This is a genomic window from Streptomyces sp. NPDC046977, assembly GCF_040644455.1.
Lineage (GTDB): Bacteria > Actinomycetota > Actinomycetes > Streptomycetales > Streptomycetaceae > Actinacidiphila.
Map to the genome: position 1 here is coordinate 225,105 of NZ_JBEYWO010000002.1, position 112,868 is coordinate 337,972.

Annotated in this window: 102 protein-coding genes and 1 riboswitch (2 of these 103 cut by a window edge); of the genes, 56 read left to right on the forward strand and 46 right to left on the reverse strand. The window is 73.3% G+C overall.

Annotated features, from left to right (window positions below; translation table 11 throughout):
* Window positions 1–628 carry the 3' portion of a class I SAM-dependent methyltransferase gene (locus ABZ883_RS03570; protein WP_360900788.1) on the forward strand. 113 nt of this gene lie to the left of the window's left edge, so the window shows 628 of its 741 coding nt (coding positions 114–741); its start codon lies off the left edge, out of view; its stop codon occupies window positions 626–628.
* On the opposite strand, the gene ABZ883_RS03575 is transcribed toward ABZ883_RS03570, so the two are convergent.
* Both ABZ883_RS03575 and ABZ883_RS03580 read right to left on the reverse strand, forming a co-directional pair.
* Window positions 625–1,140, reverse strand: a complete 516-nt coding sequence (locus ABZ883_RS03575) for a pyridoxamine 5'-phosphate oxidase family protein (RefSeq protein ID WP_360900791.1) — start codon at window positions 1,138–1,140, stop codon at window positions 625–627. The two genes, ABZ883_RS03570 and ABZ883_RS03575, sit on opposite strands and share 4 nt — an antisense overlap.
* A gap of 18 nt (window positions 1,141–1,158) precedes the next feature.
* Window positions 1,159–2,670: a von Willebrand factor type A domain-containing protein gene (locus tag ABZ883_RS03580; RefSeq protein WP_360900794.1), complete on the reverse strand. Its 1,512-nt coding sequence runs from the start codon at window positions 2,668–2,670 to the stop codon at window positions 1,159–1,161.
* A gap of 707 nt (window positions 2,671–3,377) precedes the next feature.
* Here ABZ883_RS03580 and ABZ883_RS03585 point away from each other — a divergent pair.
* On the forward strand, window positions 3,378–4,217 hold the full coding sequence (locus tag ABZ883_RS03585; protein WP_360900797.1) for an alpha/beta fold hydrolase: 840 nt from the start codon (window positions 3,378–3,380) through the stop codon (window positions 4,215–4,217).
* An 86-nt stretch (window positions 4,218–4,303) separates the two neighbouring features.
* Here ABZ883_RS03585 and ABZ883_RS03590 read toward each other — a convergent pair whose 3' ends face one another.
* Window positions 4,304–5,332, reverse strand: coding sequence for a rod shape-determining protein (locus tag ABZ883_RS03590; RefSeq protein WP_360900800.1), 1,029 nt, complete (start codon window positions 5,330–5,332; stop codon window positions 4,304–4,306).
* A gap of 130 nt (window positions 5,333–5,462) precedes the next feature.
* Entirely contained in the window at window positions 5,463–7,151 is a 1,689-nt protein-coding gene (locus ABZ883_RS03595) for a SpoIIE family protein phosphatase (protein WP_360900803.1), read from the reverse strand.
* A gap of 159 nt (window positions 7,152–7,310) precedes the next feature.
* Between ABZ883_RS03595 and ABZ883_RS03600 the strand changes: the two genes are divergently transcribed.
* Complete coding sequence (locus ABZ883_RS03600) at window positions 7,311–8,384, forward strand: M23 family metallopeptidase (protein ID WP_360900805.1); 1,074 nt, start codon at window positions 7,311–7,313, stop codon at window positions 8,382–8,384.
* A 21-nt stretch (window positions 8,385–8,405) separates the two neighbouring features.
* On the opposite strand, the gene ABZ883_RS03605 is transcribed toward ABZ883_RS03600, so the two are convergent.
* From ABZ883_RS03605 to leuE, 3 genes are all read right to left on the reverse strand, one after another.
* A complete protein-coding gene (locus ABZ883_RS03605; RefSeq protein WP_360900808.1) occupies window positions 8,406–9,404 on the reverse strand; it encodes a cation diffusion facilitator family transporter in 999 nt (332 codons plus the stop codon).
* Between the two features lie 28 nt (window positions 9,405–9,432).
* A complete protein-coding gene (locus tag ABZ883_RS03610; protein WP_360900811.1) occupies window positions 9,433–10,836 on the reverse strand; it encodes a glutamate decarboxylase in 1,404 nt (467 codons plus the stop codon).
* Window positions 10,837–10,906: 70 nt separating this feature from the next.
* Window positions 10,907–11,572: a leucine efflux protein LeuE gene (leuE, locus tag ABZ883_RS03615; RefSeq protein WP_360900814.1), complete on the reverse strand. Its 666-nt coding sequence runs from the start codon at window positions 11,570–11,572 to the stop codon at window positions 10,907–10,909.
* A gap of 54 nt (window positions 11,573–11,626) precedes the next feature.
* Between leuE and ABZ883_RS03620 the strand changes: the two genes are divergently transcribed.
* Window positions 11,627–12,400, forward strand: coding sequence for a MerR family transcriptional regulator (locus ABZ883_RS03620; RefSeq protein WP_360900817.1), 774 nt, complete (start codon window positions 11,627–11,629; stop codon window positions 12,398–12,400).
* On the opposite strand, the gene ABZ883_RS03625 is transcribed toward ABZ883_RS03620, so the two are convergent.
* The gene (locus ABZ883_RS03625) at window positions 12,381–12,752 is read right to left on the reverse strand and encodes a YbjQ family protein (protein ID WP_360900820.1); all 372 of its coding nucleotides are present in this window, start codon (window positions 12,750–12,752) and stop codon (window positions 12,381–12,383) included. The two genes, ABZ883_RS03620 and ABZ883_RS03625, sit on opposite strands and share 20 nt — an antisense overlap.
* A 213-nt stretch (window positions 12,753–12,965) precedes the next feature.
* On the opposite strand from ABZ883_RS03625, the gene ABZ883_RS03630 reads away from it, so the two are divergent.
* The 3 genes from ABZ883_RS03630 to ABZ883_RS03640 all read left to right on the forward strand — a co-directional run bounded on the left by ABZ883_RS03630 (window position 12,966) and on the right by ABZ883_RS03640 (window position 17,050).
* A complete protein-coding gene (locus tag ABZ883_RS03630) occupies window positions 12,966–13,697 on the forward strand; it encodes a VTT domain-containing protein (protein ID WP_360900823.1) in 732 nt (243 codons plus the stop codon).
* A gap of 112 nt (window positions 13,698–13,809) precedes the next feature.
* The gene (locus ABZ883_RS03635) at window positions 13,810–15,408 is read left to right on the forward strand and encodes a threonine/serine exporter family protein (RefSeq protein ID WP_360900826.1); all 1,599 of its coding nucleotides are present in this window, start codon (window positions 13,810–13,812) and stop codon (window positions 15,406–15,408) included.
* Window positions 15,409–15,571: 163 nt separating this feature from the next.
* The gene (locus tag ABZ883_RS03640; protein ID WP_360900829.1) at window positions 15,572–17,050 is read left to right on the forward strand and encodes a wax ester/triacylglycerol synthase family O-acyltransferase; all 1,479 of its coding nucleotides are present in this window, start codon (window positions 15,572–15,574) and stop codon (window positions 17,048–17,050) included.
* 60 nt (window positions 17,051–17,110) lie between these two features.
* Here the strand turns inward: ABZ883_RS03640 and ABZ883_RS03645 are convergent, their stop codons facing one another.
* Entirely contained in the window at window positions 17,111–17,605 is a 495-nt protein-coding gene (locus ABZ883_RS03645; protein WP_360900832.1) for an inorganic diphosphatase, read from the reverse strand.
* 298 nt (window positions 17,606–17,903) lie between these two features.
* On the opposite strand from ABZ883_RS03645, the gene dacB reads away from it, so the two are divergent.
* From dacB to ABZ883_RS03705, 12 genes are all read left to right on the forward strand, one after another.
* Window positions 17,904–19,163 carry a D-alanyl-D-alanine carboxypeptidase/D-alanyl-D-alanine-endopeptidase gene (gene dacB, locus ABZ883_RS03650; RefSeq protein ID WP_360900835.1) on the forward strand — a complete coding sequence of 420 codons (1,260 nt, stop codon included), beginning with the start codon at window positions 17,904–17,906 and terminating at the stop codon, window positions 19,161–19,163.
* A 54-nt stretch (window positions 19,164–19,217) separates the two neighbouring features.
* On the forward strand, window positions 19,218–20,390 hold the full coding sequence (locus tag ABZ883_RS03655) for a zinc-dependent metalloprotease (RefSeq protein ID WP_360900838.1): 1,173 nt from the start codon (window positions 19,218–19,220) through the stop codon (window positions 20,388–20,390).
* Window positions 20,391–20,635: 245 nt separating this feature from the next.
* A complete protein-coding gene (gene tilS / locus ABZ883_RS03660; protein ID WP_360900841.1) occupies window positions 20,636–21,622 on the forward strand; it encodes a tRNA lysidine(34) synthetase TilS in 987 nt (328 codons plus the stop codon).
* 36 nt (window positions 21,623–21,658) lie between these two features.
* Window positions 21,659–22,198, forward strand: coding sequence for a hypoxanthine phosphoribosyltransferase (hpt, locus tag ABZ883_RS03665; RefSeq protein WP_319663067.1), 540 nt, complete (start codon window positions 21,659–21,661; stop codon window positions 22,196–22,198).
* Window positions 22,199–22,391: 193 nt separating this feature from the next.
* Window positions 22,392–24,443 carry an ATP-dependent zinc metalloprotease FtsH gene (gene ftsH / locus ABZ883_RS03670; protein WP_360900844.1) on the forward strand — a complete coding sequence of 684 codons (2,052 nt, stop codon included), beginning with the start codon at window positions 22,392–22,394 and terminating at the stop codon, window positions 24,441–24,443.
* Window positions 24,444–24,560: 117 nt separating this feature from the next.
* Window positions 24,561–25,169, forward strand: coding sequence for a GTP cyclohydrolase I FolE (folE, locus tag ABZ883_RS03675; protein ID WP_360900847.1), 609 nt, complete (start codon window positions 24,561–24,563; stop codon window positions 25,167–25,169).
* Window positions 25,170–25,466: 297 nt separating this feature from the next.
* Entirely contained in the window at window positions 25,467–27,095 is a 1,629-nt protein-coding gene (locus ABZ883_RS03680) for a phosphatidylglycerol lysyltransferase domain-containing protein (protein WP_360901633.1), read from the forward strand.
* A 30-nt stretch (window positions 27,096–27,125) separates the two neighbouring features.
* A complete protein-coding gene (gene folP / locus ABZ883_RS03685; protein WP_360900850.1) occupies window positions 27,126–27,980 on the forward strand; it encodes a dihydropteroate synthase in 855 nt (284 codons plus the stop codon).
* Between the two features lie 58 nt (window positions 27,981–28,038).
* Window positions 28,039–28,530 carry a nuclear transport factor 2 family protein gene (locus ABZ883_RS03690; RefSeq protein ID WP_360900853.1) on the forward strand — a complete coding sequence of 164 codons (492 nt, stop codon included), beginning with the start codon at window positions 28,039–28,041 and terminating at the stop codon, window positions 28,528–28,530.
* Between the two features lie 224 nt (window positions 28,531–28,754).
* Window positions 28,755–29,114: a dihydroneopterin aldolase gene (gene folB / locus ABZ883_RS03695; RefSeq protein WP_360900856.1), complete on the forward strand. Its 360-nt coding sequence runs from the start codon at window positions 28,755–28,757 to the stop codon at window positions 29,112–29,114.
* On the forward strand, window positions 29,111–29,701 hold the full coding sequence (gene folK / locus ABZ883_RS03700; protein ID WP_360900859.1) for a 2-amino-4-hydroxy-6-hydroxymethyldihydropteridine diphosphokinase: 591 nt from the start codon (window positions 29,111–29,113) through the stop codon (window positions 29,699–29,701). Before folB ends, folK begins: the two co-directional genes overlap by 4 nt.
* A 50-nt stretch (window positions 29,702–29,751) precedes the next feature.
* Complete coding sequence (locus tag ABZ883_RS03705) at window positions 29,752–30,246, forward strand: DUF3180 domain-containing protein (protein WP_360900862.1); 495 nt, start codon at window positions 29,752–29,754, stop codon at window positions 30,244–30,246.
* 28 nt (window positions 30,247–30,274) lie between these two features.
* Here the strand turns inward: ABZ883_RS03705 and ABZ883_RS03710 are convergent, their stop codons facing one another.
* The gene (locus tag ABZ883_RS03710; protein ID WP_360900865.1) at window positions 30,275–30,874 is read right to left on the reverse strand and encodes a GPP34 family phosphoprotein; all 600 of its coding nucleotides are present in this window, start codon (window positions 30,872–30,874) and stop codon (window positions 30,275–30,277) included.
* A gap of 443 nt (window positions 30,875–31,317) precedes the next feature.
* On the opposite strand from ABZ883_RS03710, the gene ABZ883_RS03715 reads away from it, so the two are divergent.
* Entirely contained in the window at window positions 31,318–32,286 is a 969-nt protein-coding gene (locus ABZ883_RS03715) for a hypothetical protein (protein WP_360900868.1), read from the forward strand.
* A gap of 33 nt (window positions 32,287–32,319) precedes the next feature.
* Here ABZ883_RS03715 and ABZ883_RS03720 read toward each other — a convergent pair whose 3' ends face one another.
* Window positions 32,320–33,462, reverse strand: a complete 1,143-nt coding sequence (locus ABZ883_RS03720; RefSeq protein ID WP_360900871.1) for an NADH-quinone oxidoreductase subunit D — start codon at window positions 33,460–33,462, stop codon at window positions 32,320–32,322.
* The gene (locus ABZ883_RS03725; protein ID WP_360900874.1) at window positions 33,459–34,496 is read right to left on the reverse strand and encodes an SAM-dependent methyltransferase; all 1,038 of its coding nucleotides are present in this window, start codon (window positions 34,494–34,496) and stop codon (window positions 33,459–33,461) included. The genes ABZ883_RS03720 and ABZ883_RS03725 overlap by 4 nt, the downstream gene beginning before the upstream one ends.
* Before the next feature lie 214 nt (window positions 34,497–34,710).
* Between ABZ883_RS03725 and ABZ883_RS03730 the strand changes: the two genes are divergently transcribed.
* Window positions 34,711–35,679, forward strand: coding sequence for a carbohydrate-binding protein (locus ABZ883_RS03730; RefSeq protein WP_360900877.1), 969 nt, complete (start codon window positions 34,711–34,713; stop codon window positions 35,677–35,679).
* A gap of 25 nt (window positions 35,680–35,704) precedes the next feature.
* Here the strand turns inward: ABZ883_RS03730 and ABZ883_RS03735 are convergent, their stop codons facing one another.
* Window positions 35,705–36,640 (reverse strand): 1-phosphofructokinase family hexose kinase, encoded by a 936-nt coding sequence (locus ABZ883_RS03735; RefSeq protein ID WP_360900880.1) that lies wholly within the window; start codon window positions 36,638–36,640, stop codon window positions 35,705–35,707.
* Window positions 36,641–36,804: 164 nt separating this feature from the next.
* Between ABZ883_RS03735 and ABZ883_RS03740 the strand changes: the two genes are divergently transcribed.
* From ABZ883_RS03740 to ABZ883_RS03750, 3 genes are all read left to right on the forward strand, one after another.
* On the forward strand, window positions 36,805–39,747 hold the full coding sequence (locus ABZ883_RS03740) for a BTAD domain-containing putative transcriptional regulator (RefSeq protein WP_360900883.1): 2,943 nt from the start codon (window positions 36,805–36,807) through the stop codon (window positions 39,745–39,747).
* Between the two features lie 50 nt (window positions 39,748–39,797).
* Window positions 39,798–40,727: an SCO0930 family lipoprotein gene (locus tag ABZ883_RS03745; RefSeq protein ID WP_360900886.1), complete on the forward strand. Its 930-nt coding sequence runs from the start codon at window positions 39,798–39,800 to the stop codon at window positions 40,725–40,727.
* A 368-nt stretch (window positions 40,728–41,095) separates the two neighbouring features.
* On the forward strand, window positions 41,096–41,626 hold the full coding sequence (locus ABZ883_RS03750) for a sigma-70 family RNA polymerase sigma factor (protein ID WP_360900889.1): 531 nt from the start codon (window positions 41,096–41,098) through the stop codon (window positions 41,624–41,626).
* A 27-nt stretch (window positions 41,627–41,653) separates the two neighbouring features.
* Here the strand turns inward: ABZ883_RS03750 and ABZ883_RS03755 are convergent, their stop codons facing one another.
* Window positions 41,654–43,084 (reverse strand): hypothetical protein, encoded by a 1,431-nt coding sequence (locus tag ABZ883_RS03755; RefSeq protein WP_360900892.1) that lies wholly within the window; start codon window positions 43,082–43,084, stop codon window positions 41,654–41,656.
* A 160-nt stretch (window positions 43,085–43,244) separates the two neighbouring features.
* Between ABZ883_RS03755 and ABZ883_RS03760 the strand changes: the two genes are divergently transcribed.
* From ABZ883_RS03760 to ABZ883_RS03770, 3 genes are all read left to right on the forward strand, one after another.
* Window positions 43,245–45,128 (forward strand): hypothetical protein, encoded by a 1,884-nt coding sequence (locus tag ABZ883_RS03760; protein WP_360900895.1) that lies wholly within the window; start codon window positions 43,245–43,247, stop codon window positions 45,126–45,128.
* An 81-nt stretch (window positions 45,129–45,209) separates the two neighbouring features.
* On the forward strand, window positions 45,210–45,503 hold the full coding sequence (locus ABZ883_RS03765) for a WXG100 family type VII secretion target (protein ID WP_319662927.1): 294 nt from the start codon (window positions 45,210–45,212) through the stop codon (window positions 45,501–45,503).
* 45 nt (window positions 45,504–45,548) lie between these two features.
* Window positions 45,549–49,949: an FtsK/SpoIIIE domain-containing protein gene (locus ABZ883_RS03770; RefSeq protein ID WP_360900898.1), complete on the forward strand. Its 4,401-nt coding sequence runs from the start codon at window positions 45,549–45,551 to the stop codon at window positions 49,947–49,949.
* Window positions 49,950–50,020: 71 nt separating this feature from the next.
* Here ABZ883_RS03770 and ABZ883_RS03775 read toward each other — a convergent pair whose 3' ends face one another.
* A complete protein-coding gene (locus ABZ883_RS03775) occupies window positions 50,021–50,653 on the reverse strand; it encodes a hypothetical protein (protein WP_360900901.1) in 633 nt (210 codons plus the stop codon).
* A complete protein-coding gene (locus ABZ883_RS03780; RefSeq protein ID WP_360900904.1) occupies window positions 50,650–50,946 on the reverse strand; it encodes a hypothetical protein in 297 nt (98 codons plus the stop codon). The genes ABZ883_RS03775 and ABZ883_RS03780 overlap by 4 nt, the downstream gene beginning before the upstream one ends.
* A gap of 153 nt (window positions 50,947–51,099) precedes the next feature.
* On the opposite strand from ABZ883_RS03780, the gene ABZ883_RS03785 reads away from it, so the two are divergent.
* The gene (locus tag ABZ883_RS03785; RefSeq protein ID WP_360900907.1) at window positions 51,100–51,783 is read left to right on the forward strand and encodes a hypothetical protein; all 684 of its coding nucleotides are present in this window, start codon (window positions 51,100–51,102) and stop codon (window positions 51,781–51,783) included.
* Between the two features lie 68 nt (window positions 51,784–51,851).
* Here the strand turns inward: ABZ883_RS03785 and nagA are convergent, their stop codons facing one another.
* Both nagA and ABZ883_RS03795 read right to left on the reverse strand, forming a co-directional pair.
* Window positions 51,852–52,994 carry an N-acetylglucosamine-6-phosphate deacetylase gene (gene nagA, locus ABZ883_RS03790; RefSeq protein WP_360900910.1) on the reverse strand — a complete coding sequence of 381 codons (1,143 nt, stop codon included), beginning with the start codon at window positions 52,992–52,994 and terminating at the stop codon, window positions 51,852–51,854.
* Window positions 52,991–53,884, reverse strand: a complete 894-nt coding sequence (locus ABZ883_RS03795; RefSeq protein WP_360900912.1) for an ROK family protein — start codon at window positions 53,882–53,884, stop codon at window positions 52,991–52,993. Before ABZ883_RS03795 ends, nagA begins: the two co-directional genes overlap by 4 nt.
* 159 nt (window positions 53,885–54,043) lie before the next feature.
* Here ABZ883_RS03795 and ABZ883_RS03800 point away from each other — a divergent pair, with 159 nt between their 5' ends.
* Entirely contained in the window at window positions 54,044–54,268 is a 225-nt protein-coding gene (locus ABZ883_RS03800; protein ID WP_360900915.1) for a DUF3263 domain-containing protein, read from the forward strand.
* Between the two features lie 170 nt (window positions 54,269–54,438).
* Here the strand turns inward: ABZ883_RS03800 and ABZ883_RS03805 are convergent, their stop codons facing one another.
* Together ABZ883_RS03805 and ABZ883_RS03810 are read right to left on the reverse strand one after the other, a co-directional pair.
* A complete protein-coding gene (locus tag ABZ883_RS03805; protein ID WP_360900918.1) occupies window positions 54,439–57,270 on the reverse strand; it encodes an ABC transporter permease in 2,832 nt (943 codons plus the stop codon).
* Window positions 57,267–58,028, reverse strand: a complete 762-nt coding sequence (locus ABZ883_RS03810; RefSeq protein WP_360900921.1) for an ABC transporter ATP-binding protein — start codon at window positions 58,026–58,028, stop codon at window positions 57,267–57,269. The genes ABZ883_RS03805 and ABZ883_RS03810 overlap by 4 nt, the downstream gene beginning before the upstream one ends.
* A gap of 333 nt (window positions 58,029–58,361) precedes the next feature.
* On the opposite strand from ABZ883_RS03810, the gene otsB reads away from it, so the two are divergent.
* Entirely contained in the window at window positions 58,362–59,243 is an 882-nt protein-coding gene (gene otsB, locus ABZ883_RS03815) for a trehalose-phosphatase (protein WP_360900924.1), read from the forward strand.
* Here otsB and ABZ883_RS03820 read toward each other — a convergent pair.
* Entirely contained in the window at window positions 59,213–60,070 is an 858-nt protein-coding gene (locus ABZ883_RS03820; protein WP_360900926.1) for an SDR family NAD(P)-dependent oxidoreductase, read from the reverse strand. The two genes, otsB and ABZ883_RS03820, sit on opposite strands and share 31 nt — an antisense overlap.
* Window positions 60,071–60,182: 112 nt before the next feature.
* Here ABZ883_RS03820 and ABZ883_RS03825 point away from each other — a divergent pair, with 112 nt between their 5' ends.
* Window positions 60,183–60,653, forward strand: a complete 471-nt coding sequence (locus ABZ883_RS03825; RefSeq protein WP_360900929.1) for a MarR family winged helix-turn-helix transcriptional regulator — start codon at window positions 60,183–60,185, stop codon at window positions 60,651–60,653.
* On the opposite strand, the gene ABZ883_RS03830 is transcribed toward ABZ883_RS03825, so the two are convergent.
* Both ABZ883_RS03830 and ABZ883_RS03835 read right to left on the reverse strand, forming a co-directional pair.
* Window positions 60,636–61,313, reverse strand: a complete 678-nt coding sequence (locus ABZ883_RS03830; RefSeq protein ID WP_360901636.1) for a response regulator transcription factor — start codon at window positions 61,311–61,313, stop codon at window positions 60,636–60,638. The genes ABZ883_RS03825 and ABZ883_RS03830 overlap by 18 nt on opposite strands.
* A gap of 80 nt (window positions 61,314–61,393) precedes the next feature.
* A complete protein-coding gene (locus tag ABZ883_RS03835) occupies window positions 61,394–62,515 on the reverse strand; it encodes a histidine kinase (RefSeq protein ID WP_360900932.1) in 1,122 nt (373 codons plus the stop codon).
* 135 nt (window positions 62,516–62,650) lie between these two features.
* Here ABZ883_RS03835 and ABZ883_RS03840 point away from each other — a divergent pair, with 135 nt between their 5' ends.
* Genes ABZ883_RS03840 through ABZ883_RS03855 form a run of 4 tightly spaced genes read left to right on the forward strand, consistent with a single transcriptional unit; the run spans window position 62,651 to window position 65,120 of the window.
* Window positions 62,651–62,875, forward strand: a complete 225-nt coding sequence (locus tag ABZ883_RS03840) for a hypothetical protein (RefSeq protein WP_360900935.1) — start codon at window positions 62,651–62,653, stop codon at window positions 62,873–62,875.
* 34 nt (window positions 62,876–62,909) lie between these two features.
* Complete coding sequence (locus ABZ883_RS03845; RefSeq protein WP_360901639.1) at window positions 62,910–64,166, forward strand: SLC13 family permease; 1,257 nt, start codon at window positions 62,910–62,912, stop codon at window positions 64,164–64,166.
* Window positions 64,167–64,184: 18 nt separating this feature from the next.
* Window positions 64,185–64,700: a universal stress protein gene (locus tag ABZ883_RS03850; protein ID WP_360900938.1), complete on the forward strand. Its 516-nt coding sequence runs from the start codon at window positions 64,185–64,187 to the stop codon at window positions 64,698–64,700.
* 9 nt (window positions 64,701–64,709) lie between these two features.
* Window positions 64,710–65,120: a hypothetical protein gene (locus ABZ883_RS03855; protein ID WP_360900941.1), complete on the forward strand. Its 411-nt coding sequence runs from the start codon at window positions 64,710–64,712 to the stop codon at window positions 65,118–65,120.
* A gap of 121 nt (window positions 65,121–65,241) precedes the next feature.
* Here ABZ883_RS03855 and ABZ883_RS03860 read toward each other — a convergent pair whose 3' ends face one another.
* Entirely contained in the window at window positions 65,242–65,463 is a 222-nt protein-coding gene (locus tag ABZ883_RS03860) for a type II toxin-antitoxin system VapB family antitoxin (RefSeq protein WP_360900944.1), read from the reverse strand.
* Window positions 65,464–65,755: 292 nt separating this feature from the next.
* Here ABZ883_RS03860 and ABZ883_RS03865 point away from each other — a divergent pair, with 292 nt between their 5' ends.
* On the forward strand, window positions 65,756–67,729 hold the full coding sequence (locus tag ABZ883_RS03865; RefSeq protein WP_360900947.1) for a LamG-like jellyroll fold domain-containing protein: 1,974 nt from the start codon (window positions 65,756–65,758) through the stop codon (window positions 67,727–67,729).
* A gap of 143 nt (window positions 67,730–67,872) precedes the next feature.
* Here ABZ883_RS03865 and ABZ883_RS03870 read toward each other — a convergent pair whose 3' ends face one another.
* The 4 genes from ABZ883_RS03870 to ABZ883_RS03885 form a co-directional block, all read right to left on the reverse strand.
* Window positions 67,873–68,757 (reverse strand): hypothetical protein, encoded by an 885-nt coding sequence (locus ABZ883_RS03870; protein ID WP_360900950.1) that lies wholly within the window; start codon window positions 68,755–68,757, stop codon window positions 67,873–67,875.
* Window positions 68,758–69,826: 1,069 nt separating this feature from the next.
* On the reverse strand, window positions 69,827–70,207 hold the full coding sequence (locus tag ABZ883_RS03875; RefSeq protein WP_360900953.1) for a hypothetical protein: 381 nt from the start codon (window positions 70,205–70,207) through the stop codon (window positions 69,827–69,829).
* On the reverse strand, window positions 70,207–70,494 hold the full coding sequence (locus tag ABZ883_RS03880; protein ID WP_360900956.1) for a hypothetical protein: 288 nt from the start codon (window positions 70,492–70,494) through the stop codon (window positions 70,207–70,209). Before ABZ883_RS03880 ends, ABZ883_RS03875 begins: the two co-directional genes overlap by 1 nt.
* A 113-nt stretch (window positions 70,495–70,607) precedes the next feature.
* Window positions 70,608–71,489 carry a hypothetical protein gene (locus ABZ883_RS03885; RefSeq protein ID WP_360900959.1) on the reverse strand — a complete coding sequence of 294 codons (882 nt, stop codon included), beginning with the start codon at window positions 71,487–71,489 and terminating at the stop codon, window positions 70,608–70,610.
* 370 nt (window positions 71,490–71,859) lie between these two features.
* Here ABZ883_RS03885 and ABZ883_RS03890 point away from each other — a divergent pair, with 370 nt between their 5' ends.
* Window positions 71,860–72,573 (forward strand): DUF2993 domain-containing protein, encoded by a 714-nt coding sequence (locus ABZ883_RS03890; RefSeq protein ID WP_360900962.1) that lies wholly within the window; start codon window positions 71,860–71,862, stop codon window positions 72,571–72,573.
* A 2-nt stretch (window positions 72,574–72,575) separates the two neighbouring features.
* On the opposite strand, the gene ABZ883_RS03895 is transcribed toward ABZ883_RS03890, so the two are convergent.
* Together ABZ883_RS03895 and ABZ883_RS03900 are read right to left on the reverse strand one after the other, a co-directional pair.
* Entirely contained in the window at window positions 72,576–72,767 is a 192-nt protein-coding gene (locus ABZ883_RS03895; protein WP_360900965.1) for a DUF397 domain-containing protein, read from the reverse strand.
* Complete coding sequence (locus ABZ883_RS03900; RefSeq protein WP_360900968.1) at window positions 72,764–73,582, reverse strand: helix-turn-helix transcriptional regulator; 819 nt, start codon at window positions 73,580–73,582, stop codon at window positions 72,764–72,766. Before ABZ883_RS03900 ends, ABZ883_RS03895 begins: the two co-directional genes overlap by 4 nt.
* Before the next feature lie 115 nt (window positions 73,583–73,697).
* Between ABZ883_RS03900 and ABZ883_RS03905 the strand changes: the two genes are divergently transcribed.
* A complete protein-coding gene (locus ABZ883_RS03905; RefSeq protein ID WP_360900971.1) occupies window positions 73,698–74,090 on the forward strand; it encodes an ATP-binding protein in 393 nt (130 codons plus the stop codon).
* Entirely contained in the window at window positions 74,087–74,503 is a 417-nt protein-coding gene (locus ABZ883_RS03910) for a hypothetical protein (protein ID WP_360900974.1), read from the forward strand. Before ABZ883_RS03905 ends, ABZ883_RS03910 begins: the two co-directional genes overlap by 4 nt.
* Here ABZ883_RS03910 and ABZ883_RS03915 read toward each other — a convergent pair.
* The 4 genes from ABZ883_RS03915 to ABZ883_RS03930 all read right to left on the reverse strand — a co-directional run bounded on the left by ABZ883_RS03915 (window position 74,482) and on the right by ABZ883_RS03930 (window position 78,916).
* Window positions 74,482–75,402 carry a CU044_5270 family protein gene (locus ABZ883_RS03915; RefSeq protein WP_360900977.1) on the reverse strand — a complete coding sequence of 307 codons (921 nt, stop codon included), beginning with the start codon at window positions 75,400–75,402 and terminating at the stop codon, window positions 74,482–74,484. The genes ABZ883_RS03910 and ABZ883_RS03915 overlap by 22 nt on opposite strands.
* Window positions 75,399–76,007: an RNA polymerase sigma factor gene (locus ABZ883_RS03920; RefSeq protein WP_360900980.1), complete on the reverse strand. Its 609-nt coding sequence runs from the start codon at window positions 76,005–76,007 to the stop codon at window positions 75,399–75,401. Before ABZ883_RS03920 ends, ABZ883_RS03915 begins: the two co-directional genes overlap by 4 nt.
* Before the next feature lie 88 nt (window positions 76,008–76,095).
* Window positions 76,096–77,556, reverse strand: coding sequence for a trehalose-6-phosphate synthase (locus tag ABZ883_RS03925; protein WP_360900983.1), 1,461 nt, complete (start codon window positions 77,554–77,556; stop codon window positions 76,096–76,098).
* 382 nt (window positions 77,557–77,938) lie between these two features.
* Window positions 77,939–78,916: a glucosyl-3-phosphoglycerate synthase gene (locus ABZ883_RS03930; RefSeq protein WP_360900986.1), complete on the reverse strand. Its 978-nt coding sequence runs from the start codon at window positions 78,914–78,916 to the stop codon at window positions 77,939–77,941.
* Between the two features lie 168 nt (window positions 78,917–79,084).
* Window positions 79,085–79,212: riboswitch (SAM riboswitch) on the forward strand.
* Between the two features lie 18 nt (window positions 79,213–79,230).
* On the opposite strand from ABZ883_RS03930, the gene thrC reads away from it, so the two are divergent.
* The 4 genes from thrC to groL all read left to right on the forward strand — a co-directional run bounded on the left by thrC (window position 79,231) and on the right by groL (window position 83,472).
* The gene (gene thrC / locus ABZ883_RS03935) at window positions 79,231–80,523 is read left to right on the forward strand and encodes a threonine synthase (RefSeq protein WP_360900989.1); all 1,293 of its coding nucleotides are present in this window, start codon (window positions 79,231–79,233) and stop codon (window positions 80,521–80,523) included.
* 50 nt (window positions 80,524–80,573) lie between these two features.
* Complete coding sequence (locus tag ABZ883_RS03940; RefSeq protein WP_360900992.1) at window positions 80,574–80,852, forward strand: ubiquitin-like small modifier protein 1; 279 nt, start codon at window positions 80,574–80,576, stop codon at window positions 80,850–80,852.
* Window positions 80,853–81,278: 426 nt separating this feature from the next.
* Complete coding sequence (locus ABZ883_RS03945) at window positions 81,279–81,485, forward strand: cold-shock protein (protein WP_005486335.1); 207 nt, start codon at window positions 81,279–81,281, stop codon at window positions 81,483–81,485.
* 364 nt (window positions 81,486–81,849) lie between these two features.
* Window positions 81,850–83,472 (forward strand): chaperonin GroEL, encoded by a 1,623-nt coding sequence (gene groL / locus ABZ883_RS03950; protein WP_360900996.1) that lies wholly within the window; start codon window positions 81,850–81,852, stop codon window positions 83,470–83,472.
* A gap of 963 nt (window positions 83,473–84,435) precedes the next feature.
* On the opposite strand, the gene ABZ883_RS03955 is transcribed toward groL, so the two are convergent.
* Window positions 84,436–85,143: a copper homeostasis protein CutC gene (locus ABZ883_RS03955; RefSeq protein WP_360900999.1), complete on the reverse strand. Its 708-nt coding sequence runs from the start codon at window positions 85,141–85,143 to the stop codon at window positions 84,436–84,438.
* Between the two features lie 51 nt (window positions 85,144–85,194).
* Here ABZ883_RS03955 and ABZ883_RS03960 point away from each other — a divergent pair, with 51 nt between their 5' ends.
* The 4 genes from ABZ883_RS03960 to ABZ883_RS03975 all read left to right on the forward strand — a co-directional run bounded on the left by ABZ883_RS03960 (window position 85,195) and on the right by ABZ883_RS03975 (window position 89,522).
* Window positions 85,195–85,881 carry a hypothetical protein gene (locus ABZ883_RS03960; protein WP_360901002.1) on the forward strand — a complete coding sequence of 229 codons (687 nt, stop codon included), beginning with the start codon at window positions 85,195–85,197 and terminating at the stop codon, window positions 85,879–85,881.
* A 37-nt stretch (window positions 85,882–85,918) separates the two neighbouring features.
* A complete protein-coding gene (locus tag ABZ883_RS03965) occupies window positions 85,919–86,530 on the forward strand; it encodes a maleylpyruvate isomerase family mycothiol-dependent enzyme (RefSeq protein ID WP_360901005.1) in 612 nt (203 codons plus the stop codon).
* A 128-nt stretch (window positions 86,531–86,658) separates the two neighbouring features.
* Window positions 86,659–87,015 carry a VOC family protein gene (locus tag ABZ883_RS03970; protein ID WP_360901008.1) on the forward strand — a complete coding sequence of 119 codons (357 nt, stop codon included), beginning with the start codon at window positions 86,659–86,661 and terminating at the stop codon, window positions 87,013–87,015.
* 119 nt (window positions 87,016–87,134) lie between these two features.
* Window positions 87,135–89,522 carry an excinuclease ABC subunit UvrA gene (locus ABZ883_RS03975; protein WP_360901010.1) on the forward strand — a complete coding sequence of 796 codons (2,388 nt, stop codon included), beginning with the start codon at window positions 87,135–87,137 and terminating at the stop codon, window positions 89,520–89,522.
* 275 nt (window positions 89,523–89,797) lie between these two features.
* Here the strand turns inward: ABZ883_RS03975 and ABZ883_RS03980 are convergent, their stop codons facing one another.
* Window positions 89,798–90,079, reverse strand: a complete 282-nt coding sequence (locus ABZ883_RS03980; RefSeq protein ID WP_360901013.1) for a DUF4031 domain-containing protein — start codon at window positions 90,077–90,079, stop codon at window positions 89,798–89,800.
* A 2-nt stretch (window positions 90,080–90,081) separates the two neighbouring features.
* The gene (locus ABZ883_RS03985) at window positions 90,082–90,477 is read right to left on the reverse strand and encodes a hypothetical protein (RefSeq protein WP_360901016.1); all 396 of its coding nucleotides are present in this window, start codon (window positions 90,475–90,477) and stop codon (window positions 90,082–90,084) included.
* An 84-nt stretch (window positions 90,478–90,561) separates the two neighbouring features.
* On the opposite strand from ABZ883_RS03985, the gene ABZ883_RS03990 reads away from it, so the two are divergent.
* Window positions 90,562–91,458, forward strand: coding sequence for a MurR/RpiR family transcriptional regulator (locus ABZ883_RS03990; RefSeq protein WP_360901019.1), 897 nt, complete (start codon window positions 90,562–90,564; stop codon window positions 91,456–91,458).
* Window positions 91,455–92,384, forward strand: coding sequence for an N-acetylmuramic acid 6-phosphate etherase (gene murQ, locus ABZ883_RS03995; protein WP_360901022.1), 930 nt, complete (start codon window positions 91,455–91,457; stop codon window positions 92,382–92,384). The genes ABZ883_RS03990 and murQ overlap by 4 nt, the downstream gene beginning before the upstream one ends.
* A gap of 80 nt (window positions 92,385–92,464) precedes the next feature.
* Here the strand turns inward: murQ and ABZ883_RS04000 are convergent, their stop codons facing one another.
* Complete coding sequence (locus ABZ883_RS04000) at window positions 92,465–94,543, reverse strand: AAA family ATPase (protein ID WP_360901025.1); 2,079 nt, start codon at window positions 94,541–94,543, stop codon at window positions 92,465–92,467.
* A 265-nt stretch (window positions 94,544–94,808) separates the two neighbouring features.
* Here ABZ883_RS04000 and ABZ883_RS04005 point away from each other — a divergent pair, with 265 nt between their 5' ends.
* Complete coding sequence (locus ABZ883_RS04005) at window positions 94,809–94,976, forward strand: hypothetical protein (protein WP_360901027.1); 168 nt, start codon at window positions 94,809–94,811, stop codon at window positions 94,974–94,976.
* Window positions 94,977–94,995: 19 nt separating this feature from the next.
* Here ABZ883_RS04005 and ABZ883_RS04010 read toward each other — a convergent pair whose 3' ends face one another.
* Together ABZ883_RS04010 and ABZ883_RS04015 are read right to left on the reverse strand one after the other, a co-directional pair.
* On the reverse strand, window positions 94,996–96,627 hold the full coding sequence (locus tag ABZ883_RS04010; RefSeq protein WP_360901030.1) for a DNA repair helicase XPB: 1,632 nt from the start codon (window positions 96,625–96,627) through the stop codon (window positions 94,996–94,998).
* A 646-nt stretch (window positions 96,628–97,273) separates the two neighbouring features.
* Window positions 97,274–99,700, reverse strand: coding sequence for a helicase C-terminal domain-containing protein (locus ABZ883_RS04015; RefSeq protein ID WP_360901033.1), 2,427 nt, complete (start codon window positions 99,698–99,700; stop codon window positions 97,274–97,276).
* A 140-nt stretch (window positions 99,701–99,840) separates the two neighbouring features.
* Between ABZ883_RS04015 and ABZ883_RS04020 the strand changes: the two genes are divergently transcribed.
* Window positions 99,841–100,668 carry a hypothetical protein gene (locus ABZ883_RS04020; RefSeq protein WP_360901036.1) on the forward strand — a complete coding sequence of 276 codons (828 nt, stop codon included), beginning with the start codon at window positions 99,841–99,843 and terminating at the stop codon, window positions 100,666–100,668.
* 711 nt (window positions 100,669–101,379) lie between these two features.
* On the forward strand, window positions 101,380–101,994 hold the full coding sequence (locus tag ABZ883_RS04025; RefSeq protein ID WP_360901039.1) for a haloacid dehalogenase-like hydrolase: 615 nt from the start codon (window positions 101,380–101,382) through the stop codon (window positions 101,992–101,994).
* On the opposite strand, the gene ABZ883_RS04030 is transcribed toward ABZ883_RS04025, so the two are convergent.
* Complete coding sequence (locus ABZ883_RS04030) at window positions 101,973–102,209, reverse strand: hypothetical protein (RefSeq protein WP_360901042.1); 237 nt, start codon at window positions 102,207–102,209, stop codon at window positions 101,973–101,975. The two genes, ABZ883_RS04025 and ABZ883_RS04030, sit on opposite strands and share 22 nt — an antisense overlap.
* Window positions 102,210–102,397: 188 nt before the next feature.
* Between ABZ883_RS04030 and ABZ883_RS04035 the strand changes: the two genes are divergently transcribed.
* Window positions 102,398–102,781, forward strand: coding sequence for a cold-shock protein (locus ABZ883_RS04035; RefSeq protein WP_319662974.1), 384 nt, complete (start codon window positions 102,398–102,400; stop codon window positions 102,779–102,781).
* Window positions 102,782–102,823: 42 nt separating this feature from the next.
* Here the strand turns inward: ABZ883_RS04035 and ABZ883_RS04040 are convergent, their stop codons facing one another.
* The 4 genes from ABZ883_RS04040 to ABZ883_RS04055 form a co-directional block, all read right to left on the reverse strand.
* A complete protein-coding gene (locus ABZ883_RS04040) occupies window positions 102,824–103,684 on the reverse strand; it encodes a 1,4-dihydroxy-6-naphthoate synthase (protein ID WP_360901045.1) in 861 nt (286 codons plus the stop codon).
* Window positions 103,681–104,382 carry a futalosine hydrolase gene (locus ABZ883_RS04045; RefSeq protein WP_360901048.1) on the reverse strand — a complete coding sequence of 234 codons (702 nt, stop codon included), beginning with the start codon at window positions 104,380–104,382 and terminating at the stop codon, window positions 103,681–103,683. The genes ABZ883_RS04040 and ABZ883_RS04045 overlap by 4 nt, the downstream gene beginning before the upstream one ends.
* A 14-nt stretch (window positions 104,383–104,396) precedes the next feature.
* The gene (locus ABZ883_RS04050; protein WP_360901051.1) at window positions 104,397–104,867 is read right to left on the reverse strand and encodes a hypothetical protein; all 471 of its coding nucleotides are present in this window, start codon (window positions 104,865–104,867) and stop codon (window positions 104,397–104,399) included.
* 136 nt (window positions 104,868–105,003) lie between these two features.
* Window positions 105,004–106,398, reverse strand: coding sequence for an MFS transporter (locus tag ABZ883_RS04055; RefSeq protein ID WP_360901642.1), 1,395 nt, complete (start codon window positions 106,396–106,398; stop codon window positions 105,004–105,006).
* A 202-nt stretch (window positions 106,399–106,600) separates the two neighbouring features.
* Between ABZ883_RS04055 and ABZ883_RS04060 the strand changes: the two genes are divergently transcribed.
* The 3 genes from ABZ883_RS04060 to ABZ883_RS04070 all read left to right on the forward strand — a co-directional run bounded on the left by ABZ883_RS04060 (window position 106,601) and on the right by ABZ883_RS04070 (window position 112,296).
* Window positions 106,601–107,503 (forward strand): DUF3027 domain-containing protein, encoded by a 903-nt coding sequence (locus ABZ883_RS04060; RefSeq protein WP_360901054.1) that lies wholly within the window; start codon window positions 106,601–106,603, stop codon window positions 107,501–107,503.
* A gap of 636 nt (window positions 107,504–108,139) precedes the next feature.
* Window positions 108,140–111,301: a molecular chaperone Hsp90 gene (locus tag ABZ883_RS04065; protein ID WP_360901645.1), complete on the forward strand. Its 3,162-nt coding sequence runs from the start codon at window positions 108,140–108,142 to the stop codon at window positions 111,299–111,301.
* Window positions 111,302–111,513: 212 nt separating this feature from the next.
* On the forward strand, window positions 111,514–112,296 hold the full coding sequence (locus tag ABZ883_RS04070; protein ID WP_360901057.1) for a calcium-binding protein: 783 nt from the start codon (window positions 111,514–111,516) through the stop codon (window positions 112,294–112,296).
* Between the two features lie 38 nt (window positions 112,297–112,334).
* On the opposite strand, the gene ABZ883_RS04075 is transcribed toward ABZ883_RS04070, so the two are convergent.
* Window positions 112,335–112,868, reverse strand: the 3' portion of a protein-coding gene (locus ABZ883_RS04075) for an HAD-IC family P-type ATPase (protein WP_360901060.1). 1,890 nt of this gene lie beyond the right edge of the window; only the last 534 of its 2,424 coding nucleotides appear in the window; its start codon lies off the right edge, out of view; the stop codon is at window positions 112,335–112,337.

Below are 112,868 nucleotides of genomic sequence, written 5' to 3' on the forward strand. Positions count from 1 at the left end.
CGCGGACCGCTCCAAGCCGGTCCCGTTCTTCGTGCGGAAACCGGACGAGAGCCTGGTTTCCTACCTCGACCGTGGCCTGCTCACCCCCGGCGGCCGGGCCCTGGACCTCGGCTGCGGTCCCGGTCGCAACGCCCTGTACCTGGCCGCCGCGGGCTTCGCCGTGGACGCCGTCGACCTCTCGCCCGCGGCCGTCGCCTGGGGCGAGGAACGGGCCCGCGAGACCGGTGCGCAGGACGTGCGCTTCCACCGCGGCGACGCCTTCGCCCTGACCGCGGCCGGCGGCCCGCTGGAGGGCCCGTACGACCTGGTCCACGACTCGGGCTGCTTCCACCACCTGCCGCCGCACCGCCGCGTCAGCTACCTCGCCCTGCTCGACCGCGTCCTCGCCCCCGGCGGCCACTTCGCCCTCACCTGCTTCGCCTCCGGCGCCATGGGCTCGGAGCTGCCGGACGCCGACTTCTACCGGCAGGCCCGCCTGCACGGCGGGCTCGCCTACACGCCGGAGTCCCTGCGCGCGATCTTCTCCGGCCACACCGAGATCGAGCTGCGCCGCATGCGCGACGAGCCGCCGGACTCCCCGCACTTCGGCGAGCCCTTCCTGTGGACCGCCCTGTTCCAGAGGCCCTAGAAGAGCCAGCGTGTCTGGCTGTACGTCGTCCCCCGTCCGTAGGCGAAGGCCGTCCGCGGCTCGACCTCGTAGACGAGCGCCTCGTTGCCGCCCTCCCCGCGGAACACCTCGCCGTGGACCTCAAAGCGCCATTCCTCGCCGTACTTGGCCTCGTACACCTCCGCGATGCTCCGCAGCTGCGTGTCACTGCGCACGCGCGCCGCCTCGCCCTCGACGACCACGTCCAAGCCCTCGTGCAGCGCGTTGTTGCCGGTGGTGAGCACCACCTTCGCGTTGCGGACGAGGTTGCGCGCCTTGCGCTCGTCGGCGCCGGTGCTGAAGTGCAGGGCGTTCTCGTACCAGACCCCGATGAGCGGGGTGACGTGAGGACGCCCGTCGGGGCGGACCGTGGTCAGCCAGTAGATCTCGGCATCGGCCAGGAAGCGGCGCGCCTGGCTCCAGCTCGTCGGGTCGGCGCCGTCACTGCTGTAGCGGGCGTCGAGCTCGGCCTCGGGTTCCTTTTCTGCTGCCATGACTCCACTGATACTCCATCAGGCCGCGCGGAGCGCGTACGCGCGGTCGACGGACTCCGCCAGGTCGGCCACGGCCGGGTCCTCCGTGGTCCTGGCCAGGGAGCGCGCGCGCTCGGCGAGTTCTGCCAGCCCCAGTGCGCCGGGCAGCTGCGGCTCACCGGTGGAGTACGTCCGCAGCGCGTCGGCGAAGTACGCGGCCACCGCGTCCACCCGCAGCCGCGGCGACGTGCCGGAGTCCCACAGCGCGCCGGTCAGCCGGTCCGCCTCGATCGTCGCCGACCGCTCGTGCGGGGTCCGGCCCGAGGGGTCCAGCCAGCGGACGGTCGCGGTGGCCACATGGCCCCGCGCGCCGGGCCGAAGGCGCACGGCGTACAACGCGGTCACGGTGTGCCCCGGGCCGACCTCGCCGCCGTCCACCCGGTCGTCGCGTAAGTCCTCGTCGGCCACGGCACGGTCCTCGAAGCCGATGAGGCGGTAGTTCTCCACCGTCGCCGGGTCGAAGGCGACCTGCGCCTTGGCGTCACGGGCACGCAGCTCCACATTGGCCGGCAACTGGTCCACGAAGAGCGCCCGCGCCTCGCGCTCGGTGGAGACGTACGAGGTGTGGCCGTCGCCCCGGTCCGCCAGCCGCTCCATCAGCGCGTCGCCGTACTCGCTGCCCACGCCCACCCCGTACAGCGTCACACCGTGCTGCTCCCGGGCCCTGGCGATCCGCTCCAGCAGGGCGTCCGGATCCGTCTCACCGGTGTTCGCCAGCGCGTCCGAGAGCAGCACGACCCGGTTCGTGACGCCCGCACGGGCGCCCTCCAGGGCCACGTCGTAGCCCGCGCGCAGGCCCGCCTCCAGATTCGTGGACTCCTCGGGCCGCAGACCGTCGATCACCTCCCGCGCGTGCGCACGGGCCCCGTCGGCGCCCAGCCGCGTCATCGGCAGCGCCACCCGCGCCCGTGAGCTGAACGTCACCACGGCCAGCGAGTCGTCCCCGCGCAGCTCGCCGACCGCCGACCGCAGCGCCTTCTGCACGAGGTCCAGCCGCCCCGGCTCGCCCATCGAGCCCGAGACGTCCACGACGAACGTCAGCGCGGCGGGCTTGCGTGCCGCCTTGTCGGCGGCGCGCGTGGCCAGCCCGATCCGCAGCAGCGACCAGCGCGAGCCGGCCCCCGGGGTGCGGGCGCCGTCCGCGCTGACGGAGAAGCCGTCGCCGTCCGGGCTCGGGTAGTCCTGCCGGAAGCTGTTGACGAACTCCTCGTACCGCACCGCCGACGGGTCCGGCAGCTGCCCGTTGCTCAGCTGCCGGGCGGCGTAGCCGTACGACGCGGTGTCCACGTCCAGCGCGAACGTCGACAACTGGTCCTGCGCGGGAGCGCGTTCGCCGTCCGGCGCCTGCGTTCCCCCCGCGACGCGCGCGGGCGCGGGCGCGGGGCGGGGCCCGGCGTCGTGACTGCTCCCGCGCGGGCCCGCCGCGCTGCACCCCGCGAGCAGCACCCCCGCGGCGACCGCCAGTGCGATGGTTCTTGTCGTCCGCCTCATGTCGTGTCCCCTCCCCGTCGGCTTCTGTGACTGTGACGTACGGGGCCTTCCCAGGGGGGCTTCGGCGGCGTTGCGGATGCGTCTCGTTCAAGCAACGCGCTGCGCCGCGCTGCGCTTCGCCGTGCCGGGTTTTTTCCCCGCCCTCCCACCCGAGTGCCCGGCACGGTAAGTGCGGGTCCCGCCGCGTGCGTTGTGGGGTCGGTGCCGCGCCGGGGTACGTCCTCAGCGCTCGCGGGTCGGCCCTACCTATTGGCGCCGCGGTCTCCGCTCGTCGCTTCCGGGCGCACCCCGCCACACCCCCTCCCGGGTCGGCTGGGGCGGCTTACGGCCGGTGGGGTGTCTGTGGGCGGTGACGGCTGCGCACTTGGACGGCGCTGCGCTTACGGGTGCCCGAGCACGGTGCCGCTTCTACACCACCCACCGGGGATCAGGCGCATGGCGAAACGGAGGGGGCGGGGTCGTAGGGGTGGTGTTCTGGACTGTGGAGCATATTTGGGTGCATGACCCGGAGTGCTCGACGGAAAGTGCCTGAAGCACCTAAATGTGCTGTCCAGAATGGCAGCCCCGGAGGCCCCGAACCCGGCCCCCCAACAACTGGCGTCGGGGTGACCGGACTTCATGGGGCACACGGGAGGGCGGGCGGGGAAAAAACCCGGCACAGCGAAGCGCCGCGTTGGGTCACCGCCTCCGACGGCGTCCCCCTCGCGGTGTACGAACACGGCGACCCCGCCGCCCCCACCGTCCTGTGCGTGCACGGCTTTCCCGACGACCACCAGGTGTGGAACGCCGTGGCGGCACGCCTGGCCGCACACGGCTTCCACGTGGTGACCTACGACGTGCGCGGCTCGGGCTCGTCCGGCGCGCCGCGCCGCACCCGCGCGTACCGACTGCCGCAGCTCGCCGCCGACACCACGGCGGTGGCGGACGCCGTGAGCCCGCACGCGCCGGTGCACCTGCTGACGCACGACTGGGGCTCCGTGCAGAGCTGGCACACCGTCAGCACGCCGGAGCTGGCGCACCGTTATGCCTCGATGACGTCGATCTCGGGCCCGGATCTGGACCACACCGGCCGCTGGTACCGGGCCCAGGTCCGCAGGCCCACCCCCGCGCGGTTGGGCAAGCTGCTGCGCCAGGCGCTGGCCTCGCAGTACGTGGCCTTCTTCCATCTGCCCGGCGTCGCCGAACTGGCGTGCCGCAGCGGCTTCCTGGACGGGGTGATCAAGGGATTGCTCCGCCTGGAGACCGGTGAGCCCCCGCAGGGGTACGGGCCGGGGCGGGCCGCCCGCAACCGGGCCGGGCTGAAGCTCTACCGGGCCAATGTGCTGCCCCGCATGCTCCGCCCGCGGGTCCGGCACGCCGCCCTGCCGGCGCAGGTACTGGCCCCGTCCAAGGACGTGTTCGTGCTGCCGCCGTGGCAGACGGAGATCACCGACTGGGCCCCCGGCGCCGAGATCCACCACGTGGACGGCGGCCACTGGCTGCCCGGCTTCCGCCCCGGACTCGTCGCCGAGTACGTCGTGCGCCTGGTCGAGCGCGTCGGGAGGTAGGGGGCCGCCCCGTGACCGCCGGGCGCGGACGGCGTGCGCCACGACGGCAGTGCGGCGGCCCGCCGCCCAGTGATCGCCGCCCGGCGCTAGGCCGACAGAGAGTCCATCGGCATGGGCAGCACCTGCCCCTCCATCATCGCGCCGAGGCCGCGCACCGCGCAGACGTCCGGCCGGTCCGCGATGGTGACGGGCATCCCGGTCGCCTGGCGGAGCATCATGTCCAGGCCCGGCAGCAGCGCGCTGCCCCCGGCGAGCATGATGCCGCGGTCGGTGAGGTCGGCGACCAGGTCGGGCGGGCAGCGCCGCAGGACGGTGCCGATGCCGTCGACGAGGGCCGCCATCGGCATGCGGATGGCCCGGCGGACGCTCTCGATGTCGACGGTGACGGTGCGGGCGATGCCGCTGGCCACGTCCCGGCCCTGGACCTCCGTGCTCGGCGCGATGGGTCCCGGGGCGGACAGGATCTCGTGCAGCGGCCGCACCGACTGGGTGGGCAGCACGAGTTCGTGGGCGTTGCGGACGTGCTGCACCACCACGTGGTCGATGGCGTCTCCGCCGACGGGGATGGTCTCGGCCGCGACGATTGCGCCGAGCGACAGCACCGCGATCTGGGTCGTGCCGGCCCCGCTGAGCATGATCATCGTTGCTTCGGGCTGCTCGACCGGCAGTCCGCAGCCGACGGCGGCGGCGATCACGGAGTCGACGAGTTCGACCCGCCGGGACCCGAGCCCGTACAGCGTCTCGATCGCCGCGCGCTGGGCCAGTGGCTTGCTGCTGTTGGGGGTGCAGACCGCGGCGCGCAGCATGGGCTTGCGCCGCCATGCCTTGCGGAGCCGGCCGCCGAGCAGGTGCCGGAGCATGCGCTGGGCCATGTCGATGTCGACGACCATGCCGGCCTGGATGGGGCGGACGACGCGGATGTGGTCGGGGGTCCGCCCGGTCATCTGCTCGGCCAGTGATCCGACGGCGATGAGGGCCCCGCTGTGGGCGTTGACGGCGGCCACGCTGGGCTCGTCCACGACGAGTCCCTGTCCCTTGATGTAGACGCGGGTCCGTGAGGCGCCGAGGTCGACGGCTACGGAGCAACGGCGCAACTGCGCGAGGCTGACGGTCACGGCAGGTCCTCCCCGAGGGAGCCGGTTCCCGGGACCGCCCCGGTGGCAGTCCCGTATGATCATCGTGACGGTATTGCCCCGATTTCGCCCGTAGTGTTGCGCTGCCCGGGGGAGGCGTCCCTCCTGCGGCCTAGCGGACGATGCGCGCCGCGAGGACCGCGATGTCGTCGTCGGCGGGCTCGCAGACCAGCAGGGACAGGATCCGGTCGACCAGACCGCCCAGATCCCCGTCCGGGTGCAACCGCAACCTGGCGAGCCGGTCGAGGGACACGTCGATGTCCTCGCCGCGCCGTTCGACCAGGCCGTCGGTGTAGAGCAGCAGGACGTCGCCGCGCCCGCACGCGCCCGAGACGATCTCGTAGCCGCCGTGCCCGGTCCCCAGCGGAGGCCCGACCGGCACCTCGACGAGCTCGACGGAGCCGTCCGGGCGGATCATGGCGGGCGGCAGGTGCCCGGCGCTGGAGTAGGCGCACTTGCCGCGCGTCGGGTCCACCAGCGCCAGCAGGCAGCTGGCCGGGCGCCCCGACTCCGTCTCCGAGATCAGGGTGTCCAGCCGGCGCAGGATGCGGTGCGGCGGCAGGTCGGCGCCGGCCACGAAGCGCAGCATCGAGCGGTACTGGCTCATGTCGACCGAGGCCTCCACCCCGTGCCCCATGACGTCGCCCATGGCCAGCAGGGTGCGCCCGAAGGACAGCCGCACGGTGTCGTACCAGTCGCCGCCCACCAGGGCGCTGCTGCCGGCCGGCTGGTAGCGGAAGGCGGCCTCGACGGTGGGGTGCGGCGAGCCCGGCTCCGACATCAGCGCCCGCTGGAGTTCGAGGGTGATGCCGTGCTCGTGGGTGTAGCGGCGGGCGTTGTCCAGGCTGATGGCCGCGCGGCCCACCACGTCCTGGGCGATCTCCACGTCCCGCTCGGTGAAGGCCGGCGACTCCCCGCCGCGGACCATGCTGACCGTCCCGATGGGGTGCCCGCGCGCGGTCAGCGGCACGACCAGCGCGGAGTGGATACCGGCCGCCCGGTAGGCGGCGATCCGCTCCAGGCCGCTCGCGGAGCGCACGAGCGCGCCGTCGTGGCACAGGTCCTCCAGCACCGGGCGGCCCGACTGGAGGCAGCGCGGGATGGTCGACCCCTCCTGGTAGTCCAGGTACTCCCCGGGCTCGCCGAAGATCCTCACCTGGTCCCGCAGATTGGGCAGTGCCGCCATCGCCGCGCGGCGCAGCCGCAGCAGGCCGCGGGTGTGCGAGGTCGTGCCCTCCGGGGGCAGGACGTCCACGCTGGCGATGTCGGCGAGCAGCGGAACGAGGAAGCGGGCCAGCTCGGAGCAGGTGGCCTCCATCTCCAGCGTGGTGCCGATCAAGGTGGCCGCCCGGTCCAGCAGGGCCAGCCGCTCGCGGGCCCGCTCCAGTTCGTGCTGCTCGTGCCGGGAGCTGCTGACCTCCAGCGTGATGCCGACCAGGCCGACCGCCGTGCCGTCCGGGCCGCTCAGCCGGTGGTACGCGCCCTGCCAGTAGCGCCGGGTCAGCCCCGAGGGCGCCCGGGTGTGGCCGCTGGAGGGCACCTCGCGGGACGTGCCGTCGGCCAGGACCTGCTGCATCGTCTCCTCGCCGGTGTCGTCGAGGTCGGGCAGCACCTCGGTGATCGTGCGGCCCACGTGGGCCGCGGCGGAGACCCCGTTCATCCGGGCCAGGGCGGGGTTGACGTAGACGTAGCGCAGCCGCGCGTCGAGGATGCTCACGCCGGCCGGAGTGCCGTCCAGCACCTGCCGCAGGACCTCGTGGTCCAGTGGTGACCAGTCGCCGGGCCCCCTGTCACCGCTCACCCGGGTCATCCTCCCGTCCGCCGAGTGCGCCCGTACCCATGATCTGGCGGCCGGCCGTTCGGCGCACGCCCGGATGCGATCACCCCGGCGGGTGGCTGTGGGCCCCGGCGGGGCGTGTCGCCGGACCGCCGCGCGCGGGCGGCCGTCACGATCGGCCCGATGCGATGCAAGGCGGTGGCCGCGGTGCTGTGCCTCCTGCTGGCGGTGCCCTTCGCGCTGCGGGGGACGGCGACGGCGGCGGCCGGACCGCCCGCGGGCGGCCCCGGTGTGGAGCGGCTGTACGCGGAGGCCGAACGCGCCGTGGAGCGGTACCAGGCGGCGGAGCTGGCGGCCGGGCGCAAGCGCGCCGAGCTGCGCGCGTTGCGGGCGGCGGCGGGCGGGGAGCGGCGCCGGCTGCGTGTGCTGCGGGACCGGGTCGGCGCCATGGCGCGTACGGAGTACCGCAACGCGGGCCTCAGCCCGTCGGCCCGGGTGCTGCTGTCGGGGAGCCCGGACCGCCTGCTGGAGGACGTGACCCTGGTCCGCCAGGGCGAGCACGCCGAGGCCGCGCTGCTGACCGCGCACCGGGCGGCGCAGCGCCGGCTGGCCGCGGACACGGCGGCCGTGGACGCCGCGCTGGACGACCTGGACGACCAGGTGCGGCGGCAGGCCGAACTCCGGCGGGACATCGAGGAGAAGCTGCTGCGCGCCGGGGCCGGGCTCGCCGCCCGCTACCTCGCCCTGCTGGGCGGCGGCATCGCCGCCCGCTGCCCGCACACCGACCCCGTCGACGACCCTGCCGCCGGCGCCGTCCGCCGCGGCGCCCCGCACTGGGTGAGCCCGGTGGCGCGCTACCGGCTCTCCGCCGGTTTCGACGACGCCGGCTCCCACTGGGCGCACCGGCACACCGGCCAGGACTTCGCCGTCCCCTCCGGCACCCCGGTCCGCGCGGTCGGCGACGGCACCGTGGTGGCGGCCGGCTGCGGCGACGGCTTCGGCAACCAGATCGTCCTCCGGCACGACGACGGCTACTGCACGCACTACGCCCACCTGTCCGTCATCGAGACCGCGCCGGGCCGCCGGGTGCGCGCCGGGCAGCGCATCGGGCTGTCCGGCAGCTCGGGCAACTCCACCGGCCCCCACCTGCACTTCGAGGTCCGCGTCACCCCGCAGATGGGCTCGGCCGTCCCCCCGCTCCCCTGGCTCGCCCGGCACGGCGTCCGCGTGGCCGACCCCGCTCCCCCGGCACCCTGAGCCGGGGGCGGGGCCGGGCGGTCAGCGCCCGCCCTCTCGCCGTGCGGCCTCCGTACGCAGCGACTGCCGCAGTTCGTGCGCCTCGCGGCGGTCCTCCTCGCTCGCCTCGGTGACGTCCAGGAAGATCTGGTCCAGTTCGGGGAACTCGCCGGCGAGTGTGGTCTTGATCCGGACGGCGGCCTCCTCCACCGTCTCGCTGTCGATGCCCTCCGTCAGGTCCACCCGGGCGGCCAGCAGCACCGAGTCGACGCCGAGCCGCATCGTCAGCAGCGCCGTCACCGTGTCGATCTCCGGCTGCCGGGTGAGCAGTTCGTGCGCCCGCTGCCGCAGCCGCGGGTCGGCGGCCTCGCCGATGAGGGTGTCGCGGCAGTCCTTGCCGAGCCGGTACGCCACGACCATGAGCAGTCCGGCGATGGCCAGGGACGCCCAGGCCTCCCACTGCCGCCCCCCGGTCGCCCAGTGCAGCCCCACGCCCGCCAGGGCCAGCAGCACACCGAGGACCGCCGCGCTGTCCTCGCCGATGACCGTGCGCAAGGTGGGGTCCTCGCCCTCGCGCAGTTCGGTGCGGAAGGAGCGGCCGTGCTCGCGTGCGCCGCCCCGCACCTGGAGCAGCGCCTTGGCCAGGGACGACCCCTCGGCGAGCAGGGAGACCAGCAGGACGGCGGTGGCGATCAGGAACGCCCTGAGGGTGTGCGGCTCGTGCTCGTGGAAGGCGGTGATGCCCTGGTAGAAGGAGAAGCAGCCGCCCATGACGAAGATCCCGACGGCGGCGAGCAGCGACCAGAACCAGCGCTCCTTGCCGTAGCCGAAGGGGTGCCGGGCGTCGGGCCTGCGCCGGCTGCGGCGCAGCGCGGCGAGCAGGAAGATCTCGTTGAGGGTATCGGCGACCGAGTGCGCCGCCTCCGACAGCAGGGCCGGCGAGGTGCTGAGCAGGCCCCCGACGGCCTTCGCCACGGCGATCACCAGGTTCGCGGCGAGGGCGACGAAGACGGTGCCCTTGGTCTGAGTGTCCTTGCCCATGGGGTGCGTCTGCCCGGGGCGCGGCCGCTCAGTGGTGGAAGGCCGTGGGCGCCTCGCCCGGCGGGTGCAGCGGACGCTCCTGCTCGCGCAGCTGGGGCAGGTAGCGTCCCAGGTCGGCGAGGAAGAGGTCCGCGAGGTCCTCGGAGAATCCGTTGCGGACCACGATCCTCAGCACCGCCAGGTCCTCGCGGTCGGCGGGGAAGGTGTAGGCGGGCACCTGCCAGCCGCGCTCGCGCATCCGCCGGGAGACGTCGAAGACGTCGAACGCGGTGACGTGGTCGGCGGTGGTGAAGGCGAACACCGGCAGCTGGTCGCCCCGGGTGATCAGCCGGAAGTCGCCGTACTCCTCGATCCGCGACGCCAGGTAGACGGCCACGTCGCGGGCGGTCTGCTGGACCAGGCGGTAGCCCTCGCGGCCGAGCCGCAGGAAGGTGTAGTACTGCGCGGCGACCTGCGAGCCGGGCCGGGAGAAGTTCAGGGCAAAGGTCGGCATGTCGCCGCCGAGGTAGTTGACGCGGAAGACCAGTTCCTCGGGCAAGGCCGCGGCGTCCCGCCACAGGGCCCATCCGACGCCCGGGTAGACGAGCCCGTACTTGTGGCCGGAGGTGTTGATCGACGCCACGCGCGGCAGCCGGAAGTCCCAGGCCAGGTCCTCGTCCAGGAAGGGCGCGACCATGCCGCCGGAGGCCCCGTCGACGTGGACGGGGATGTCGAGGCCGGTGCGCTCCTGGAGCCCGTCCAGGGCCGCGCAGATCTCGGCCACCGGTTCGTAGGAGCCGTCGAAGGTGGAGCCCAGGACGGCGACGACGCCGATGGTGTTCTCGTCGCACCGGGCGAGGGCGGACTCGGCGTCCAGGTGCAGCCGGTCGCCCTCGACCGGCACCGTGCGCGCCTCGATCTCCCAGAAGTTGCAGAACTTCTCCCAGCAGACCTGGACGTTGGCGCCCATGACCAGGTTGGGCCGGGCCTGCGCCGGGTAGCGGTCGCCCTGGCGCTTCATCCAGCGCCGCTTGAGCGCCATGCCGGCGAGCATGCAGGCCTCGGAGGAGCCGGTGGTGGAGCAGCCGACGGCCTTCTCCGGGTCGGGGGCGTTCCACAGCTTGGCGAGCATCGACACGCAGCGCCGCTCCAGTTCGGCGGTGCGCGGGTACTCGTCCTTGTCGATCATGTTCTTGTCGAAGCACTCGGCCATCAGCACCTGGGCCTCGCGCTCCATCCAGGTGGTGACGAAGGTGGCCAGGTTGAGCCGGGCGTTGCCGTCGAGCATCAGTTCGTCGTGCACGAGCTGGTACGCCGTGGAGGGCGGCATCGGCCCCTCGGGGAGCTGGTGCTTGGGCGGCGCGGTGCGCATGCCCGCCACCGGATCGGCCCCCGCGTAGAAGGGGTTGACGGCGAGTTTCGGCAGCCCCTCGGCACCCTTGTGCAGCGACATAGCGCTCACATTAAGTGCGATGCGGCGACGCGGCAGGTCGAGCGGTCCGGCCCGGCCCCGGGCCGGACCGTCAGACCGACGACGCCATCGACAGCTTCGCCGCGAAGCCCAGGAACAGCGCCGCCGCCCCCGAGGTCAGCCCGGCCGCGAGGCGCCTGCGGCGGCGGAACTGGGCGGCCAGGTAGGTGCCGCCGAATATCAGCAGGGTGAGGTAGCTGAAGCTGAAGACCTGCGCGATCGCGCCCAGCGCCAGGAAGGACAGCGCCGGATGGGCGTAGCCGGGGTCGACGAACTGCACGAAGAAGGAGATGAAGAACAGGATCGCCTTCGGGTTGAGCAGGCTGATCACCAGCGCCCGCCGGAACGGCTGCTCGGTCTGCGCCGGCCCGTCGGCCGCGGCCCGCGCGACCTCCGGCTCCGGCTCGCCGGCCGGGCCCCGCCACATCCGCCACGCCGCCCGCGCCATGCCGAACGCGATCCACGCCAGGTAGCCGGCGCCCGCGTACTTCACGATGCCGAACAGGACGGGGTTCGTGGTGAGCAGGCCCGCCACCCCGGCCGCCGAGGCGGTCATCAGGACGGTGTCGCCGAGGAAGACACCAAGGGCCGCGCGGTAGGCGGTGCGGACCCCGCGCCGCGCCGCGACGGACAGGGTGTAGAGGGAGTTGGGCCCCGGCAGCAGCACGATGAGCACGGTGCCGAGCAGATAGGTCGGCAGGTCGGTGATACCCAGCATGGGCACCAATATGACACTTGCACCTCACGTGGCGTGAGGCCGGAGGGTGTGGTCATGAACACGAGCACGGGCTACTCGGTCGGGCAGGTGGCGGGTTTCGCCGGCGTGACCGTCCGCACGCTGCACCATTACGACGAGATCGGACTGCTCTCGCCCAGTGGGCGCAGCCACGCGGGCCACCGCCGCTACGGCGACGCCGACCTCGACCGGCTGCAGCAGATCCTGTTCTACCGGGAGCTCGGCTTTCCCCTGGACGAGGTGGCGGTCCTCCTCGACGACCCGGCCGCGGACCCGCGGGAGCACCTGCGGCGCCAGCACGAGCTGCTGACCGCGCGGATCGGGAAGCTGACGGAGATGGCCGACGCCGTCCAACGAGCCATGGAGGCACGCACGATGGGCATCGACCTCACGCCCGAGGAGAAGTTCGAGGTGTTCGGCGACTACGACCCCGAGCAGCACGCCGAGGAGACCCGGCAGCGCTGGGGCAACACCGACGCGTACGAGCAGTCGCAGCGCCGCGCCGCCTCCTACACCAAGGAGGACTGGCTGCGGATCAAGGCCGAGCAGGACGACTGGACCGCCCGCCTGGTCGCGCTGCGCGACTCGGGTGCCCCGGCCGACGGCGCGGCCGCGATGGAGCTGGCCGAGGAGCACCGGCAGTTCATCGTGGACCGCTACTACGACTGCGGCTACGAGATCCACACCGGGCTCGCCGGGATGTACCTGGCCGATCCCCGCTTCAACGCCTACTACGAGGCGATCGCGCCGGGCACCGCCCAGTACGTGCACGACGCGATCGTCGCCAACGCTAGGCGGGCTCAGGGGTGATGACCGCCGCCGTGCCGTAGGCGCACACCTCGGTGCCGACGTCGGCGGCCTCGCTGACGTCGAAGCGCATCATCAGCACGGCGTTCGCGCCGCGCGCCCGCGCCTGCTCGACCAGCCGCTCCATCGCCTGGGCGCGGGTCTGCGCCAGGGTCTTGGTGAGTCCCTTCAGTTCGCCGCCGACCAGGGATTTCAGGCCCGCGCCGATCTGGCTGCCCAGATGGCGGGAGCGGACGGTCAGGCCGAAGACCTCGCCGATCACCCGCTCCACCCGGAAGCCGGGGATGTCGTTCGTGGTCACCACCAGGACGTCGGAACCCTGCCGCTGTCCGCCGCCGTACTCGTCGATATCCATGGGTGCATCGTGCGCGGCGACCGCCGTCCCGCGCACGATGCACGCCGGGCCGCCGCGGAAATGGTGTGCTTCCCGCGGGTTCCGCCGGAAGGCGGGGTTTCGGGAGCAACGGGCGATATGTGCGGGTGCGCGGGGGAACGCGTGGGGAGACCGTGGCCGGGCGTTCGCGCACGGGGAACCGTCCGGCCCCGAGTGCGTTGGTACTTTTGGCGCGTGACGACTATCGCCCTGGGCCCGCAATGGCTCGACCCCGATTACCTCATCTCGTCCGCGGGCCTGATCGGCCTGCTGGCGATCGTGTTCGCCGAGTCGGGTCTGCTCATCGGGTTCTTCCTGCCCGGTGACTCCCTGCTGTTCACCGGTGGCCTGCTGGTGGCCGGCGGCAAGCTGGACTGGCCGATCTGGGCCGTCTGCCTGCTCGTCGTGATCGCCGCCGTCGCCGGTGACCAGGTCGGCTACCTCTTCGGCCGCAAGGTCGGCCCCTCGCTCTTCCGCCGCCCGGACTCCAAGCTCTTCAAGCAGGAGAACATCGAGAAGGCGCACGAGTTCTTCGAGAAGTACGGTGCCAAGTCGATCGTCCTGGCCCGCTTCGTGCCGATCGTGCGGACGTTCACGCCCATCGTGGCCGGCGTCAGCCGGATGAACTACCGCACCTTCGTCACCTACAACATCATCGGCGGCACCCTGTGGGGCGCGGGCGTGACGCTGCTCGGCTACTGGCTCGGGCAGATCGCCTTCGTGCGCGAGCACATCGAGCTGATGCTGGTCGCGATCGTCGTGCTGTCGGTCGTGCCGATCGCCATCGAGTTCCTGCGGGCCCGCGCGGCCGCGAAGAAGGCCCCGCCGCGGCCGGAGTCCCCGGCCGACGGCGCCGGGCCGGCGCAGCCGCCGGTCCAGAGCCCCACCGCCTCCGGCGGCGGGCGCCACCGCGCGAACCGGCGTTAGCGTCCGGGGCCGACGGGCAGTCGAAACGCAGTGCCTGGGGGAGGGTGGTGACACCCTCCCCCTGCCGTACCCGGAGGGTGGGACCACCGAGAGGCCGAGTGGAGGAACGACCGTGACGCACCAGGAGGAGCCCGGGCAGCAGACCGGCGGCTCGGAGTTCACCCCGCCGCTCGGGGTCGAGCTGCCCCGGCCCGAACCGCAGGGTTCCGCCTTCACGCGCCCGAAGACCTCCCCGCAGTTGTCGCACCCGGCGTTCACGCCCCCCGAGGGCATCCCGGTGGTCAGCCTCTCCAAGGAGGCCCCCTGGCCGGACCGCATGCGGACGATGCTGCGCATGCCGCTCGGCGAGCGGCCGGCGCCGGAGCAGCCCGGTACGCAGCCGGAGGCCGGTGCCGGACCGCCCGTGCCGCGCGTGCTCGACCTGACGCTGCGCATCGGGGAGCTGCTGCTCGCCGGCGGCGAGGCGGCGGAGGACGTCGAGGCCGCGATGCTGGGCGTGGCCCACGCGTACGGGCTCGGTCGCGTCGAGCCGACCGTGACCTTCACCCTGCTGAGCATCTCGTACCAGCCCTCGCTGGTGGACGCGCCCGCCACCGCCAACCGCACGGTGCGCCGCCGGGCCACCGACTACACGCGCCTGGCGGCCGTGTTCCGGCTGATCAACGACATCACGGCGGCCGACCTCACCCTGGAGGACGCCTACCGCCGTCTCGCGCTGATCCGCCGCAACCGCCACCCCTACCCCGGCTGGCTGCTGACGGCCGCCGCCGGGCTGCTCGCGGGCGCGGCGAGCCTCCTGGTGGGCGGCGGTGGCCCGGTGGTCTTCGCGGTCGCGGCGCTCGGGGCGATGCTGGGCGACCGGCTGGCGTGGCTGTGCGCGGGGCGCGGGCTGCCGGAGTTCTACCAGTTCGTCGCCGCGGCCATGCCGGCCGCCGCGCTGGGCGTGCTCATCGCCCGCTACGGCCACGAGCTGCCCGGCACGGGCACGCTCCAGGCCTCCTCCGTCATCACCGGTGGCCTGTTCGCGCTGATCCCGGGGCGGGCCCTGGTGGCGGCCGTGCAGGACGGCCTGACCGGCTTCTACATCACCGCCTCGGCCCGGCTGCTGGAGGTGATGTACCTCTTCACCGGCATCGTCGTCGGCGTCACCCTGATTCTGTACGCCGGGGTCAGCCTGGGCGCCGAGCTGGACCCCGACCAGGCGCTGCGCGCGTACGAGAACCCGCCGCTGCAACTGGTGGCGGCGATGGTGCTGAGCCTGGCGTTCGCGGTGCTGCTCCAGTGCGAGCGCGGCGTGCTGCTGCCGGCGGCGCTCAACGGCGGAGTGGCCTGGACGGTCTACGCGGCGCTGCACCAGAGGTCGGCCGGCATCGGGATGTCGCCGGTGGCGGCGACCGCCGTCGCCGCGGGGCTGGTGGGGCTGTTCGGGCAGATGCTCTCCCGCTACCGCTTCGCCTCCGCGCTGCCGTACGTGACGGCGGCGATCGGGCCGCTGCTGCCCGGCTCCGCGACGTACTACGGACTCCTCGGACTCACCCGGGGCCATCTGGACCAGGGCTTCGCCTCGCTCACCAAGGCCGCCGCGCTGGCGCTCGCGGTGGCCATCGGAGTGAACCTCGGCGGTGAGACGGTGCGGCTGTTCCTGAGGCTGCCCGGTGGCGCTGACCAGGCACGACGCCGCGCGGCGGCGAAGCGGACGCGCGGATTCTGAGCCCTGCGGCCGCACGGACGGCCGTTCCTGATGATGTGTCGGGAAATCTGATGTTAACTGTCCGTATCGTGGTCGTAGTTGACTGTAATCATTCCCACGGGTTTCACTGCATACGTTGCTGTCCGATCCGGGGCAAAAATGAACTTTTCGGAGGCGAGGAGCCTTGGCTGACGAGCTGTTGAGCCCACTGGATCTCGCCTTCTGGAACCTCGACTCACCGGGCCATCCCATGTACCTGGGTGCCGTCGCCGTCTTCGAGCGGGACCCGGAGCACCCGGTGGACGCCGAGGGCCTGGCGGCCCTGATCACCGCGCGCGCCGAGAACGCCCCGCGCATGCGCCAGCGCGTGCGCGACGTCTGGTACGGCGTCGGCGGCGCCGCCTGGGCCCCCGACGAGCACTTCGACGTCCGGCGCCATGTGCACGCCGTCCGCCGCGCGGACACCTCCGCGGCCGTCGCCGAACTGATGTCCCGTCCGATGGACCGCGAGCACCCGCCGTGGGAGGTCTACGTCATCGAGGGCGCCCCCGACGCGCCCGTCTCCGTGCTCGTCAAACTGCACCACGCGCTGGCCGACGGCCTGCGCGCGGTGGAGTTCGGGGCGGTCCTGCTCGACCAGGGCGCACGCCCGGCGCCCACGACCGCCCCGGCGCAGCGCGTCGAGGGCGGGAACGCGCGCCCCGCCGCCGTCCCGGCGCCGCCCGCGCCCCGGCAGCCGGCCGGCCTCCATCTGCCCGCGCTGCCGGGTCTGCCGGGTCTGCCGGGCCTGGCTGGCCTTCCGGGGCTTCCGGCGCTCCCCGACCCGCGCCAGGTGGTCGCCTCCCTGCCCTCACGGATGCGCGAGGCGGGCCGGGCGCTGGGCATCGGCTCCGCGGTGCTGCGGGCCTCGCTCGACCCCGGCGGCCCGGCCGCGCTCGGTGCCGCGCCGCGGCACGGCGGCGCGCCCCGCCGCTTCGCCGGGGCCTCGCTCGACGTGGACGACATGCACCGCGTGCGCAAGACCAGCGGCGGCACCGTCAACGACGTCGTCATGGCCGTCGTCGCCGGCGCCCTGCGGCGCTGGATGGAGTCGCGCGGCGACGACCCGGACGGGCCGGGCCCGCGGGCGCTGATCCCCGTGGCGCGCCGCCGCCGCAAGGGCGTGCGCGGCGGCCGGGGCAACCGCATCTCCGGCTACCTGCTGCGGCTGCCGGTCGGCGAGGCCGACCCGCTGGCCAGGCTGCGCGGCGTGCGCGAGGGCATGGACCGCAACAAGGCCGCCGGGCCCGACACCGGCCCCGGGGCGGTGGCGCTGCTCGCCGACAGCGTGCCGCCGCTCGCGCACCGCTTCGCGGCGCCGCTGCTGGCCGCCTCCGCGCGGCTGCTGTTCGACGTGCTGGTCACCAACGTGCCGATGCTCGACGTGCCGCTGACGCTCGACGGCTGCCGGATGACCGAGCTGCACCCGATTGCCCCGCTCGCCCGCGGCCAGTCGCTGGCCGTGGCCATCTCGACCTACCGCGGCCGGGTGCACATCGGGCTCTTCGCGGATGCCACCGCCGTGCCGGACGCGGACGCGCTGGCCGCCGCGCTGCACGGCTCCCTGGCCGAACTGCTGGCGGCCTGCGGCGAGGGCGAGGACGGTCCGCGGCGGCAGCCCTGAGCACACACGAGGGCGGCGCGCCCCGGCAGGGAGCGCGCCGCCCTCGGCACGGGCACGGCGTCAGTGGCCGCCGTGCTCCTTCAGACGCTTGTAGGACGCCTCGATCTCGGCCTCGGCATCGGCGCGGCCGACCCAGTTGGCGCCCTCGACGGACTTGCCGGGCTCCAGGTCCTTGTAGACCTCGAAGAAGTGCTGGATCTCCAGGCGGTCGAACTCGGAGACGTGGTGGATGTCGCGCAGGTGCTCCACGCGCGGGTCGGAGGCCGGCACGCACAGCAGTTTGTCGTCGCCGCCGGCCTCGTCCGTCATGCGGAACATGCCGATGGCGCGGCAGCGCACCAGGACGCCGGGGAAGGTCGGCTCGTCCAGCAGGACGAGGGCGTCCAGCGGGTCGCCGTCCTCGCCGAGGGTGTTCTCCACGAAGCCGTAGTCCGCCGGGTAGACGGTCGAGGTGAACAGGTGCCGGTCCAGGCGGATACGACCGGTCTCGTGGTCCACTTCGTACTTGTTCCGGGAACCCTTCGGGATCTCGATCGTGACGTCGAACTCGAGCACAGCCTGTCCTCCATGATCAGCACATACTTCTGGTGATTAAGTGTCTCCCACGCTTGTGTGTGGTCGCGAAAGGGGCTGGTCCGGGGTGCCCGTCTCCAAGAACTGGCAGGTGGTGGCGGGGTCGACCGCCGCCGGCCTCGCCGTGGCGCTGACAGCGGTGGCCCTCGCGGGACCGTGGGAGTCAGGTCAGCGTACGGCCGAAAGGGTGAGAGCCGCCTCCCGGGAGGGAAAGCCCGGGGAGCGGGCTGCGGCCGGGCAGCCGCCAAGGAAGGCCGCGGGAGGCCGCAAGGGGGCCGCCGTGCCCGTCCCGGCGCCCGCGGTGCTCGCGGCGGCCGCGGGCACGCGAGGGGCCGTGCCACCGGGCGGCGGGGGCCTCGCCGGCCGGCTCGCCCCGCTGCTCAAGGACCGGGCGCTCGGCCCGCTGACCACCGGCGCGGTCGTCGACGCGGCCACCGGTGAGGGCATCTGGGGCCACCGGGAGACCGCCGCGGCCGTGCCCGCGTCCACGACGAAGATCGCCACGGCGGTCGCCGCGCTGTCGCTGCTCGGGCCCGACCACCGGCTCACCACCGGTGTCGTCGCGGACGGCGACGACCGTGTCGTGCTGGTCGGCGGGGGCGATCCCACCCTCACCGCGCGCAAGGCGGCCGGCGGCGGCTACGCGGCGGCCTCGCTGCGCACCCTCGCCGACGACACCGCCGGCGCCCTCAAGGCCCGTGGCACGCGCACCGTGCGGCTGTCGTACGACACGTCGCTCTACAGCGGGCCCGCCCTCCACCCCATCGGGCACAACGACAACATCGCCCCGGTCGCCGCCCTCATGGCGGACGAGGGCCGCGTCGACGGCAAGAGCTGGAAGGGCCCGGCGGCCCGCGTCCGGGACCCCGCGGCCAAGGCGGCGACCGCCTTCGCGGGGATGCTCCGCGACCGGGGTGTGAAGGTCACCGGGACGGTCGACCGGCGCTCGGCGCCCAAGGGGAGCGCCGCCGACCGGCTGGCCGTGGTGCGCTCGGCGCCGCTGTCCGACCTGGTCGAGCGGATGCTCACCAACAGCGACAACGACATCGCCGAGGCCCTGGCCCGGCACACCGCCCTCGCCGCCGGGCTGCCCGGCTCCTTCGGCGGCGGGGCGCAGGGCATCTCCTCCGCCCTGCGCGAGCTGGGGGTCCCGCTCAAGGGGGCCCGGTTCACCGACGGCAGCGGTCTCAACCGGGCCGACCGGCTCACCGCCGACCAGCTCGCCCGGCTGCTGGTGCTGGCCGGCGACCCCGAGTACCCCGAGCTGCGGCCCACTCTGACGGGCCTGCCGGTCGCCCATTTCACCGGCTCGCTGAAGGAACGCTTCACCGCGGGCGACGCCGACGGCGGCATGGGCGTCATCCGCGCCAAGACCGGCACCCTCACCGGGGTCAACACCCTGGCCGGCACCGTCGTGAACGCCGACGGCCGGCTCGTCACGTTCGCCTTCCTCACCAACGGGACCACCAGCCCCGCGTCGGCGCAGCGCGCCCTGGACCGGCTGGCCTCTGCTGTGGCCCGATGCGGTTGCCGCGGCTGACCCGACACCCCGCGAACGCTCCCGGGCGCGGGGGACAGCACGTACCGTGAAGGAATGACGAGCATCGGTGGTGCGGAGATGGTCGACTGGAACCTCGCGGTCGCGACCGCGACCCGCTTCGTGCGGCCCGGGCCCGAGGTCAGCCGGGACGAGGCGCGCGCGGTGGTCGCGGAACTGCGCGGGTACGCGAAGGAGTCGGAGGCCCACGTACGGGCGTTCACGCGGATGTTCGGGGACGAGGAGCCCACGGACGCCGGGACGCCCGTCCTGATCGTGGACCGCCCCGGATGGATCAAGGCCAATGTGGCCGGCTTCCGCGAGGTGCTGAAGCCGCTGCTGGACAAGATGCAGGCCCGCAAGCCCGGTGGCCCCGGCGGCGCCGTGCTCGGGACCGTCGGCGGCAAGGTGACCGGGGTCGAGGTCGGGATGTTGCTGAGCTTCCTGGCCTCGCGGGTCCTCGGCCAGTACGAGACGTTCGCCCCGGCGTCCCGGGACATGCCCGCCGGCCCCGCCGTGCCAGGACCGGGCGAGCCGCGCACCGGACGGCTGCTGCTGGTGGCCCCCAACATCGTCCACGTGGAGCGCGAACTCGACGTGGACCCGCACGACTTCAGGCTCTGGGTGTGCCTGCACGAGGAGACCCACCGCACGCAGTTCACGGCCGTCCCGTGGCTGCGCGACCACATCGAGCAGGAGGTGCAGGCCTTCCTCGGCGAGACCGAGATCGACCCCTCCACGCTGATCGAGCGGCTTCGCGAGGCGTTCCAGTCCTTCTCCGGCGGCCGCCCCGAGGCCGAGGAGGAGGCGATCGACGCCGCGCCCGGGGACGGCCCCAGCCTGATCGACCTCGTGCAGACCCCGAACCAGCGGGAGATCCTGGGCCGGCTGACCGCCGTGATGTCGCTGCTGGAGGGGCACGCCGACTACGTGATGGACGGCGTCGGCCCGGACGTGGTGCCGTCGGTGGCCGAGATCCGCGAGAAGTTCCAGCAGCGCCGGCAGAGCGGCGCGGGCCGGCTGGACCAGGCGCTGCGCAAGCTGCTGGGGCTGGACGCCAAGCTGCGCCAGTACCGGGACGGCGAGCGCTTCGTGCGGGCGGTGGTCGACCAGGCGGGCATGGACGGCTTCAACCGGATCTGGACCTCGCCCAACACGCTGCCGACGAAGCTGGAGATCGCCAAACCGGCGGACTGGGTGGCGCGGGTGCACCGCAGGACCGAGACCTGACCCGCCCGGGGCGTTCGCGCCCCGGGCACACCCGTTACCCCACACCGGCCCCAGCCGTTGATCCAGCCGCCCTTTGCCCGTCTTTTCGCCTGCCCTTTCACCCGTCCGAGGGACCGTCGGCGCAGCGTAAGCGTGCAATGCTCGGGTATCGCACGCTGTCTGTCACCATCTAGCTACCCTGCGTCACTCCACCGTCTCCACTGCCTCCACTGCTCCGCCAGTGCTCTTCAGGAGGGAAACCGGACATGGGTCCCCACCCCGCGGTCGCGGCGATACGCCTCGCGGTCCGCCGCGTACTCCAGGACGTCCTGACCGACCACCAGGGCGGCAGCCCGCTGGTGCTCGCCGCCTGCAGCGGCGGCGCCGATTCCATGGCGCTCGCCACCGCGCTCGCCTTCGAGGCCCCCAAGCTCGGCGTGCGCGCCGGCGGTGTGACCGTCGACCACGGTCTCCAGGACGGTTCGGACGTCCGCGCCGTCGACGTTGCCGCCCGCCTGCGCGGCCTGGGCCTGGACCCCGTGGACGCGGTCGCCGTGACCGTGGGCCGCCAGGGCGGCCCCGAGGCCGCGGCCCGCGACGCCCGCTACGCGGCCCTCGACGCCGCCGCGGAGCGCTCCGGGGCGTCCGCCGTGCTGCTCGGGCACACCCGCGACGACCAGGCCGAGACGGTGCTGCTGGGGCTGGCGCGCGGCTCGGGCATCCGGTCGCTGTCCGGGATGCCGTCGGTCAACGGCCGCTACCGCCGGCCGTTCCTGCTGCTCGACCGGGACACGGTCCGCAAGGCCTGCCTGGCCCAGGGCATCGACGTGTGGGAGGACCCGCACAACCACGACCCGGCCTACACCCGCTCCCGCGTCCGCCACGAGGCGCTGCCCGTGCTGGAGAAGTCCCTCGGCAAGGGTGTCGTCGAGGCGCTGGCGCGCACCGCCCAGCTCTCCCGCGACGACGCGGACGCGCTCGACCAGTGGGCCGCCGAGGCGGAACGGTCCGCCGCCGCGGCCGAGGGCGGCCTGGAGATCTCCCGCCTGCTCGTGCTCCCCCCCGCCGTACGCCGCCGGGTCCTGCGCCGCGCGGCCGTCGCCGCCGGTTCCCCGCCCGGTTCGCTCTTCGCCCGCCACATCGAGGAGACCGACCGCCTGCTCACCGCCTGGCGCGGTCAGAAGCCGCTCAACCTGCCGGGCGGAGTCGCCGTCGGTCGGCGCAATGGCAGACTGTTCTTCCAGGCCTTGTAGACCGAGCCGGAAGTTGTACGGGTGAACGAGAACGACATGGGCACCGACCTCGAGAAGGTGCTCATCTCCAAGCAAGAGATCGACGCCAAGCTGGCGGAGCTGGCGGCGAAGATCGACCGGGACTACCAAGGCAAGGACCTGCTCATCGTCGGCGTCCTCAAGGGCGCGGTGATGGTCATGGCGGATCTCGCCCGCACCCTGTCCTCGCACGTGACGATGGACTGGATGGCCGTGTCCTCGTACGGCGCCGGCACCAAGTCGTCCGGCGTGGTGCGCATCCTCAAGGACCTGGACACCGACATCGCCGGCCGCGACGTCCTGATCGTCGAGGACATCATCGACTCCGGTCTGACCCTGTCCTGGCTGATCAGCAACCTCGGCTCGCGCCGTCCGGCCTCGCTGGAGGTCTGCACGCTGCTGCGGAAGCCGGACGCGGCGAAGGTCACGATCGACGTGAAGTACGTCGGATTCGACATCCCGAACGAGTTCGTGGTCGGCTATGGCCTCGACTTCGCGGAGAAGTACCGGAACCTGCCGTTCATCGGCACTCTTGCGCCGCACGTGTACGGCGGCTGAGGCAGGCGGGAACCCTCACGCCCTCCGCGGCGTTGGAGGGTGGTAACGCTGTTTGTTAACGGTCTCCGGCGACTTCGGGTGACAATGCTGGGGTACCGTCCGAAGGTCGGTTCATACACCGGATGCACCGGCGGCTCTCCGGCCGCTGTGCCTCACTGTGGCAGGAGGGACGGGGCGTGATCGCCCCGCATGGATGGACGTGAAGCGCTATTTCCGTGGGCCAGTCATGTGGATCGTGCTGGCTGTCCTCGCCGTGGTCGTATTGATGCAGGTCGTCGGCTCGTCCGGCGGCTACAAGACGGTGGACACCGGCCAGGTCATCGCGGCGATCGACACCAATCAGGCCAAGTCGGCAGAGCTGACCACAGGTGACGAGAGCACCATCAAGGTCCAGCTCAAGGACGGCGCCAAGGTCAACGGCAAGGACCTCGGCTCCTCGAAGATCAAGGCGAGCTACATCGGCGACCAGGGCGTCGACATCGCGAAGACGCTGCAGACGAAGTCGGAGAACGGCCAGCTCCCGCAGGGGTACACCGTCGCTCCCTCGAAGCAGAACGCCTTCGTCGGCATCCTGCTCTCGCTGCTGCCCTTCGTACTGATCGTCGTCGTGTTCCTGTTCCTGATGAACCAGATGCAGGGCGGCGGCTCCCGGGTCATGAACTTCGGGAAGTCCAAGGCCAAGCTGATCACCAAGGACACCCCGAAGACCACCTTCGCCGACGTCGCCGGCGCGGACGAGGCGGTCGAGGAGCTCCAGGAGATCAAGGAGTTCCTCCAGGAGCCGGCCAAGTTCCAGGCCGTGGGTGCCAAGATTCCCAAGGGCGTACTGCTGTACGGCCCGCCCGGAACGGGCAAGACGCTGCTCGCGCGCGCCGTCGCGGGTGAGGCGGGCGTCCCGTTCTACTCGATCTCGGGTTCCGACTTCGTCGAGATGTTCGTCGGTGTCGGTGCCTCCCGGGTCCGTGACCTGTTCGAGCAGGCCAAGGCGAACGCCCCGGCCATCGTCTTCGTCGACGAGATCGACGCCGTCGGCCGGCACCGCGGTGCGGGCCTCGGCGGTGGTCACGACGAGCGTGAGCAGACGCTGAACCAGCTGCTGGTCGAGATGGACGGCTTCGACGTGAAGGGCGGCGTCATCCTGATCGCCGCCACGAACCGGCCCGACATCCTGGACCCGGCGCTGCTGCGTCCCGGCCGTTTCGACCGGCAGATCGCCGTCGACCGTCCGGACCTGCAGGGCCGCCTGGAGATCCTCCAGGTGCACCAGAAGGGCAAGCCGGTCGCGCCGGACGTCGACCTCAAGGCCGTCGCCCGCCGCACTCCCGGCTTCACCGGTGCGGACCTCGCCAACGTCCTCAACGAGGCGGCGCTGCTCACCGCGCGCAGCGACAAGAAGCTGGTCGACAACTCGATGCTGGACGAGGCCATCGACCGTGTCGTGGCCGGCCCGCAGAAGCGCACTCGGATCATGTCCGAGAAGGAGAAGAAGATCACCGCGTACCACGAGGGCGGACACGCCCTGGTCGCGGCGGCTTCTCCGAACAGTGACCCGGTCCACAAGATCACGATCCTGTCGCGCGGCCGTGCCCTGGGTTACACCATGGTGCTGCCGGACGAGGACAAGTACTCCACCACGCGCAACGAGATGCTCGACCGGCTGGCCATGACCATGGGCGGCCGCGCGGCGGAGGAGCTGGTCTTCCACGACCCGACCACCGGTGCCGCGGACGACATCGAGAAGGCCACCACCACGGCCCGAGCGATGGTCACCCAGTACGGCATGACCGAGCGGCTGGGCGCGATCAAGTTCGGGACGAGCGACGGCGAGCCGTTCCTCGGCCGGGAGATGTCGCACCAGCGCGACTACTCGGAAGAGGTCGCCGGGCTGGTCGACGAAGAGGTCAAGAAGCTCATCGAGACCGCGCACAACGAGGCGTGGGAGATCCTGGTCGAGAACCGCGACGTCCTCGACAACCTCGTTCTGGCCCTCCTGGAGAAGGAGACGCTGAACAAGGAGGAGATCGCCGAGATCTTCAAGCAGATCGTGAAGCGTCCGGCGCGTCCGGCCTGGACGGGCTCGTCGCGGCGTACGCCGTCGACCCGCCCGCCGGTGCTCTCGCCCAAGGAGCTCGCCCTGACCAACGGCACGCAGCCGTCGGCCAACGGCACGGCCACCGCGGCCGGCTCGCTGAGCAAGGCGACCGAGAGCGTCGAGCTCCCGGAGGAGCCCGGCACCGAGGGCTGACGCCCCCGGCGTGGCATCGCTCACGCTCACCGGAATGTCCGTCGTGCCCCCCAGGTTTCTATCCTGGGGGGCCGCGGCTTTTCCCGCGTGGCACGGCGTACGAGGAACGAGGCACAGATGACCGACCCGGTGACCCTTGAGGGCGAGCAGAGCCCCATCGGTGAGTTCGACGAGAAACGTGCCGAGAACGCGATCCGCGAACTTCTCATCGCCGTGGGCGAGGACCCCGACCGTGAGGGCCTGCGCGAGACCCCGGCGCGGGTGGCCCGCTCGTACCGGGAGATCTTCGCCGGGCTCTACCAGGAGCCGGAGGACGTTCTGACGACGACCTTCGACCTCGGTCATGACGAGATGGTCCTGGTCAAGGACATCGAGGTGCTCTCCAGCTGCGAGCACCACCTGGTCCCGTTCGTCGGCGTCGCGCACGTGGGCTACATCCCGTCGGCGGACGGCAAGATCACCGGGCTGTCGAAGCTGGCGCGGCTGGTGGACGTCTTCGCCCGCCGCCCGCAGGTGCAGGAGCGGCTGACCACGCAGATCGCGGAGTCCCTGATGCGGATACTCGAACCGCGCGGTGTGATCGTGGTCATCGAGTGCGAGCACATGTGCATGACGATGCGGGGCGTCCGCAAGCCCGGCGCCAAGACCCTCACCTCGGCCGTGCGCGGGCAGTTGCGCGACCCCGCGACGCGGGCCGAGGCCATGAGCATGATCATGTCCCGATGAGCTGATCGCCGGCGGCGTCCGGCGGGCATCCCCCCGGACGGGCAGGTCTCCGGGGGGACACGGTTGTGCGACCGACGGAACCCGCGGGCGGGAGTTCACGTCCTACAGGGCGCACATCTCCGTACGCGAGTCGGGCGTACGGCACATTTCCGCACACTTGGTGGGGCCATGTCTGTCGTCGCAGAGGAAGAGCCCGGCGTACGGGTTTCCCGGGGGGCCGGGCGCAGGCTTCCCGCGGTGCTGCCCGCGGCGGCGTCACCTCGTGCGGTGGGAACCGCGTGTGCGCTCGTCGGGCTGATGGATCTGGCGGCCGGGATCTTCCCGCGGTTCCGGCACAGCCGGATGCACGTGCTGGCCGGGGTGGTCCCCGGGACCGTCACCTCGGTGGCCGCGGCGGCGGCCGTGGTCACGGGCATCCTCGTGCTGATGCTGGCGCACGGCCTCAAGCGGGGGAAGAAGCGCGCCTGGCGGGCCGCGGTGGTGCTGCTGCCGATCGGCGGGGTGGCGCAGGTGCTGCACCGTCACTCCCTGGGCGGGGCGGTGCTGTCGGCGTTCCTGCTGGCCCTGCTCATCCGGTACCGGGCGGAGTTCTCGGCGCTCGGCGACCCGCGCACGCGCTGGCGGGCGGTGGCGGCGTTCGCGGGGCTGAGCGGGCTGAGCGTGCTGCTCGGGCTCGTGATCGTCAGCGCGCACCCGGCCGCGGAGATGGGCGACCCGACGGTGGCGCAGCGCTTCACCGAGGTGCTGTACGGGCTGTTCGGCTTCGACGGACCCGTCAGCTACACCACCGACCAGGCCGCCGATGTCGTCGCGTACTCGCTGGGCGGGCTCGGCTTCCTGACCGCCGCGGTCACCGCGTACCTGGCGCTGCGCCCCGCCCGTCCGGTCGCCGAACTGACCGAGGAGGACGAGGAGCGGCTGCGCTGCCTGCTGGCCCGGCACGGCGCCCGGGACTCCCTCGGGCACTTCGCGCTGCGCCGGGACAAGAGCGTGGTGTTCTCCCCGAGCGGCAAGGCGGCGGTCTGCTACCGCGTGGTGTCCGGGGTGATGCTGGCCAGCGGCGACCCGATCGGCGACGTCGAGGCCTGGCCGGGCGCGATACAGCGGTTCATGGCGGAGGCCCGCGCGCACGCGTGGATCCCCGCGGTGATGGGGTGCAGCGAGACCGGCGGCGAGGTGTGGACCCGGGAGACCGGGCTGGACGCGCTGGAACTGGGCGACGAGGCCGTCGTGGAGACATCGGCGTTCTCGCTGTCCGGGCGGGCCATGCGCAATGTGCGGCAGATGGTGAAGCGGATCGAGCGGGCCGGCTATGTGTGCAAGGTGCGCCGGGTCGGCGAGTTGGGCGAGGACGAACGCGAGACGGTCCGGCGCGCGGCCGACGCGTGGCGGGGCACCGAGACCGAGCGCGGCTTCTCGATGGCGCTGGGCCGCATCGGCGATCCGTCCGACGACGCGTGCGTGGTGGCGACGGCCTACGACGCGGACGGCGAACTGCGGGCGGTGCTGCACTTCGTCCCCTGGGGGGCCGACGGGATGTCCCTGGACCTCATGCGGCGCGACCGCGCCGCCGACCCGGGGCTGAACGAGCTGCTGATTGTCGCGGCGCTGCAACGGGCACCGGAGATCGGGGTGCGGCGGGTCTCGCTGAACTTCGCGATGTTCCGTTCGGCGCTGGCGCGCGGCGAGCGGCTGGGCGCGGGGCCGGTGCTGCGCACCTGGCGCGGGCTGCTGGTCTTCCTGTCGCGCTGGTTCCAGATCGAGTCGCTGTACAAGTTCAACGCCAAGTTCCAGCCCGAGTGGCTGCCGCGCTTCCTGGTCTTCCGCGCCACGAAGGACCTCCCCCGGATCGGCCTGGCCGCGATGCAGGCCGAGGGGTTCGTCACGCTGGCCCTCCCCGTCTGGGCCTCCCGCCGTCTGCGGTGACCGCCGTCCGACACCGCCTAGGCTGACCTCATGGGTACGATGCGCGGCCACGTGGCCGGATTGCCGTCCTGGGACCGGTGCGCGGTCATGGGCGTGGTGAACGTCACGCCGGACTCGTTCTCCGACGGCGGCGAGTGGTTCGACCCGGAGCTGGCCGTCAAGCACGGGCTGGACCTGGTGGCCGCCGGCGCCGACCTGGTGGACGTGGGCGGTGAGTCGACCCGTCCGGGCGCCGCGCGGGTGGACGAGGCGGAGGAGCTGCGCCGGGTCATCCCGGTGGTCAGGGAACTGGCCGGGGCCGGGGTCGTGGTGAGCGTCGACACGATGCGGGCCGCGGTCGCGGAGAAGGCGGTGGAGGCGGGCGCGGCGCTGGTCAACGACGTCAGCGGCGGCCTCGCCGATCCGGCGATGATCCCGGTCGTGGCGGCCGCGGGCAGCCCGTTCGTCGTGATGCACTGGCGCGGCCAGAGCATCGACATGAACAACCGCGCGGTCTACGCCGACGTGGTCGGCGAGGTCACCGGCGAACTGCGGCGCAGCTTCGACGCGGCGGTGTCCGGCGGGATCGCCCCGGAGCGGATCGTGCTCGACCCGGGTCTGGGCTTCGCCAAGGACGCCGAGCACGACCTCGCGCTGATCGCGCACATGGAGGACCTGCGGACGCTGGGCCGCCCGCTGCTGATCGCGGCCTCGCGCAAGCGGTTCCTCGGCCGGGTGCTGGCCGGCGAGGGCGGCGATCCGCCGCCGGCGCGCGAGCGGGACGCGGCGACCGCGGCGGTGACGGCGATCGCCGCGAGCCGGGGGGCGTGGGCGGTGCGGGTGCACGAGGTGCACGACAGTGCGGACGCGGTCCGCGTGGCGAGGGCGATCGAGGGGGCGCGATGAACAAGCGGCGGGAACGGGCCGGAGAACGGCGGGGCGCTGTGGCGCGGGGGGTGTCGCGGTGACGCCGCGCACGGCCGAGGCGGCCCAGGTCGAGCAGGCGAACCAGGCGTTCTACGACGCCGTGGAGCGCTCGGACCTGGACGCGCTGGAGGAGCTGGTGCTGACCGGCCCGCTGGCGGAGACGGTGTCGGTGGTGCACCCGGGGTGGCCGGTGCTGCGCGGGCGCCGCGAGGTGATGCGCTCGTACGCGCTGATCATGGCGAACACCGACTACATCCAGTTCTTCCTGACGGACGTGGAGGTCGCCGTCGACGGGGACACCGCGCTCGTGACGTGCACCGAGAACATCCTCACCGGCGGTCCTGCCGAGGAGGAGGGCGACATGGGCTCGCTGGTGGGCGGTCTGGTGGTGGCCACGAATGTGTTCCGGCGCACACCGGAGGGCTGGCGGCTGTGGGTGCACCACGGTTCCCCGGTCATGGCGGGCGCGGGTGAGGACGACGCGGAGGACGGGGCCGGCGACGACGGCGCCGGGGAGGGCGCGGCCTGAACACCGCCCGCCGCGCCACCTGTTCGTGACCCGTTCGTGGCAAGAAGTCGGCGGAGGCGGAGTAGGCGGCTCCGGTACGGGGTAAGCGCGGGTCGTCCGGACCCCGGCCGGCCCGGTACCGGAGGGCTGTCGGTGGTCGCAGGTAGATTCGAGAAAGGGCGTACTGTTACGTTCCACCCCTCGTCAATTTCGTCCGTCCGTTCGACGACCAGCGGGAGTGCATCGTGGACCGAGTCGCGCTGCGGGGCCTGAGAGCCCGTGGACACCACGGCGTGTTCGAGCACGAGCGCCGCGAGGGCCAGGACTTCGTCGTGGACGTCGTCCTCGGACTGGACACCGCGCCCGCCGCGGCGACGGACGACCTGACGCGGACCGTGCACTACGGGATCGTCGCCGAGGAGGTCGTGGCCGTCGTGCGGGGCGAGCCGGTGGACCTCGTCGAGACCCTTGCCCAGCGGATCGCCGACCAGTGCCTCAAGCACGAGCTGGTCGAGGAGGTGGAGGTGACCGTGCACAAGCCGCAGGCCCCGATCACCGTGCCCTTTGACGACGTGACCGTATCGATCATCCGGAGGCGCCCGTGAGCTACGACCCCACCGTGCAGCCCGTCCCGGCCTCCGTTGTCGCGCAGGTCGACGCGGCGGACTCCACGCTGCAGAACCCCAAGTACGCCGTGATCTCCCTGGGGAGCAATCTCGGCAACCGCCTGGAGACCCTCCAGGGAGCGGTCGACGCGCTGGAGGACACTCCGGGCGTCCGCGTGAAGAAGGTCTCGCCGGTGTACGAGACCGAGCCCTGGGGCGTCGAGCCGGGCTCGCAGCCGAACTACTTCAACGCCGTGGTGCTGATCAGGACCACCCTGCCGCCCTCCTCGCTGCTGGAGCGCGGCCGGGCCATCGAGGACGCCTTCGCCAGGACCCGCACCGAGCGGTGGGGGGCCCGGACCATAGACGTCGACATCGTCGCCTACCAGGGTGTGGTCTCCGAGGACCCGGAGCTCACCCTGCCGCACCCGCGGGCGCACCAGCGGGCGTTCGTGCTGGCTCCGTGGCACGACATCGACCCCGCGGCGGAGTTGCCGGGCGCGGGCCCGGTGGCCGGGCTGCTGGCGGGCGTGGGGCGCGAGTCGGTCTGGTCGCGCGGTGACGTGGAACTCAGACTGCCCGAGTAATCGTTGACGTCTTCGTCGTTGTGTCCGTCGATGTGGGGAGCGAGAACTCGGTGAAGGCGCTGCGTGTCAGGACCCTGGTGGGTCTCTTCGTGGTGGCCGGGGTCCTTTCCTGGGCCGGCGCCAAGCTCTGGGACTCGGTGGGCACGCTGCCGAGCGTGCCCGTGGCCGCCCCCATCGTGCTGGCGCTGATCGCGGTCGTGCTGGCCGCCACCGCGCTGTCGCTGCGGGCCCGGCTGCGGGCCCAGCGCGAGCGGCGCCCCGGCGCCAAGGGGGTGGACCCGCTGCTGGCCGCCCGCGCGGTCGTCTTCGGCCAGGCGAGTGCGCTGGTGGCCGCTCTGGTCGCGGGCATGTACGGCGGCGCGGTCGTCTTCCTGATCATGTACGAGCTCGACAACCAGCCCCGTCGCGACCAGGCGATCTACGGTGGCGCGGCGGTGCTCGCGGGCGTCGCGGTGTGTGCCGCCGCACTCTTCCTGGAACGGGTCTGCCGGCTCCCCGAGGACGACGACGACCACCGCAACGGCGTCATGGGCGACCGCGCGTAGCCCGGTCCCGCATGGCTCGCGTGGTCGGTCAGTAGCCGCGCCTGACGTTCTCCGCGTGGGCGTCCTCCTGCCGACGCGCGCGGCGCCGGCGTTCGACGGACAGCTCGCCCACCGCGTCGTCGACGGCGGCGAGCACGCCCGCCGCCGGATCACCGGCCGGTGGCGCGCCGTCCCGCAGTCCCACCGCCGCCCCGAGGCCGGCCAGGACGGGTTCCTGAGCCGCCCAGCGTTCGGCCGCGCGGCGGCGGGCGGTGGTGTCGCCCGGCACGATCGCCGTTGTGTGCAGGACCACCCAGCGGCGCCGCCGCTTCTCCACCAGTTCGCCCTCCGCCTCCATCGCGGCCAGGTAGACCGATGTGAGGTCCCGGCCCCGCCGCCACAGCCAGTCGGCGACCGTCTCGTACGGTGCCTGGCGGTTCAGCGCCGCCGCCGCGCCGTCCAGCAGCGGGTCCGTCAGGGGGGACCGCTCGCCGGGCACCAGCCGGCCGTCCGCCAGCGTCACGGCTCCGGCGGCCAGGAGGTCGACCGCCTCGGCCCCGGCGAGCGCGAGCGAGAGATCGCCCTGCTCGACGGAGCGGCCGGACGCCGGCTCCGAGGCGGTGATCAGCAAATCCCGCGGTGTGGTCATCTCACGGCTCCCCGCCGGGACGCCGTCCGGCGGCCCTCCCGCCGATTGTCACGCGGCCGCCGTCCGCCCGCCAGTGATCTTCCCCGGCGGACGTCGATCGGAAAGTCCGGCTCATCGCGATCGGCGCCGCACCGGGCCCGTGGAATTCCCCGCGGCGCCTGTCCCGCCCGCCCCACGCGGGCCGAAACAGCAGGTCGGCGCGGGGCCGCGGAATTCGCCGGGTCCGGGGGCCCGTCGTGGCGATGAGCAAGATCGGAATTCTTTGGGCGCGGGCATTCGCGCCACGCATTGTGCCGGGGCGGCTGCCCTCCGTATTTGTCGTTGTATGTTCAGTGAGAAATCGGATGGCGAGGCCCCATGCGACTCACGGGCACGCTAAGTTCCTTGGCATGCCACGTGGACGCCACCGCCATTCCCAACCGCTGCACAGGCTTTTGCCGCCCGTGACGGTCGCCGGTTCCGCCGCGGCCCTCGCGCTCGGTGGTCTGGCGGTCGGTGATCCGGGGCTGCTCCGTGTCTTCGTGTTCGGGGCGGCGGCGTCGGCCGGTGCCGGTGCCTTCCTGCTGCGCAGCTGGGACCGCTCGGCCGGCAAGCAGGTCGCCGACCTCAAGACCGCCCGCGTGCGCGACGAGTGGCGTGCCGACGAGCGCATCGCGGAGCTGGAGGTCGACCTCGAGGACTCCCGCGAACTGCGCGGCAAGCTGGAGAACAAGCTGCGCGGCAAGCGCGCCGAACTGGCCAGGCTGCGCACCGAGCACGCCGATCTGCTGCGCCGCTACGCCACGGCCGAGTCCGAGCGCGCCCGCGCGCTGGAGGACGGCCGGGTCCTGGCCGTGCAGGCCGCCGGTTCCGCCCTGGCGGTGCCGGCGAACGCCCTCGGCCCCACCGCGTACCTGCAGGCCGCCGCGGCACTCAAGGACCTGTCGCGCAACGCCGCCCGCCAGCAGGCCGCCGTCACCGTCCAGGAGGCCCGTCGCCGCGACGTGGCGGACTCCGACGAGCAGCACGGCCGGCACGCCGCCGCGGACGGCGACACGGCCACCGGTGGCGTCCTGGAGCGCCCCGCGGGCAACCCGGCCCTGCCGGTGCGGCAGCCCAAGGCGCTGCCCGCCGTCGCCGCCGCCGTCCTTCCGTACGCCAAGCCGCACAAGCAGGCCTCCCGGACCCAGGGCGGGTTCGACTTCTTCGGCACGGCCAAGAACGCCAAGGGCCAGCCGAAGGAGCTGCCGCCGGGGACGGACGGGGCCGCCGAGGCGGATCTCGCCGACGTCGTCGGGGACGAGGCGGTCGCCGCCCGCGCGGCGTTGCAGTCCGACGCCGCCGCCGAGGCGGGCGCCGAGGTCATCGACCTCACCGCGCACGACGAGACCGAGCAGTTCGACCTCAGCGAGCTGCGCGCCCAGTCCTCGTAGCGCCGCGCCCCGGAGCCGGCGCCCGGGGCGGCGTCACTTGTCGATGTCGCCCACGACGAAGAACATCGAGCCGAGGATCGCCACCATGTCGGCGACCAGCGTGCCCGGCAGCAGCACGGCCAGTGCCTGGATGTTGTTGTAGGACGCCGAGCGCAGCTTCAGCCGGTAGGGCGTCTTCTCGCCCTTGGACACCAGGTAGTAGCCGTTGAGCCCGAGCGGGTTCTCCGTCCAGGCGTAGGTGTGGCCCTCCGGGGCCTTGAGCACCTTGGGCAGCCGCTGGTTGACCGGGCCCGGGGGCAGTTCGGCGATGCGGTCGAGGCAGGCGTCCGCGAGGTCGAGCGCGTTGTGCGTCTGGTGCAGCAGCATCTCGAAGCGGGCCAGGCAGTCGCCCTCGGAGCGGGTCGCCACCTTCAGGGTGTCCTGCAACTGCCCGTAGGCCAGGTACGGTTCGTCGCGCCGCAGGTCGAAGTCGACGCCCGAGGCGCGCGCGATCGGGCCGCTGACGCCGTACGCGTGGACGTCGGCTGCCGGCAGCACCCCGACGCCGCGGGTGCGGCCGCGGAAGATCTCGTTGCCCAGCACCAGGTCGTCGAACGTCCCCATGCGGGAGCGCACTTGGGCCACGGCGGCGCGGGCGCGTCCGTGCCAGCCGTTGGGCAGGTCCTCCTTGAGGCCGCCGACGCGGTTGAACATGTAGTGCATGCGGCCGCCGGAGACCTCCTCCATGACCGCCTGGAGGTCCTCGCGCTCGCGGAAGGCGTAGAAGATCGGCGTGATCCCACCCAGTTCCAGCGGGTACGAGCCGAGGAACATCAGGTGGTTGAGCACCCGGTTGAGTTCCGCGAGCAGGGTGCGGGTCCATACCGCGCGCTCCGGCACCTCCATGCCGAGCATGCGCTCCACGGCGAGGACGACGCCCAGTTCGTTGGAGAACGCGGAGAGCCAGTCGTGGCGGTTGGCCAGCATGATGATCTGCCGGTAGTCGCGGGCCTCGAAGAGCTTCTCCGCTCCCCGGTGCATGTAGCCGACGATCGGCTCGGCCTCGCTGATCCGCTCCCCGTCCAGCTTCAGCCGCAACCGCAGCACGCCGTGCGTCGAGGGGTGCTGCGGGCCGATGTTCAGCACCATGTCCGTGCCCTCGGCGGCGCCGCCGATCCCGATCGTGGTCTCCGTCATGCGCCTAGTTTCCCACCCGTACGGGCCGCTTGTGCGGCCCGGCCCGGCGGGACGGCCAGGCTGAGCCAGAGGAACGCGCCGAGGCCGGTGGGGGCGGTGAGTTCGGCCGCCTGGCCCGCTCCGGCCAGGGCGCGGACATAGCCGGCCGGGTCGGTGGACGCCAACTGGAGCGGGGGGCGGGCGCCCGTGACGCCGAGGGCGCGCAGGGCCTCGCGCTGGGTGGTGAGGACGGCGCCGGGGGCGGCCAAGGCGTCCATGGCCACGTGCGCGGTGATGTCGCTGGAGCCGTCGGGGACGGCGGGCGAGATCTCGCGGCCCTCCCGGAAGGCGGTGAGCGTCCCGTACCGCGGCCGCGCGCCCGCCGTGTGCCCGTAGTCGACCGCGACGGCGAGCCCCGCGTCGAGGCAGTCGGTCGCGTCCGCCCAGGCGGCATCCCGCCACCGGCCGATTTCCGCCCGCGTCCCCTCCTCCGCGCCCGTCAGCGGCCACCAGCGGTCGAGCCACGCGGCGTCGGCGCCGTCCACCGGGCCGCCCAGCCGCTCGGCCCCGTCGCGGGCGCGGACCAGGACGTAACGGGCGACGCCGTGCGCGTCCGTCTCCGCGATGTCGACCGGTACGTTGTCCAGCCATTCGTTGGCGAAGAGCAGCCCGCGCATCCTCCGCGGCGGCTCCGCGCACCACTGGACGCGAGCGTCGAGCCCCGGCGGCCGCGGCGCCTTCTCGACCGCGAAGACCCGCAGCCGGGGGTCGTCGAAGGCCTCCAGAACCCCGCTGACCAGCTCTCCCGCGCCCGCGCCGATGTCGACGAAGGCGAGGTCCCGCGGGTGCCCGAGGTCGGCGTCGACGCGACGCAGCAGTTCCGCGACGGCGCCGGCGAAGAGCGGCGAGGCGTGCACGGAGGTACGGAAGTGGGCTGCCGGACGCTCGCGCCGGAAGAAGCCGCCGGGCCCGTACAGCGCCCGCTCGGTGGCCGCCCGCCACCCCGTCCACTCGTCCGCTTCCCGGGGCGCGCCCCGGGTTGTGTCTTCGGTCACGGCTCCACCGTATGGGCGCATCTCGGAGGGTTCGCGGCCCGCGGCCGCTCAGTGCGGACAGGTAGGGTACCCGGGGCAGGGATGTGTCCGCCCGCGACAGCCGCGGATGAATCGATCATGAACATTGGCCATCCGGAGAGCACACTCCCTTATGCCGGGTCTCCCGGCACTGATAGGGCTGTGCAAGCGATAGGCAGTGGAAGGTGAAGAGCGGATGACGGCCGGCAACAACGGCGCCCCCGAGCCCGGGAACGACGACCCCTTCGGGTATCTGTACCGGCAGGACGGCGAGGACGCGGGTCAGACGTCCGTCGCGCAGCCGGGTGTGCCCCGCACGTCGTACAACCAGGTCCAGCGTGTCGGCGAGCGCCGCCAGCAGCAGCAACCCCCCGCCTACGGCTACCCGCAGGGCCAGCAGCAGCGGCCCCAGCAGCCGGGTTACGGCCAGCAGCCCCCGCAGCAGCCCGGCTACGGCCAGCAGCCGCAGGCGACCCAGGCCATGCCGCAGCCCGCTCCCGCCGGTCCCGGCGGCGGCCGCCGTGCCGCGGCCTCCCGCTCCACCGGCCCCAACAGCAAGGGCCTGCTGATCGGCGCCGTCGCCGTGGTCGCGGCGGTCGCGATCGGCATCGGCGTCGCCATGGCCAACGGCTCCGGCGACGACGCACAGGCGGGCGGCACCCCGTCGCCGACCGCGAGCGCCGGCACCGGCGACGACACGCCGCAGCCCTCCGCCAGCGACGCCGCGGGCGGTGAGCTGCCCGGCAAGACCGACGTGGCGAGCCTGCCCCTGTCGGGCGGCGCCTTCATCACCTCGGACGTGCCCGGCGCGAATGCCGCGGACGGCAAGTACGTCGCCGGGATGGACAAGGTGGGCGCCACTGTCACGTGGAAGTTCACCGCGCCCGACGACGGCGCGTACACCGTGTTCGTCGACTACAGCGTGCCCGGCGCCGACGGCAACGCGACCATAACGGTCAACGGCTCCAAGCAGGCCCGGCCCATCAGCCTGAAGAACTTCGCGAACGCCAAGCCGGGCGACTACGAGCACGGCTGGACCAACTCCTTCAGCTACATCGCCCTGAACAAGGGCGAGAACACGGTGACGCTCTCCTGCGAGGCGGGCAACCAGTGCAACTTCTACCTCGACCGGATGTGGCTGGAAGCGGGCCAGCACAAGAGCTGACCCGCCCGGGCCGGGGCGGGTCGGCCTAGCGCGGCTCTTCCTCCGCGCCGACCTCGATCCGCCCGAGCAGGTCCGCGTACGTCGCGCGGTCGAACTCGCCCGCCACCGGTGCGGCCACGGTCGCCGCCGACAGCGCCACGGCGCGGGCGAGCCGGCGCGGCCAGTCCAGTCCCTCCACGAGACCGGACAGCAGGCCGGCGACGGCGGAGTCGCCCGCGCCGGCCGGATTGCCGGCGACGGGCGCGGGCGGACGGGCGCGCAGCACGGAGCCGTCCTCGGTGAGGACGAGGAGGCCGTCGGGGCCGAGCGAGGCGGCGACGGCGCGGGCACCGCGGCGCCGGGCGTCGCGGGCGGCCCGCAGGGGCTCCAACGCCCCGGTGAGACCGGCCAGTTCGCCCGCGTTGGGCTTGACGAGGTCGGGCCGGGCGGCGAGTCCGCGCCGCAGCGGTTCACCGCTGGTGTCGAGCAGGACGGGTGTGCCCGAGGCCCGCGCGTCCCGCACGAGGTCGGCGTAGCAGCCGACGGGCAGCCCGGGCGGCAGGCTGCCGCAGAGCGCGACGGCCCGCGCGCCGTCGTCCAGGAGCTTGCGGTAGACGCCGAGGAAGGCCGTCCACTCCTCCGAAGTGATCGTGGGGCCGGGCTCGTTGAACATCGTCGTGCCGCCGCCGGACGCGTCCACGACGCCGACCGTGCGCCGGGTGGTGCCGGAGATGGGGACCAGGGCGTCGGTGACGCCGTCCACGGCGGCGAGGTGGTCCCGCAGCAGGGCGCCGGCGGGGCCGCCCGCGAAACCGGTCGCCACGGTCTCGTGGCCGAGGGCGGCCAGGACGCGGGCGACGTTCAGGCCCTTGCCACCGGGGCGTTCGGCGGTCTCCGACACCCGGTGGGTGGTGTGCGGCCGCAGCCGGGGGACGCGGTAGGTCACGTCGATGGCGGCGTTCAACGTGACGGTGACGATCACGCGAGATCCCTTCGAACAACGGGTGCGATGGGAAGGGATCATGCCAAAGGAACGGTCTCGGGCACAGACCCCGGGCTGCCGCCGGACCGCCTTTGTCCCGGTCGGAGGGCCCGCCGTCGGCTCCGGGCGCGACGCAGCCCCGCGGGCATGCCAAGCTTGGCCGGGTGGTGGTGCGCTTCCAGATCCTCGGGCCGGTCCGTTCCTGGCGGGACGGGGCCGAGGTGAAGCTGGGCCCCCCGAAGCAGCGGGCCCTGTTCGCCCTGTTGCTGGCCCAGAGCGGGCAACCGGTGCCATTGCACGCCATTTTGGACGCTCTGTGGGGCCAAGAGCCCCCCGAGACCGCGGTGAACGTGGTCCATCGGCACATCGGCGGGCTGCGCCGGCTGCTCGAACCCGGGCTGCCGACAGGGTCCGCGTCGCGCCGTCTGGTCCGTGACGCGGGCGGCTACCGGCTGGAGGTGGAGCCGGCGGAGCTGGACCTGCTGCAGTTCCGGGCGCTGCGCGTACAGGCGCGGAACCTGGCGCAGCGCGGCGACCGGGTCCGGGCCACCGGGCTGCTGGTCGACGCGCTGGGGCTGTGGCGGGGCCCGACGGCCTCCGGCATCGCGCCCGAGGTGCGGGCGCACCCGGTCTTCGCCGCCGTGGACAACGAGCACCTGGTCGCCGTGAAGGAGGCCGCCGGGTACGCGCCGGCCGCGGGGGACGCCCTGACGGAGCGGGTGCTGATCACCCTGCGGCAGGCCGCCGCCCACCATCCGCTGGACGAGGTGCTCCAGGCCCGGCTGATCGACCTGCTGGCCGCGACCGGGCACCAGGCGGAGGCGCTGGAGGTCTACCAGGGAGTACGGCTGCGGATCGCCGACGAGCTCGGGCTCGACCCGGGTCCGGAGCTGCGGGAGGCGCAGTACCGCGTGCTGGACGGCACGGCCGTGGACCGCGCGGCACCGGCGGAGGCGGTACCGGCACCCGCGCGACCCGTCGTGAGTCCAGCGGACCCAGCGGATGCGCCGGTCACAGCGGACGCGGCAGACACAGCGCCCCCGGCGGACGACGCCCCCGGCGGCGCGGTCCCGCTGCGCCCGGCGCAGCTGCCCCGGGACCTCGCCGCCTTCTCCGGGCGGCGTTCGGAGCTGGAACTGTCCCGGACGCTGCTGCCCGTCCCCGCGGAACCGGCGCAGGCCGTGGTGATCAGCGGCATGGCGGGGGTGGGCAAGACCACCCTGGCCGTGCACTGGGCCCATCAGGTCGCCGACCGCTTCCCGGACGGCCAGCTCTATCTGGACCTGCGCGGTTTCCACCTCACGGGCGCCGCGATGGGCACGGCCGAGGCACTGCGCGCGCTGCTCGACGCCTTCGGGATACCGGTCGGCCGCATCCCCGCGGGGCTGGAGGCGCAGGCCGCGCTCTACCGCAGCCTGCTGGCCGGCCGCCGTGTGCTGGTCGTGCTGGACAACGCCCGCGACTCCGAGCAGGTCCGCCCGCTGCTGCCGTCGGCGCCCGGCTGCCTGGCGGTCGTCACCAGCCGCCATCAGCTCCAGGGGCTGGTGGCCGCCGAGGGCGCCCGCTCCCTGACCCTGGACCTGCTCGGCGAGGACGACGCGGAGGAGCTGCTGGCCCTGCGGCTGGGCGCGGACCGGGTCGCCCGGGAACCGCTGGCCACCGCGGAGATCGTGGCGCTGTGCGGGCGGCTCCCGCTGGCGCTGGCCATCGTCAGCGCCCGCGCGGCCCTGAACCCGGGCTTCCCGCTGTCCGCGATCGCCGACGAGCTGCGCGAGAGCCACGGCAGCCTCGACGCCTTCACCGGTGAGCCGCCGCTGGGCGACGCGCGCAGCGTCTTCTCCTGGTCGTACCAGGCGCTGAGCACGGAGGCGGCCCGGCTGTTCCGGCTGCTGGCCGTGCATCCCGGGCCGGACTGCTCGGTGGCCGCCGCCGCGAGTCTCGCGGCCCGGCGCACCGGGCAGACGCGCGCGCTGCTCGCGGAGCTGGTCCGGGCGCAGCTGCTCTTCGAGAACGCGCCGGGCCGGTTCTCCTCGCACGGGCTGCTGCGGGCGTACGCGACGGAACTGACCGGCGAGCTCGACGACCCGGGGGAGGCGGCCGCGGCCGGGGTCCGGCTGCTCGACCACTACCTGCACAGCGCGCACACCGCCGTCGCCGCGCTCGCCCCGCACCGTGAACGGCTCGCGCTGCGCCGTCCGGCGCCGCACACCGTGCCCGAGCGCTTCACGGACCAGCGCGCGGCGGCCGACTGGCTCGATGCCGAACGGTCCGTGCTGCTGGCCGCCGTCGAGCAGGACGGCCGGCACGGGGACGGGTCGCACAGCTGGCGGCTGGCCGTGGTGCTGGAGCTGTACCTGGACCGCAACGGCCGCTGGCAGGAGCAGCGGACCGCGCAGACCACGGCCACCACGGCCGCGCAGCGGCAGGGCGACGTCCTCGGTCAGGCGCACGCGCACCGGGCGCTCGGTTTCGCGCTGGGGCGGCTGGACCGCTGGGAGGGTGCGCGCGAACACCTGCTCCGCGCCCTGCAGTTGTTCGGGGAGGTCGGCGAGGCCTGCGGCCAGGCCCGGGTCCACCGCTACTGGGCCTTCCTGTCGAACCGGCAGGGGCGGCACGACGACGCGCTGCGCCACTACGGGCTCGCCGGCGACTTGTACCGTGCGGCCGGGCAGCTCAACGGCGAGGCCAGCGTGCACAACGAGGTCGGCTGGACGTACATGCTGCTCGGCGAGTACGACCAGGCGGTGGAGGAGTGCCGCCGTTCGCTCGCCATCCACCAGGAGACCGGCGATCTCAACGGCGAGGCCGCCGCGTGGGACAGCCTGGGCTGCGCCTACCACCAACTGCGCGACCACCAAGAGGCGCTGGACTGCTTCCGGCGGGCGCTGCGGATGTACCGGGAGATCCGGGACGCGTACCTGGAGGCCGACACCCTCGTCCACATCGCCGACACCCACATCGCCGCCGGTGCCGTCAACGGCGCCGCGGGTGCGCTGCGTCAGGCGCTGGCGATCCTGGAGGGCATCGGTCATCCCGACGCCCGGGGGGTGCGCGAAAAATTGCACGGCACCGGGTTGAACCCAGTGGTGCCACGGGTCCGTGTATAGCGGCGTAGCTCCGGCCCGGAGCGGACGTCTGGTGGACCTGAGGAAGTGCGATGAACAAGAACGCGCGGAACGCCCTGTTCCTGACCGGTACGGCGCTGGCGCTGACGGCTGTCACCGCCTGCGGTCAGCAGACCGGCACGGGCGCCGCACCCGCGGCGGTGGAGCAGCCGGTGGTGAACGCGGTGTCCGGCTATCCCAACGTGGGTGACACGGTGTCGGCCCCGCCGGTGACGGAGGCGGCGTCCGGGCTGGCGGTGCGCACCGACACCCAGCTCAAGACGATCGTCGTGGACGGCAAGGGCAGGACCGTCTACGTCTTCAGCAAGGACACCACGCCCGGAGTGTCGAACTGCGAGGGCGACTGCGCGGCACAGTGGCCGCCGGTCCCCGCGGACGACACCCAGACCGCGAAGGGCCTGAACCAGGACCTGCTCGGCTCCATCACCCGTACCGACGGCTCCAAGCAGCTCACCCTCGCGGGCAAGCCGCTGTACTACTTCGCCAAGGACACGCAGCCCGGTGACACCAACGGCCAGGGCGTCAAGGGCGTGTGGTACGCCGCGGAGCCCGACGGCTGGAAGGCCGGTGTGGAGCGCCCGGCCCTCGGCGTGCTGAACGACCCCAAGCTCGGGAAGATCCTCCAGGACAAGAACGGCCGGACGCTGTACCTGTTCACCAAGGACGAGCCGTGGCCGATGAAGACCGCGTGCGACGCGACCTGCCTGCAGAAGTGGACCCCCACCGCCCCGGTGACCGCGGCCGACGCGAAGAAGGCGGGCCTCGACCCCAAGGCGCTGTTCACCTTCAACACGCCGAACGGCACCGCGCAGGAGGCGTTCAACTGCTGGCCCGGTTACACCTTCAAGGGCGACAGCCAGCCCGGCGACACCAACGGCCAGAACGTCAAGGGCGTGTGGTTCGCGATCAAGAAGGACATCACGGTCGACCGCGGCAAGACCGTTCCGGCGGCCAAGGGCTGACCGTCCCGGCCCGGGCGGCGCGAGCGCGCCGGCCCGGGGGTCCGGCCGACGGCCCGCCGGGGCATCCGCTGCCCCGGCGGGCCGTTGCCGTGCCCGGACCCGGGGCGTGGCGCGGATGGTCAGAATTGCGTCAGTTTTTCGGCATCGGTGCCTGCTTACGATCACGCCACGCGCTGATTCCGCCAGGAACATCGCCGAAGCAGGCACGAACCTTCGTGCCCGTCGGCCGGCGGGCCCCACGCCCGGTCCGGCCGCCGCCCGCCCCGCCCCGTCCTTCGGCGATCCGCGCACCGCTCCGGCCGTGCGGTGGTGCCGGTGCAGGAGCCGGGAGCGCCGACGGGGACGAGCTGTGCCTTCCAGGACCGACCATGACTTTCGCCGCCGCCCCGGGTGTCCGCCCCGCGGCACGCTCCGGACATCTGCTGACCCTTCTGGTGGCCGACCACGGCAAACCGCTGCTCGCCTACGCCGAGCGGCTGCTGCGGGACCGCCACATGGCGGAGGACGTCGTCCAGGAGACGCTGATCCGGGCCTGGCACCACACCGACCGGCTGTACGGCAGCGAGGGCTCCGTCCGGGGCTGGCTGCTGACGGTGGCCCGCAACCTGGCCATCGACCGCATCCGCAGCGCCCGCTCCCGCCACGAGACGGTGGGCGCGGACCATGACGACGTGGTCCAGCCCGACCACGCCGACGCCGTCCTGGCCTCGGTCGACGCGCGGGCCCTGCTGCGGCACCTGTCGCACGAGCACCGCGAGGTGCTCGTGCACACGTACCTGTTCGGCAGGACCGTGCAGGAGACGGCCAGGATCCTCGGGGTGCCCGCGGGCACGGTGAAGTCCCGGCAGCACTACGCGCTCAGCAATCTGCGCAGCCGGGTCGGCTCCGCGGCGAGCTGACCGCGGAGCCGACCCCGTTCACGTCCTTCAGGCCGGGACCGTCAGGCGCAGTCCGAGCACGGGGATGTCGACCCCGCCGTCCGCGTCGGCCGTCCAGCGCCAGTGGGCGCCGCCGACGTCGCCGCAGACCAGTCCGGTCCAGCCGGCCCCGCCGGGGCCGCACAGCTCGGCCAGTTCGGCTGCCTCCGAGCCCGTGGGCGTGCCGGCGATGACGACCAGGCCCAGGACCGGCCGGCGGGCGGCGGCGCCGCGCACCGTGGTGTGCTCCCCGGGAGCCGGGGACGCCGGTGCCGCCGCGCCCGCCTCGATGCGGACGACCTGCCGCAGCCCGGCGGGCAGCGTCAGCTGCGACGTGTCCTCGGGCCCGCGCAGGACGGTCACCGGGGTGCCGGGCCGGCTGCGGGCGACCTCTTCGAGCAGGCCGTTCACCACGTCGCGGGCGACGTCGCGGTCGCCGGTGACGCTGAGCACCCCGTCGAGCCGGCTGAGGTCGTAGAAGACCGGTTCCCCGTCCGCTTCGACACCGACCCGCACCAGGCAGGCCCGGTCGTCCGGGACCCGGGAGGTGCCGGTGCCGGCGGTGGTGCGCCACCGGGTGCCCTCCGGCCCGTCGAGTGCCGTCCACGGGGCGCCGGGTGCGTCACCGGGGGTCAGCCACGCGGTCACCCCGGTGCTGTCCACGCGCAGGGCGTGCACCGGGCGCTCCGGGGCGGCGCCGGGGCCGGACAGTTCGGCGGCGGCCGCGTAGGCGCGGCGCACGGAGCCCGCGTCGGCGGCGAAGCGCCGGCCCACGGTGCGGCGCAGCGCCAGGCGGCGGCGCCGGGCGACGGGATCGCCGAGCCGGCGCACCGCGCGGCCCAGTGCGGCCCACGCGGCGCGCACATGGCGGCGTCCGACGATGCCCGCGGTCACCAGGGCGAGCAGAACGGCGCCCAGTACGGCGATCGCGGCCGGCAGCGGAATGGTGAATGCGGTACCGCCGCCCGTGCCTGTGCCCGTCGTCGCGCTGTCGGCGGCCGGGGGCGCGGAGGCGTTCTGGGCGGCGTTGTCCCGGGCCAGTTGGACGTCGGGGCCCGAGGCGTCCTGCGGCAGCCGCAGGATCCAGCCGGGGTGCAGCTGCTCGTCCGGGCTGGTGAGGGCGGAGCCGTCGGTCTGCGCCTGCCCGCGGTTGAGGTCGAAGATCTCCCCGGCGCGGGCCGGGTCGCCGAGGGTGCTCGCCGCGACGGACGCGAGTGTCGCGGGCGCTCCCCCGGCCGCCGCGGTGTCCTGGACCACGAAGACCTTCACCAGCTGGTCGTCCGCGCTCGCCGGGGCGGCGCCCGCCGCGAACAGGGCCCAGAGCGCGAGCAGTACCGCGGCCGCGGCGCGGCGCACGGCCGTCCCGCGGGCGGGTGCGGCCGTACCGGCACCCGGCCGGTGCCGCCCTGTGGCGCTGACGCCGTCTCTCATCGTCTCCACCCAAGTCGTCGTGTGCGTGCCGGGCCGTGGTCCGGGGTTCCGGGTTCCGTCACCCCCTACACGGGGCGCCCCGTGAAAAAGGTTCGAAAGAGATCTGAACCAAGTCCCGGTGGGCGCCGTGTGGCAAGCGACAACGAACACGGAGCTGGGAGGGGCAAGGATGGGACGCCGGCACGCGAGCGACGAGGACTTCCGTCTCGTCGGGCTCGACCGGGACCCGACGCCGGGTGACCCCGAACTGATCCGCGGGATCGTCAAGCGGTACCAGGACGTCGGTGACGCCGCCGAGAAGGCGCTCAACATCCTCAAGAAGGACGGCACCATCTCCCTCGGCCGCGGTTCGGCCATGGACCAGCTCAAGGAGAAGATCGGTGACGACCTTCCCGACAAGCTGAACAAGACGGCGACCTCGTACCACGACGCGGCCCGCGCCTACACCGACTACATCCCCCGCCTCCAGGAAGCCCAGGACACCTTCGACCGCGCCGTCGACCAGGCCCGTTCGGCCGCCGCGAAGGCCGGCCAGACGCCCAAGACGCTCGGCGAGAACCCCACCGACGAGGAGAAGTCGCAGGCCCGCGCGGTCCAGGACGAGATCGACGCGGGCAACAACGAGCTCGGGGCCGCCAAGGGACTGGCCCAGCAGGCCAAGCAGATGCGGGAGTCCGCGCAGCGCACCTGCGCCGATGTCCTGGACCAGGCGGCGTCGGAGGCGATTCCCGAGCGCAACGTCTTCCAGAAGATCGCCGACTTCTTCAAGGACTTCCCGTTCGTCCAGATCCTGCTGGCCGCGCTGATCGCCGTGGTGGCCGTGTTCTTCCCGGTGGTGGGAGCGCTGCTCGGCGGGGCGTTGTTCGTCTTCAACCAAGTGGTGGCGAGTCAGACGGGGGGCATCAAGGCCGGTGACTTCGTCGCCGGGCTGATCGGCATCATCCCCGGTGCCTCCCTGTTCAAGCTCGGCAGCAAGGCGGTCCAGGCGATCGCCCCGGCCGCGGTCGCCGCGATCAAGAACTCCGGGACCATCGCCAAGGTCTCCGGCACGATCACCAAGGTCGGCGAGTCGATCACCGCCAACAAGGCGGTCGGCGCGGTGCTGGCCAACCCGGTGGGCAAGACGGCCGTGGACGTCAGCGGCAAGTTCCTGACCAACTCCGCGCTGGAGGCGGCCGCCAAGGCCGCCAACCACGACAAGATCACCGCGGCCGGTGTCTTCGCGGGCGCCGCCGCCGGCGCGGTCGCCGGGACGGCGTTCAAGGGCGGCATCGGCAAGATCGGTTCCGCGCGCGGCAACGCGCCGGTACCGCCCGGGGGCGGCGGCCGGTTCGGCGACACCACTGATCCCGCGCTGGGCGACTCGATCGGCAAGCGGGCCTCGGACCAGGTCGGCGGCTTCATCGAGGAGGGCTCGACCCTCGGCGCGAAGATCGGTGTCGGGGTGGCCCAGGGCGGCGACCCCAACGAGGTCGCGGCCGGGGAGATCGCCAACTCCGCGCCCAAGCTGGGTTCCGGGCCGGTCGGTGTCGCGGGGCTGGGACGCAAGATCGACGGTGTCGCCGACGGCATCCCCATCAAGGGCTCCACCGGCCCGGCGACCACGACCCCGGCACCGCCGGCGGGCACCGGCCCGGCGCACACGGTGGACCCGGCGGACGTGCCCCTGCCGCCCTCGCCGACCTCGCCCACGGCCCCGGCCTCGCCCCACTCGCCCACGCCGCCCGCCTCCCCGACTGCCCCCACGCCGCCCGCTTCCCCGACCGCGCCCACGGCCCCGGCCGCACCCGCGGGCACCGGCGCGGCGCACACGGTGAACCCGGCGGACGTGCCGCTGCCGCCGTCGCCCACGACCGGGCGGCCACCGCTGACCCCGCTGGACATCCCGCCGCAGAGCCCGGCGGCCCCGCCGGGCGGCGGTGCCTCGCCGGCCGGTTCCGGCAGCGACGGCTTCACCACCGCACCCACCAGCCCCGCCGGAGGCGACGGCTTCACCACCGCGCCGACCAGCCCCGCCGGAGGCGACGGGACGACGGGGGCCGACGGCCGCTAGCGCCGTCCGGGACCCGTACCTCACAGACCTCCGTCCCTCCGAGGGACGGATTCTTCACCCGATCACGCAAGGAGTACCGACATGCCCGACTACCGCGTCAACTCGGACGAGACCGCTTCCACCTCGCAGGCGCTGCTCAACGACTTCTCGCAGCTCCAGGACAAGCTGAGCGAGGTCAAGGGCAAGATCTCCAACCTGCTCGCCAACGGCTACAGCACCCCGGCCGCCCAGCAGAAGTTCTCGCCGTTCTTCGACGAGTTCGCCAAGGGCTTCGACCAGGTCAACCAGGGTCTGCAGGGCATCGGACAGTACGTCCGCTCCGTCGGCGACGCGTTCTCGCAGACCGACGACCAGCTCGGCTCCAACCTCGGCTGAGCCCGCTCCCCCCGTCCCGCCCCTCCGTGAGAAAGACGATGCATCGTGCGTTTGAACGTCAGCGTCCGTGACCCCCGGGTCGAGGGGGTGTCCACCACCGTCGTCGTCGAGACCGAGCCGACCGCACGGGCCGGCACTCTCGCGGCGGAACTCGCGCGGGCCGTCGACCACGAGGGGGCCGGCGGGGCGGGGGGGCCCGCCCTGTTCACCGGGGCGGGGGAGATCGACCCGGACGCCACCCTCCAGGCGGCCGGGGTGCGGGACGGCATGGACCTCGGGCTCGGTTCCGCCCTGCCGGCGGAGTCCGAGCCCGAGGGGCGCACCGAGATCCGGCTGGTGTCGGGGCGGGGCGCGGGCACGGTCTTCCGGCTGGTGCCCGGCGAGTACGACCTCGGCAGCGACCGCACCTGCCGCATCCGGCTGGCCGAGGACGCCCCGGCGTTCGCGGCCCGGATCCGGGTGCGGCTCGACGGTGGTGCGGAACTGCTGTCCGCGGCCGACGCGTTGCTCGACGGCAAGGCGCCGGCGGCCGGTGCGGCCTGGCGCGAGGGCAGTCAGCTCGCCGTCGGCGACACCCTGCTGGAGCTGGCGTCGCGCGAGGCGGCGACCGCGCCGCTGACCCCGGCCGCCGACGGCCTGGGCCTGGAGTTCAACCGGCCGCCGCGCTTCCTGCCCGCTCGCGCGGGCGGCAAGTTCCGGCTCCCGACGCCGCCCGTGCGGCCCGACAAGCGGCCCGTCCCGCTGCTGCCGATCCTGCTGCTGCCCGCGGGCAGCGCGGCGATCGCCATCTTCGTCACCAAGAGCTGGGTCTTCGTCTTCATCGCCCTGCTCTCGCCGCTCGCCGCGCTGTTCACCCAGTTCGGCGGGCGCAAGCAGGCGATGCTGAAGTACCTGGAGAAGAAGGAGGAGTACGAGGGCGCGCTGCGACGGGTCGAGGCGGACGTCGAGTCCGCCGTCCTGGAGGAGCAGCGCGGGCTGCGGCTGTCGCTGCCCGATCCGGCCTCGCTGCTGCAGATGGCCGTGCGGCCGTCCGAGCGGCTGTGGGAACGGCGCTGGCAGGACCCGGACTTCCTCTCCGTCCGGGTGGGGACGGCCGATCTTCCCTCGTCGCTGAGCGTCGAGGACCCCACCCAGGACGAGCACCGGCGCACCACCGTGCCGCTCCTGGGCCAGGTGCCGGTCTCCGTGCCGCTGCGCAGGGCCGGGGTGGCGGGGCTCGCCGGTCCCGGCGCCGAGCGGCTCGCCGGGTGGATGGCGGCCCAGGCCGCCGCCCTGCACAGCCCGGCGGACCTGCGGATCGTCGTGCTCGCCGGGCCCGAGGGGGAGGCGGCGTGGTCGTGGGCCCGCTGGCTGCCGCACGCGCAGGCCCAGGGCGAGGACGCCTACGCGCTGGTGGGCAGCACCACCGAGTCGCTGGCCCGCCGCATCGGCGAACTGGGCCAGATCGTCACGTCCCGTATGGCGGCCGGACCGGATCTGGTCCGGGGCGGCGTCAACGGCTACCCGGACATCCTGGTCGTGCTGGAGCAGGCCCGCAGGGCCCGTTCGCTGCCGGGCGTGATCGCCCTGCTGCGGGACGGGCCGTCGGTGGGTGTCCACACCCTGTGCATCGACCGCGAGGAGCGGCTGCTGCCCGAGGAGTGCGGCGCGGTCGTCGTCACCGGGGACACCGCGCAGGGTGTCTCGCGGGTCCGCACCGGAACCGGCTCCGCCCTGGAGGGCGTGCGCACCGACTCGCCGGAGCCCGCCTGGTACGAGCGCTTCGGCCGGGCGCTGGCGCCGCTGCGCGGTGTCGGCGACAGCGACGAGAGCGCGCTGCCCGGCTCGGTCCGGCTGCTGGACCTGCTGGGCCTCGAACCGCCCACCGCGGAGGCGGTGGTGGCGGGCTGGTCGCTCGGCGGCCGCAGCACGCGGGCGGTCTTGGGCACCGGCTACGACGGGGACTTCTCGGTCGACCTGGTCCGCGACGGGCCGCACGCGCTGATCGCGGGCACCACCGGTTCGGGCAAGTCCGAGCTGCTGCAGACTTTGGTCGCCACGCTCGCGGTGGTGAACCGGCCGGACGAGATGACCTTTGTGCTCATCGACTACAAGGGCGGCAGCGCCTTCGCCGAGTGCGCCGACCTGCCGCACACCGTCGGCCTGGTCACCGACCTGGACACGCACCTGGTGGAGCGCGCCCTGGTCTCGCTGGGCGCGGAACTGCGCCGCCGGGAGACCCAGTTGGCGCAGGCCGGGGCCAAGGACATCGAGGACTACCTCGACAAGCGGTCCCGCGGCGGCGACGTGCTGCCGCCGCTGCCCCGGCTGCTCCTGGTCGTCGACGAGTTCGCGTCCATGGTGCGCGAACTGCCCGACTTCATCTCGGGCCTGGTCAACATCGCCCAGCGCGGGCGTTCGCTGGGCATCCACATGGTGCTGGCGACCCAGCGTCCCGGCGGCGCGGTGACCCCGGACATCCGGGCCAACACCAACCTGCGGATCGCGCTGCGCACCACCGACACCACCGAGAGCCGCGACATCATCGACGCCCCCGACTCGGGGGAGATCTCGCCCGCCAACCCGGGACGCGCCTACGCGCGCCTGGGCCCGTCGGCGTTGCTGCCGTTCCAGTCCGGGCGCGTCGGCGGCCGGCGGCCCGGCGGCGCGGTCGCCGAGGGCACCGAAGTGCCGGTCCGGGCCCACGCGGTGACCTGGCGGGAGCTCGGCGGGCCGCTGCCCACCGGCGGTTCCCGCGGCGCCCGCAGGGGCCTGGCGCAGGCGGAGGCGGTCACCGACCTCGCGGTGCTCACCGCGTCTGTCGCCCAGGCCGCGCGGCTGGCCGGGGTTCCCCGGCAGCCGAGCCCCTGGCTGCCCGCGCTGCCCGAGGTGCTGGAGTGGACGGCGCCGCCCGCGCCCAAACCGGCCGGCGAACGGGAGGCCGAACTGCCGCCCGTCGCCTACGGCATGGTGGACCTGCCCGCGCGGCAGACCCGCGCCGCGCTGGAGTTCGACATCGACCGGGCGGGCCACCTGCACCTCATCGGCTCGCCCCGCAGCGGCCGTTCCCAGTCGCTGCGCACCCTCGCCGCCGCCCTGGCGCAGGCGCACGGCGCGGACGACGTCCATCTGTACGGGATCGACTGCGGCAACGGCGCGCTCAACGCGCTCACCGCGCTGCCGCACTGCGGCGCGGTCGTGGACCGCAACCAGGTGGAGCGCCTGGGCCGGCTGCTGGACCGGCTGAACGCCGAACTCACCGCCCGGCAGGGCGTGCTCGGCACCCGCGGCGCCGCCGACCTCGCCGAGCTGCGCCGCACCCAGGCCGCGGGGGAGCGGCTGCCGCACATCGTGCTCCTGGTGGACCGCTTCGAGGTCTTCGAGCGCGAGTTCACCGCGTACGACAACGGCAGCCTCATGGAGCGCATGATCAGGCTGCTGCGGGACGGTGCGGGCGTCGGCATCCACCTCGTGCTCGCGGGCGACCGGGTGCTGGGCTCCAGCCGGTTCTCCGGCACCACCGAGGACAAGATCGTCCTCAAGCTCAACGACCGCCAGGACTACTCGTCGGTCGGCGTCCCGTCCAAGTCGGCGCCGAGCGACCCGGCCCCGGGGCGCGGCATCCGCACCCTGGACCTGGCGGAGGCCCAGATCGCGGTCCTGACCGGTGACCTCTCCGGCGCGGCGCAGGGCCAGTTCCTCACCGCGCTCGGCACGGCGCTCGCCGAACGCGAGGCCGGTGTGCCGGCGGAGCGCGGGCCGCTGCGCCTGGACGTCCTGCCGGACCGGATCGCCTACCGCGACGCGCTGGCCCTGCACACCCGGCGCGGGCCGATGCGCCCGCTGGTCGCGGTCGGCGGCGACACCCTCGCCTCGCTGGGCCCGGACCTCGCCGACGTTCCCACGTTCGTCGTCGCCGGGCCGCCGCGGACCGGCCGCAGCACGGTGCTGCTCACCGCCGCGCACTCGCTGCTGGCGGAGGGCACGGGCCTGGTGCTGCTGGCGCCGCGCCGCTCGCCGCTGCGCGAACTGGAGGGCAGGCCCGGGGTGGCGGCCGTGATCACCGACGCGCAGGTGACGGTCGAGGAGTTCCGGGGGGTGCTCGGCGCCATTCCGCAGGACAACGCGGTGGTGGTCGTGGACGACGCCGAGCTGTTCATGGGCTCCGACATCGACGCCGACCTGGCGCTGCTCGCCCGGGGCGGCGCGGGCAACGGCTGGGGCGTGCTGGCCGCCGGCAACGCCGAGTCGCTGGCGCTGAGCCTGGCCGGCTGGATGGGCCAGGTGAAGCGGAACCGCACCGGCATGCTGCTGTCGCCGCAGGGCCTGGCCGACGGCGAGGTCATCGGCGTCAAGCTGACCCGCGGGGTGGTCGGCCAGGCGCCGCAGCCCGGCCGCGGCCTGATCCACCTCGGCGACGGGTCGCTGCGGGCGGTGCAGGTGCCGCTGTCCGGCACGGAGGTCTGACGCCGGACGACACGCACGAAGGGCGGCCGGGACGCGATGTCCCGGCCGCCCTTCGCGTACGGAGTCCGGTCTCAGGAGGCGCGGGCGACGGGCGCCAGCGGCTCGCCCTCCTCGGTGAGGAAGCGGAAGGTGCCGGTGATGGCGTCGAAGAGGTCGTACACCTCGTTCTTCAGCGGCAGGTTGGGGCTGGCGAGGGTGACGACGAGGAAGTCGTCGGCGCGGCCGGGGACCGGCATCATCGTGTGCATCGTCAGCAGTTCCACGTCGATGTCGGCGGTCAGCCGGGTGGTCTCGGTGCCGGTCACCCGGGCCACGGTGCCCACATGGGGCACCTTCGCGGAGGCGATCACCCGGTCCTTGGGCGCTGTCCCGTTCGCGGAGGAGATCCCCAGCTGCGCGGAGAGCACCGGGAGCGTCAGCTCCGAGCCCTCGGGCGTGGTGACGGCGAAGACCATGCCGTAGGCCATGAACAGGTCGTCGCCGTAGAGGGTCGCGGTGCCGGCCGCCAGCAGGGCGCCGTGCCGCCGCGCGGCCCGGCTCACCTCGCGCCCCTGCCGGAACATGTCGTTGATCCGGGCCTTCTCGCGGGGGTCGTCGGTGGTGGCGAGCGCCTTGGCGCGGGTCCTGGACAGCTCCTCCCCGCTGAGGTCGACGGTGTCCCACAGGTCGGGGATGTCGAGCAGGAAACGGTGCGCGGTGCTCACTGGCCACTCTTTCCGTCGTCGAGGTTGGAGGCGGCGTCCTGGTCGGTCTTGTCGAAGGAGTCGAGGATGCTGCCGATGGCGTCCCGGATGCCCTTGACCTGCTTCTGGAGCTGCTTCTTGCCGTCCTCCCACTTGTTCTCGAAGTGCTGCGCCGAGCCGTGGGAGAGCTCGGGGCCGAAGGCCGCGTCGAAGTCGAACGTGTGGTGTCCGATGTCGATGAAGTCGTGGACGAAGTCCAGCATCTGCTGGGCCTCCCGCAGCTCGTTCCCCGGTATGTTGATGTCCTGGGCCATGCCGATCCCCTCGTGCTCGGCCGCTCGCGGCCTCACGGGTCACACGGGCGGGACGGGCCGCGGGGTTCAATCGGCTTCCGGCGCCGCCCCCGAAGAACCCCAAGAACCCGAAGAAGCGGTGAACCGTTTCGCGCGCGGCCTCGTGTACCGGCCGTGACCTCTCTTCACCACTTCTCCGGCGCCGCCCCGCGCGCCCGCGTACGCCGCGCGGCCGTCGCCGGCGTGGTCGCCCTGTGCGGCGTGGCGGCCCTGGCCGGGTGCGGCAAGACCATCACCATCGGCGATGCCTCCGCCCCGGCCGCGTCGGCGCCCGCCGCCCCGCCCGCGAGCCCGCCCGCGGCGCCCCCCGTCGCGTCGCAGCCCGTGGGCAACACCGCGCTCCAGGTCGTCGACCGCACGGCCGCGCAGGCCGGGCTGACCGGCAACGGCGGCACCGTCGTGGGGGCGGCCGTCCAGGAGGCCCCGCCGCGCTGGGTGCAGCTGTCCGCGGTCACCTCGCCGCCGGTGACGGCCCCGCATCTGATCAACATCAACCAGGCCGCGTTGTACCGCTTCGACCCGGACAGCGCCGACCCGTCGCAGTCGCACTGCAACGACGCCTGCGCCGTCCAGTGGCCGGCGGTCACCATCCAGCAGGGCGGCAACGTCTACCTGGCGGGCGTGGACCGCGACCAGGTGGGCGCGATCCGCCGCCAGGACGGCCAGGTGCAGCTGACGGTGGGCGGCATGCCCGTCTACCGCTTCGCGGGGGACACCAAGCCCGGCGACCTCAACGGCCAGGGCGTCGGCGGGACATGGTTCGCCGTCGGGCCGAAGGGCGAGAAGGCCGGGCAGTAACGCCCGCCTCGTATGACAGGGCGGACCTCCGGCGCCGGACGGCTACGGCCGGAGGTCCGCCCGATCCACTACGGCTCGACGACCCACTGCCCCTGGCGCATGACGCCCACCAGGTCGTACGCCTCGTTCAGCACCACCAGGTCCGCGTCCTTGCCGGGCTCCAGCGAGCCGATGCGGTCGTACGCGCCCAGCAGCCGCGCCGGGTTGGCGCTCAGGGCGCGCACGGCGTCGGTGACGGCGATGCCGTCCACGGTGACGGCCCGCTTGAAGGCGGTGTCCAGGGTCAGGGTGGAACCGGCGATGGAGCCGCCCTCGACCAGCCGGGCGACGCCGTCGGTGACGTCGACCTCCATGGGGCCCAGCAGGTAGCGGCCGTCGCCGAAACCGGCCGCGTCCATGGCGTCGGTGATGAAGGCCACCCGGTTGGCGCCCGCGCTGCGGAAGGCCAGTTCGAGGACGGCCGGGTGCAGGTGGACGCCGTCGTTGATCAACTCGACGGTGACCCGCTCGTCCTCCAGCAGTGCGGCGATGGGGCCGGGCTGCCGGTGCAGCAGGGTGGGCATCGCGTTGAACAGGTGCGTGGCGACGGTGGCGCCGGCGTCGATGGCCTCCAAGGTGGCCTCGTAGGCGGCGTCGGTGTGGCCGACGGCGGCGATGACGCCGTGCTCGGCCAGCAGCCGTACGGAGTCGAGCCCGCCCGGCAGTTCGGGCGCCAGCGTCACCATGCGCGCGGCGCCCCGGGCGGCGTCGACGAGCTTGCGGACGTCCGCGGGGTCCGGGTCGCGCAGCAGCGACGGCTTGTGGGCCCCGCAGCGGTGCGGGGAGATGAAGGGCCCCTCGAAGTGGATGCCCGCCAGGTCGCCCTGCTCGACCAGCTCGGACAGCAGCGCGGCCTGCCGGGCGAGGTCGTCCAATTCGCCGGTGACCGTGGAGGCGACCATCGTGGTGGTGCCGTGCCGGCGGTGGGTGCCGACGCCGGTGAGGACGTCCTCCGCGCGGGCGGCCGAGAAGGACGCGCCGCCGCCGCCGTGCACGTGGATGTCCACGAAGCCGGGGACGATCCAGTGCCCGGTCAGATCGCGGGCGGCCCCGGGCCGGCGCGGGTCGTCCGCGACGATCGTGCGGCCTTCGACCGTGATCCGGCCGCCGTCGACGACACCGTCCGGCAGCACGACGCGGGCACCGGTCAGCACGGTTGGTTCCGCAGTCAAGCGGTCACCTCCAGGGAGAGAAGATCCCAGGCCAGCAGCCCTGCGCCCAGGCATCCGGCGGTGTCCCCGAGGGCCGCCGGCACGATGAGGGGGAGTTTCTGGAACGTCAGCCGCTCCTCGACGGCCGCGCGCAGCGGCGCGAAGAGCGTGTCGCCGGCCTCGGCCAGCCCGCCGCCGACGATCAGCGTCTCCGGCGTGAGCAGGGTGATCCCGGTGACCAGGCCGTCCGCGAGGGCGGCGACCACCTCGTCCCACACGGCGACGGCGCGCGGGTCGCCGGCCGCGACGGCGGCGGCGCACTCGGCGGCCTCGGCGCCGAAGGCGCGGGCCACGCCGGAGGCGGAGGCGATGGTCTCCAGGCAGCCGTGCTGGCCGCAGCCGCACGCCGCGCCGCCGGGGCGGACGACGATGTGCCCGAGTTCGGTGGCCTCGACGCGTCCCTCGATGCCGATGGCGCCGGCGATGCCGGTGCCCAGGGCGACGAAGAGGAAGCGCTCGGCGCCGCGCCCGGTGCCGAGCCGGCCCTCGGCCAGGCCTCCGGAGCGCACGTCGTGGCCGAGGGCCACGGGCGTGCCGTCCAGGCGGTGCGAGAGCAGGTCGCGCAGCGGCAGGTCGCGCCAGCCGAGGTTCGCGGAGAACACCGCGACGCCCGCCCGCTCGTCGACCAGCCCCGGCACAGCCACCCCGGCCGCGGCGGCGGGCTCGCCGTAGGTGTCCGCCCCGTACGCCCGCAGGTCCGCGGCGAAGTCCAGCACGGACGCGACGACGGCCTCGGTCCCGCGGTCCCGGCCGGTCGCGCGGCGCGCCTCGTGGAGCAGCGTGCCGTCCGCCGCGACCAGAGCGGCCTTCATGCCGGTGCCGCCCACATCGAGGGCGATGACGTGTCTCACGAAGGACAGTCTCCCGTGAGACAGCGCAAAAGGTCTAGTCCACTCGTCGAAAGAGATCCCGTTCCGCCGCCCGCCAGGTGATTCGGCGGGGCCGCACAAGGGGAAGCCGGTGTGGTGCAGACCTCATATGGCCCTCGCCACGCGGGCTATCGTGACGAGGTGACCCTCACCGACCAGGACCGTGCCGTCCTCGACATCGCCGGCCGCTCGTGGGCGGGCCCCGGCGCGAAGGAACGGGCGATACGGGAGCGGCTCGGGATCTCGCCGACGCGGTTCTACCAGCTCCTGAACGCGCTGCTCGACGACCCCGAGGCACTCGCGCACGCGCCCGTCACCGTCAACCGCCTGCGCCGCATGCGCGACGCCCACCGCACCACCCGGTAGGCGGTGGCGGTGGGCGTGGCGTACGCACTGGCGAGTGAGCCGAAGGGGCGCGGCCGGTGTTGAAAAGGAGAAGGCGCGGAGGTCTCGAGGAACGAGGGACCGAGCACCATCGACTGTCGACACCGGCTGGAGCGCCCCGGAGGCGAACCGAGCCCTGAAAAAGGGGGCAGCTAGTCCAGGGCGCGGCGACCCATCCGGCTGTGGGAGCGGGTGAGCAGGGCCGCGAGCAGCGTCGCCCCCAGCGGCACCAGGACCAGCAGCATGCCGATGGTCGCCCACGGCACCACCACCGGCACCTCGACGTGGGCGACGAGGGCGCCGCGGCCCTGTTCCAGCATCTGCTCTGCGAGGTCCCGCTGCTGCTGCCGGTCGACGTGCCGCAGCGCGACCGCGGGCAGAATGCCGGCCGCCGTCCCCAGCAGTACGCCCATCGCCGCGACGACCCCGCACTGGAAGCCGGAGATCGTGCGCCGCACCCGGCCCGGGGCTCCGATGGCGGCCAGGGTCCTGAGGTCCGCCTCGGCGTCGGCCTGGGCCAGCCCCGTCGCGACACCGGCGGCGCCGATCGTCACCAGGCCCGCGAAGAGGGTCAGCGCCACCAGGACGACGCCGTACCTGCCGGTGTAGCCGTGCTCCAGGTAGACGTCGGACCGGACGCCCAGTTTGGCGATGTCCTGGGCCAGCGCCTGCTGTTCGGCGTCGGTGGGCATGCGCGTGGTGGTGAAGAGCGAGCCCAGCGGCAGCGTGCGCAGCCCGGCGGAGGCGGCGGCCCGCTCCGGTACGACGGCCCGCACCCCGTACGCGCGGGCGGTGCTCAGCCGCACCGGCAGCTTCTTCACCGTGCTCGTCTCCTGCTTCGACATGTCCGGGGTCACCCGGAGCCGCAGGGAGCCGTGGTCGGCGTACGTGCGGTCGAACAGCACCGTCGTCCCGCCGGCCAGCGCCTCCCGCGCGGCGGGGTCGTGGATCCCGAGGGCATCCAGCACCTGCGGTCCGCCGACCAGGACGCTGCCCTCCGCCCAGATCGCCGGCGTGGTGCCGTCCTGCACGCACCGCCAGTCCGTCGCGAAGGCCCGCAACTGTGCCGGGGTGAACGTCCCGGAGGAGCCTTCGGCGTCGGGCGGGCACACGTTGGCGTCGGGCTGCACCGGCATGACGTCGCCGCAGCCGGGCTGCGCGCTGAAGGGGTCGCAGATCCGCGTCCCGGTCACCAGCCGTGACACATCCGCCTGCCGGCCGACCGGGATGCGCTGGTGCACGCTCTGCCGCATCGCCTCGATGCCCCGGCCCCCTTCCGAGGGGAGGGCGACCGCGAGCACACCGCGCGGCGCCCTGGCGACGTACGCGTCCCGGTTCTGCTGTTCCTGGCTGGCCGCGTACGTGGCGACGGCGACCGTGCCCGCCACGGCCGCCAGCACCGCGGCCACCGCGGGCGCGGTGCGGCCGCGGTGGCGCACGGCGTCCCGCAGCGCCAGCCGTGGGGCGAACGGCAGCCACCGGCCGAACCGGCCGAAGCCCGCGACGAGCAGCGGGGTGAGGGCGACCAGGCCCAGTTCGGCGAGCGCGGAACCGCCGGCCACCACGTAGGTGTCGGTGGTGCGTGCCGATCCGTAGACCGCGATCAGTGCGCCCAGGCAGAGCGCCATGAGACCCGCCAAGGGCAGCAGCCGTCCGGCCTTTCGTGCGACGCGCCGGCCGGTGAGCGAGGCGAGCACGCTCTGCCGTGAGGCGGTGAACGCGGGCACGGCAGCGGCGAGCAGCCCGGTGACCACCGCGAGCGCCCCGATGCCCAGCAACTCGGCGGGCCGCAGGGTGAATCCGCCGAACCGGCTGCCGGTGTAGTCCTCGATCGCCGGGCGCAGCAGCAGCGTCAGCACGATGCCGGTCAGTGTGCCGACGACCGCGGCCGCGCCGCCGATGACGAGGCCGCCGGAGAGCACGATCGCCCGGATGTGCCGGCGGTCGCCTCCGTTGGCGCCGACCAGCCCGAGTTGGCGCCGCGAACGCCGTGCGCCGACCGCGAACGCGGGGCCCGCCAGCAGGCAGACCTCCAGCAGCGCCATGCCCGCGACGGTCGCCCCGGCGGTCAGCGCGGCGCGGTCCTGGGGCACGGCGGACTTGCCGGAGTCCGGCAGCCCGTAGAACGGCACCTGGGAGTCGGCGGGCGGATCGAGCGTCACCGTCCGCGAATGGACCAGCACCCCGGCGGTGTTGGCGCGCCGCACCATGTCCCAGGTGAAACCGCCGTCCACCGCGACCAGGTACGACGGCGCGGGTGCGGCCATGTCCGAGCCGGCCGCCTTGCGGGCGGCGACGTACCGGCCGATGAACGCGCCGGGACGGAAGTCCAGTTGGGCGGTGCCGAGCGTGCTCGGCAGGTCGTAGGCGCCGACGACGCGGTAGGCGTGGTCCAGTCCCTGGGCCCGGACCTCGGACCCGACGTGCAGTCCGCTGCGCGCCAGGAACGCGTTGGTGGCGGTCACCTCGTCGGGCGAGGCGGCGAAGCGCCCGCGGGTCAGGTCCATGATCCCGGCGGCGAGGGGGTCGGCCCCGTCCAGTTCCCTGACCTCGGTGCCCATGATGCCGGACGTGGTGATCATGTCGGCGTAGAAGACCGTGTCGGGGACGGTCCTGGCACCCGCGGGCGCCGTCGTCCTGGGGTCGACGCCGGGCGGCAGAGCCGTCTCGCCGGGACCGCCGGGCTTCTCCGGCCCCGGTACCTGCTGTCGCGCGGGCGCGTAGCTGTCGCCCTGCGGCGTCTGGAAGATCGCCGTGCGTCCCAGGCCGGCGTCCTCCAGGCGGGCGTCGGCCGCCCCGATGTCGCGGGTGACGGTCTGCTGCGGGGTCAGCCGGGAGCTGCGGATGGTGACGTCGGCGGCGCTGACCCCGACGACCGGTACGGCGATCATGGCCAGCACCATCAGGCTGCGGCCCTTGGCGCGCCAGGCGTCCCGGCGGGCGATCCGGACCGCGACCCGCCAACTGCGGAACGGGGAGGTCACTGGGCCGTCCCCCCGGTCAGCAGCGGGTCCGCGGACGGCCGCAGGGTGATGTCCACCACCGAGCCGTCGCGCACGGAGACCACCCGGTCCGCCCAGGAGGCGAACCGCGCCTCGTGGGTGACCAGCACACAGGCCGCGCCCGCGTCGCACCGGTTCCGCAGCAGCGCGAGCACCGCCTCGCCGGTCTCCGAGTCCAGGGCGCCGGTGGGCTCGTCGGCGAGGACCAGCCGCCGGTCGCCGACCAGGGCACGGGCGACGGCGACCCGCTGCTGCTGGCCGCCGGACATCTCGTCGGGGAAGCGGTCGGCGAGCTGCTCCAGGCCCATCTCCGCCAGTAGCGCGATGGCCTCGCGGCGGGCCGTGCGGCTGCCGGTGCCGTCCAGTTCACGGGGGAGGGCGACGTTCTCGGCGGCGGTGAGCGCGGGGATCAGGTTGTAGTCCTGGAAGACGTAGCCGATGCTGCGGCGGCGCAGTGCCGCCACCTGCTTGCGGCTCGCCGCCGTCAGGTCGGTGCCCTCGACCACCACGCGTCCGGACGTCGGCGCGTCCAGCCCGCCCGCGAGGGTCAGCAGCGAGGACTTGCCCGATCCCGACGGACCCATGACGGCGACGAGTTCGCCCGGGTACACGGCCAGGTCGATACCGCGCAGCGCGTGCACCTCGGTGGCCCCGGACCCGTGCACCCGGGTCAGCCCATCCAGGAGCAGCACAGGTGCGGGCCGCCCCGGCGGCGTGGGCGGTGTGTTCAGGCTGGACATGAGCGGTCTCTTCCCCGGCGGTGACAGATCGGTTCACCTTCCGACCGCCATGCGATGATCACTGGCTCACTGTGTCCCGAAACGGCAACAGCTCCCACCGGCGAACCGCCCGCCGCAGGCGCGGCGGCGCCGCACGCGGCGACGATGCCCGGCCCAGTGCGTCCGGCGACTTGTCCGGGTCGACGGGCGAGCGGGTGGGGGGACAGCCCGCCGCAGGCGCAGCCGGCCCGCGCACGGCAACGGCGGCCGGCCCCCGCGCACAGGTGAAGCCCCGAAGGGCGATGCTTCCGTACGCCCGCCATGCCCCCCGCCCCCCTCGGTAGGGTCGGTGGCATGACCCTCAGGGACCCCAGGGACGAACTGCCCGAGCCGACGACGCCCGAGGGCGGGGACGGCCTGACCGCACTGCTCGCGGACCCCCGCAGGGCCGTCGTGGCGCTGGACTTCGACGGGACGCTGGCCCCGATCGTGCCGGACCCGGACAGCGCGCGGGCGCATCCGGAGGCCGCCCGGGTGCTGGCGCGCCTGGCGCCGCTCATCGGCTCGGTGGTGGTCGTGACGGGCCGTCCCGCGGGGGTGGCCGTGCGGTACGGCGGTTTCGCGGGGGTGCCGGGTCTGGAGCGGATGGTGGTGCTGGGCCACTACGGCGCCGAGCGGTGGGACGCGCGGTCCGGCGAGGTGCGGGCGCCGGGCGCGCACCCGGGGGTGGACGCGCTGCGTGCGGAGCTGCCCGGGGTGCTGGACGGGATCGGCGCGTGGCACGGCACCTGGGTGGAGGACAAGGGCCGCGCCGTGGCGGTGCACACGCGCCGTACGGAGGATCCGCAGGCCGCGTTCGCGGCGCTGCGGGGCCCGTTGGGGGAGCTGGCGGAGCGGCACGGGCTGATCGTGGAGCCGGGCCGGATGGTGCTGGAGCTGCGGCCGCCGGGGATGGACAAGGGTGTGGCGCTGGGCGACTTCCTGCGTGAGGTGGGGGCGGGCCCGGTGCTGTACGCGGGTGACGACCTGGGCGATCTGGCGGCGTTCGGCGCGGTGGAGAAGCGCCGCGCGGACGGCCTGCCGGGTGTGCTGGTGTGCAGCGGCAGCGCGGAGGTGGCGGAGCTGGCCGCCCGCGCGGATCTGGTGGTGGACGGGCCGGAGGGCGTGGTGCGTCTGCTGGACGCCCTCGCGGCCGTCCTGGAGGGTCAGGAGAGCCAGGACCGCGTGAGCGACTGAACGGCCGAGCCGTCGAGGTCGGCGAGCTTGGCGCCGACGAAGGCGCGGGCGGCCTCGGAGGTCTGGACGCGGAACGGCGGGTTGTCGGCGCCGAGGGTGTCGACGACGGGTGCGGCGGCGTCCTCGACGCCCTGCGCGGCGTGGAAGGCCTGCGTGGTGCGGTCGAGGTAGTGCGTCACGGCGTCGGCGTACGGTCCGGCCGCGGCGACGTACGCGGGGATGTCGATGCCGACGTTGGCGACGAACTCGCTGGCCACGGCGCCGGGTTCGATGACGCTGACGGAGACGCCGACGGCGGCGGCGACCGGCGCGAGCGCTTCCATGAAGCCCTCGACCGCGAACTTGGCGGCGCAGTACGCCTCGTTGAAGGGCTGGCCGACGACGCCGCCGACGCTGGTGACGGTGATGAGGCGGCCGCCGGACTCCCGCAGGTGCGGCATGGCGGCCTTGGTGACCTCGACGACGCCGAAGAAGTTGACCTCCATCGTGGCGCGCACGTCCGCGACGGTGCCCAGTTCGATGGTGTTGAGGTGCCCGGCGCCGGCGTTGTTGACGACCGCGTCCAGCCGCCCGAACTCGACGACGACATCCTCGACGCACGCGGCGATCAGCAGGGGGTCGGTGACGTCCAGCCGCTTGAGGTGGACGCGCTCGGCGACACCGGCCTTCTCCGCGGCCTCGCGGAGCGCGTCGGCCTTGCCGAGGTCGCGCATGGTGGCGACGACGGTCCAGCCGGCGCGGGCGGCGCCGACGGCGACGGCCAGGCCGATGCCGGTGGAGGTGCCGGTGATGAGGACGGTGCCGGGGGAGGTGGCGTGGGCAGGCATGGGGATTCCGTTCGGTCGTCGTGCGCGGGGCATTCTGTGCGTGTACACACACCCTAACCATTGTGTGCGTGTACACGCAACCCCGACCCGCCCTGCCCGGTAAGGTGTCCTCATGGCGCGCAACGACATCACCCTGGGGGAACTCTCCGACCGCGACCGTGCCTTCTACGGCCTGATGTGGGCCGGCACCACCCTCACCGGCCGCGTCGACCAGGCGCTGCTGCGCGCCCACGACCTGCCGATGTCCTGGTTCGAGGTCATGCTGTGGCTGCGCCGCCGGAGCGAGCCGGTGGCCGCCTCCGACCTGGGGGCGCGCACACTGCTCAGCCGCAGCCAGGTCTCGCGGGTCATGGACGCCCTCCAGGCGCGCGGCCTGATCGTCCGCGTGCCCTCGCCGACCGACGCCCGCTCCACGGGGGTGCTGCTGACCGAGGCCGGCCGCGCGGCCTTCGACGAGGCCGACGCCACCCGCCGCGCCGCGCTGGCGGACGGATTCGACGACCGTCTGGACGAGGCCGACATACAGGCGCTCAACGCCATCTGGGCCAAGCTCAAGGGGAAGCCCTCAGGCCCGGCCGCCTGACCTCCCGGCGCCGCCGCCGTCGGCGTCCGCGTCGTGCACGATCAGCGCGATCTGCACACGGTTGTTGAGGCCGAGCTTGCCCAGGACGCGGGAGACATGGGTCTTGACCGTGGGCACGCTCATGTGGAGCGCCGCCGCGATCTCCGCGTTCGACCGGCCCTCCCCGATGGCGAGGGCCACCTCACGCTCCCGCCCGCCCAGCGAGGCGAGTTGGCGGCGCGCCCGCGCCCCCGCGCTCCGCGTCTGCGCCGCTCCGCCCGCGACCTGCGCGATCAACTGCCGTGTCACCGCGGGCGACAGCACCGGCTCCCCGGCGGCCACCTTCCGTACCGCCTCGACGATCTCGCGCGGCGGGGTGTCCTTGAGGACGAAGCCCGCCGCCCCGGCGCGCAGCGCGCGCAGCACGTGCTCGTCGGTGTGGAACGTGGTCAGGACGACGACCTCCGGCGCACCGGGCCGGGACCGCAGCTCCTCCGTGGCGGCCAGGCCGTCCACCGACGGCATGCGGATGTCCATCAGGACCACGTCGGGGGCGTGCGCCTCGACCAGCGCGGAGACCCCCGCCCCGTCGCCGGCCTCGGCCACGACCTCGATGTCCGGGGCCCCGCCCAGCATCAGGCGCAGGCCGGCACGGACGAGGGGGTCGTCGTCGACGAGCATCAGGCGCAGCACGGTCACGCCGCCCACCGTAGCCAGTCGGCCCGTCGCGGCGTTCGCGGTGTTCACGGGATTCACGGGGTTCAAGCCGCCCACGGCAGCCAGGCGCGGACGCGGAAGCCGCCGCGCACCGGGCCGTGTTCGAGCCGGCCGCCCGCGAGGGCGGCACGTTCGGTGAGACCGGTCAGTCCCTGTCCGGCGCCGGGGATGCCCGCGGCCCGCGGCGCGGCGGGGGCCGCGTCCGGCACCGGGTTGCTGACCTCGACCGTCAGCCCGCGCGCCGGACCGCCGCTGAGCCGGACCGTCACCTCCGTGCCGGGCGCGTGCTTGCGGGCGTTGGTCAGCCCCTCCTGCACGATGCGGTAGGCGGTACGCCCCGTGGCGGCCCCGCCCTCCCCCGCCGCGCAGTCCGTCTCCAGCGCGATGCGCATGCCGGCCTCCCGTGCCTCCGCCACCAGCCGGGGCACGTCGGCGAGGGTCGGCTGCGGGCGCACGCCCGCGCCCCCGCCGGTCGTGCCGCCCGTCCCGCCCGGTTCGCGCAGGACGCCGATGATCCCGCGCAGGTCCTCCAGCGCCTGGTGCGCGGCGTCGCGGATCACGCCCGCGGCCCGTTCGATCTCGGCGGGCGGGGCTCCCGGGTGGAACTCCAGCGCCCCCGCGTGGACGCTGAGCAGCGTCAGCCGGTGCGCCAGGACGTCGTGCATCTCGCGGGCGATCTCCTCGCGGGCCTCCCGCCGTCCCCGTTCCGCGTGGGAGGCGAGCAACTGCCGGCGGGAGCGCACGTACAGCCCCCAGCCGATCGCCCCGGCCATGATGGCGAAGAAGGTGAGCGCGGAGCCGGTCTCCGGCAGGTCGGGGTCGGGCCCGCGGGCGAGGAACACCGGCAGCGGCGCGAAGGCGAGTGCCGCGATCCATGCCGTGCTCCGCAGCGGGCGGTGCGCCGCCACGGTGAAGACGGCCACCGCCGTCGGCCCGCCCACCAGGTGCGCGAACCATCCGGTCACCAGCAGTGTCGCCGCCAATTGCACCGGCCACCGCCGCCGCAGGAACAGCGCGGCGCAGGCGGCCGCGCTCACCGCCTGCTCGGCGATCCCGGTCCCGGCGCCCGTCCCGCCCGCGGACAGCACGGAGAAGGCCGCGGCGCCGAGGAAGACCGCGATGTCGGCGCCGATGCCCCTCGGCATGCGTCTGGGTATGCCTCGCATGTCCCCGAATCTACGGACCGCGGACGCCGCCACCACAGGCCGCGTCCGAAGTCGGGACCTTCGGACGACACGCGGGGGCCGATCGGCTACTTAGGACGACAGCCCGGCCCCGGCGCCGCTTCCTAGCCTTCGGGCATGAAGGGTCTTCGCGGGTTCATTGGATTCCTCGGCTTCGTCCTGCTCTCCCAGGGCCTCGGCGGCATCGCCTACGAGCTCACCGACGGCAGGTTCCATCTGTGGGCGCTCACCGCGCGGATCGGTTTCCTCGACGGCTACCGGATGTACGTGTGTGTCGTGCTGGTCGCATTGGGCCTGGCGGTGTGCGTGGCGGCAGACTCGGTGGGCAAGGCGAAGAAGTAGTCCGCCCGTTTGTGGCCCACCGAAGGAGCCGGTCCTGAGCACGTCGTACGCGGAGGCGCTGTCCGCCCTGCTGCTGGTGGTGGTGCTGGTCTGCGCCGTGGCGCGCCCCTGGGGCCTGCCCGAGGCGGTGGTCGCCGTCCCGGCAGCGGGGGTCGTGATCGCGTCCGGGGCGATCTCCCTCGACCACGCCGGGGAGGAGGCCGCCCGGCTGGGGCCGGTGATCGGCTTCCTGGCGGCCGTGCTGGTGCTGGCCCAACTCTGCGACGACGAGGGGCTGTTCCGTGCCTGCGGGGCGTGGATGGCACGGACGGCGGCGGGCCGTCCGCGCCGGCTGCTGGCCCAGGTGTTCGTCGTGGCCTCGGTGATCACCGCGGTGCTGAGCCTGGACGCGACCGTGGTGCTGCTCACCCCCGTGGTCTTCGCGACCGCCGCGCGGCTCGGGGCGCGGGCCAAGCCGCACGTGTACGCGTGCACGCACCTGTCCAACACGGCGTCGCTGCTGCTGCCCGTCTCCAACCTCACCAATCTGCTGGCCTTCGCCTCCAGCGGGCTGTCCTTCGCCCGCTTCGCGGCGCTGATGACGCTGCCGTGGCTGGTGGCGATCGGCGTGGAGTACGTGGTGCTGCGGCGCTGGTTCGCCGCCGACCTGGACGCCTCGGCCGGGGTCCGGGCGGCCGGGGACGCGCCGGAGGTGCCGCTGTTCGCGCTGGTGACGGTGGTGTGCACCCTCGCCGGGTTCGTCGTCACCTCCGCGTTCGGGCTGAACCCGGCGTGGGCGGCGCTGGCCGGCGCGCTGGTGCTGGCGGTGCGCGCGCTGCTGCGGCGGCGCACCACGGTCCGCGCGATCGGCCGGTCGGCGGCCGTCCCCTTCCTGGCGTTCGTGCTCGCGCTCGGCGTGGTGGTCCGCGCGGTCGTCGACAACGGGCTGGCCTCCGTGCTCGCGCACGTCGTCCCCGACGGCACGGGCCTGCTCGCGCTGCTCGGGCTCGCGGCCCTGGCGGCGGTGCTGGCCAACGTCATCAACAACCTGCCCGCGGTGCTCGTGCTGCTGCCGCTGGCGGCGCCGGGCGGCCCGGGCGCGGTGCTCGCCGTCCTGCTCGGGGTCAACATCGGCCCCAACCTGACCTACGCGGGGTCGCTGGCCACCCTGCTGTGGCGGCGGATCGTCCACGCGCACGACGCGGCGGTGAACCTGCGGGAGTTCACGCTTCTCGGGCTGCTCGTCGTGCCCGCTGCGCTGGTGCTGTCGGTGGTGGCACTGTGGGTGTCACTGCCGGTCTTCGGAGGCTGAGCCGGAAAGGGGACTGCGGTGACCGTCGTCGTCTGGACCGTCGAGGGGACCTGGCCCGCGTGTGTGGACGCCGCGCGCGCCCACGCGCCGGAGGGCGCCGACATCGTGCTGCTCCACGTCAGCGGGCAGGACGTGCCGGACGCGGCCCACGGCGCGTTCGCGGGCCTGCTGGGCCGCGGGCACCCGCGCCCGCACGGCCCGGCGCACGGCTGGGGTCGCGATCCGGGGACCCGCATGGAGGAGCAGGCGACCGTCTCGGGACGGGAGTTGCTCGCGGCGGCGGCCGACCGGCTGGGCCGGCCGTGCGTCCGGCGCGAGCTGACCGGCCGGGTCGAACGGGAGGTGGTGGCGGCGGCGGAGGGCGCCGACCTCCTGGTCCTCGCCCGCGACGGAGACCGCAGCCATCTAGGCCCGCACAGCCTGGGCCCCGCCGCGCGCTTCGTCGTGGACCACGCGCCCTGCCCGGTCCTCCTGGTCTGGCCCGAACCCGCCCCCGACCTCGGCACGATCCCGCCCCCGCCTCCGCACGCCTAAGGTGCTGCTGTGGGAAGCAGGCGCAGGGTCCGCCGCATGGTGGCGGGCGGAACGGTGTACGGCTGGTGCTTCGGGCACCGGCACGACCAGGTGCGGGGGTACCCCGGGTGCCGCAGCACGGTGACGCTGTGGCGCGCCGGGAGCAGGGCCCGTCTGCGTCTGGTGTTCCGGCCGGGGCCCGGCCGGGTGGTCGCCGAGGGCTACTTCGACCAGGGCGCGGCGGTTCGGCTGCCGGACCGGGCGCATCTCAACCTCCACGAGCCCGGCCGTGTCAGGGCGCTGCTGGACGAGGCCCTGGCCCGCGGGCTGTTCCCCGCCGCGGGAATGGTGGAAGCGGACGGCTGGCCCCTCTTCGACGCCGTGATGCCGCACGTTCTGCCGGGCGGCCGTGAGGACCAGCCGTCTGCCGCATTGTCCTAGCGGCCCGACCGCGTCCACCGCGGGGACGAACTGGGGGAACGGCGGGTCCCGCCCTCGGGCGCCCGGTGCCAAGGTGACGACCAGCCCTGGCCGGCGGGCCGGGCCCGAGCGGAGACGTCGATCAGGGAGCGCCCGGTGATGCGGCCCGGGCGTCGTCGGCGCCGGTCAGGTCGGGCAGCCCGCCTTCGGCCAGCCACTCCAGGAACGACGTGCGCCTGTGGTGCTTGACCGCGTCCTCCAGGGCCGCTCGCCCCGTGGCGGCCTTCGTCGTCGTGCCGAAGATCTCGGCCGCCTCGGCGAGCATCCGATCGTCGACGTCGACGTCGACAACGGGCCTGACCATGTCCACTTCCGCTGCAGCGGTCGGGCGTTGCCGACGGTACCGGGCCTCCCGGGCACGCGCCCGCGTCCGCGCCCCGCGCGGATATTCCCGGGTTGCGGCAGCCTGACGACATCGACGTCTCCTCGTCACTCCGCGCTCATCGAGCGCTCGGCTGCCGGCCGCTATCTGACGAGTGCCGGAAACCTTGGGAGAAGTCTCGATCGGCGTTCGTCATCTGACGTCTGCCCAGCTAGGGGACCTGCTGAGTAGCGTCGATGGGGCTTGAAACCATCCAATCGGGAAGGCCCCCCTCATGTGCACTCATGGTGACCATTCGACCCAGGAGCCGGCCGGCAACAGCCGGCGCGGTTTTCTGCGCAACGCGGCGCTGGCCGGCGCGGGCGCCGCGGCCGTCGGCGTCGGCGGGGCCGCGTTCGGCGTGACGCCCGCGTCCGCCGCGGAGGCCGGGAACGCCGAGGACGCCGCCCGGCACGGTGGCAAGAGCGGCAAGTGGAACCCGGACCCGACGTCGCTCCAGTTCACCCTCGCGGTCATGCCGGACACCCAGTTCCTGTACTGGGGCAGCCAGGACAGCGTGAACCGGACTCCGCAGGAGGAGTCGTTCCGCTACATCATCAACAACAGCGGCAACCCCGACAACAACATCGTGTTCATGGCGCACCTCGGCGACATGACGCAGGACGCGGACCCGTCGTCCTTCGAGCAGGTCGACAAGGCGTTCGCGGTGCTGGACCAGCACGGCGCCGCGTACAGCGTGCTCGCCGGCAACCACGACGTGTCGGGCGACGACAGCCGCGGTGACACGCCGTACCTGCAGACCATGGGCCCGCAGCGGTTCCGGCACTCCAAGACCTTCGCCTCGGCGGACGAGACCGGCTACAACACCGCGCACATCTTCCAGGCCGCCGGCCGCTCGTGGCTGCTGCTGGCGCTGGACTGGCGGACCACCGACCAGGGTTACGCGTGGGCCAACAAGGTCATCAAGGCGCACCCGAAGATGCCGGTGATCGTCACGTCGCACGACATCGTCGCCTCTCCGTACGATGACAACGTTTTCCCGTACGAGTCCGGCGACCCCGAGAACAACGCCGTGATCGTGGGCAACGGTCAGGTGATGTGGGACAAGCTGATCAAGGAGAACGACCAGGTCTTCCTGACCCTGAACGGCCACTACTGGCCGCCCGGGCGCATGACCCAGAAGAACGCCGCCGGCAACGACGTGCACATGCACATCACGAACTACCAGAACCGGTACTTCGGCGGCGGCGGCATGATCCGCCTGTACCACTTCGACCTGGTCCGCAACACGATCGACGTCGAGACGATCAACCCGTGGATCATGGCCCAGGAGCCGGAGACCCGCACCCAGCTGGCCGCCGAGATCGCCCAGGTCACCGGCCCGGTCGACAACTTCTCCATGCCGATCGACTTCGACGAGCGCTTCGCGAGCTTCAACCCGGTCCCGGTCCGGCCCGCCCGCCCGGCGAGCAAGGAGCTGGTGAAGGGCACGCTGGCGTACTGGCGCTTCGACGGGCAGGGCGCGCCCGGCACCGCGCTCACCGCGGGCCAGACGATCCGCGACCTGTCCGGCAAGGGCAACGACCTGACGGTGGTGTCCCTGCCGGGTGCCGCCGCCGACGCGCTGACCTGGTCCGCCGACCACCACCCCGACCAGCCCGCGCACGCCAGCCTGAAGTTCACCGGCGGCCGCAACCCGGTCAACGGCTCGTACCTGACCACGGGTCCGAAGGCGCCGCTGAACACCGAGACGTTCAGGAGCGGTTACACGATCGAGTCGTTCGTGATGATGCCGCTGGACTGGGACTCCGGCCGGAACGGCAACGCGTCGTTCCTCAGCCGCCGGGGTGCGTCCGGCGCGGCGGGCAAGCACGGCAAGAACACCGACCCGAACGAGCCGCTGGCCCAGTTCAACATCACGAACAACGGCCGTGAGCCGCAGTTCAACCACTACCCGCTGAACACCACCTACCCGACGACCAACTGGGGTCACGGCCTGGTGGAGCTCAAGTGGTGGCACCTGGCGGTCGTCAACGACGGCCGCTACACCCGCCTGTACGTCGACGGCGCCCCCGTCGTCGACAACCCGAACCGGGTCTCGCAGGGCATCACCTCGCTCGGCCTGCCCTGGCTGGTGGGCGGCCACGAGTACGCGGGCGCGGTCGACGTCGTCTTCCACGGCAACGTCGGTGACATCCGCATAGTGAACCGTCCGCTGTCGCACGACGAGTTCCTGACCGCCGAGTAGTCCGGCCGGGCCGGTCACCGTCTCCCGCCTTCGGCCCGTCCGCCGGAGGCAGGAGACGGGGTCGGTTCACCGTCAGTGAGGGTGGTCCGCCGGTCAACCGGCGGACCACCCTTCACGATGGACTGCTGAACGTTTTTCGGCGATCAGTTTCGCGAGACTTCCTTGCCGTAGATGACGCCGTTCGTTCCGCCGCGGATCAGTATGTAGATCGCGGTCGATATGGCGTAGAGCACTGGCGCCGAGAAGGAATGCCATTGTTGCGGGTCGTTGTTCCAGTTGCCCCATGCCCCCACATCGCCGCTGTATCGTGCGCGAGTCATGATGCTACCGTCCGTGTAGGCACTTCCGTGCGTCAGCGAGGTAATCATCATTTGATTTCCGGCCGCCGTGAGGACCGGCCTGCTCCGCGAGCGAAGGGGAGTTGGGACCTGGGTTCCGGCGAAGTTGGTGATGCTGGGCGAGCTGGGCGAACTGAACCCGGTCTGTGCGTTGTTCGACCAGTTCAGCACAAGATTGCTGCTGCCAAGCGTACCGTCGATCGTCCAAATGTTGCTGTTGCTGTTGCTCGCGCCGCGGTAGGCAACGGTGACCCTGCCACCGGTCTCGGTGATCGTCGGAGTGGCAGACGTCGTGACGAAACCACCGTTCGGGTTCGTGATCGCACGCGGCTGCGTCCAGTTGGTGGCGAGAGTGGCAATCGCTCCGTCGGGATTGACGCTGTACCAAATGCGGTTGTCCATGCCTCGCCAGACGACGGCGAAGTCGTACCTCAGGAATGTCGCCGAAGGCGCCTGGGTAGTAGCTGCCATCCCGCCCGGGAAACGCTGCACGAGCGTTGTGCGACTATTGTCTGCGTTTCGGCCTTCGATCCACAGATCGCTGTTCTGCTCCCAGGCCACGATGGTGGTCTGGGCGGCCCCATTGTTTGCCGCGGCGGGTGTGTCGTCCGTGACCGCGTAGTTCTGATCGAAAGCGCCCCAATTGGTTTCCCCCGGGTAAGTACCTCCCGCGGCGGAAGCAACTGCCACGTTCACCATCAGAACTCGACAACGCGATCCCCAGGACAACGACGGCACCTCGCCATGGGCGAGTACGTCGCCAATCAATGCCAGACATGGTTCTCCAGGTGTTGGATGTGCGCGCACATCTCTGAGTGCGAGACCGATTCCGGCGCAAAAAACCAACGACAAAACTCTGTTGCCTCACCCCATTTTGCAACCAGAATCGTGCGTTCCGCATGCTGGTCCGGAATCACCGGGAGCCCAAAAGTTTTCACTAAATGAAAGGATCGCGTCCGCAGGGGCGTTGTATCGACGGCCACTCCGAAGTCTGCACGGTTTTCGGTGCCATTCCCGATCGTGGAAGGAGCGCTTGAGGCGGTTGAACAGGTCCCTCCGGCGAAGCCGGCAGCGGACGCGCTGGACGAGCTGCTGGTCGGGCAGTTGATCGACCAGGTTCTGTCCGGCCGATCTTGGGTCGTGGGAGGATGCCGCCCATGACGTACATCCGAAGGGGCCGTGCCTCGTAACACACCGGCTTCACTTCGGCCGCGGGAACGCGGCTGGAGTAGGCCCTGGGTGCGGTACCGCGATGTCCCAGGTCTGTCGGGAGCGGCGAATGCGGCTGTCCGCGTGCTCGAACGGGAGCGATTGTCTCCGGGCATCGTGACGGTGGCGCTGAGCGTGTGGTCGGTGAGAGTCCACGGCACGAGGCGCCGGTGGAGACCATGGGAGGCGGAGTTCACCTGCCTCTGCTGCGGTGAGGGTTGGGCGCGGGACAAGTTGCAAGATGCCCTGTTCATGCTTCCGTCAAGGGCTGCCGGCGAACTTCGGGTTCAGGTCGAGCGCCTGGACGCGGTGCTCCTCGGGCGAACGCACCACGAGCCGACAGGGGACCCGGAGTTGGCGTGGTGGCATCGCAGGTGCTGACCGTACGAATATCGCGTCTTGGCTCGTTGGCTCTTGTGCGACTTACTGGGCGTCGTGCGGAGCGAGCACCCCCAGATGGTGCCTATCGTGCAAGCGCCGGCGACTGCCGGTCCCCAGCCCACGTGAAGCCAGAAATCCCCCGCCCTTCAGCTTCAGGGCGGGGAGGACGTCACAGGGCGAAGAGCCGCAGTTTGACCCCGATGGAGTCGGCCAGGTGGCTGAGATCCCCGGGATCGCTGGTGACCACTGCCGCCTGGTACTGGACCGCCGTGGCGACGACGATCGCGTCCACGACGTCGGCGGTCCCGGAGGCCGCGCAGGCGATGCCGGCGGCGCGGCCGGTGCGCTCGTCGTCAGGGCGGATGTCGCACCCCTTGAGCACGCGCGAGATCTGGTGCTGGGGACCGCCACGCCATGCTTGAGCGAGGACCACTACCGGCACGATCGGTCGGATGCGCGCTGCGGTGAGCTCGTCGTGCAGCGCCAGGAAGTCGGCACTGTGCCGCTCGGCCGCCAGCAGGGCGCCGGTGTCGTAGACGATCGTGCGCACTACCCGGCCGCCCGCCACGGTTCGTCGTCGAGCAGTCCAGTTTCCAGCAGGAATTCGCGGGCGCGCTGCCGGGACTCCTCGGGGAGTGTGCCGTGATCGCGCTCGTACTCCGCGACCAGTTCCAGGGCGGCGGCACGGCCCGCCGCGTGGAGCGCCGCGACGTGTGCCTTTTCCACAGCGGCCTCGGCCAGCCAAGTGGAGACCGGCTTGCCCTCTTCCGCGGCCGCCGCCTTGATCGTCTCCTCGACCTCCGGCGGTACCGAGATCGACAGTTTCCGTGCCGTCATGGTTACACCATAGCGCGCGGTAGGAATGCCTTCCCACCGTTTCTCGGGCCCGGCTCCGGCCGCGTCCCCACAGCCGGCTGCGGGCGGGGCAGGCATCATCGACCTCACGCGCCTCATGGCGAGGCCGTTCGGGCCACTGGAGCCGGAACGGCGAGCGCCAGTGCGGCGCGCACCCGGTTCGCGCCGGACGGCCCGAAGGGGCCGGGCGCGGGGACGGCGCCGGTGCAGGGCGCGCACACCCCGGTGGCTTGCCCTCGCGGCAACGGGTCGCCGCAGCCCGCGCATTCGGGCAGCGGCTCGGCCGGGGCCGCCGGATCGAGGCGGGTGCGCGGGGCGGGGAGCTTGTCGCGCAGGCGGCGGGCGATGAAGCCGGCGGGGGAGTGCACGGCGGACGGCAGTCCGGCGCTGACGGCCGTGCGCAGTTCGAGTTCGCTCGCGCCGTTGGCCAGCCAGCGCGCGGCCAGCGGCGCCAGCCTGGCGGCTTCGGCGATGCCGAGGGCGAGCCGGGCCTCCGTCCGCCCGACCCGGTGCAGCACGGCCGCCGCGCGGGCGACCAGCGGCGCGTCGGGGTGGGGGGTGTTCACCTCTTCGGTGTTCTTTTCCCTGGGTGATGCGCCGACGGCCCGTTCGGCCGGTGCGCCGACGGTCGGCATCCGGTCACCCGGTGGGGCGAAGGCGGCCTCGATCTCCTCCGGGGCCAGCAACGCGACATTGGACACCAGCACTCGGGTCGTCCATCGGCCCGTGTGCGGACACTGGTTGCGCCGGGTGTGGACGTAGCCCTCGGCTTCGAGTTGCTGCCGGGCCCGGCGCAGCGCGATGCGTCCTTCGGGCATCTTCTCGCCGATGGTCTGGAGGGTCTCGCGCGATCCGTCGGGCAGCGAGAGCGCCCACTGGAGCAGTCGTACGGCCGTTCCGTTCAGCCGCGGATGGCGGATGAGGTCGTTCGGCGTCTGGGAGAAGAAACGGGTCGGCGGGATAGCATGAAGCATCATTTACGGGGCTCCTTTGACAAGCCTCGGGGATGTAGGCCCCCGGCCGGTGTTGGCGCACCGCTGGGGGCCGCTCCGTGCGCAAGCACGAAGCGTGATCGGGCGGTTACTCTACCCGCACGGCGGCGGTGTGCGCGACGACCGCCCGGCCGTCCACCCGGACACGGGCCCCGGCGTGTTCTTCGCATCTGCCTCGATCGCCCGACGCCGCACGCAAGCGCAGCCCCGGACGCGGAGCACGACGGCTGGAGGGGACCGCGCCGACAATGCTCGTGGTCCCTACATCTAGGCTGTCGCCGAGGTCCGCGGCAGTGCGTGATCGCCTCGCACGCACCTCGTCGTCGGCGACAACGCAACGCATGGGGGGATCGGCGTGGGACGTCGTTGGGTGAAGGTGCTGGCCGTCACGGTGGTGGTGCTGGCCGCACTGTTCGTGACCGCCGACCGGGTGGCCGTGCACTACGCGGACAAGGAGGCGCTCCAGCTCGCGAAGGAGAAGTACGGCTACGCGAACACCACGGACGGCCACATGAGCGTGGCGATCCAGGGCTTCCCGTTCGTGACGCAGGCGCTCGACGGCGACTTCCGCCATGTCACGCTGGACGCCGACCACTTCTACGTCGACACCGTCGACAACCGGCAGGGCGGCTATCTGTACGTCGCCCGGCTGCGCATCGATCTGCGCGACGTGAGCGTGACCTCGGTGACGGCGCGCAGCGCCCAGGCCAATCTCGCCACCGGCACCCTGACCCTCTCGTACAAGGACCTGTCCGGTGTGGTGTCACGGCTGGCGAGGGCCGGTGGCACGATCAAGATCTCGCAGGCCCCGGGATCGGACGGCCAGGCGGCACGCGTCCAGGTCTCGGGAACGGTCGGCGGAGCACCGCTGAGCAGCACGGGAACGCTCCTGGCGCAGGGCTCGGAGCTCACCCTCTCCGTTCCCGGTGCCGAACGCGCCGGTTGCGAGTGGAGGGTCGCCCTCCCGGAGGGCATCGGCTTCAGCGCGGCGCGTGCCACCGCCGACGGCATCGAGATCAGCCTGGTCGGGCACCAAGTGACGCTCGGTTCCTCGCGTTTCGACGGGTGACGTCACTCCACCGGTACGGCGGCGGCGAACGCGACGAACGCCGACCACTGCTCGGCCGGGAACACCAGCACGGGCCCCGCGGGGTCCTTGGAGTCCCGGACGTGGACGGCGGCCGGACCGGTGGCGACCTCGACGCAGTCGCCGCCCTCACTGCCGCTGTAGCTGCTCTTGAACCATGCGAGTTCGGAGGTCATAGCTCCCCTGCAATCTGCTCGATCACCTTCGCGGATTCCCCGACGCTGAGGGCCTGCGACCGGATCATCGCATAGCGCTGGTTGAGCTTGCTGACCTCATTCCGCTCGCTCATCAGAACGCCGCGGCCCTGGACTTCGAGATAGGCGAGCAGCCGCAGATCGGTGGTCTCCAGCAGGGTCATGGGCCCGTCGAAACCGGCGTGCGCCTCGTGCGCGAGCGGCATCACCTGGACGGTGACGTTCCGCAGCGAGGCCACCTCCAGCAGCCGTTCCAGCTGCCGCCGGTTGACCTTCCGGCCGCCCACCGGGCGGCGCAGCACCCACTCCTCGATGACAAAGGCGAGCTGCGGCGCCGGGGCCCGGGTCAGCAGCGACTGCCGGGCCAGCCGGGCCTGCACCCGCCGTTCCACCTCGTCCCCTTCGAGGGTGGGGCAGTAGGCGCCGAGCACCACCCGGGCGTAGTCCTCGGTCTGGAGCAGGCCGTTGACCACGTGCGCGTCGTATTTGTACAGGCAGACCGCGGTGCGCTCCAGCTCCGCGTACTCCTCGAACCACGAGGGGAACTCACCGCGCTCCAGATGCCGCGCCGCCGCCCGCAGCACCCCGCCCGCGTCGCCGAGCAGCGCCTCGGCGCCCTCCACGAACGCCGGCGGCGGCATCCGCTCCCCCCGCTCCACCTTGATCACCAGCGACTTCGAGTAGCCGACGTGCGCGGCCAGTTCCTCGGTCGACAGCCCCCGCGCCTCCCGCAGCGACCGCGCGACCGAGCCGAACATCCGCATGCTGGCCGAGCCCTCGCCCTTCGTCGCGGACACGGCACCACCTCCCCGATACACAGCGCGTACACACCGGCCCGGCCGCCCCGACACAGCTGACCCGGGGTCAGGTCGTCCCTGGTCAGGCTAGCCACGGCACGGAACCGTTGACCCCATGACGCAGGAATCCCCACCCGGAACGGCGATGCGCGTCGTCGCCGAGCCCGCCCGCATCGCCGCCGTGCGCACCGCCGTGCGCGAACAGCTCCGCGCCTGGGGCCGCGAGGACCTCGCGAACGCCGCCGCGCTGTGCGTCACCGAGATACTCGCCAACGTCCACCGCCACGCGGGCTCCCCCGAATGCGAACTGACCCTGCACGACCTCGCCGACGAGGGAGTGCGGGCCACGGTCAGCGACCGCTCGCACCGGCTGCCCGTCCCCGCCCCGCTGCCGCTCGACTGGTCGGCCGAACGCGGGCGCGGCATGCACCTGATCGCGACGGCCGCCCACCGCTGGGGCGCCCGCCCGACCCCCACCGGCAAGCAGGTCTGGGTGGTGCTGCGGTGAGGCCCGCCACCTGGGCCTGGCTCGACGACACCGCCTTCGGGCCGGTGGCCTTCCTGCTGCTGGCCCACCCGCGCGGGCACGGCGCGGCCGGGCTCGCCGCGCTGCTCGGCCTGACCGAACCGGGGCGGCGCCTGCCCGACCTGGGCGAACGCGTCACCGTGCCCGGCCCCGGCCGGGCGGTCGTGCACGGCGAAGCGGGCGGCTGCCTGCTCGAAGCCGCCGTCGGGGAGCGGTGGTCCGCGTTCGTGGCGGACGGCGGCCCGGTCGCCCTCGTCGTCGGCCTCGAACCGCTTGCCCGCCGCGCCCCGCTCGCGGAGGTGGAGCACTACCTCGCCACCGGAGCGCTGACCGCCCGCATCCGGCTGGGCATCAGCCGGCGGCGGGCGGCCGCTCAGCCGTGCACAGGGGGCTGACCGGCCCGGTCGGCGATCCCCACCTCGATCACCGCGGTCCGCGTCGTCCCCAGGAACGCCAGCGAGGACGGGTCGAAGACCCACGTCGTGTCGCGCCGCGACCCGAAGAACGTCAGGCCCACCCCGCGGCGGCCCGCGCCGTCCGCCGTGTGGTTCACGACCACCATGCCGGGCAGCAGGGAGGCGGCCCGGTACAGCGCGGAGTTCAGGCTGGGGACGAGGAGGGAGTCCGGCAGCATCGCGCCGATCGACTCGAAGACCGCCTCCTCATGGGTCGGCCCCTGGCCCGTGGTCCGCGCGTACAGCGCGCGCAGCAGCGCGGCCGGATCGGTGGGCAGGGCCGTGAGCTCGCGGTAGGTGGTGCCGTTCGGGTCGGCGTCCAGGCTCATGTCGATGTGGCCGGTGGCACCGCCGTCCGCGGGGATCGCGCGGATACGGGCCAGGCCCTTGCGGCGGCCGTCCACGGCGTGCCAGTCCTCGCGTTGGGCGAGGGTGTCGCCGGCCGGCAGGAAGTCGGCGAAGTACCGCTTGGCGCCCCGGACTTCGGTGTAGACGTACTGGTCGTCGCGGACCGCGGCGGCCGGGCGCGAGTCCGCCGCCAGCGCGATCCGGGCGAGCAGCACCTCGGCCCGGTGCCGCTGGGCCGCGCTGACGGCGGGGCCGTCGTCGAGGATCCCGCCGGCCTCGACGCCGGCCAGGACGGCGAGCGCCAGTGCCGCGGGGACACCCGTCGTGAGCAGCCGGTGCCGTATCCGGGAGCGCAGCGGCCGCGGAGCCGGCTTCGCGTCCCGGGCGATCTCGCGCAGCAGGTGCTCCTTGAGCACCCGCTCGCGGGCCGGCGGGAGGACCGGGTCGCCCGGCGGGGGCAGCAGTTCCACCAGTTCGGCGTGCTCGTTCACCGGGGCTCCCTCCCGACCTGCTTCTCCGGCGCCGGACGCCGCCCCGCGGCGGCCCGGCCCCGCGCCAGCTCGTCCTCCGTCAGCTTCCGCAGCCGCTCCCGGGCCCGGAACAGCCGCGAGCGGACCGTGCCGACCTTGATGCCCAGCGCCTCGGCCGCCGCCACAGAGTCCAGCCCCGCCCACACGCACAGCGCGAACACCTCGCGTTCCGGCCGCCGCAACTGCTCCAGCGCCCGGCGGGCGGCACCGAGCTGTTCGGCGTCCGCGAGCCGGTCCGCGAGCTCGTCCGCGAAGTCCGGCACCGCGTCGCGCAGCGGCAGCCGCGCCAGCGCGCCCTGATGACGCCGGGCGGCACGGGCCGTGTTGCGCATGACGTTCGTCGCGATGCCCAGCAGCCACGGCTGGAGGCTGTCACCGTCCACGCGCACCCGCTCGCGCGTCCGCCACGCCTCCAGGAACGTCAGCGACACGATGTCCTCGGCCGTCGCCCAGTTGCCCAGCACCCGCACGGCGTGCCGGTGCACCACGCCCGCGTGGTCGTCGAAGAGCTGCGCGAACGCGGCCGGGTCCCCGGCCCGCACCCGGGCTCGCAGTGAAAGCTCCACGTCAGTTCCTGTCCGGCCGCCGCCCCGCGTCGCGGTGACGTGTGTCACCCAGGAGAACGTACCGCCCGCCCCGGTGGCTCAACGCGGGTCAGTCAAGAGCGTGCAGCTGGTCCAGGAACCACCGCTGCGGCGGCAGCGCGGTGGCCGCCGCCACCAGGCGCTTGGTCGCCTCGGCGCGCTCCCCGTGGGAGAGCGAGAGGGCCTGGTGCAGCGCACGGGCGGTGGCCAGGATGTCGTAGGGGTTCACCACGAAGGCGTCGTCGCCCAGCTCCTCGTAGGCGCCCGCCTCGCGCGACAGCACCAGGGCGACACCGTCGTCGGCGACGACCGGGATCTCCTTGGCCACCAGGTTCATGCCGTCGCGGATCGGGTTGACCAGCGCCACGTCGGCCAGCCGGTACGCCGCCAGCGAGCGCGCGAAGTCGTCCTTGACGTGCAGGATCACCGGCTCCCAGCCCGGGGTGCCGAACTCCTCGTTGATCTCCTCGGCCAGATCGGAGACCTCGTCGGTGTACTCGCGGTAGATCGCCAGGTCGTGCCGCGACGGATAGGCGAACGCGATGTGCACCACGCGGCCCAGCCACTCGGGACGGTCGCGCAGCAACTGCGCGTACGCCAGCAGGCCGCGCACGATGTTCTTCGACAGCTCGGTGCGGTCCACCCGCACGACGACCTTCCGGTCCGGGCCGCCCACCGCCTCCCGGAGCACCGCCAGGCGCTCCTCCACGTCCGGCCGGTGCGCCCGCTCCCGCAGGAACTCCGCGTCCGCCCCCAGCCCGTGCACCCCGATCCGGGTGGTGCGGCCCTGGTGGGTCACCGACAGCGCGTCCCCGTCCCGGCTCACGGACGCGCCCAGCACATCGGCACAGCACGCGGCGAACGCCTCCGCCCAGCGCCGGGTCAGGAACGCCGCCCGGTCCGCGCCCAGGATGCCGCTCAGCACCTCGGCCGCCACGTCGTCCGGCAGCAGCCGGAAGTAGTCCGGCGGCGCCCACGGCGTGTGCGAGAAATGGCCGATCCGCAGGTCGGGGCGGCGCGAGCGGAGCATCTGCGGCACCAGCGTCAGGTGGTAGTCCTGCACCAGGACGGCCGCGCCCTCCCCGGCCTCCTCCGCCAGCGCGTCGGCGAACGCGCTGTTGTACGCCACGTACGCCGCCCACTGCTCACGGAAGTCCTCGTCGAAGACGGGCTCCAGCGGCGTCTGGAACAGCAGATGGTGGACGAACCACAGCACGGAGTTCGCGATCCCGTTGTACGCGGACGCGAAAGTGTCCGCCGGGATGTCCAGCATGCGCACCCGCTGGTCGCCGGTGTCCTCCGCGGCCAGCCGCCCGCTCCCGTCCGCGGTCCGCAGCACGGCCGCGCGGTCGCCGTCACCGAGCGCGGCGCACACCCACACGGCGTCCGTGTCCGGCCCGATCGCGCTCAGTCCCGACACGAGACCGCCGCCTCCGCGCCGCGACTCCAGCGTCCCGTCCTCCCGGAGGCTGTACGAGACGGGCCCGCGATTGGACGCCACCAGAACCCGCGCGCCATGCGATGCGACCATGCCGCCAGCCTAGCCACGCATCCCCACCCGCAAACGTGTGCGCTACGCCACCCGAGCGTCCCCAGGGCCGCAAGGCCCTGCGCCCCCCTCAGGGGCGCGGGGAACTGCGCGCCCAGCCACGACGCACCGGCACGAAGCACACAACGCTCACCCCTCAGGGGCGCGGGGAACTGCGCGCTCAGCCACATCCCACCGGCACAGTGGGCACGACGCCCACCCCCTCAGGGGCGCGGGGAACTGCGCGCCCAGCCACATCCCACCGGCACAGTGGGCACGACGCCCACCTCCTCAGGGGCGCGGGGAACTGCGCGCTCAGCCACGACGCACGGGCACGAAGCACACAACGCTCACCCCCCAGGCGCGCGGGGCGAAGCCCCGAGCCTCAGGCGACCTCACGCCCCCGCACATACTCGGGCACCGTCATCATGGGCGGCCGCTCCTCCGTCGTGACCTCATGCACCCGCGGAGCGAACCCCTCCGCGGTCCGCTCGAACTGCGTGAGGACGGGCCGCACCAGATGCCCCCGCGCCAGCCGCGTCTGCGCCGTGCGATAAATCGTCGCGGCCATGCGACCCAGCGCCTGCCCGTCCTGGTGCCGATGGTGCCGTACGCCGACGTCGACCTGCGCGAGCGCGTCGAGCCCGACCGCGTTGAGCGCGTCGATGAGCAGCCCCAGTTCGACGCCGTACCCCACGGGAAACGGCAGCCGCTCCAGCAGGGACCGCCGCGCCGCGTACTCGCCGCCGAGGGGCTGCACGAAGCCCGCGAGCTGCGGCCAGTGCAGATTGAGCAGGGGCCGGGCGACCAGTTCCGTGACGCGTCCGCCGCCCGTCGGCTCCACCGTGCCGCCGGCCTCCAGGGGCCGGTCGTACATCGCCTTGACCAGCTGGACGTCCGGCTCCGTGAGCAGCGGCCCGACGATCCCGGAGACGAAGCGCGCGTCGAATTCGCGCAGGTCGGCGTCGATGAAGCAGACGATCTCGCCGCGCGTCGCGAGCAGTGAGCGCCACAGCACCTCGCCCTTGCCGGGTACGGCCGGCAGCCGCGGCAGGATCGCGTCGCGGTGGACGACGGTCGCGCCCGCCTCCGCGGCGACCGCGGCGGTCCCGTCCGTGGACCCCGAGTCCAGGACGACGAGCTCGTCGACCAGCGGCACGGCCCCGGGCGCGTCGGACATCAGCGCGCGGCGGATCTCCGTGACGATCGCCCCGACCGTGGCCTCCTCGTCGAGCGCGGGCAGCACCACGCTCACCGTCCCGTGCGGGCCCGCGGCCCGCTTCGCGGCGAGGAGCTGGCTCAGCGGCCGGCGCTCGGCGGTCCAGGACCGCCGCCGCAGCCAGCCGGCTACCTCGTCCAGCACTGCGTTGCTCCGTTTCTGCCCCTCTTCGGCCTGTCTCGAAGGACGGACGGGCTGTGACCAGGTTCGAGGTCGTCGGTTACAGTCGTGAACACGAGGCATGACCATCGTATGTCCGCGGTGATCGCGCCTCGCACGACAAATGCCCGGGCCCCGCGCCCGGTGCCATACCGCTCATCCAGAGGGGCAGAGGGAACGGCCCGTTGAAGCCCCGGCAACCCTCCCGCCGACCGCGAGGTCCAGGTGGGGAAGGTGCCAATTCCGTCTCGCGGCGAGATGCGCCGCGAGGAAGATGAGGAGAAAGGGCCTCGCCTGACATGGCTGCGCAGACTGCTGTCACCGACGTCGCGTCCACGGATTCCCCCTTCGGACCCGCTTCCGCACTGTCCTGCCGGGAGTGCGGCGAACGCTTCCCACTGAGCCCGATCTTCGCGTGCGAGGTCTGTTTCGGGCCGCTCGAAGTGGCCTACGACCTTCCCGCCGGCGATCCCGAGACGCTCCGCAAGCGCATCGAGTCCGGTCCGAACAACATCTGGCGCTACGCGCCGCTGCTGCCCGTCCCCGCCGACGTGGCCACCAAGCCCAATCTGAACCCCGGCTTCACCAAGCTCGTCAAGGCCGACAACCTCGCCCGTGAACTGGGCGTCACCGGCGGCCTGCACATCAAGGACGACTCCGGCAACCCCACGCACTCCTTCAAGGACCGTGTGGTCGCCATCGCCCTGGAGGCCGCCCGCACCTTCGGCCTGACCACGCTGTCCTGCTCCTCCACCGGCAACCTCGCGGGCGCGGTGGGCGCCGCGGCGGCCCGCGCCGGCTTCCGGTCCTGCGTCTTCATCCCGCACGACCTGGAGGAGGGCAAGGTCGTCATGGCCGCCGTCTACGGCGGCGAACTGGTCGGCATCGAGGGCAACTACGACGACGTCAACCGCTTCTGCAGCGAGCTGATCGGCGACCCGATCGGCGAGGGCTGGGGCTTCGTCAACGTCAACCTCCGCCCGTACTACGGGGAGGGCTCCAAGACGCTCGCGTACGAGATCTGCGAGCAGCTCGGCTGGCGGCTGCCGGACAACCTCGTCATCCCGATCGCCTCGGGCTCGCAGCTGACGAAGATCGACAAGGGGCTCCAGGAGCTGATCAAACTCGGCCTGGTCGAGGACAAGCCGTACCGCATCTACGGCGCCCAGGCCGAGGGGTGCTCCCCGGTGTCCACCGCCTTCAAGGCCGGGCAGGACGTCGTGCGCCCGCAGAAGCCGAACACCATCGCCAAGTCGCTCGCCATCGGCAACCCGGCGGACGGCCCCTACGTGCTGGACATCGCCCGGCGCACCGGCGGCGCGGTCGAGGACGTCACCGACGAGCAGATCGTGGACGCCATCAAGCTGCTCGCCCGCACCGAGGGCATCTTCGCGGAGACGGCGGGCGGCGTGACCGTCGGTGTCCTGAAGAAGCTGATCGAGAGCGGGCAGTTGGACCCGGCCGGCGAGACGGTCGTGCTCAACACCGGTGACGGGCTCAAGACCCTGGACGCCGTCGCCGCGACCTCCCGGCCCACCGCCACCATCCGCCCGAGCCTCGACGCGTTCCGCGCCGCCGGCCTGGCCGGCTGACCCCGGCCGCCGATCGCCGTCCGTCCCGATACGAAGGTGAAGCCCGCATCATGAGCGCGAACGTCCGCATCCCCACCATCCTCCGCCCCTACACCGGCGGCCGGGCCGAGGTCCCCGCCGAGGGCGGCACGCTGGCCGAGGTCATCGCGTCGCTGGAGAACAACCACCCCGGCATCGCGGCCCGTGTCCTGGACGACACGGGCAAGCTCCGCCGCTTCGTGAACGTCTATGTGAACGACGACGACGTCCGCTTCTCCGAGGGCCTGCAGACCGCGGTGGCCGAGGGCGCGTCCGTGTCGATCATCCCCGCGGTCGCCGGGGGCTGTTGAGCCGCCTGCGCCGCGGAACGGGCAGGGGTGCCGGGAGTTGCTCCCGGCACCCCTGTGTGCGTGAGGGGTAGTTGAAGGGCTGTACAGTTGTTCCAGAGGCTCGCAACCCTCTGCAACGCTCTGCGTAAACCCTCTTCCCGGGGCGTCCTTGTCGACGATTTATCGCCAAATTCCTGCGATGATTGTCGTGTTGGCGTCATATGTCCCGCCCGACTTGCCCCGGATCATTGGCCGATCGAGCCGTTCTTCCCTTTCCTCCTGCCCGGATTTCTCGTCGGATTGACCTGTTGCAGACAGCGTTCGTGCAGATACATTCAGCCGCGGTCGACGCGTTCCGGCGCACGCCCCCTTGGCTGTAGGGGGTGAGGTCTGACCCGGGTCCGCGAGGTGCGGGCCTGCGAAAGGCCAGCAATAGGGGAGTTAGGAATGGCTCAGGGCACCGTCAAGTGGTTCAACGCGGAGAAGGGCTACGGCTTCATCGCGGTCGACGGTGGTGCGGACGTCTTCGTGCACTACAGCGCGATACAGATGGACGGCTACCGCACCCTCGAGGAAGGTCAGCGGGTCGAGTTCGAGATCTCGCAGGGCCAGAAGGGGCCGCAGGCGGACATGGTCCGTCTCGCCGCCGGCTGACGCCGCGCACCGGCCACGGAGCGCCTCGCACCGACGCGCTCAAACGTACATGTCAAGGCCCGCCCTCTGAACGGGGGCGGGCCTTCGTCTGTCCGGCGCCCCCCGCCCGCCCCCGCCCGCCCCGGCACCTGACGGGAGACCGGCCGAGCGGCTTGCACTCTCCTAGGGCGAGTGCTAATCATTGGCGTTAGCACTCTGACGTTGAGAGTGACAAAGGACCGAGTGGGTGAGGCCCGCTCGACCGCCGGAAAGGAACCGGCGGAAGGGCAGGCCGTCCGTCGCGGGCGCCGGCGCGGTCCTGGAGTAATCCTTCCCCGCAGCCGTGCGCCGCGGGGGGACCCCAAGTCCGGGAGGACCACTTCACATGGCCAAGATCATCGCGTTCGACGAGGAGGCACGGCGCGGTCTCGAGCGCGGGATGAACCAGCTCGCCGACGCCGTCAAGGTCACCCTCGGCCCCAAGGGCCGCAACGTCGTCCTCGAGAAGAAGTGGGGCGCCCCCACGATCACCAACGATGGTGTGTCCATCGCCAAGGAGATCGAGCTCGAGGACCCGTACGAGAAGATCGGCGCGGAGCTGGTCAAGGAGGTCGCGAAGAAGACGGACGACGTCGCCGGTGACGGCACGACGACCGCGACCGTCCTCGCCCAGGCGCTGGTCCGCGAGGGCCTGCGCAACGTGGCCGCGGGTGCGAACCCGATGGCCCTGAAGCGTGGCATCGAGGCGGCCGTCGAGGCCGTTTCCGCCGCCCTGCTCGAGCAGGCGAAGGACGTGGAGACCAAGGAGCAGATCGCCTCCACCGCCTCCATCTCCGCCGCTGACCCCCAGATCGGCGAGCTCATCGCCGAGGCGATGGACAAGGTCGGCAAGGAAGGCGTCATCACCGTCGAGGAGTCCCAGACCTTCGGTCTGGAGCTGGAGCTCACCGAGGGTATGCGCTTCGACAAGGGCTACATCTCGGCGTACTTCGCCACCGACCTGGAGCGTATGGAGACCGTCTTCGACGACCCGTACATCCTGATCGTCAACTCCAAGATCTCCGCGGTCAAGGACCTGCTCCCGCTGCTGGAGAAGGTCATGCAGTCCGGCAAGGCGCTGCTGATCATCGCCGAGGACGTGGACGGCGAGGCCCTGTCGACCCTCGTGGTCAACAAGATCCGCGGCACCTTCAAGTCCGTCGCCGTCAAGGCCCCGGGCTTCGGCGACCGCCGCAAGGCCATGCTCCAGGACATCGCCATCCTCACCGGTGGCACCGTGGTGTCCGAGGAGGTCGGCCTCAAGCTGGAGAACGCCGGTCTGGAGCTGCTGGGCCGCGCCCGCAAGGTCGTCGTCACCAAGGACGAGACCACCATCGTGGACGGCTCCGGCGACGCCGACCAGATCCAGGGCCGGGTCAACCAGATCCGCGCCGAGATCGAGAACAGCGACTCGGACTACGACCGCGAGAAGCTCCAGGAGCGCCTCGCCAAGCTGGCCGGCGGCGTGGCCGTCATCAAGGCCGGCGCGGCCACCGAGGTCGAGCTCAAGGAGCGCAAGCACCGCATCGAGGACGCGGTGCGCAACGCCAAGGCCGCCGTCGAGGAGGGCATCGTCGCCGGTGGTGGCGTGGCTCTGCTCCAGGCGTCCAACGTCTTCGAGAAGCTCGAGCTCGACGGCGACGAGGCCACCGGTGCGGCGATCGTGAAGCTGGCCCTGGAGGCCCCGCTGAAGCAGATCGCGGTCAACGCCGGCCTCGAGGGCGGCGTCGTGGTGGAGAAGGTCCGCAACCTCACCCCGGGTCACGGCCTCAACGCCGCGTCCGGCGAGTACGTCGACCTCATCGCCGAGGGCATCATCGACCCGGCCAAGGTGACGCGCTCCGCGCTGCAGAACGCGGCGTCCATCGCCGCGCTCTTCCTCACCACCGAGGCCGTCATCGCCGACAAGCCGGAGAAGGCCGCGGCCCCGGCCGGCGGCGGCATGCCGGGCGGTGACATGGACTTCTGATCCCGCGAGGGTTCAGCAGTACACGAACGAGGGCGGCACCCCCACGGGGTGCCGCCCTCGGGCGTTCCCCGTCCCCGCCTCCCGGCGCTGAGCGATGAGGCGGCCCTCGCGGCCGCCTGCCCCCGGCCTCGCCGGCGGCCCGCGCCGGCTGCGTACGGCCGCCGCGCCGACCGGGCCCGACCAGCCGCCCGTGGCGGACCGTGGCGCGTCCGGATTTCGCCTGCCGGACGGACACGACGGTGCTGAGGTGCGGCCTCTCGGGCGGCCCGCCCGGCTCCCCACCGACGAAGCGGTCCGCAGCGGCTCAGCGGGCGCGACTCCGGGGTGGAACGGGAGGCCGAGCCCTACGACCGACTCACGGAAGAGGTCCGCCGTGAGAGCGGCAGGAACTGGTCGAGCTGATGCCGGGCGCGACGCGGTCGCGACCACGGCTTCCGGAACCGCTTCGCGTGCGACGACGCCGAAGCCCTGATCGAGCGGCACGGCTGCCAAGGGAGCCGGTCCATCTCACGGCCGATGCCAACTCCGTCACCACGGACGGGACGCCGCCCTTCCGCCGCCCGGCCGAGCGGGCGTTCCCGCGAGGACCGGTTCGAGGCCGCATTCTCGCTGCCCGGTCGGAGGTCTGGCCCACGGCGGCCGGGGCGTCGAGCAGTTCGCGCCAGGTGCGGACGGCCTCCGCGTCGACCGGGCCCTTTGGCGCAGTGTCTTGCTGCTCCTCCGCTTGCCGGCCAACGTGGCGAGGGGCGTGGGCGGGCGGGTATTCCTGCGAGGACCGGTTCGAGGCCGCATTCTCGCTGCCCGGTCGGAGGTCTGGCCCACGGCGGGCGCGTCGAGCAGGCAGCGCCGGGGGTGTGGGGCCGCCCCGCCGACCGGGCCCCCTGGCGACCCTCCGTCGCCGGGCCGATGGGGCGGGCCGGGGGAGGAGGGCGCAGGGAGGTTCGGGCGGGGGGCCGAGTCGGGCTAGCCCACGGCGACCGGGGCGTCGAGCAATTCGCGCCAGGTGCGGACGGCCTCCGCGGCGACCGGGCCCGACCAGCCGTCGGGGCGGACCGCGCCGCCGACGTGGAAGGCGTCGATGCCCGCCGCCAGCAGCCGGGGCAGGTGCTCCGCGCGCAGGCCGCCGCCGACCATCAACTGGGGATCGCCGGGCGCGCCCTCCGCCGCCTCCGCGACCAGCACGTCCAGGCCGGTGTCGACGCCGCGGGCCGATCCCGCCGTCAGGTACGTGTCGTGTCCGGGCAGTCCGCGCAGGGCCGCGCGCAGCGCCGCGCGGTCCGCGCAGTGGTCGATCGCGCGGTGGAACGTCCAGCGCGCGCCCGGGCCCACGGCGTCGGCCAGCATCCGCACCGCCCGCAGGTCGGGGCCGCCGTCGGCGTCGAGGAAGCCGAGCACGAACTCGTCGGCCCCCTCCGTGCGCAGCGCGGCCGCCGCGGCGCACAGCGCGTCGACCTCCTGGGCGCCGCCCGCCGCGAAGTCGGCCCGGCCGCGCAGCATGACGCGTACCGGCACCTCCACCGCGGCGCGTACGGCCGCGAAGACCTCCCGGCGCGGGGTCAGGCCGTCGGCGGACATGTCGGTGACCAGTTCGAGGCGGTCCGCGCCCCCCGCCTGGGCCGCGCGTGCGTCGTCGGCGTCGAGCGCGATCACTTCGAAAATTGGTCTAGACATATATTCAGGATCCCACATGCCTCCACCGACCCGCGACCCCCGTGCTCCACAATGGCCGACATGGCCGCCACCGATCCCGAGCTGCTGACGCACTGGAGCGCGCTGCTGCGCCGCTGCCAGACCGAGTCCGTCGACCCGAGGCCCTACGGCGAGGACCTGCTCGCCCGCTGGGCCGAACCCCAGCGCCGCTACCACACCACCGACCACCTGGCCGCGGTGCTCGTCCATGTCGACTCCCTGGCCGAGTACGCCGAGGACATCGACGCGGTGCTGCTCGCCGCCTGGTTCCACGACGCCGTCTACCGTCCCGACCGCTCGGAGAACGAGGAGCGCAGCGCCCGCCTCGCCGAACGCGCGCTGCCCGAGGCGGCCGTCCCCGACACCATCACCGCCGAGGTCGCCCGCCTCGTCCGGCTCACCGTCACCCACCACCCCGGCGACGGCGACCGCAACGGCCAGGTGCTGTGCGACGCCGACCTCGCCGTTCTGGCCGGCGACCCCGTCGCGTACGCCGCCTACGCCGCCGCCGTCCGCGACGAGTACGGCTTCGTCCCCGACGACGCCTTCCGCGCCGGCCGCGCCGGCGTACTGCGCCAGCTCCTCGCGCTGCCCCGGCTGTTCCGAACCACCATCGGCTACGAGCGCTGGGAGGACACGGCCCGCCGCAACCTCACCACGGAACTGGAACTCCTGCTCTCCGCCGATGACTCCGCGCCGCCGGACCGGTCTGCCCTCTGAGACCTGTCCTGCCCGCACCCACCGGAAGGCGGCCGCCATGACCGATGACGCCGTACTGCGATCCGCGATCACCACCGCGTACCTCTCCCTCGCCGACCTGCTCGACGGGGCGGGCAAGGACCGGTGGGACAGCCCCTCGCTCTGCGAGGGCTGGCGGGTGCGCGAGGTCGTGGCGCACATGACCATGGCGGCGCGCTTCACCGAAGCGGAGTTCATGGCCGAACTGCGCGCCTGCGACTACGACTTCACCCGCCTGTCGAACGCCGTCGCGACCCGCGACGCGGCGCTGCCGGAGGACACCCTCGTCGCCGGGCTGCGCTCGCAGGTCATGCACCACTGGACCCCGCCCGGCGGCGGGGTCCGCGGCGCCCTCAACCACGTGGTGATCCACGGCCTCGACGTCACCGTGCCCCTCGGCGTGGAGCGCCGTGCCCCGGAGCAGGCCGTCACCACCGTCCTGAACGACCTGACGTACGGCGGCGGCCACGCCCACTTCGGTGTGGCGGTCGACGGTCGCGCGCTGCGCGCCACCGACCTGGACTGGTCCTACGGCTCGGGACCCGCCCTGAGCGGCGAGGCCGGCGACCTGGCGTCCGCGCTGTGCGGACGAAGGCTCCCGGAGGGGCGGCTCCAGGGCGACCCCCTCTGACCGGGACGGGGCCGAACCGGTCAGGATTCGAGAAGCCCCGGCGGCCGGGTCCCGATTAGCGTGGCGGACAGAGCGGGCGACGGCGCCACCGCCGCCGCCCCGCCCCGACCCACGACTCAGGAGTGACCATGAGCGGCTCTTCCACCCAGGGCATCAAGACCGTGCTGCACCCCGTCTCCGACCTCACGAAGGCCAAGGAGGTGTACACCGCCCTGCTCGGTGTCGCCCCGCAGCACGACAGCGAGTACTACGTCGGCTTCGAGGTCGAGGGCCAGCAGATCGGCCTGGTGCCGAACGGCGGACCGCAGGGCATGACCTCGCCGGTCGCCCACTGGCACGTGACGGACATCGAGGCGAAGCTCGCCGAGGTGACCGCCGCGGGCGCCACCGTGAAGGAGCCGGTGCACGACGTCGGCGGCGGCCGCCTCGTGGCCACCTTCACCGACCCCGACGGCAATGTCCTCGGGCTGATCCAGGACCGGTGAGCCGCGGCCGCCTCCGGCCGGCCGGACCGGCCGGCCGGAAGCGCGGACACGGCGACCGGACGTACTGTTCGATGCCGGTGGGACACCAGCACCGACTCAGAGGGACCGAGGGAGACGCGATGAGCACGGACACGAGGACGGACCCGCGGCCGCACGCGCTGCACAGTGCCGACAGCCACGATCTGATCCGCGTGCACGGCGCGCGTGTGAACAACCTCAAGGACGTCAGCGTCGAGATCCCCAAGCGCCGGCTGACGGTGTTCACCGGGGTCTCCGGCTCGGGCAAGAGCTCGCTGGTCTTCGGCACGGTCGCCGCGGAGTCGCAGCGGCTGATCAACGAGACCTACAGCGCCTTCGTGCAGGGCTTCATGCCGACGCTGGCCCGGCCCGAGGTCGACGTCCTCGACGGGCTGACCACCGCGATCATCGTCGACCAGCAGCGGCTGGGCGCCGACCCCCGCTCCACGGTCGGCACCGCCACCGACGCCAACGCGATGCTGCGCATCCTGTTCAGCCGGCTCGGGCAGCCGCACATCGGCTCGCCCAACGCGTTCTCCTTCAACGTCGCCTCGGTCCGGGCGAGCGGCGCGATCACCGTCGAGCGCGGCGCGAAGAAGACGGTGAAGGCGACCTTCAACCGCCTCGGCGGCATGTGCCCGCGCTGCGAGGGCCGCGGCACGGTCACCGACATCGACCTGACCCAGCTCTACGACGACAGCAAGTCGCTCAACGAGGGCGCGATCACCGTCCCCGGCTACAGCATGGACGGCTGGTTCGGCCGCATCTTCCGCGGCAGCGGCTTCTTCGACCCGGACAAGCCGATCCGCAAGTACACCAAGAAGGAACTCCACGACCTCCTCCACAAGGAGCCGACCAAGATCAAGGTCGAGGGGATCAACCTCACCTACGAGGGGCTGATCCCGAAGATCCAGAAGTCGATGCTCGCCAAGGACGTCGACGCCCTCCAGCCGCACATCCGCGCGTTCGTGGAGCGGGCGATGACGTTCACCGTCTGCCCCGAGTGCGACGGCACCCGGCTGACCGAGGCGGCCCGCTCCTCGAAGATCGGCGGGATCAGCATCGCCGACGCCTGCGCGATGCAGGTCAGCGACCTCGCCGAATGGGTCCGCGCGCTGGACGAGCCCTCCGTCGCACCCCTGCTGACGGCCCTGGTGGACACCTTCGACTCCTTCGCCGAGATCGGCCTCGGCTACCTCTCCCTGGACCGGCCGTCGGGCACGCTGTCGGGCGGCGAGGCGCAGCGCGTCAAGATGATCCGCCACCTCGGCTCCTCGCTCACCGACGTCACGTACGTCTTCGACGAGCCCACCGTCGGCCTGCACCCCCACGACATCCAGCGCATGAACGGACTGCTGCTGCGGCTGCGGGACAAGGGCAACACGGTGCTCGTCGTGGAGCACAAGCCGGAGGTGATCGCGATCGCCGACCACGTCGTCGACCTCGGGCCCGGCGCCGGCACCGCGGGCGGCAGCGTCTGCTTCGAGGGCACGGTCGACGGGCTGCGGGCGGCCGGCACGGTCACCGGCCGCCACTTCGACGACCGCGCCCGGCTCAAGGAGAGCGTGCGCAAGCCCACCGGCACCCTGGAGATCCGCGGCGCGACCGCGCACAACCTCCGGGACGTCGACGTCGACATCCCGCTCGGGGTGCTGGCCGTCGTCACCGGCGTCGCCGGCTCCGGCAAGAGCTCGCTCGTGCACGGGTCGATCCCGCCCGGCGCGGGCGTGGTCTCGGTCGACCAGAGCCCGATCCGCGGCTCGCGGCGCAGCAACCCGGCGACGTACACCGGGCTGCTGGAGCCGATCCGCAAGGCCTTCGCCAAGGCCAACGGCGTGAAGCCGGCGCTGTTCAGCGCCAACTCCGAAGGCGCCTGCCCGGGTTGCAACGGCGCCGGCGTGATCTACACGGACCTGGCGATGATGGCCGGCGTCGCCACCACCTGCGAGGAGTGCGAGGGCAAGCGGTTCCAGGCGGCGGTGCTGGAGTACCACCTCGGCGGCCGCGACATCAGCGAGGTGCTCGCGATGTCCGTGACCGAGGCCGAGGAGTTCTTCGGCGCGGGCGAGGCCCGCATCCCGGCCGCGCACGCCATCCTCACCCGCCTCGCCGACGTCGGCCTCGGCTACCTCAGCCTCGGCCAGCCGCTCACCACGCTGTCCGGCGGTGAGCGCCAGCGCCTCAAGCTGGCCACGCACATGGCCGACAAGGGCGGCGTCTACGTGCTCGACGAGCCGACCGCAGGCCTCCACCTCGCCGACGTCGAGCAACTGCTCGGCCTGCTCGACCGGCTCGTCGACTCCGGCAAGTCGGTCGTCGTGGTCGAGCACCACCAGGCGGTCATGGCGCACGCCGACTGGATCATCGACCTCGGCCCGGGCGCCGGCCACGACGGCGGCCGCATCGTCTTCGAGGGCACCCCCGCCGACCTCGTCGCCACCCCCACCACCCTCACCGCCACCCACCTCGCCCAATACGTCGGCCCCTGACGCCCCCCGCCAGGGGCGCGGGGAACTGCGCGCTCAGCCGTCACCCCCTCAGGGGCGCGGGGAACTGCGCGCTCAGCCGGAACGAACGGGCACGGTCGGCACAACCGTCACCCCTCCAGGGGCGCGGGGAACTGCGCGCCCAGCCACGACGAACCGGCACGGAACGCACAACGCTCACCCCCGAGGGGCGCGGGGAACTGCGCGCTCAGCCGGAACGAGCCGGCACGGAACGCACAACCGTCACCCCCACAAGCCCACCCCCAGAAGCAAAAAACTCACGCCCCCACATCCGAAGGCGGCCGCCGCTTCCGCACGCGCAACCCCGCCTCCGTAAGCCTGCGCAGCAACTCCTTGCTGCCGACCTCCGCCGCCCCCGCGGCCACCGCGGAGGCGTAGCGCTCACTGGGCAGGTCGTAGTGGTCCCCGTCGAACGCCCGCGGCGGGCAGCCGATCGCCGCGGCGAAGAGGTGCAGCTCCTCGTAGGAGGCGTCGCTGACCAGGTGCGACCACAGCCTGCCGTGACCCGGCCAGGTCGGCGGGTCGATGTAGAGGGCCACGGTCAGCGGGCCCCGCCCATCGCGGCGGCCAGCGAGCCGACGGGGGCCACGGCCTCGCCCAGCGACTCGCAGACCCAGTGCGGGTCGGGACCCAGTTCGGGTTCGATGTCCAGGGCGTGCGGGTCCTCGCAGCGCGGGCACAGCGGCCACCGGCCCGTCCGTTCCAGCAGGGCGTCCTTGATGTCCTGCGCGACGAGGCCCGCGACGAACGCGGCACCGTCCGGCCACTGCTCCACCCACCACCGGCGCTGCGCGACGGTGTCCTCGACGAGGGAGACGATCCCGGGGTCGGTCACGTCGGTGGCGGTGAGGTCGGCGAGGATGAGCGCTCGCGCGCCGTGCAGCGCGGCTTCCAGTGCGGCGGGGGCGCCCGGGGCGCCGGGAACGTCGGGATCCATGCCCCCTATTGTCGCCCAGTGGCCGTCCTGACGTCCTTGACGCCGTACGGCCGTGAAAATAGCTTTCGCGGTGTGGCCGAGAAAATGAAGGAAACTTTCAGTGCCGGGGGGCTGGCCGCCAAGGTCAGGACCCTGGCCCCCACCATGACCCGCTCCATGCAGCGCGTCGCGGAGGCCGTCGTCGCCGACCCCGCGGAGTGCTCCCGGCTCACCGTGACCGCGCTGGCCGTCCGCACCGGGACCAGCGAGGCCACCGTCGTCCGCACGGCACGGGTGCTGGGCTACCCCGGCTACCGCGATCTGCGGCTCGCCCTGGCCGCCTTCGCCGCCCGCGAGGAGGCGGGCGGCCGGCCCGCCGTCACCCCGGACATCGCCGTCGGCGACCCGCTCTCCGAGGTCGTGGCCAAGCTCGCGGAGGACGAGCAGCGCTGCCTCGCCGACACCGCCGCGCAACTGGACGTCTCCCAACTGGAGGCCGCGGTCGCCGCGCTGGCCGCCGCCCGCCGCATCGACGTCTACGGGATAGGGGCGTCCAGCCTGGTCGCCCAGGACCTGGTGCAGAAGCTGCTGCGCATCGGCCTGATCGCGCACGCGCTCTCCGACCCCCACCTCGCCGTCACCAACGCGGTGCAGCTCCGGCAAGGCGACGTTGCCGTGGCCGTCACCCACTCCGGGCACACTCACGACGTGGTCGAACCCCTGCGCGCCGCCTTCGACCGGGGCGCCACCACCATCGCGATCACGGGCCGCGCCGACGGCACGGCCACCCAGTACGCCGACCATGTGCTGCTCACCTCCAGCAGCCGGGAGAGCGAGTTCCGCCCGGCGGCCATGTCCAGCCGCACCAGCCAACTGCTGGTCGTGGACTGCCTGTTCGTCGGCGTCGCACAACGGACCTACGACACCGCGGGACCGGCCCTGGCCGCGTCGTACGAAGCCCTGGCCCATCGTCACAGCCCCCGAAGGAACCACCGCACATGACGCACGCCGAGCTCCGCCGCGAACTGGACCTGCTGACCACCGAGGCCTTCCGCCCCGACCTCGCCGAGATCGACCGGCTCGCCACGCTCGACATCGCCCGTCTGATGAACACCGAGGACGGCTCCGTGCCGGCCGCGGTCGCCGCCCAACTCCCCGCCATCGCCGCCGCGATCGACGGCATCGCCGTTCGGATGTCCCGCGGCGGCCGTCTGGTCTACGCGGGCGCGGGCACCGCCGGGCGCCTCGGCGTCCTGGACGCCAGCGAGTGCCCGCCGACCTTCAACACCACGCCCGGCCAGGTCACCGGGCTCATCGCGGGCGGCCCGCGCGCGATGTCCGACGCCGTCGAGGGCGCGGAGGACAGCCGCGAACTGGCCGCCGCCGACCTCGACGCGCTCGCCGTCGGCCCGGACGACGCGGTCGTCGGCGTCTCCGCCTCCGGCCGCACCCCCTACGCCGTCGGCGCCGTCGAGCACGCCCGCGCCCTGGGCGCCCTGACGGTCGGGCTGTCCTGCAACGCCGGGTCCCCGCTCGCCGCCGCGGCCGAGCACGGCATCGAGGTCGTCACGGGCGCGGAGTTCCTGACCGGTTCCACCCGGCTCAAGGCGGGCACCGCCCAGAAGCTCGTCCTCAACATGCTCTCGACCATCACGATGATCAGGCTGGGCAAGACCTACGGGAACCTGATGGTCGACGTCCGCGCCTCCAACGAGAAGCTGCGCGCCCGCTCCCGCAGCATCGTCGCCCAGGCCACCGGCGCCCCCGACGAGGAGATCGAGGCCGCCCTCACCGCGACCGGCGGCGAGGTCAAGGACGCCGTCCTCGTCCTGCTCGCCGGGGTCGACGCGGCGACGGCCGCCCGCCTCCTCACGGACGCGGACGGCCACCTGCGGGCGGCCCTGGCCGCGGCGGCCTCCGCACGCTGACACCGCCGTCTGGGCCGCCCACGGGACGACTCTCCGTCCCTGCGGCGCACCGCCCTGGAGGAGCTCGCGTAACGGCGTGCCTAGCGCAGCGCCTCCGGCAGCGGTGCGGAGTGCAGGACCGCGAGGCCCGAGACGGCGCGGGTGAGGGAGACGTACAGGCGGCGCAGGCCCGTGCGCTCGTCGGGCTCGCCGTCGACGACGGCGGCGGGCTCGTCCAGCACGACGTAGTCGTACTCCAGGCCCTTGGCCAGCGAGGCGGGGACGAGCGTGAGCCGGACGTCCGGGGTGGTCTCCTCACCGGGCGACAGATACGTCAGCCCGGCCGCCCCCAGCGCCTCGGCCAGCGCCGGGACGCGGGCGTCGGCCGCGATCAGGCCCGTGGAGCCCTCGCGCTCCAGGGCCTCCCGGCAGGCGGTGACCACCGCGTCGGTCAGTTCCCGCGCGGGCACCTCCGTGACGGAGAACGCGCCCGGGTTGTCGCGGACGGACGTGGCCTCGGTCAGGCCCGGGGCGATGGCGGGCAGCAGCCGGGAGGCGTAGGCGATGACCTCCAGCGGCACGCGGAAGCCCTGGGTCAGCTCCTCGACCTGGGAGCCCGGCTTGCCCAGGTGGGCCAGCGCCTCCTCCCAGGTGGCGGTGGCCCACGGCGTCGTGCCCTGCGCCAGGTCGCCCAGCACGGTCGCGGAACCGGTGGAGCAGCGCCGCCCGACGGCCCGGTACTGCATGGGGGACAGGTCCTGGGCCTCGTCCAGCACCACATGGCCGAGCGAGCCGGTGCGGTGCACCAGGTCGTGGGCCTCGTCGATCAGCACGGTGTCGGCCGCCGACCACTTCGCGGAGGCGATCCCCCGGGCCGGCTTCGCCCACAGGACCTGCTTCTGCTCCTCCTCCGTGAGCAGGCCCTCAGCGCACCGCGCCAGGAACTCCGGCTCGGACAGCAGCCGCAGCACCGTCTTTGCCGGGTCCACCGGCGGCCAGGCCTCCTTCACGGCCGCCTTGACCGCCGCGTTGCGGGCCACCGCGTCCTGCACCCGGTCGTCCGGTGCCTCGCCGGCCGCCTCCATCTGCACCAGCACGGCGTGCGCGATCCGCTGCGGCAGGGCCTCGCGGGCGGCGCCGTACCGGATGTCGCGGTCCATCAGCTCGCGGACCAGCTCCTCCAGTGCGTAGGCCGGGACCCTCCAGCGCCGCGAGCCGCGCACCACGACGACGGGCTCGGTGGGCATCCGGATGCCCGAGCGGACCGCCCGGCGCAGCACCTCCGCCATCCGCGCGTCGCCCTTCACCTGGGCGGCGGCCGCGCTGTCCGCGCCCCTGACGGGGACGTGCGCGACCAGGTCGTCGACGGTGGCCTGCTTGACGCTGAGCTCGCCCAGCGCGGGCAGCACCTGCTCGATGTAGTGCAGGAAGGAGGCGTTCGGGCCGATGACGAGGGTGCCCGTGCGGGCCAGGCGTTCGCGGTGCGCGTACAGCAGGTACGCCACCCGGTGCAGGCCGACGGCGGTCTTCCCGGTGCCGGGCGCGCCCTGCACGCAGACTGTGCCGCCGATCCCGGCGCGGACGATCTCGTCCTGTTCCGGCTGGATCGTGGCGACGATGTCCCGCATCGGGCCGACGCGGGGCCGCTCGATCTCCTGCTGGAGCAGCTTGCTGGAGGTCTGCGCCTCGCTCGGGTCGGTGAGGTGCTCGTCCTCGTACGCGGTCAGGTCACCGCCGGTGTAGCCGAAGCGGCGGCGCAGCGCGACGTCCTGCGGGTCCTTGCGCGAGGCGCGGTAGAAGGGCTGGGAGACCGGCGCACGCCAGTCGATGACCATGGGGTCGCCGTCGGCGTCGTGGACGTGGCGGCGGCCGATGTAGAAGCGGTGCTCCTCCTCCTCGGCGGCTTCGGGCTCGGCGGCCTCGGCGTGGGCGGCCTGACCTTCCAGGTAGTCGAGGCGGCCGAAGAAGAGCGGGGTGTGGGCGAGGTCCGCGAGGGCCTTGATGCGCGCGTCCATGTCTCGCTGGAGCACTTCGGCGTTCACCCAGTTGGCGGTCACGTCCTTGATGTCGAGCGCCTCGACGTCGGCGCGCATGGCGCGCAGCGCGGAGCGGGACGCGGCGAGGTGGGCGCGTTCGCGGTCGAGCGGATGATCGGTGGTGAGGGATTGTTCCCCGGGCACGGGTTGCCTCCGGCGGCACGTAGGGCATGGCTCAGCCGGCCCCGGACCGGCGCGCGCGGGGGCGCGGCGGCGGGGCGCTGTCCTGATACGAATGCGAGTAACACCATGACCCGGCCGGTTTCCGTCCGGCCGGTGGCACCGTCCCCTCGGGGGCGGGCGGCAAGACGAAGGATCCTACGCCGCCGGGACGGACGGCGCGAATGGATTTCCCGTCACGCCCGTGCGCAGCTCTCCCCAAAGCATCACATGTGCGTACATTGGGGTCATGGCACGAGCCCGTACATCCCGCGTCCGGGGCAGCACCGCCTTGACGGCGTACGCCGCGCACCGCCGTCCGCGGTACCTGCTCGGCAACGCGCTGCGCGCCGCCAGGGTCTACGTGACGAGCGCCTGCCGCGTCGTCCTGCTCGGCCCCGACGGCACGCGCTACTGACGGCCCCGGACAGCCCCCGTCAGAGCAGCTCGTCCGCGTCCACGATGCGGTACGCGTAGCCCTGCTCGGCCAGGAAGCGCTGCCGGTGGGCGGCGAAGTCCTGGTCGATGGTGTCGCGCGCGACCACCGAGTAGAACCGGGCCTCGTGGCCGTCCGCCTTCGGCCGCAGCACCCGGCCGAGGCGCTGCGCCTCCTCCTGGCGGGAGCCGAACGTGCCGGACACCTGGATGGCGACCGTCGCCTCGGGCAGGTCGATGGAGAAGTTGGCGACCTTCGAGACCACCAGCACCGAGATCTCGCCCTCCCGGAAGGCGTCGAAGAGCTTCTCGCGCTGCGCGTTGGTCGTCTCGCCCTTGATCACCGGGGCGTTCAGATGCTCGCCCAGCTCGTCCAGCTGGTCGATGTACTGGCCGATGACCAGCGTCTGCTCGCCCTGGTGCTTGGCCACCAGGGCCTCGGTGACCTTCCGCTTGGTCGCGGTCGTGGCGCAGTAGCGGTACTTCTCCTCGGCCTCGGCGGTGGCGTACGCCAGCCGCTCGGAGTCCGTGAGGTTGACCCGCACCTCCACGCAGTCCGCGGGCGCGATGTAGCCCTGCGCCTCGATCTCCTTCCACGGCGCGTCGAAGCGCTTGGGGCCGATCAGCGAGAAGACGTCCGACTCCCGGCCGTCCTCGCGCACCAGCGTCGCGGTCAGGCCCAGCCGGCGGCGGGCCTGGAGGTCGGCGGTGAACTTGAAGACCGGCGCGGGCAGCAGGTGCACCTCGTCGTAGACGATCAGGCCCCAGTCACGGGAGTCGAAGAGCTCCAGGTGCGGGTAGACGCCCTTCCGCTTGGTCGTCAGCACCTGGTACGTCGCGATGGTGACCGGGCGGATCTCCTTGCGGGTGCCGCTGTACTCGCCGATCTCGTCCTCGGTCAGCGAGGTCCGCTTCACCAGCTCGTGCTTCCACTGCCGGGCCGAGACGGTGTTCGTCACCAGGATCAGCGTCGTGGCCTTCGCCTCGGCCATCGCACCGGCGCCGACCAGCGTCTTCCCGGCGCCGCAGGGCAGCACGACCACCCCGGAGCCGCCGTGCCAGAAGCCCTCGACGGCCTGCTTCTGGTACGGGCGCAGCGCCCAGCCGTTCTCCGCCAGCTCGATCGGGTGCGCCTCGCCGTCCACGTAGCCGGCCAGGTCCTCGGCGGGCCAGCCCAGCTTCAGCAGCACCTGCTTGATCTGGCCGCGCTCGGAAGGATGCACGACCACCGTGTCCGGATCGATCCGGGCGCCCACCAGCGGGGCCACCTTCTTCGAACGCAGGATCTCCTCCAGCACCGGCCGGTCCGTGGAGGTCAGCACCAGGCCGTGCGCCGGGTGCTTGCTCAGCGTCAGCCGACCGTACCGGTCCATGGTCTCGGCGATGTCCACCAGCAGCGCGTGCGGCACGGGATAGCGGGAGAACTTCACCAGCGCGTCCACCACCTGCTCCGCGTCGTGCCCCGCGGCCCGCGCGTTCCACAGGCCGAGCGGCGTGAGGCGGTAGGTGTGGATGTGCTCCGGCGCGCGCTCCAGCTCCGCGAAGGGGGCGATGGCCCGTCGGCACTCGTCGGCCAGCTCGTGGTCGACCTCCAGGAGCAGGGTCTTGTCGCTCTGGACGATCAGACAGGACACACAAACCTCCGCATAGGGACGGGCCGGGACCGGGCCCGCTGCCGGGCTGAACTACCCATGGTCCCTCATCGCCCCTCACTAACGCTCCCCTCCCCGTCTTCCATCCCCGGGCTGCCCCTGAGTCGCCTCAACCGGGGTCCGGGCGGCACGTGCCGCCCGGGTGCCCCGCGGGGCACGGTGCCTGTCTGCGGTGGCGGGCGGCCGGCGCTTCGTCGGGGTGGTCACGGGCCACGCGGCCGGCCGTGCGGGGTTGCCGGTAGCGCCGGTGCGGGGGGTGAGTGACCTGCGCCGTGCGCCTCGCCGCGCCGGGCCGCGGGCGGGCGGGTCTCATCGCGCTGCGGTGAGTCTCGCCCTGGCGGTCCGTATGCCTGAGGGGGCAGGGCGCGAAGGCGCGGCCTGCGTGGGCGGCGTGGGCGGCGTGGGCGCAAATCGGTCGGGCCGGCGGTTGCCGTGCCGCAGCGGGGCTTGCCGCTTGGGGGTGGTCGGGCACGGCTGCCGCGCGGCGTAGCGAGGGCGTCGCGGCCCGACCGCGAGACGGGACGTTCCGGCATGACGGGGCCGCCGTGCGCACGAAGGCGGGGGCCGCGCATGTGCGGGCCGTCGCGTCGGCGGCTGCCGTGCCGCGGTGAGTCCCGCCACCGGCGGGCTACGCGAGGTCGTCGGCGAGTTCGGAGACGCCCGTGATGCGGTGCAGGGCGAAGGTGCGGACCTCGTCGGCGGTGTGGTCGTAGGCGGTCACGAAGCCGCCCTCGACGCGCAGCGGGCCGATGACGCGCTGGCTGGCGGCGCCGTCCGCGTTGACGTAGCCGATCCACACCGACTCGCCGGTGAGCACCGCGGCCTGCATCGTGGCCAGGGTCTCCGCCGCGGCCGTGCGGGGCAGTCCCCGTTCGCCGCCCGCGGCTGGGCGCGGCACGCTCTCCCGGCGGACCGCCGTGGAGGCGCGGTCGCCGGCCCTTATGGCCTTCACCGCGGCCCCCAGCAGGGTGTCGTCCGGGACCGGCGGGCCGTCCGTCACGGGGACGGGGGCGCTGCGCGGCGGCGTCCTGCGGGCGTCGGCGCGGGTGATGAGCACGTCTCCCTCTGCGGACTCCGCGGCCGGGGCCAGCCCCATCGCCCGCAGCCGTTCCAGCAGCGTGCCCGGGTCGGCCTGGGCGGCGAGCACGGTCGGCGCGAGGCGGCGCAGCCCGAGACCCGCCGTACGGCGGTCCGCCAGCACCTCGCTGATCAGGGCGTCGTCGTCGCAGCGCAGATACGCCGAGGCCGCGCCGACCCGCAGCCGGCCGTGGCGGCGGGCCACGTCGTCGATGAGGTAGCTGAGCGGCTGCGGCACGGGGGTGCGCGAGTGCGCGGCCAGGAAGGCGTGCAGTTCGGCCGCCGTACGTCCGGCGTCCAGGGCGCGCCGCACGGACTCGGGCGTGAAGCGGTACACCGTCGCACCGCCCTTGGACTCGATGTCCGCCAGCACGTGCAGCGTCTCCGCCAGATGCGGCTGGAGCGGGCCCGGCGCGACGGCGGTCAGGTCGGCCTGGAGCAGCACGTGGTCCAGCGGCTCGGGCAGCAGCGGCCGCAGCAGCGCGGCGGCACGCGCGGCCCGGTCCCCGTCGCCGGACAGCAGCGCCCGGCCGTGCGCCGCCAGGGCGCCGCGCCCCGTGACCCCCAGCAGTTCCGCCTCCGACGCCGACCACCGCACGAGGTCCGCGCGCAGCCCGTCCATCGACACACCGCCGCGCAGCGGACGCTCCCAGCGCAGCCGCGCCAGCAGGGCGTCGGGCGTGGCGGAGGCGCCGGCCGGCAGCGCGGCGAGGAAGTCCAGGACCTGACGGCGGATCTCGGGCGCGATCGAGCGGTCCAGATCGGGGCCGAGCGCGGCCAGGGCGCGGCCCTTGGGGTCCCGGGTGCCCACCACCCCGGAGGTCCGGGTGGCCGTCAGCCACGCCGTGACCAGCGCCGCCCAGCGCAGCTCGGCCGGCAGCAGCAGCCACTCGTCGTACCCGGGTGTGGGCGCGTACGCCTCGTCCACTTCGCCGTCGGAGGCGACCAGGCCCGCGGCGTAGGCGAGCTCCAGCCAGAACGCGGCGACCGGCTCCGCCACGTCCAGGGCCGTCGCCAGCCGCTTCAGGTCGCGCACGCTCAGGCCGCCCGCGCGCAGGATCTGCGGGCCGCCGGTCTCCCACTGCTTGAGCAGTTCCTCGACCGTGCGGATGGCCGTGAACGCCTGGCCGGCCGCGGTCGCGTCCACAGCCTGTGGATCGTGCGCGCGCGGCTCCACCACCGGCGGCACCGGCTCGGGCGTACGGTGCGCGCGGCCGTCCCGCAGATGCAGCGCCACTTCCCGGGGGAGGACGACATTGCGGGCCCCGGCGGGCAGCAGCAGCCCCCGCTCCAGCAGCCACCGCACGGGCGGCGGCGGGGCGCCGACGTCCGCCACCTCGCCGTACGGCGGACCCCACGTCAGCCTGCCCAGGACCGCGGTCGCTTCCGGCGGCGCCTCCTGGAGCAGCGCGGTCATCCGCGTCCGGTCCCCGAACAGCGAGGTCAGCGCGTCCACCGCACTCACCGGGTCGTGCGTCGGCGGCAGCCCGGCACCCTCCAGGATCTGCTGGAGGCGGCCCGGCGACATCCCCGACGTCGCCTCGGCGACACTCGGGCCCAGCCCGGTCGGCGAGAGGCTGCCCGCGGCCGGGGCCAGGATGTCCCGCGCGGTCCGCACCAGCCGCAGCCGGTCGTCCCCGCCCCACAGCAGGGCCTGCGCCCGCAGCGTCTCCAGCGCCCCGGGCAGCGCGCCGGCCGCCTCAGGGCCCATCAGCGCGAGCAGCGTCCCGTACGGCGCCCCGTCCGGGGCGATCGCGAGCGCCTCCGCCACCTGGAGCGTGAACCGGTCCAGCCGCTCCAGGGCCCGCACCACCGACGCCCGCGTCCCGGCGCGGGTCGCCAGCTGCGACAGGTCGTTGGGCACGGGACTCAGCAGATCCGGACGCGCCCTGAGCAGCGCGGACAACGCCCCGTCGCCACGGGCGCGGAGATCCTCCGCCAGCGTGCGCGGCTCCGCCGCGGGCCCTTCGGTGGTCATCTCACCCACATTAGCCGCGCCGCCCGCGCCCGTAATCCCCCCGCCCGTTCCGGCGGCGCTCCCCGACGGGGTGTCCGGGGGGCCGAACGCCGGGGGGCGGGGCGGGCGTTGGGGCGGGCCGAGGCGGTAGTTTCAGGGGCATGGGTGCGGAGGGCGACCAGTTGGTGCTGGACTACCTGAGCAGGGTGGGTGACCTGGCGCAGACGGCGCTGCCCGCGGCCCGCCGGGCCGAGCTCGTGGCACGACTGCGGCAGGACATCGACCGGGAACGCGGGCGGAGCGACAGCTCCGCGGCGGTGCGGCGCATCCTGAAGCGGCTGGGGACACCCGACGAGGTGGTGCGGGACGCCGCCGCGCTGCCCGCGGCCCGGCCCGCCGGGCCCGAGCCGGGGCCGGAGCCGCGGCCCGCCGCGGAGCCGGACTGGTGGCGCCTGGCGGAAGGGCGGCAGCCGTCGCTGCGCCCGGTGGTGCCCGGCGACGAACTGGCGGGGCTGCCCGGCATGACGGGCGGGGTGACGATCCCCATGACGCCCCCCGAGCCCGAGCCGGAGCCCGATCCGGAGGAGGAGGCCGAGCCCGAGCCCGAGCAGGCCGAGGCGCCGCCCCGCAAGCGGCCGTGGCGGCCGTCCGCCCTGCTGGAGACGGTGGCCGCGCTGCTGCTCCTCGCCGGCGCGGTCCTCGGATCCTGGATCGCCCTCCTCACGGGCTGGGCGATCGCCTACTCCTCGCGCCGGCTGTCCCGCCGCGCGGCCCGCTTCGCCGCGCTGGGCGTGCCCGGCACGGTGGCCGCGGGCGCGCTGGTGTGGCTGTGGGGGCGGCTGGACGGCCGCTGGGGCGAGCCCATCCCGCAGGGACACATGAGGGACGCGATCGGCGACACCCTCCCCGTCGCCCTGCGCATCGCGGCCGTGGCCTCAGCCCTGTTCCTGCTGTGGCAGGGCCACCGCGCCGCCCGCCCCCGCCGCTAGCCAAGCCCTGCCGCCGACCGCCGCTGGGGGGGGGTGCCTCCGTGCCGCGCCTGCTCAGCTCCGCTGGGGGGGTGCCCCGAGCACGGGGCTTCTTCAGCCTTCGGCTGGGGGTGTCTGCTGAGGGGCGATGCGCCCGTGCCGCGGCTCCCTCGGCTCCGCCGGGGGTATCCCTGCACGTCGCCGGCCTTCGGCCGAGGACCCTGGCATGGGCTGCCGCTCGGAGGCGCTCCCGTGCCGCGGCCTCCTCTGCATCGCCGGGTCCCGTGATCCCCCGGCCTTGGGCCGGGGGTGCGTGCCGCGAGGGCTACCGCTGGCACCGTGCCGCCTGCTGCTGGGGTGCCCCCGGAGCGGGGAGCTTCCCGGCCCGCGCCGGGGGCACACCCGGGCTACTGCCGGGACCGTGCGCTACTGGGGTGCCCCGTGCGGCGCTCCCTCAGCTCCGCCAGGGGTACCCCCGAGCACGGCACTTCCCAGCCCTCGCCGGGGGCGTCCCCGCAAGGGTCACCGCTGGGAGGCGCCCCGTGCCACGAATCCCTCAGCTCCGCCGGGGTATCCCCGAGTGCCGCAGGTCCACAGCCCTCGGTCGGAGGCCGATGTCCCCGCGGCGTGTCGCCCCGTCGTCGGAGCAGTTCGCCACGCCCGTCGTGGGGACGGCGCACCGGTGGGGCAGGGGCCCGGAGGGGCCGGGGTGGGCTGGTTAGGGTGTTTGCTATGCCCATAACCGTCGGCTTCGACCTCGACATGACCCTGATCGACTCCCGCCCCGGCATCAAGGCCGCCTACGACCGCCTCTCCGCTGAGACCGGCGTCGCCATCGACTCCGCGCTCGCCGTGACCCGCCTCGGGCCGCCGCTGGACTGGGAGCTGGCCCAGTGGTTCCCCGCCGAGGACATCCCGGCGGCCGCCGACCGCTACCGGGCGCTCTACCCCGACTACGCGATCGCCCCCACCCCGGCCATGCCCGGCGCCCGGGAAGCCGTGGCCGCCGTGCGCGCGGCCGGCGGGCGGGTCGTGGTGGTGACGGCCAAGCACGAGCCGAACGCCCGGCTGCACCTCGACCACCTGGGCATCGCCGTCGACGAACTGCGCGGGTGGCTGTGGGCCGAGGCGAAGGCGGAGGCGCTCACCGAGTACGGGGCGACCGTCTACGTCGGAGACCATGTCGGCGATGTCGTGGGAGCCCGTACGGCGGGTGCGCTGTCCGTGGCGGTCCCCACCGGGCCGGTCGGCGCGGACGAACTGCGCGCCGCGGGCGCGGACGTCGTACTCGCTGATCTGACGGAGTTCCCCGCCTGGTTCGCCGGCTACGTCCCGGACGTCGCCTGACGGCTCTGCGCCCTGGCCGACCGCAGCAATCCGGCCAGTGCCAGCGCGAAGCCCACGCCCATCAGCATGGACACCAGGTAGGCGGCGGTCGGCAGCGGGTCCGAGCCGAGCAGGAGAGGTGCCACGGTGGCGAGTGTGGCCAGTGCCCCGACGGCGAAGACCACGCCGCCGACGCGTACCAGCACATCGCCCGGTTTCCGGGTTTCGTTACTCACCGCACCAGGGTAGATCGCGGGAGGAAGACGCAGCGCATCGGCCGGATGACGACCACCGGGGAGAGAAGCCGACGGCGTCTTGTCACACGCCCCGGGGCCATTAGCCTTGGGGCAGCGGGTCTGTGAAGGGACCCGCTGTCTTGCTATCCAAGAGCTTTTTTCCTTCTACAGCGAGGACGAGGTCGGACGTGCCTACCGGCAAGGTGAAGTGGTTCAACAGCGAGAAGGGCTTCGGCTTCCTCTCCCGCGACGACGGCGGTGACGTCTTCGTCCACTCCTCCGTGCTGCCGGACGGGGTCGCCGTGCTCAAGCCGGGCCAGCGCGTGGAGTTCGGCGTGGTCGCCGGACAGCGCGGCGACCAGGCGCTCTCGGTGGTCCTGCTCGACCCCGCGCCGTCCGTGGCCGCCGCGCAGCGCCGCAAGCCGGACGAACTGGCCCCGATCGTCCAGGACCTCACGACCCTGCTGGAGGACGTCGCCCGCTCGCTGCAGCGCGGCCGGTACCCGGACAAGGAGCACGGCCACAAGATCGCGTCCGTGCTGCGGGTCGTCGCCGACCAGCTCGACGTCTGACCGACGCGCGGTCGGGCCGGCCCGCGCGGCCGGAGACCGGCGTCAGAAGTCCAGCGCGCCGGGGCCGAGGGGCGGTACCAGTCCCTCGGCCGCCGCCCGGGTGAGCAGGCCGCGGATCGCCGCGTAGCCGTCCTCGCCGAGGGCCGAGGTGAACTCGTTGACGTACAGCCCGATGTGCTGGTCCGCCACCTTCGGGTCCATCTCCTGCGCGTGCTCCATGACGTAGGAGCGGGAGGCGTCCGGGTCGTCCCAGGCCATGTGGACGGAGGTGTGCACCGCCGCGGCGAGTGCGCGCAGCCGCTCCTGGCCCAGCGAGCGCTTGGCGATGATCGCGCCCAGCGGGATCGGCAGGCCGGTGGTCTGCTCCCAGTGCTCGCCCATGTCGGCGAGCTTGTGCAGGCCGTAGTTCTGGTAGGTGAAGCGCGCCTCGTGGATGACCAGGCCCGCGTCCACCCGGCCGTCGCGCACCGCCGGCATGATCTCGTGGAACGGCAGGACCACGATCTCGCCCACGCCGCCCGGCACTTCGGCGGCCGCCCAGAGCCGGAAGAGCAGGTACGCCGTCGAGCGCTCGCTCGGCACCGCGACCGTGCGCCCGCTGAGGTCGGCGCCCTTGCCCGAGCCCTCCTCGGCGGTCAGCACCAGCGGGCCGCAGCCCCGGCCGAGCGCGCCGCCGCCGGGCAGCAGCGTGTACTCGTCCAGGACGTACGGCAGCACGGCGTACGACACCTTGAGCACGTCGAGTTCGCCGCGCTCGGCCATGCCGTTGGTGATGTCGATGTCCGCGAACGTCACGTCCATCTCCGGCGCGTCCGGCACGAGGCCGTGCGCCAGGGCGTGGAAGACGAACGTGTCGTTGGGGCAGGGGGAGTACGCGATGCGCAGCGCGGCGGATTCACTCATGTCGGATCTCCAACGTCCAGCAGGTCCGGCTGCTTCCGCAGCAGCGCGAACGCCTCCGTGAGCGCGTCGAGCGCGTCAGGCACCCGCCAGGACGCCCGGTCCCGCGGCCCGACGGGATTGGAGACGGTGCGGATCTCCAGCACCGGCACCCGGTGCACCACGGCGGCCTCGGCGACCCCGAAGCCCTCCATGGCCTCGCCCACCGCGCCGGGATGCCGCTTGATCAGCTCGGCGGCCCGTTCCGCGGATCCGGTGACCGTGGAGACGGTCAGCAGCGGCCCGTACCCGGCGCCCAGCGCCTCCGCGACGCGCCGCGACAGCTCCCGCGGCGGATGGTGGGCGGAGGTGCCGAAGCCGAGTTCCGCGACCGGGATGAAGCCCTCCGGTCCCTCGGCGCCGAGGTCGGCCGCCACGATCGACTCCGCGACCAGGGTCGAACCGATGCGTGCCACGGGCTCGAACCCGCCGGCGATACCGGCCGAGACGACCAGGTCGTACGGGGCGCTGGCCAGCGCCGCCGCCGTTCCCGCCGCCGCGGCGGCCGGGCCCACGCCCGCGGCCAGCACCGTGGCCGTCGGGGCGCGCAGGGCCGTCCGCCCGCCGGGCAGCGGATGTTCGGCGGGACGGCTGCCGAAAGCGCGCACGACCGCGTCCCGTTCCGCCGCTACGGCGGTGACGACCAGAAGGCGGGGAGTCATCCGCGGCGCGCCGGTCAGTCCGCCATCTTCAGCTTGAACTGCCAGACGCCCAGATACTCCTGGGTGCCGGCCGTCTCGATGACGTTCAGGGTGACCTCGTCGGTGGTCTGCCCGGTCTGGGAGTCCGAGAACAGCGTCTCCGCGTCGATGGAGCGGTAGGTCACGTCCTTGAGCAGACCGGACTTGCCGGAGGTGCCGGCCGCCACGACCCAGCCCTTGTCGGAGATCGACGGGTCCACACCGATCCGCACCTTGTCGCCGGTGTGCACCGTGAGCGTCTTCTTCGGCGTGCCGTTCAGACAGGCCAGGAAGGCCTTCTCCGTCAGCTTGTCACCGTCTGCGTAACAGTTGTCGGCTGCCTCGGTGGTCACACTGTCGCCGCCGACGGTGACGGTCACCATGGGCGTCGGCTTCTCGCAGGCGGAGAGGGCGATCAGCCCGAGGGACACGGCCCCGAGGGCGGCGGCGCGGCGGCGAATGCTCATGGGGGTGAGGCTACCGGGCGGGTGCGTCCGCGCTGCGCGGGGGTCGGCTCGTGTCCCCGCCACCTCGGGTTTCCGCCGCCCGGCTGCCGCCCGGCCTCCCGCGGCACGCGGCCGCCGCGGGAAAACGCCGGGCCCTTTACACCGTCCGGGGGCGCGTCGCCCGGCGGCGCGAGGCGGAGACCAGCCCGCGCACCGAGAAGGTGAAGCCGACCGCGACCATGAAGGCGGCCACGGACATCCCCAGGGTGCCGTTGAGCGGCAGCACGATGCCGACGGCACCGCCGATCACCCACGCGAGCTGCAAAGCGGTCTCGGACCGGGCGAAGGCCGAGGTGCGCACCTCCTCCGGCACGTCCCGCTGGATCATCGCGTCGAGGGAGAGCTTGCTCAGCGCCTGCGCGACCCCGGCCCCCGCCGCGACCAGCGCGATGGTCAGCAGCCCGTACCGGGCCGCCGCCACGCACGTCGTCGTCAGCGCGCCGATCATCGCGAACATGATGATCCGCTCCGGGCCGCGGTCCTTCAGCCATGAGCCCAGCGCGGTGCCGAAGGCGTTGCCCACCCCCGCGGAGACCGCGGCGACACCGAGCGAGACCGGGCCCGACAGCCCGCCCAGCGGGTGGTCGCGCAGCAGGAACGCCAGGAAGAGCGTCAGGAACCCGGACAACGCGCGCAGCGCCGCGTTCGCCTGGAGCGCGTACAGCACCGGGCCGCCGACGCTGCCCAGCCCCGGCCGACGCGGCCGGCCCGGTCGCCGGTCCTCCTTGTCCAGGGAGGTCGCGCCGGCACCGGCCGTCAGTTCGGCGCGCGCCTCGCCCTTCGCCGAGTCGACCTTGTGCGGGAGCGAGAAGGACAGCAGCGTGCCGCAGGCGAAGACCACGAAGGCCCCGTACAGCGGCGCGCCCGGCCCCAGCAGGTGCAGCAGGCCGCCGATGGGCGCGGCGGCGGCCGTGGCCAGCAGACCGGCCAGCGTCACCCGTGAGTTCGCCTTCACCAGCGTCGTACGGGCCGGCAGCAGCCGTGGCACGACCGCGCTGCGCACCACGCCGTACGCCTTCGAGGCGACCAGCACGCCCAGCGCGGCCGGGTACAGCTCCAGCCCGGCCGTCGCCACCACACTCGCCATCGTCCAGGCGAGGATCGCCCGTACGAGCATGGAGACCGCCATTGCCGCGCGCCGCCCGTGCGGCACCCGGTCCAGCAGCGGGCCGATGACCGGCGCGAGGAGCGCGAACGGCGCCATCGTCACCAGCAGGTACAGGGCGACCCGGCCGCGGGCCTCGCCCGTCGGCACCGAGAAGAAAATCGTGCTGGCGAGCGCGATCGTGATCAACATGTCGCCCGCGCTGTTCACCGCGTGCAACTCGATCAGCTTCGCCAGACCCGACTCGCCCGCGCCCCCGGCATGCGTGTGACGTCGGACGCGGCGCACCACAGCGCCCGACGAACGCTGCGCGGCACGCGCGACAGCGGTCCCCGCCCTGCGGACCGGACCGGGGCCGGACGTCACTGTGCGTGCCACGCTGGCCAGTCTGCCCTACCGGGCGGCTTTCCGAACGGGGTGCGCACCGATAGCGTGCGATCGCGCAGAATGGAGTCAACAGGTGCGCCCGAGCTCGTTCGGGCCGGCAGCGTTGAAGCGGTCCTCCGGTCCGCTCCGCCACCGCCCGCCCGGTCTCGGCGGCGCACGCGTGAAACGGCGTAGGAGAGAATCGATTCTTGTGAGTGCTGCGATGCGAAGCCGTACCCCTGACCGCCTGTGCGCCGAGGCGATCGACGTTGCCTTCGAGGCGGCCGTCGAGGCTTTCGGCCCCGAAGCGGTCGGCGAGCACCTCGGAGCGGTGGCCGAGGGCGAGCGTGTCGTCACCCACCTCTTCGACTGCCGCGAGGCGGGCTACCGGGGCTGGCGGTGGGCGGTCACCCTCACCCGCGCCTCCCGGGCCAAGGCCGTCACCCTCGACGAGACCGTGCTGCTCCCCGGCCCCGACGCGGTCCTCGCCCCCGAATGGGTGCCGTGGAGCGAGCGCCTCCGCCCGGGCGACCTCGGCCCCGGCGACCTCCTGCCCACCGAGTCCGAGGACCTGCGCCTCGAAGTGGGCTTCTCCGGCGAGGACGTCCCGCCGCCGAACTCCGCCGTCTCCGAGGAGATGGCCGAGCTCGTCGAGGCCGAGGACGCCGACGTCGCCGCCGGCCCGCCGGCGCAGCTGCCCATGGCGCCCTCCTTCGGGACCATCGCCGCGGTGGCCGAGGAGATCGGCATGGGCCGCCCGCGCGTGCTCTCCCGCTACGGGCTGCACGTCGCCGCGGACCGCTGGGAGGACGAGTACGGGCCCAAGGCCCCCATGGCGCAGTCCGCCCCGGCCCAGTGCGTCTCCTGCGGCTTCCTCGTCCCCCTCGCGGGCTCCCTCCGGCAGGCCTTCGGCGTGTGCGCCAACGAGTTCGCGCCCGCGGACGGGCGCGTCGTCTCCCTCGCGTACGGCTGCGGCGCCCACTCCGAGGCGGCGGTCATGCCGAAGACGCCGCGGCCGGCGCCGCCCGTTCTGGACGAGACCGCGGTGGAGCCGCTGCCGCTTCATCCGGACCGGCAGGGGTCGGTCGAGGACTCGACTCCGCAGGAGGAGTTGGGCCACAGCTAGGCGCTGCGCTTCGCCTGACCGGGCCTGGGTTTTTTCCCCGCCCTCCCGCCCGTGTGCCCGGCGCGGTAAGTGCGGGCCCCGCACGTGTGCTGTGGGGTCGGTGCCGCGCCGGGGTACGTCCTCAGCGCTCGCGGGTCGGCCCTGACATTCGTGTACCGCGGTCACCGCTCGTCGCTTCCGGGCGCACCCCGCCACACCCCCTCCCGGGTCGGTTGGGGCGGCTTACGGCCGGTGGGGTGTCTGTGGGCGGTGACGGCTGCGCACTTGGACGGCGCGGCGCCAACGGGTGCCCGAGCACGGTTCCGTCCATACCCACCCACCGGGGATCAGGCGCGAGAGCTCACGAAGGGGGCGGGGGAGTTGGGGGCACCTCCCAGCGGTAGCTGGGGGAGGGTGGATGTTCTGGACGGCATATTTGTGTGCGGTACCCGGGGCGAACAGCGGAAAGTGCTGGAAACGCACGTAAATATCCAGTCCAGGACGTGCAGCCCCGGAGGCCCCGAACCCGGCCCCCGCACCACTTGCGTCGGGGCGCCCGGACCGCGCCGGGCACACGGGCGGGAGGGCGGGGAAAGACGGTAGCGTCGGGCCCACAGGCTGGACGTGAGGGGAAGAGGCGACGTGAGCGGGACCGCGATGGACCGGGGCGCAGATCCGTTCGGGACGGACCGGCTGCGCCGGGCCGTGCTGGACGCGTGGGCGGCGTCGCCCGCCCGGTTCCGTGAGGACGCCAACGCGGAGGAGGACCTCGCCCTCGGCGGCTACCGGGACCGCCTCGTCGTGGAGCTGGCCCAGAACGCCGCGGACGCGGCGATCCGCGCCGGCGTGCCGGGCCGGCTGCGGCTCACCCTCCGGGGGGACGTGCTCGCCGCGGCGAACACCGGCGCGCACCTCGATGCCGTCGGCGTCGAGTCCCTGTCGACGCTGCGGGCGAGCGCCAAGCGCGAGGCGGCCGATGCCGCGGCCGTGGTCGGCCGCTTCGGCGTGGGTTTCTCCGCCGTGCTCGCCGTGTCGGACGAGCCCGCAATCCTCAGCCGCACCGGGGGTGTGCGCTGGTCGCTGGCGGAGGCACGCGATCTGGCGAACGAGACCGGCGGCCGTTCGCCGGGGCTCACCGACGAGCTGCGCCGGCGTGACGGCCATGTGCCGGTGCTGCGGCTGCCGCTGCCGGCCGAGGGCACCGCTCCGGACGGCTACGACACCGTCGTGGTGCTGCCGTTGCGCGACGGCGCCGCCGCCGACCTCGCGGGCCGTCTGCTCGCCTCGATCGACGACGCGCTGCTGCTGACCCTCCCGGGCCTGTCCGAAGTCGTCGTGGAGACGCCGGAGGGCGTGCGCACGCTGACCCGCCGCACGGACGACGGCCTGACCGTGGTCGAGGACAGCGCGAACGGCACGACCCGCTGGCGCACGGTGACCGACGCCGGGCAACTGGACCCGGCGCTGCTGGCCGACCGGCCGGTCGAGGAGCGGCTGCGGCCGGTGTGGTCGGTGACCTGGGCGGTGCCCGTCGGGGCCGAGGGCGAGCCGGAGCGGCCGCGTACCGCGCCGTTCGTGCACGCGCCGACGCCGACGGACGAGCCGCTGGGCCTGCCCGCGCTGCTGATCGCCTCGCTCCCGCTGGACCCGACCCGCCGGCACGCCGCGCCGGGCCCGCTGACCGCGTTCCTGGTGGAACGGGCCGCGGAGGCGTTCGTGACGCTGCTGGCCGGCTGGCGGCCGGTCGGCCCGGGCATCGTGGACCTCGTGCCCGGACCGCTCGGCAAGGGCGAGCTGGACGCAGAGCTGCGCCGCCGGGTGCTGGAGCTGCTGCCCCGGGTGGCTTTTCTGCCGCGTGCGGCGGACGTTCCCGTGGGCCCGGACGAGGAGGACACTCTGCCGGCCGCGCTGCGCCCGGTGGAGGCGGAGGTCGTCGAGGGCGCGGGGGCGGAGACCGTCCGTGTGCTGGCCGAGGTCTTCCCGACGTTGCTGCCTCCCGGTCTTGAGCGCCGCCCGGAGCTGCGGGTGCTGGGCGTGGCGCGGTTGCCGCTGGGCGACGCCATCGACCGTCTCGCCGGTGCGGAGCGTCCGGCGCCCTGGTGGCGGCGGCTCTACGACTCGCTGGCCGGTACCGACCCGGACCGCCTCAGCGGGCTGCCGGTGCCGCTGGCGGACGGCCGTACGGTCGTGGGGCCGCGTCAAGTGCTGCTGCCGCTGCCGGAGATGGACAGCGTGTACGGCGACGGGGACCAGGCGGCGGCCGGCACGGCCCTGCCCGCGGCCTCCGAACTGGCCCGGCTGGGGCTGAAGGTGGCCGATCCGGACGCCACGCACCCGCTGCTGGAGAAGCTGGGCGCCACCCCCGCTACCCCCCGTGCCGTTCTGACGACTCCCCAGGTGCGGGCGGCGGTCGCCGCGTCCCTGGAGGCCGGTCAGGTCTGGGACGAGAACGCCCTCGACCCCGAGGAACTGGCCGAGGTCGTCCTCGGCCTGGCCCGTGCCGCGAACCTCGCGCCCGGCGACGAGCCGTGGCTGGCGGCGCTCGCGCTCCCCGACGACGAGGGCGAACTCGCCCCCGCCGGCGAACTCGTCCTGCCCGGCAGCCTGTTCGAGCAGGTCATCCGCGAGGGTGAACTCGGTACCGTGGACGAGGACCTGGCGTCCCGCTGGGGCGAGCAGCCGCTGACCGCGGTCGGTGTACTGGCCACCTTCGCCCTGGTCCGCGCCACCGACGTGGTGCTCGACCCGGACGAGCTGGAGCCCCGGGAGAGCGACTGGGCGGAGCCGGACGACGCCGGGCTGCTCGACGCGGTCGACGTGTGGTGCGAGGACGTCCTCGACCAGCTGCCCGACACCGATGTGCCGCCGGTCGCCACCGAGATCGTCGCCGTCCGCGACCTCGACCTCGTCGACGACGACGCCTGGCCGCAGGCGCTCGCCATGCTGTCCGTGCCGCCGCTGCGCGACGCGATCACCCAGCCGGTGCGGGTGCTGCTGCCCGACGGCACGACGGAGTCCGTGAGCCCGTACACCGCATGGTGGCTGCGCGACCATCCCGTCCTCGACGGGCGGCGGCCGGTCGGTCTGCGCGCCGCGGGCAGCGACCCGCTGCTCGCCGGGCTGTACGACGAGGCCGAGGCCAGCGCCGTGGACGACCAGGTGCTGCGCGCCCTCGGCGTGCGCACCTCCGCCGCCGCCCTGCTCGACGAACCCGGCGGTGCCGCCGAACTGCTCGGCCGGCTCGTCGACCCGCGCCGCACCGCCACCCCGGCCCAGCTGCACCACCTCTACGCGCAGCTGGCCGCCCTCGACCCCGAGCAGGTGACGCTGCCCGACGATCTGCGGGCCGTTGTCGACAGCCGGTACCCGGAGATCGTCGAGGCCCCCGACGCCCTCGTCGCGGACACCCCGGACCTGCTGCCGCTCGCCGGGGGCCTCCCGCTGCTGCCCGTACCGCCGGCGCGTGCCGCCGCTCTTGCCGAGCTGTTCCAGGTGCGCCGGCTCAGCGAGGCCTTCGCCGCCCCCGTCGTCTCCGAGGGCGAGCTCCACGACGTCGCCGAGGCGGTGCGCGAGCTGCTGCCCGGCGCGCCCCTGACGTACGTCGAGCACGAGGAGCTGCTCGTCGAGGGCCCCGACGGCGCCCGCGTCGAACTCGACTGGCGCTGGATCGACGGCACCCTGCACGCCGCCACTCTGGAGGGCGTCGCCGCGGGCCTGTCCTGGGCGGCGGGCGCCTGGCAGCGCCGGTTCGAGGTCGCCGCGCTGCTGGAGGACGAGTCCCGGACGGAGGAACTGGCCCGGGACCGCTGGTTCGACTGAGCTCGCGCGGGGCCCGGCGTACATGAACTGCGGGTGCTGCCGTGCGACATGACCGGTGACCATGTCCGCGTCCGGTAATAGCGGGTCGACGAGCCGTCGCCGGTCGCCGGAGAACCCTCGGCAGGGCGGAAAAGCTCGTGCACATTGGTCACGACGGCAACGTCACCCGCCGGGGGGAAACGCGGCGGGACCGTTTCGATGTGGGGGTAATCATGCACAAGCGCATTCGCGCTGCCGCGGTCGTCGGTGTCGGCGCCCTGGCCCTTTCCGCTCTCGCGCTGCCCGCCGCCCAGGCCGCTCCGGCCGCCGGCGACACCAACCTGTACAACGTGAGCGTCAACGACGGCAAGCCCATCGTGATCGGCTCCTCGGGCATCGCGTCGTCCGTGACGGTCAAGATGACGGCCTTCGACCGGAACGGCCTCAACGACATCAGCGGGATCCTCTACCACGGCACGGACGTCAACCACCACGACTGGGGCGTGTCGCTGCCCAGCTGCGGCAAGCACGCGGTCACCACCTACACCTGCACCATCGTGCTGAAGAGCACCGACGTCTACCGTCACTTCGGTGTGAACAAGAACTCGCAGGCGGGCTCCTGGAAGATGTGGGGCTACGCGCTCGGCGCCGACGGCGACTCCATTCAGAAGGACCCGGCGAAGACGTTCAGCGTGCTGCGTGGCACCAAGCTGACCGTCAACGCCGCCCCGGAGCCGGTGAAGAAGGGCAAGACCATCACGATCACCGGCACCCTGAAGCAGGCCAACTGGGAGAGCCACCTGGACGTCGGCCACAGCAACCAGTTCGTGGCCCTGCAGTTCCGCAAGGCCGGCACCACCAAGTACGTGGACGTCAAGGGCACCCGGTCCAGCGTGTCCGGCTACCTGAAGACCACCGTCCACGCCGCCGCCGACGGGTACTACCGATTCGCCTACAAGGGCACGCCGACCGCTGCCCCGGTCGTCACGGCCGGCGACTACATCGACGTCCGGTAACCACACCACTCGCGCACCCGGGCGGCGCCGGGCTGTCCTCAGGGACGGTCCGGCGCCGTTCCCTGTTCGTCGCTGTCCGCCCGGTACACCCGGCGCCACACCACTTCCAGGACGGCCGACGCCGCGACCGCCACGGCGACAGCGGTCCAGGGCGCCTGGGTGCCGACGAGGCGGAGCGCGAAGAAGTCCTGGAGCCAGGGGACGGCCAGGACGACGAGGAAGGCCGCTCCCATGGCGAGCACCAGGACGACCCGCCACCAGGTGTAGGGGCGGGCGACGATCGCCAGCACCCACATGGCGATGAGGAAGAGCGTCAGCGTGGCCGCGCTGGTCTCGGCGGGGAGCGCGTCCGGCCCCTGGTAGTGGTGGCGGGCGAGCAGGTACGTCACGAAGGTGGCGACACCGGCGATCACCCCGGCCGGCAGCGAGTAGCGCATCACCCGCCGTACGAACTGCGGCTTGGCCCGCTCCTTGTTGGGGGCCAGGGCCAGGAAGAAGGCGGGCACGCCGATGGTGAGGGTGGACAGCAGCGTCAGGTGCCGGGGCAGGAACGGGTACGGCGCGTGCCAGAT

What these genes read in the sequence shown, in the direction of transcription:
- ABZ883_RS03620 (WP_360900817.1), top strand. Translation starts at nt 11,627, where the DNA reads ATGAACACGAGCACGGGCTACTCGGTCGGGCAGGTGGCGGGTTTCGCC.
- ABZ883_RS03960 (WP_360901002.1), top strand. Translation starts at nt 85,195, where the DNA reads ATGGCCGACATGGCCGCCACCGATCCCGAGCTGCTGACGCACTGGAGC.
- ABZ883_RS03820 (WP_360900926.1), bottom strand. Translation starts at nt 60,070, where the DNA reads ATGCCTGCCCACGCCACCTCCCCCGGCACCGTCCTCATCACCGGCACC.
- ABZ883_RS04005 (WP_360901027.1), top strand. Translation starts at nt 94,809, where the DNA reads ATGGCACGAGCCCGTACATCCCGCGTCCGGGGCAGCACCGCCTTGACG.
- ABZ883_RS03680 (WP_360901633.1), top strand. Translation starts at nt 25,467, where the DNA reads ATGGATCTGGCGGCCGGGATCTTCCCGCGGTTCCGGCACAGCCGGATG.
- ABZ883_RS03810 (WP_360900921.1), bottom strand. Translation starts at nt 58,028, where the DNA reads ATGTCCAGCCTGAACACACCGCCCACGCCGCCGGGGCGGCCCGCACCT.
- tilS (WP_360900841.1), top strand. Translation starts at nt 20,636, where the DNA reads ATGGGTCCCCACCCCGCGGTCGCGGCGATACGCCTCGCGGTCCGCCGC.
- folE (WP_360900847.1), top strand. Translation starts at nt 24,561, where the DNA reads ATGACCGACCCGGTGACCCTTGAGGGCGAGCAGAGCCCCATCGGTGAG.
- ABZ883_RS03655 (WP_360900838.1), top strand. Translation starts at nt 19,218, where the DNA reads ATGACGAGCATCGGTGGTGCGGAGATGGTCGACTGGAACCTCGCGGTC.
- ABZ883_RS04065 (WP_360901645.1), top strand. Translation starts at nt 108,140, where the DNA reads ATGGACCGGGGCGCAGATCCGTTCGGGACGGACCGGCTGCGCCGGGCC.
- ABZ883_RS03945 (WP_005486335.1), top strand. Translation starts at nt 81,279, where the DNA reads ATGGCTCAGGGCACCGTCAAGTGGTTCAACGCGGAGAAGGGCTACGGC.
- ABZ883_RS03840 (WP_360900935.1), top strand. Translation starts at nt 62,651, where the DNA reads ATGAAGGGTCTTCGCGGGTTCATTGGATTCCTCGGCTTCGTCCTGCTC.
- ABZ883_RS03925 (WP_360900983.1), bottom strand. Translation starts at nt 77,556, where the DNA reads ATGGTCGCATCGCATGGCGCGCGGGTTCTGGTGGCGTCCAATCGCGGG.
- ABZ883_RS03575 (WP_360900791.1), bottom strand. Translation starts at nt 1,140, where the DNA reads ATGGCAGCAGAAAAGGAACCCGAGGCCGAGCTCGACGCCCGCTACAGC.
- folP (WP_360900850.1), top strand. Translation starts at nt 27,126, where the DNA reads ATGGGTACGATGCGCGGCCACGTGGCCGGATTGCCGTCCTGGGACCGG.
- ABZ883_RS04060 (WP_360901054.1), top strand. Translation starts at nt 106,601, where the DNA reads ATGCGAAGCCGTACCCCTGACCGCCTGTGCGCCGAGGCGATCGACGTT.
- ABZ883_RS03710 (WP_360900865.1), bottom strand. Translation starts at nt 30,874, where the DNA reads ATGACCACACCGCGGGATTTGCTGATCACCGCCTCGGAGCCGGCGTCC.
- ABZ883_RS03965 (WP_360901005.1), top strand. Translation starts at nt 85,919, where the DNA reads ATGACCGATGACGCCGTACTGCGATCCGCGATCACCACCGCGTACCTC.
- ABZ883_RS03600 (WP_360900805.1), top strand. Translation starts at nt 7,311, where the DNA reads ATGCGATGCAAGGCGGTGGCCGCGGTGCTGTGCCTCCTGCTGGCGGTG.
- ABZ883_RS03720 (WP_360900871.1), bottom strand. Translation starts at nt 33,462, where the DNA reads ATGACGGAGACCACGATCGGGATCGGCGGCGCCGCCGAGGGCACGGAC.
- ABZ883_RS03825 (WP_360900929.1), top strand. Translation starts at nt 60,183, where the DNA reads ATGGCGCGCAACGACATCACCCTGGGGGAACTCTCCGACCGCGACCGT.
- ABZ883_RS04045 (WP_360901048.1), bottom strand. Translation starts at nt 104,382, where the DNA reads ATGACTCCCCGCCTTCTGGTCGTCACCGCCGTAGCGGCGGAACGGGAC.
- ABZ883_RS04040 (WP_360901045.1), bottom strand. Translation starts at nt 103,684, where the DNA reads ATGAGTGAATCCGCCGCGCTGCGCATCGCGTACTCCCCCTGCCCCAAC.
- ABZ883_RS03780 (WP_360900904.1), bottom strand. Translation starts at nt 50,946, where the DNA reads ATGGCCCAGGACATCAACATACCGGGGAACGAGCTGCGGGAGGCCCAG.
- ABZ883_RS04015 (WP_360901033.1), bottom strand. Translation starts at nt 99,700, where the DNA reads ATGACCACCGAAGGGCCCGCGGCGGAGCCGCGCACGCTGGCGGAGGAT.
- ABZ883_RS03970 (WP_360901008.1), top strand. Translation starts at nt 86,659, where the DNA reads ATGAGCGGCTCTTCCACCCAGGGCATCAAGACCGTGCTGCACCCCGTC.
- ABZ883_RS03895 (WP_360900965.1), bottom strand. Translation starts at nt 72,767, where the DNA reads ATGACCTCCGAACTCGCATGGTTCAAGAGCAGCTACAGCGGCAGTGAG.
- ABZ883_RS03750 (WP_360900889.1), top strand. Translation starts at nt 41,096, where the DNA reads ATGACTTTCGCCGCCGCCCCGGGTGTCCGCCCCGCGGCACGCTCCGGA.
- ABZ883_RS03940 (WP_360900992.1), top strand. Translation starts at nt 80,574, where the DNA reads ATGAGCGCGAACGTCCGCATCCCCACCATCCTCCGCCCCTACACCGGC.
- ABZ883_RS03580 (WP_360900794.1), bottom strand. Translation starts at nt 2,670, where the DNA reads ATGAGGCGGACGACAAGAACCATCGCACTGGCGGTCGCCGCGGGGGTG.
- ABZ883_RS03745 (WP_360900886.1), top strand. Translation starts at nt 39,798, where the DNA reads ATGAACAAGAACGCGCGGAACGCCCTGTTCCTGACCGGTACGGCGCTG.
- ABZ883_RS03760 (WP_360900895.1), top strand. Translation starts at nt 43,245, where the DNA reads ATGGGACGCCGGCACGCGAGCGACGAGGACTTCCGTCTCGTCGGGCTC.
- ABZ883_RS03625 (WP_360900820.1), bottom strand. Translation starts at nt 12,752, where the DNA reads ATGGATATCGACGAGTACGGCGGCGGACAGCGGCAGGGTTCCGACGTC.
- ABZ883_RS03835 (WP_360900932.1), bottom strand. Translation starts at nt 62,515, where the DNA reads ATGCGAGGCATACCCAGACGCATGCCGAGGGGCATCGGCGCCGACATC.
- ABZ883_RS03765 (WP_319662927.1), top strand. Translation starts at nt 45,210, where the DNA reads ATGCCCGACTACCGCGTCAACTCGGACGAGACCGCTTCCACCTCGCAG.
- leuE (WP_360900814.1), bottom strand. Translation starts at nt 11,572, where the DNA reads ATGCTGGGTATCACCGACCTGCCGACCTATCTGCTCGGCACCGTGCTC.
- ABZ883_RS03990 (WP_360901019.1), top strand. Translation starts at nt 90,562, where the DNA reads ATGAAGGAAACTTTCAGTGCCGGGGGGCTGGCCGCCAAGGTCAGGACC.
- ABZ883_RS03605 (WP_360900808.1), bottom strand. Translation starts at nt 9,404, where the DNA reads ATGGGCAAGGACACTCAGACCAAGGGCACCGTCTTCGTCGCCCTCGCC.
- ABZ883_RS03975 (WP_360901010.1), top strand. Translation starts at nt 87,135, where the DNA reads ATGAGCACGGACACGAGGACGGACCCGCGGCCGCACGCGCTGCACAGT.
- ABZ883_RS03610 (WP_360900811.1), bottom strand. Translation starts at nt 10,836, where the DNA reads ATGTCGCTGCACAAGGGTGCCGAGGGGCTGCCGAAACTCGCCGTCAAC.
- ABZ883_RS03885 (WP_360900959.1), bottom strand. Translation starts at nt 71,489, where the DNA reads ATGATGCTTCATGCTATCCCGCCGACCCGTTTCTTCTCCCAGACGCCG.
- ABZ883_RS03860 (WP_360900944.1), bottom strand. Translation starts at nt 65,463, where the DNA reads ATGGTCAGGCCCGTTGTCGACGTCGACGTCGACGATCGGATGCTCGCC.
- murQ (WP_360901022.1), top strand. Translation starts at nt 91,455, where the DNA reads ATGACGCACGCCGAGCTCCGCCGCGAACTGGACCTGCTGACCACCGAG.
- ABZ883_RS03905 (WP_360900971.1), top strand. Translation starts at nt 73,698, where the DNA reads ATGACGCAGGAATCCCCACCCGGAACGGCGATGCGCGTCGTCGCCGAG.
- ABZ883_RS04070 (WP_360901057.1), top strand. Translation starts at nt 111,514, where the DNA reads ATGCACAAGCGCATTCGCGCTGCCGCGGTCGTCGGTGTCGGCGCCCTG.
- thrC (WP_360900989.1), top strand. Translation starts at nt 79,231, where the DNA reads ATGGCTGCGCAGACTGCTGTCACCGACGTCGCGTCCACGGATTCCCCC.
- groL (WP_360900996.1), top strand. Translation starts at nt 81,850, where the DNA reads ATGGCCAAGATCATCGCGTTCGACGAGGAGGCACGGCGCGGTCTCGAG.
- ABZ883_RS04025 (WP_360901039.1), top strand. Translation starts at nt 101,380, where the DNA reads ATGCCCATAACCGTCGGCTTCGACCTCGACATGACCCTGATCGACTCC.
- ABZ883_RS04050 (WP_360901051.1), bottom strand. Translation starts at nt 104,867, where the DNA reads ATGAGCATTCGCCGCCGCGCCGCCGCCCTCGGGGCCGTGTCCCTCGGG.
- ABZ883_RS03880 (WP_360900956.1), bottom strand. Translation starts at nt 70,494, where the DNA reads ATGACGGCACGGAAACTGTCGATCTCGGTACCGCCGGAGGTCGAGGAG.
- ABZ883_RS03865 (WP_360900947.1), top strand. Translation starts at nt 65,756, where the DNA reads ATGTGCACTCATGGTGACCATTCGACCCAGGAGCCGGCCGGCAACAGC.
- ABZ883_RS03730 (WP_360900877.1), top strand. Translation starts at nt 34,711, where the DNA reads ATGACGGCCGGCAACAACGGCGCCCCCGAGCCCGGGAACGACGACCCC.
- ABZ883_RS04020 (WP_360901036.1), top strand. Translation starts at nt 99,841, where the DNA reads ATGGGTGCGGAGGGCGACCAGTTGGTGCTGGACTACCTGAGCAGGGTG.
- ABZ883_RS03985 (WP_360901016.1), bottom strand. Translation starts at nt 90,477, where the DNA reads ATGGATCCCGACGTTCCCGGCGCCCCGGGCGCCCCCGCCGCACTGGAA.
- otsB (WP_360900924.1), top strand. Translation starts at nt 58,362, where the DNA reads ATGACCCTCAGGGACCCCAGGGACGAACTGCCCGAGCCGACGACGCCC.
- hpt (WP_319663067.1), top strand. Translation starts at nt 21,659, where the DNA reads ATGGGCACCGACCTCGAGAAGGTGCTCATCTCCAAGCAAGAGATCGAC.
- ABZ883_RS03830 (WP_360901636.1), bottom strand. Translation starts at nt 61,313, where the DNA reads ATGCTCGTCGACGACGACCCCCTCGTCCGTGCCGGCCTGCGCCTGATG.
- ftsH (WP_360900844.1), top strand. Translation starts at nt 22,392, where the DNA reads ATGGACGTGAAGCGCTATTTCCGTGGGCCAGTCATGTGGATCGTGCTG.
- ABZ883_RS03955 (WP_360900999.1), bottom strand. Translation starts at nt 85,143, where the DNA reads ATGTCTAGACCAATTTTCGAAGTGATCGCGCTCGACGCCGACGACGCA.